The 103,652-nt window shown below is 41.4% G+C and carries 81 protein-coding genes and 5 pseudogenes; 37 read left to right on the top strand and 49 right to left on the bottom strand.

Annotated features, from left to right (window positions below):
* The first annotated feature begins 96 nt into the window (after positions 1 to 96).
* The 3 genes from HWQ42_RS23005 to HWQ42_RS22995 all read left to right on the top strand — a co-directional run bounded on the left by HWQ42_RS23005 (position 97) and on the right by HWQ42_RS22995 (position 2,044).
* Positions 97 to 750 carry a MotA/TolQ/ExbB proton channel family protein gene (locus HWQ42_RS23005; protein WP_292729758.1) on the top strand — a complete coding sequence of 218 codons (654 nt, stop codon included), beginning with the start codon at positions 97 to 99 and terminating at the stop codon, positions 748 to 750.
* A gap of 147 nt (positions 751 to 897) precedes the next feature.
* Positions 898 to 1,104, top strand: coding sequence for a glycogen debranching protein (locus tag HWQ42_RS23000; protein WP_292729756.1), 207 nt, complete (start codon positions 898 to 900; stop codon positions 1,102 to 1,104).
* 382 nt (positions 1,105 to 1,486) lie between these two features.
* On the top strand, positions 1,487 to 2,044 hold the full coding sequence (locus HWQ42_RS22995; RefSeq protein ID WP_292816411.1) for a methylmalonic aciduria and homocystinuria type D protein: 558 nt from the start codon (positions 1,487 to 1,489) through the stop codon (positions 2,042 to 2,044).
* A gap of 343 nt (positions 2,045 to 2,387) precedes the next feature.
* Here HWQ42_RS22995 and HWQ42_RS22990 read toward each other — a convergent pair whose 3' ends face one another.
* Positions 2,388 to 3,236 carry a M28 family peptidase gene (locus tag HWQ42_RS22990; protein ID WP_292816409.1) on the bottom strand — a complete coding sequence of 283 codons (849 nt, stop codon included), beginning with the start codon at positions 3,234 to 3,236 and terminating at the stop codon, positions 2,388 to 2,390.
* A 318-nt stretch (positions 3,237 to 3,554) separates the two neighbouring features.
* Here HWQ42_RS22990 and dnaK point away from each other — a divergent pair, with 318 nt between their 5' ends.
* From dnaK to HWQ42_RS22970, 4 genes are all read left to right on the top strand, one after another.
* Positions 3,555 to 5,636 carry a molecular chaperone DnaK gene (dnaK, locus tag HWQ42_RS22985; RefSeq protein ID WP_292729748.1) on the top strand — a complete coding sequence of 694 codons (2,082 nt, stop codon included), beginning with the start codon at positions 3,555 to 3,557 and terminating at the stop codon, positions 5,634 to 5,636.
* A gap of 122 nt (positions 5,637 to 5,758) precedes the next feature.
* On the top strand, positions 5,759 to 6,754 hold the full coding sequence (locus tag HWQ42_RS22980) for a DnaJ C-terminal domain-containing protein (protein ID WP_292816407.1): 996 nt from the start codon (positions 5,759 to 5,761) through the stop codon (positions 6,752 to 6,754).
* A 380-nt stretch (positions 6,755 to 7,134) separates the two neighbouring features.
* Positions 7,135 to 13,512, top strand: a complete 6,378-nt coding sequence (locus HWQ42_RS22975) for a PAS domain S-box protein (RefSeq protein ID WP_292816405.1) — start codon at positions 7,135 to 7,137, stop codon at positions 13,510 to 13,512.
* A 1-nt stretch (position 13,513) separates the two neighbouring features.
* A complete protein-coding gene (locus HWQ42_RS22970) occupies positions 13,514 to 14,518 on the top strand; it encodes a response regulator (RefSeq protein ID WP_292816403.1) in 1,005 nt (334 codons plus the stop codon).
* 125 nt (positions 14,519 to 14,643) lie between these two features.
* On the opposite strand, the pseudogene HWQ42_RS22965 reads toward HWQ42_RS22970, so the two are convergent.
* Positions 14,644 to 14,865 (bottom strand): annotated as a pseudogene (locus HWQ42_RS22965) (type II toxin-antitoxin system prevent-host-death family antitoxin); the annotation flags it as partial.
* A 139-nt stretch (positions 14,866 to 15,004) separates the two neighbouring features.
* On the opposite strand from HWQ42_RS22965, the gene HWQ42_RS22960 reads away from it, so the two are divergent.
* Positions 15,005 to 15,529 carry a J domain-containing protein gene (locus HWQ42_RS22960; protein ID WP_292816419.1) on the top strand — a complete coding sequence of 175 codons (525 nt, stop codon included), beginning with the start codon at positions 15,005 to 15,007 and terminating at the stop codon, positions 15,527 to 15,529.
* A 31-nt stretch (positions 15,530 to 15,560) separates the two neighbouring features.
* Positions 15,561 to 15,833, top strand: a complete 273-nt coding sequence (locus tag HWQ42_RS22955; RefSeq protein ID WP_292816401.1) for a DUF3143 domain-containing protein — start codon at positions 15,561 to 15,563, stop codon at positions 15,831 to 15,833.
* Positions 15,834 to 15,910: 77 nt separating this feature from the next.
* Here HWQ42_RS22955 and HWQ42_RS22950 read toward each other — a convergent pair whose 3' ends face one another.
* The 7 genes from HWQ42_RS22950 to HWQ42_RS22920 form a co-directional block, all read right to left on the bottom strand.
* Complete coding sequence (locus HWQ42_RS22950; RefSeq protein WP_292816399.1) at positions 15,911 to 17,023, bottom strand: glycosyltransferase; 1,113 nt, start codon at positions 17,021 to 17,023, stop codon at positions 15,911 to 15,913.
* Positions 17,024 to 17,326: 303 nt separating this feature from the next.
* Positions 17,327 to 17,473 carry a hypothetical protein gene (locus HWQ42_RS22945; RefSeq protein ID WP_292816397.1) on the bottom strand — a complete coding sequence of 49 codons (147 nt, stop codon included), beginning with the start codon at positions 17,471 to 17,473 and terminating at the stop codon, positions 17,327 to 17,329.
* 203 nt (positions 17,474 to 17,676) lie between these two features.
* On the bottom strand, positions 17,677 to 18,582 hold the full coding sequence (locus HWQ42_RS22940) for a bestrophin family protein (RefSeq protein ID WP_292816395.1): 906 nt from the start codon (positions 18,580 to 18,582) through the stop codon (positions 17,677 to 17,679).
* A 90-nt stretch (positions 18,583 to 18,672) separates the two neighbouring features.
* On the bottom strand, positions 18,673 to 19,080 hold the full coding sequence (locus tag HWQ42_RS22935; RefSeq protein WP_292816393.1) for a VOC family protein: 408 nt from the start codon (positions 19,078 to 19,080) through the stop codon (positions 18,673 to 18,675).
* Between the two features lie 696 nt (positions 19,081 to 19,776).
* Positions 19,777 to 20,631, bottom strand: coding sequence for an SIMPL domain-containing protein (locus HWQ42_RS22930; protein ID WP_292816391.1), 855 nt, complete (start codon positions 20,629 to 20,631; stop codon positions 19,777 to 19,779).
* Positions 20,632 to 20,828: 197 nt separating this feature from the next.
* Positions 20,829 to 21,203 (bottom strand): hypothetical protein, encoded by a 375-nt coding sequence (locus HWQ42_RS22925; RefSeq protein WP_292729718.1) that lies wholly within the window; start codon positions 21,201 to 21,203, stop codon positions 20,829 to 20,831.
* A 531-nt stretch (positions 21,204 to 21,734) separates the two neighbouring features.
* The gene (locus tag HWQ42_RS22920) at positions 21,735 to 22,799 is read right to left on the bottom strand and encodes an NAD(P)/FAD-dependent oxidoreductase (RefSeq protein WP_292816389.1); all 1,065 of its coding nucleotides are present in this window, start codon (positions 22,797 to 22,799) and stop codon (positions 21,735 to 21,737) included.
* Between the two features lie 133 nt (positions 22,800 to 22,932).
* Here HWQ42_RS22920 and HWQ42_RS22915 point away from each other — a divergent pair, with 133 nt between their 5' ends.
* The 3 genes from HWQ42_RS22915 to HWQ42_RS22905 all read left to right on the top strand — a co-directional run bounded on the left by HWQ42_RS22915 (position 22,933) and on the right by HWQ42_RS22905 (position 25,939).
* Entirely contained in the window at positions 22,933 to 23,775 is an 843-nt protein-coding gene (locus HWQ42_RS22915) for a YaaW family protein (protein ID WP_292729712.1), read from the top strand.
* A complete protein-coding gene (locus HWQ42_RS22910) occupies positions 23,757 to 25,145 on the top strand; it encodes an O-antigen ligase (RefSeq protein ID WP_292816387.1) in 1,389 nt (462 codons plus the stop codon). The genes HWQ42_RS22915 and HWQ42_RS22910 overlap by 19 nt, the downstream gene beginning before the upstream one ends.
* A 281-nt stretch (positions 25,146 to 25,426) precedes the next feature.
* Positions 25,427 to 25,939: a hypothetical protein gene (locus tag HWQ42_RS22905; RefSeq protein ID WP_334812981.1), complete on the top strand. Its 513-nt coding sequence runs from the start codon at positions 25,427 to 25,429 to the stop codon at positions 25,937 to 25,939.
* 110 nt (positions 25,940 to 26,049) lie between these two features.
* On the opposite strand, the gene HWQ42_RS22900 is transcribed toward HWQ42_RS22905, so the two are convergent.
* Positions 26,050 to 26,238, bottom strand: coding sequence for a hypothetical protein (locus HWQ42_RS22900; RefSeq protein WP_292816385.1), 189 nt, complete (start codon positions 26,236 to 26,238; stop codon positions 26,050 to 26,052).
* Positions 26,239 to 26,769: 531 nt separating this feature from the next.
* Between HWQ42_RS22900 and HWQ42_RS22895 the strand changes: the two genes are divergently transcribed.
* From HWQ42_RS22895 to HWQ42_RS22885, 3 genes are all read left to right on the top strand, one after another.
* Positions 26,770 to 27,291 (top strand): Ycf51 family protein, encoded by a 522-nt coding sequence (locus HWQ42_RS22895; protein WP_292816383.1) that lies wholly within the window; start codon positions 26,770 to 26,772, stop codon positions 27,289 to 27,291.
* A gap of 715 nt (positions 27,292 to 28,006) precedes the next feature.
* Entirely contained in the window at positions 28,007 to 29,197 is a 1,191-nt protein-coding gene (locus tag HWQ42_RS22890; protein ID WP_292816381.1) for an iron-containing alcohol dehydrogenase family protein, read from the top strand.
* A complete protein-coding gene (locus tag HWQ42_RS22885) occupies positions 29,194 to 30,426 on the top strand; it encodes an aspartate aminotransferase (protein ID WP_292816379.1) in 1,233 nt (410 codons plus the stop codon). Before HWQ42_RS22890 ends, HWQ42_RS22885 begins: the two co-directional genes overlap by 4 nt.
* A gap of 348 nt (positions 30,427 to 30,774) precedes the next feature.
* On the opposite strand, the gene HWQ42_RS22880 is transcribed toward HWQ42_RS22885, so the two are convergent.
* The gene (locus tag HWQ42_RS22880; protein WP_292816417.1) at positions 30,775 to 31,179 is read right to left on the bottom strand and encodes a hypothetical protein; all 405 of its coding nucleotides are present in this window, start codon (positions 31,177 to 31,179) and stop codon (positions 30,775 to 30,777) included.
* A gap of 196 nt (positions 31,180 to 31,375) precedes the next feature.
* Here HWQ42_RS22880 and ppsA point away from each other — a divergent pair, with 196 nt between their 5' ends.
* Positions 31,376 to 33,874, top strand: coding sequence for a phosphoenolpyruvate synthase (gene ppsA / locus HWQ42_RS22875; RefSeq protein ID WP_292816378.1), 2,499 nt, complete (start codon positions 31,376 to 31,378; stop codon positions 33,872 to 33,874).
* Between the two features lie 73 nt (positions 33,875 to 33,947).
* On the opposite strand, the gene HWQ42_RS22870 is transcribed toward ppsA, so the two are convergent.
* Positions 33,948 to 34,073, bottom strand: coding sequence for a hypothetical protein (locus HWQ42_RS22870; RefSeq protein ID WP_292729693.1), 126 nt, complete (start codon positions 34,071 to 34,073; stop codon positions 33,948 to 33,950).
* Here HWQ42_RS22870 and HWQ42_RS22865 point away from each other — a divergent pair.
* From HWQ42_RS22865 to HWQ42_RS22845, 5 genes are all read left to right on the top strand, one after another.
* Positions 34,058 to 35,629: a phospholipid carrier-dependent glycosyltransferase gene (locus HWQ42_RS22865; protein WP_292816376.1), complete on the top strand. Its 1,572-nt coding sequence runs from the start codon at positions 34,058 to 34,060 to the stop codon at positions 35,627 to 35,629. The genes HWQ42_RS22870 and HWQ42_RS22865 overlap by 16 nt on opposite strands.
* Positions 35,630 to 36,352: 723 nt before the next feature.
* Positions 36,353 to 36,982 (top strand): helix-turn-helix domain-containing protein, encoded by a 630-nt coding sequence (locus HWQ42_RS22860; protein WP_334955147.1) that lies wholly within the window; start codon positions 36,353 to 36,355, stop codon positions 36,980 to 36,982.
* Complete coding sequence (locus HWQ42_RS22855; protein ID WP_292816374.1) at positions 36,876 to 39,605, top strand: peptidase domain-containing ABC transporter; 2,730 nt, start codon at positions 36,876 to 36,878, stop codon at positions 39,603 to 39,605. Before HWQ42_RS22860 ends, HWQ42_RS22855 begins: the two co-directional genes overlap by 107 nt.
* Positions 39,606 to 39,670: 65 nt before the next feature.
* Entirely contained in the window at positions 39,671 to 41,194 is a 1,524-nt protein-coding gene (locus HWQ42_RS22850) for an HlyD family efflux transporter periplasmic adaptor subunit (protein WP_292816372.1), read from the top strand.
* Between the two features lie 115 nt (positions 41,195 to 41,309).
* Positions 41,310 to 42,044 carry a peptidylprolyl isomerase gene (locus tag HWQ42_RS22845; protein WP_292729680.1) on the top strand — a complete coding sequence of 245 codons (735 nt, stop codon included), beginning with the start codon at positions 41,310 to 41,312 and terminating at the stop codon, positions 42,042 to 42,044.
* 135 nt (positions 42,045 to 42,179) lie between these two features.
* On the opposite strand, the gene HWQ42_RS22840 is transcribed toward HWQ42_RS22845, so the two are convergent.
* From HWQ42_RS22840 to trmB, 8 genes and pseudogenes are all read right to left on the bottom strand, one after another.
* Positions 42,180 to 42,368, bottom strand: coding sequence for a hypothetical protein (locus HWQ42_RS22840; protein ID WP_292816370.1), 189 nt, complete (start codon positions 42,366 to 42,368; stop codon positions 42,180 to 42,182).
* 690 nt (positions 42,369 to 43,058) lie between these two features.
* Positions 43,059 to 43,924 (bottom strand): annotated as a pseudogene (locus HWQ42_RS35610) (transposase); the annotation flags it as partial.
* Between the two features lie 501 nt (positions 43,925 to 44,425).
* Positions 44,426 to 45,523, bottom strand: coding sequence for a T3SS effector HopA1 family protein (locus HWQ42_RS22825; protein ID WP_292816365.1), 1,098 nt, complete (start codon positions 45,521 to 45,523; stop codon positions 44,426 to 44,428).
* Between the two features lie 29 nt (positions 45,524 to 45,552).
* Positions 45,553 to 46,713: an aminoglycoside phosphotransferase family protein gene (locus HWQ42_RS22820; protein ID WP_292816363.1), complete on the bottom strand. Its 1,161-nt coding sequence runs from the start codon at positions 46,711 to 46,713 to the stop codon at positions 45,553 to 45,555.
* 176 nt (positions 46,714 to 46,889) lie between these two features.
* Positions 46,890 to 47,102 carry a hypothetical protein gene (locus HWQ42_RS22815; RefSeq protein ID WP_292816361.1) on the bottom strand — a complete coding sequence of 71 codons (213 nt, stop codon included), beginning with the start codon at positions 47,100 to 47,102 and terminating at the stop codon, positions 46,890 to 46,892.
* Between the two features lie 43 nt (positions 47,103 to 47,145).
* On the bottom strand, positions 47,146 to 47,583 hold the full coding sequence (locus tag HWQ42_RS22810; protein WP_292816359.1) for a nitrogen fixation protein: 438 nt from the start codon (positions 47,581 to 47,583) through the stop codon (positions 47,146 to 47,148).
* Between the two features lie 127 nt (positions 47,584 to 47,710).
* Positions 47,711 to 47,986, bottom strand: coding sequence for a hypothetical protein (locus tag HWQ42_RS22805; protein WP_292816357.1), 276 nt, complete (start codon positions 47,984 to 47,986; stop codon positions 47,711 to 47,713).
* A gap of 432 nt (positions 47,987 to 48,418) precedes the next feature.
* Positions 48,419 to 49,066, bottom strand: a complete 648-nt coding sequence (trmB, locus tag HWQ42_RS22800) for a tRNA (guanosine(46)-N7)-methyltransferase TrmB (RefSeq protein WP_292816354.1) — start codon at positions 49,064 to 49,066, stop codon at positions 48,419 to 48,421.
* A gap of 387 nt (positions 49,067 to 49,453) precedes the next feature.
* On the opposite strand from trmB, the gene HWQ42_RS22795 reads away from it, so the two are divergent.
* The 3 genes from HWQ42_RS22795 to HWQ42_RS22785 all read left to right on the top strand — a co-directional run bounded on the left by HWQ42_RS22795 (position 49,454) and on the right by HWQ42_RS22785 (position 51,752).
* Entirely contained in the window at positions 49,454 to 50,182 is a 729-nt protein-coding gene (locus HWQ42_RS22795) for a MotA/TolQ/ExbB proton channel family protein (protein WP_292735335.1), read from the top strand.
* A 42-nt stretch (positions 50,183 to 50,224) separates the two neighbouring features.
* Positions 50,225 to 50,917, top strand: a complete 693-nt coding sequence (locus HWQ42_RS22790; RefSeq protein WP_292816353.1) for a biopolymer transporter ExbD — start codon at positions 50,225 to 50,227, stop codon at positions 50,915 to 50,917.
* 472 nt (positions 50,918 to 51,389) lie between these two features.
* A complete protein-coding gene (locus HWQ42_RS22785) occupies positions 51,390 to 51,752 on the top strand; it encodes a phage holin family protein (protein ID WP_292816351.1) in 363 nt (120 codons plus the stop codon).
* Between the two features lie 132 nt (positions 51,753 to 51,884).
* Here the strand turns inward: HWQ42_RS22785 and psb29 are convergent, their stop codons facing one another.
* Complete coding sequence (gene psb29 / locus HWQ42_RS22780) at positions 51,885 to 52,592, bottom strand: photosystem II biogenesis protein Psp29 (RefSeq protein ID WP_292816349.1); 708 nt, start codon at positions 52,590 to 52,592, stop codon at positions 51,885 to 51,887.
* Between the two features lie 209 nt (positions 52,593 to 52,801).
* Here psb29 and HWQ42_RS22775 point away from each other — a divergent pair, with 209 nt between their 5' ends.
* Positions 52,802 to 53,407, top strand: coding sequence for a chromophore lyase CpcT/CpeT (locus tag HWQ42_RS22775; protein ID WP_292816347.1), 606 nt, complete (start codon positions 52,802 to 52,804; stop codon positions 53,405 to 53,407).
* Positions 53,408 to 53,463: 56 nt separating this feature from the next.
* On the opposite strand, the gene HWQ42_RS22770 is transcribed toward HWQ42_RS22775, so the two are convergent.
* Positions 53,464 to 53,832, bottom strand: a complete 369-nt coding sequence (locus HWQ42_RS22770) for an STAS domain-containing protein (protein WP_292735320.1) — start codon at positions 53,830 to 53,832, stop codon at positions 53,464 to 53,466.
* Between the two features lie 282 nt (positions 53,833 to 54,114).
* The gene (hemF, locus tag HWQ42_RS22765) at positions 54,115 to 55,155 is read right to left on the bottom strand and encodes an oxygen-dependent coproporphyrinogen oxidase (RefSeq protein WP_292816345.1); all 1,041 of its coding nucleotides are present in this window, start codon (positions 55,153 to 55,155) and stop codon (positions 54,115 to 54,117) included.
* Between the two features lie 451 nt (positions 55,156 to 55,606).
* Here hemF and HWQ42_RS22760 point away from each other — a divergent pair, with 451 nt between their 5' ends.
* The 8 genes from HWQ42_RS22760 (at position 55,607) to HWQ42_RS22725 (ending at position 65,326) form a co-directional block, all read left to right on the top strand.
* Positions 55,607 to 56,131 carry an SRPBCC family protein gene (locus tag HWQ42_RS22760; RefSeq protein WP_292735314.1) on the top strand — a complete coding sequence of 175 codons (525 nt, stop codon included), beginning with the start codon at positions 55,607 to 55,609 and terminating at the stop codon, positions 56,129 to 56,131.
* 266 nt (positions 56,132 to 56,397) lie between these two features.
* On the top strand, positions 56,398 to 57,468 hold the full coding sequence (locus HWQ42_RS22755) for an Mrp/NBP35 family ATP-binding protein (RefSeq protein ID WP_292816343.1): 1,071 nt from the start codon (positions 56,398 to 56,400) through the stop codon (positions 57,466 to 57,468).
* A 160-nt stretch (positions 57,469 to 57,628) separates the two neighbouring features.
* Positions 57,629 to 58,942: a rod shape-determining protein RodA gene (rodA, locus tag HWQ42_RS22750; RefSeq protein WP_292816342.1), complete on the top strand. Its 1,314-nt coding sequence runs from the start codon at positions 57,629 to 57,631 to the stop codon at positions 58,940 to 58,942.
* A 161-nt stretch (positions 58,943 to 59,103) separates the two neighbouring features.
* Entirely contained in the window at positions 59,104 to 59,301 is a 198-nt protein-coding gene (locus tag HWQ42_RS22745) for an NAD(P)H dehydrogenase subunit NdhS (RefSeq protein ID WP_094351697.1), read from the top strand.
* Positions 59,302 to 59,422: 121 nt separating this feature from the next.
* A complete protein-coding gene (locus HWQ42_RS22740) occupies positions 59,423 to 60,079 on the top strand; it encodes an HAS-barrel domain-containing protein (RefSeq protein ID WP_292735362.1) in 657 nt (218 codons plus the stop codon).
* 148 nt (positions 60,080 to 60,227) lie between these two features.
* Positions 60,228 to 62,366 (top strand): cation:proton antiporter, encoded by a 2,139-nt coding sequence (locus tag HWQ42_RS22735; protein WP_292816340.1) that lies wholly within the window; start codon positions 60,228 to 60,230, stop codon positions 62,364 to 62,366.
* Between the two features lie 468 nt (positions 62,367 to 62,834).
* On the top strand, positions 62,835 to 63,785 hold the full coding sequence (locus tag HWQ42_RS22730; protein ID WP_099099803.1) for a UDP-glucuronic acid decarboxylase family protein: 951 nt from the start codon (positions 62,835 to 62,837) through the stop codon (positions 63,783 to 63,785).
* Between the two features lie 149 nt (positions 63,786 to 63,934).
* On the top strand, positions 63,935 to 65,326 hold the full coding sequence (locus tag HWQ42_RS22725) for a UDP-glucose/GDP-mannose dehydrogenase family protein (RefSeq protein ID WP_292816337.1): 1,392 nt from the start codon (positions 63,935 to 63,937) through the stop codon (positions 65,324 to 65,326).
* Between the two features lie 437 nt (positions 65,327 to 65,763).
* On the opposite strand, the gene HWQ42_RS22720 is transcribed toward HWQ42_RS22725, so the two are convergent.
* The 7 genes from HWQ42_RS22720 to HWQ42_RS22690 form a co-directional block, all read right to left on the bottom strand.
* Complete coding sequence (locus tag HWQ42_RS22720) at positions 65,764 to 66,558, bottom strand: DUF2993 domain-containing protein (RefSeq protein WP_292816335.1); 795 nt, start codon at positions 66,556 to 66,558, stop codon at positions 65,764 to 65,766.
* A gap of 640 nt (positions 66,559 to 67,198) precedes the next feature.
* Positions 67,199 to 68,449 (bottom strand): competence/damage-inducible protein A, encoded by a 1,251-nt coding sequence (locus HWQ42_RS22715; protein ID WP_292816333.1) that lies wholly within the window; start codon positions 68,447 to 68,449, stop codon positions 67,199 to 67,201.
* Between the two features lie 97 nt (positions 68,450 to 68,546).
* Positions 68,547 to 69,830, bottom strand: coding sequence for a serine hydroxymethyltransferase (gene glyA / locus HWQ42_RS22710; protein ID WP_292816331.1), 1,284 nt, complete (start codon positions 69,828 to 69,830; stop codon positions 68,547 to 68,549).
* 408 nt (positions 69,831 to 70,238) lie between these two features.
* Complete coding sequence (locus HWQ42_RS22705) at positions 70,239 to 70,490, bottom strand: hypothetical protein (RefSeq protein WP_292816329.1); 252 nt, start codon at positions 70,488 to 70,490, stop codon at positions 70,239 to 70,241.
* Positions 70,491 to 70,492: 2 nt separating this feature from the next.
* Positions 70,493 to 71,359, bottom strand: coding sequence for a hypothetical protein (locus HWQ42_RS22700; RefSeq protein WP_292816327.1), 867 nt, complete (start codon positions 71,357 to 71,359; stop codon positions 70,493 to 70,495).
* Positions 71,360 to 71,525: 166 nt separating this feature from the next.
* A complete protein-coding gene (locus HWQ42_RS22695; RefSeq protein ID WP_292729987.1) occupies positions 71,526 to 72,302 on the bottom strand; it encodes an RNA polymerase sigma factor SigF in 777 nt (258 codons plus the stop codon).
* A 763-nt stretch (positions 72,303 to 73,065) separates the two neighbouring features.
* Positions 73,066 to 73,902 (bottom strand): photosystem II manganese-stabilizing polypeptide, encoded by an 837-nt coding sequence (locus tag HWQ42_RS22690; protein ID WP_292816325.1) that lies wholly within the window; start codon positions 73,900 to 73,902, stop codon positions 73,066 to 73,068.
* Between the two features lie 787 nt (positions 73,903 to 74,689).
* Between HWQ42_RS22690 and HWQ42_RS22685 the strand changes: the two genes are divergently transcribed.
* A complete protein-coding gene (locus tag HWQ42_RS22685) occupies positions 74,690 to 75,037 on the top strand; it encodes a hypothetical protein (protein ID WP_292729982.1) in 348 nt (115 codons plus the stop codon).
* 110 nt (positions 75,038 to 75,147) lie between these two features.
* Here the strand turns inward: HWQ42_RS22685 and HWQ42_RS22680 are convergent, their stop codons facing one another.
* A complete protein-coding gene (locus HWQ42_RS22680) occupies positions 75,148 to 80,196 on the bottom strand; it encodes a hypothetical protein (protein ID WP_292816323.1) in 5,049 nt (1,682 codons plus the stop codon).
* A gap of 89 nt (positions 80,197 to 80,285) precedes the next feature.
* On the bottom strand, positions 80,286 to 81,617 hold the full coding sequence (locus tag HWQ42_RS22675) for a P-loop NTPase fold protein (RefSeq protein ID WP_292816322.1): 1,332 nt from the start codon (positions 81,615 to 81,617) through the stop codon (positions 80,286 to 80,288).
* Between the two features lie 904 nt (positions 81,618 to 82,521).
* On the opposite strand from HWQ42_RS22675, the gene HWQ42_RS22670 reads away from it, so the two are divergent.
* From HWQ42_RS22670 to ftsZ, 3 genes are all read left to right on the top strand, one after another.
* Positions 82,522 to 83,355, top strand: coding sequence for an FtsQ-type POTRA domain-containing protein (locus HWQ42_RS22670; RefSeq protein ID WP_292816320.1), 834 nt, complete (start codon positions 82,522 to 82,524; stop codon positions 83,353 to 83,355).
* Between the two features lie 725 nt (positions 83,356 to 84,080).
* On the top strand, positions 84,081 to 84,368 hold the full coding sequence (locus HWQ42_RS22665; protein ID WP_292729970.1) for a hypothetical protein: 288 nt from the start codon (positions 84,081 to 84,083) through the stop codon (positions 84,366 to 84,368).
* 60 nt (positions 84,369 to 84,428) lie between these two features.
* Positions 84,429 to 85,748, top strand: a complete 1,320-nt coding sequence (gene ftsZ / locus HWQ42_RS22660) for a cell division protein FtsZ (protein WP_292816318.1) — start codon at positions 84,429 to 84,431, stop codon at positions 85,746 to 85,748.
* A 518-nt stretch (positions 85,749 to 86,266) separates the two neighbouring features.
* On the opposite strand, the gene gshB is transcribed toward ftsZ, so the two are convergent.
* From gshB to HWQ42_RS22575, 17 genes and pseudogenes are all read right to left on the bottom strand, one after another.
* A complete protein-coding gene (gene gshB, locus HWQ42_RS22655; protein WP_292816316.1) occupies positions 86,267 to 87,241 on the bottom strand; it encodes a glutathione synthase in 975 nt (324 codons plus the stop codon).
* A gap of 240 nt (positions 87,242 to 87,481) precedes the next feature.
* Positions 87,482 to 87,754 carry a glutaredoxin 3 gene (grxC, locus tag HWQ42_RS22650; protein ID WP_292816314.1) on the bottom strand — a complete coding sequence of 91 codons (273 nt, stop codon included), beginning with the start codon at positions 87,752 to 87,754 and terminating at the stop codon, positions 87,482 to 87,484.
* 387 nt (positions 87,755 to 88,141) lie between these two features.
* Positions 88,142 to 89,419 (bottom strand): cistern family PEP-CTERM protein, encoded by a 1,278-nt coding sequence (locus tag HWQ42_RS22645; RefSeq protein WP_292816312.1) that lies wholly within the window; start codon positions 89,417 to 89,419, stop codon positions 88,142 to 88,144.
* 727 nt (positions 89,420 to 90,146) lie between these two features.
* Positions 90,147 to 91,892: a GTPase HflX gene (hflX, locus tag HWQ42_RS22640; protein ID WP_292816415.1), complete on the bottom strand. Its 1,746-nt coding sequence runs from the start codon at positions 91,890 to 91,892 to the stop codon at positions 90,147 to 90,149.
* Positions 91,893 to 92,111: 219 nt separating this feature from the next.
* A complete protein-coding gene (locus HWQ42_RS22635; RefSeq protein ID WP_292816310.1) occupies positions 92,112 to 92,363 on the bottom strand; it encodes a UPF0175 family protein in 252 nt (83 codons plus the stop codon).
* 77 nt (positions 92,364 to 92,440) lie between these two features.
* A complete protein-coding gene (locus tag HWQ42_RS22630; RefSeq protein ID WP_292816309.1) occupies positions 92,441 to 93,208 on the bottom strand; it encodes a tetratricopeptide repeat protein in 768 nt (255 codons plus the stop codon).
* Positions 93,205 to 93,603: pseudogene (locus tag HWQ42_RS22625) on the bottom strand (ATP-binding protein); the annotation flags it as partial. The gene HWQ42_RS22630 and the pseudogene HWQ42_RS22625, both read right to left, overlap by 4 nt.
* 389 nt (positions 93,604 to 93,992) lie before the next feature.
* Positions 93,993 to 95,003, bottom strand: a complete 1,011-nt coding sequence (gene cofG, locus HWQ42_RS22620; RefSeq protein ID WP_292816305.1) for a 7,8-didemethyl-8-hydroxy-5-deazariboflavin synthase subunit CofG — start codon at positions 95,001 to 95,003, stop codon at positions 93,993 to 93,995.
* A 113-nt stretch (positions 95,004 to 95,116) separates the two neighbouring features.
* A complete protein-coding gene (gene crtW, locus HWQ42_RS22615; protein WP_292816303.1) occupies positions 95,117 to 95,878 on the bottom strand; it encodes a beta-carotene ketolase CrtW in 762 nt (253 codons plus the stop codon).
* 635 nt (positions 95,879 to 96,513) lie between these two features.
* Positions 96,514 to 96,957 (bottom strand): SRPBCC family protein, encoded by a 444-nt coding sequence (locus HWQ42_RS22610; RefSeq protein WP_292729942.1) that lies wholly within the window; start codon positions 96,955 to 96,957, stop codon positions 96,514 to 96,516.
* A 19-nt stretch (positions 96,958 to 96,976) separates the two neighbouring features.
* On the bottom strand, positions 96,977 to 97,165 hold the full coding sequence (locus HWQ42_RS22605; RefSeq protein ID WP_012411100.1) for a CPXCG motif-containing cysteine-rich protein: 189 nt from the start codon (positions 97,163 to 97,165) through the stop codon (positions 96,977 to 96,979).
* A gap of 11 nt (positions 97,166 to 97,176) precedes the next feature.
* Positions 97,177 to 98,823, bottom strand: coding sequence for a radical SAM protein (locus HWQ42_RS22600; protein WP_292816301.1), 1,647 nt, complete (start codon positions 98,821 to 98,823; stop codon positions 97,177 to 97,179).
* Between the two features lie 21 nt (positions 98,824 to 98,844).
* Positions 98,845 to 99,099, bottom strand: coding sequence for a SemiSWEET transporter (locus HWQ42_RS22595; RefSeq protein WP_292816299.1), 255 nt, complete (start codon positions 99,097 to 99,099; stop codon positions 98,845 to 98,847).
* A 286-nt stretch (positions 99,100 to 99,385) separates the two neighbouring features.
* Positions 99,386 to 100,299 (bottom strand): annotated as a pseudogene (locus HWQ42_RS22590) (hypothetical protein).
* Between the two features lie 81 nt (positions 100,300 to 100,380).
* Positions 100,381 to 101,961 carry a hypothetical protein gene (locus HWQ42_RS22585; RefSeq protein WP_367119067.1) on the bottom strand — a complete coding sequence of 527 codons (1,581 nt, stop codon included), beginning with the start codon at positions 101,959 to 101,961 and terminating at the stop codon, positions 100,381 to 100,383.
* A gap of 292 nt (positions 101,962 to 102,253) precedes the next feature.
* Positions 102,254 to 103,342, bottom strand: a complete 1,089-nt coding sequence (gene aroC / locus HWQ42_RS22580; protein WP_292816297.1) for a chorismate synthase — start codon at positions 103,340 to 103,342, stop codon at positions 102,254 to 102,256.
* Between the two features lie 173 nt (positions 103,343 to 103,515).
* Positions 103,516 to 103,652: pseudogene (locus HWQ42_RS22575) on the bottom strand (photosystem II q(b) protein); the annotation flags it as partial.

Below are 103,652 nucleotides of genomic sequence, written 5' to 3'. Positions count from 1 at the left end.
TACCTTTCTTAGACTCTTTAGTATATGTGTACTATATTTAGATGCGTTTGCCCTGATCTGTTAACCTAGCGTTGTTGAAGAGTTAAAAAATAATAAATGGAAATTAGTAATCTGTTTACAGCAGGTGGCGTGGTCATGTGGCCTCTCCTGGCATTCTCTTTGTTAGGGGTGGCGCTAATTATCGAACGTATCATCTTTTGGGTAAGAATAAATAATCGGCAAAATAAGGTAGTGCGAGAGGTGTTACAGCTTTATCGCCTTGATAATGTAGTTAGTGCTTTAGATAAATTGCAGAAAAATGCTGATTTACCCATTGCTCGAATTTTTTTAGCAGCTTTAGAATTGGAGGAGCCGACACCAGAGGAATTTCGTTTGGCATTAGAAAGTGAAGCACAAGCCGAAATTCCTTTACTCAAGCGATCGCAAAATATTTTTGAGACAATTATTGGTCTTGCGCCCCTATTAGGACTTTTAGGAACTGTATTAGGATTAATTAACTCCTTTGCTTCTCTAAATATCGGAGATGTGGGAGGTAGTAAAACAACAGGTGTAACATCTGGAATTAGTGAAGCTTTAGTATCCACAGCATCAGGGTTGGTAGTAGCAATCTTTACACTTCTATTTGCTAATACCTTCCGGGGACTCTACCAGCGACAGATTGCCTGGATTCAAGAATATGGCGGACAGTTAGAATTACTTTACCGCCGTCGCTACGAAAAAGGAGATAAATCATATCTGCCGAATAGATGAAGCAAAATTGGGTAATTGTCAATTAGTAATCGGTAGTTAGGATTAGTTCATTATTTGTTACCGATTTTGCTCTAAAACTTTTTAACTCTAATAGTATTCTAAAATGACTAATAGCTTTGTTCGCTACAGTTATTGAGGAAATATTCCATGATTATTTGGGTAAATGAGCAAATTGATCCGTCTGGGATGATTCATGCCTGTATTGCCACTTGTAATGAATCTCAAGCTAAAGAGTGTCATGATTCCTTTCAGAATAATTTGACCGAGAGGCAAAAGGCAGCAGGTTGGGTAGCGCAATTGCGGACAGTTGATTCTTGGGATGAAGTGCCGGTGAATTCTTTAAAACTCAATTAACTGAGTGCTATAGAAATTAGCCTGTATAGCTGAAGTACCTCCTAGCAGACATAATTACTTTTGTCATTTTCTGCTTACTCCAACCTGCTTTGCTTTTTTGGGATTTTGCTCGAACATATTTCATCTGCGTAGGCGTAGCCCGCCATAGGCATCGCTTGTCTACCACACACTGTATCTATGCCAATTCCGAGAGCGATCGCAGCAAATTCTATGAGAACAGGTTAATAAAGGATAAAATTCGGATTAAATTTTTCAAATTATTATTAACTACTTCCAAAAAAAGTAACATATTATAGGGAAATGATGATTTTTCTTAACTTTTAAGAGGTATCATCTATAGCGTAGATTAAATTAAAAAATTTGTATAAGCCGAATCAATTTAGTGAACTATCCCAAAGTTTACATTTCGGAGGAAGCCTGTCCCATTAATTTAGTTGGCGAAACAGGACAAGCGGTTCAAATTTCCATTCATCCTCCCAGTCAATATATCTGTGCCAACTGCGAACGGATATTACCAGATTGGAAACGGCAGCCATTTTTACGAGTAGTGATTGTATTACAGCAATCGCGTTATCAATTAGTCGAAAAGACGGCAGAAGTAGAGTCAGAGAAAGAACGCTTACGAGAAAAGTTTATGAGATTTGGCTGTGATTTAGCATTTAATTTGCGCGATCGCGGCTATTTAACTGATCTGATTGACCCTCGTACAGGCTATCCCTTGCTTTCTCATCCCGGAGCAATTCCTCACGACGACACAGCAGTTGTCAAAGCTTTGCTTAACTATCCAGTGATTAAAAATCAATGCCGTGTGTTAGTTCATCCCGATTGGGGTGCAGCAGTTTATCCTAGTATTTTGATATCAGAAGCTCCTCCAATTGCGATCGAATGGGTTACAAAAGGTATAGCATCTATGCATGGGTGGAAAGAAATTAATTATTAGTCATTGCAGGGTAAGCGCATCTAATTTTGTAGTTAAACCTGAAGGGGCGACACGCACCTCATATTTCAAGCGCTGCAAAGGTTTGACTGAATTATGGTAAAAAAATATAATTCAATTATTGTCAATAAGACCAATAAGCTTGAAAATTTGACCTCCATTGGATCAAACTAAGTTAGAAAATCAACTCTTAGAGTCCAATTGTTGTTTTTAAATCTGCTGATTAATATACTAGAAGATATTAAAAGAGTCAGTATTAATATTTCTTTAGCTATTTTCAAGTTTTTATTTATTCTAAATCTAGTTATGATATATTTTTTACCTATAATTATTAACTACTAACTTTTTATAGACTCCGAATCGCAATTTCCAACCCTTCACATACACGAGTAAGAAAATCTAAATCCAAAGTAGCGATCGCATCACTTGCTTTGTGATAATGTGGATTTCGCAAGAATGCCGTATCTGTCACCATCATTGCCGGATAACCCAAATCCCAGAATGGTGCATGATCGCTAAGTCTGGTTTGGGGAACTATTAAACCTCGATTCGGCACGGGTAGCCATTGACTAGATACGCCAGCTTTGCGAATATTACGGCTCATCCCAATTAAGTCAGGCAATGTCCGCAAGTTGCCAATTAAAGCAATAAAATCACCTGTATCTGGGTAAAAACGTTCTAGAGGACGAGGGTAACTTTGGGAACCAGGTGTAGAATCCTTATAGCCCAGCATTTCTAAGGAGATCATTAAGCGTAGCTGTTGCTTTTGTTGATGTAACAGAGCTGCATAGTCAGCACTACCCAGTAAGCCGTATTCTTCCATATCGAAAGCAACCAACCTTAAGGGATATCTGACAGCTTGGGCAGCAAACTTTCTCGCCAATTCCAGCAACACCGCCACACCTGTAGCATTATCATCAGCCGCAACTGTTCCCGGAACGCCATCATAATGAGCGCCAATTAAAATTGGTAGCAAATTCTTTTTTTGCTCTCTGGCTTGGGATGGTAAATTTAATATCAAGTTATTGCAAGCTTTACCTCTAACTTTAAAGGTGTGGATTTCCACACTCCCCAATTGAGAAAATTGCTGGCGGATGTATTCTTGGACAAAAAAATGTCCAGCCGTTGCCATGTAAGGATCGCGTTCTCGCGCTATCTCACTCAAAGAAGTCTGTAATCGCTCTGTTAAATTCAAATCTTTTAAGTAGTAGCAACAATATTAGAATTTTCAGGCACTCAAAAAAGCAGAGCAAGCATTATTAAGATGAACTTACCAATTTGCAGATAACTTAAACAAAAGTAGGCGGATATCAAGAATTGAGGCTGCTTGGGCACACCAACCATCTCAATGCTATCCTAGTCTTGCAACTATCTCCTCTAGCTGCACTTCTTAGCTTACTGCCTTAATGATGAGTATTATACATTGAGGTGTTTTTATCTTGTAGCACAAAGCTAGAGGTAGTTCCGCCCAATCATAATAAATATATAAGACACTTTAGGAGAAGAGTAACGCATGGGCAAGGTAGTCGGCATCGACTTGGGTACAACCAACTCAGTAGTCGCCGTTATGGAGGGTGGCAAGCCGGTGGTGATTGCCAATGCAGAAGGAATGCGAACAACCCCCTCCGTAGTTGGCTTCAGCAAAGAAGGTGAAAGGGTGGTTGGGCAAATGGCACGGCGACAAACCGTCCTCAATCCCCAAAATACCTTTTTTGCAGTTAAACGCTTCATTGGGCGGAAGTATGGTGAACTTAATGCAGATTCTAAGCGTGTGCCCTACACAATCCGCAAAGACGAAGTAGGTAATATAAAAATTGCCTGTCCTCGTCTGAATAAAGATTTTGCCCCAGAAGAAATTTCGGCAATGGTGCTGAAGAAATTGGCAGACGATGCTAGTCGCTATTTGGGTGAACCAGTCACAGGGGCAGTGATTACAGTACCCGCCTATTTTAATGATTCTCAACGGCAGGCAACCCGTGACGCTGGCAGAATTGCTGGTTTAGAGGTGTTGCGGATTCTCAATGAACCGACGGCGGCATCTTTGGCTTATGGATTAGATCGTGGTGACACGGAAACTATCTTAGTCTTTGACTTGGGTGGTGGTACTTTTGACGTGTCGATTTTAGAAGTAGGCGATGGGATATTTGAAGTCAAAGCTACCAGTGGAGATACGCAACTTGGTGGGAATGACTTTGACAAAATAATAGTAGATTGGTTAGCAGAGCAATTTCTGGAAGTCGAAGGGGTAGATTTAAGACGCGAGAGACAATCTTTACAACGCTTGATGGAAGCTGCGGAAAAGGCAAAAATTGAACTTTCCTCTGTCAGCGTTACCGATATTAACTTACCTTTTATTGCTGCCGATCAGGAAGGCCCCAAACATCTGGAAACTCGTCTAACGCGTTCCCAGTTTGAAGGCTTATGTGGTGATTTAGTGGGGCGCTTACGGACACCCGTGAAACGCGCCCTGAAAGATGCCGGACTTTCACCTAGAGATATTGAAGAAGTTGTGTTAGTTGGCGGTTCTACACGAATGCCAATGGTAAAGCAGCTTGTGCGCGACTTAATTGGCACAGAACCCAACGAGAATGTCAATCCCGATGAAGTCGTGGGAGTAGGCGCAGCAATTCAAGCCGGAATTCTGGCAGGTGAACTCAAAGATGTGCTGCTTTTGGATGTTACACCCCTATCTATGGGATTGGAAACCATCGGCGGCGTGATGAAAAAACTTATTCCCCGCAATACGACAATTCCAGTCCGTCGTTCTGACATTTTTTCTACGTCTGAAAATAACCAAAACACTGTAGAAATTCACGTAGTTCAGGGCGAACGGGAAATGGCAGCAAACAACAAGTCTTTAGGGCGGTTCAAGCTCTATGGCATCCCACCAGCGCCACGAGGAATTCCTCAAGTTCAAGTGTCATTTGATATTGATGCTAATGGTATTTTACAGGTAACAGCCTTAGATAGAACCACTGGGCGAGAGCAGAGTATCACCATTCAAGGTGCTTCCACCTTGAACGAGTCGGAAGTGAATCGAATGATTCAAGACGCTCAGAAATACGCCGATGTCGATCGCGAACGTAAAGAGAGAATAGAAAAGCGGACTCGTTCTGAGGCGTTGATTTTCCAAGCAGAACGACAACTTAGAGAAGTCGCACTGGAATTTGGTATGCAGTTTGCCCGCAGCCGCCGCCAAAGAATTGATAATATTTGCCGACAACTAAAAGAAAGTCTTCAGGAAAATAGCGATCGCGGTATCGATCAAGCCTACGCCGACTTGCAAGATGCTCTCTATGAGCTAAATCGAGAAGTCCGCCAGACTTATGCTGAAGATGAAGATGACGACTTGTTTGGGACTATCCGTGACATCTTTACTGGCGGTGATAAAGAACGAGAACGCGAATCTCCCAGAGATACATATCGAGAACGCGACTCATACAGTAAAGACTATGGCAAAGATTACGGTAAAGACTATGACAGAGATTATAGCCGCGATAATCGTTCTTCCTCTTATGAAAGCCGTCCTCCCCGCAAATCCCGCCCCAGCTACCAAGATAACTGGGATGATGAAGAAGACAATGATTGGTTATAAGAAAACTTAGGAGTTAGAAGTTAGGAGTTAAAAATAAATCTTTCAACTCCTAACTCCTAACTCCTTTCTCCTAACTCATAATTAATCCAAAATCTAAAATCTAAAATTTAAATAACTGAACTATGCAAAATTTGCCGAACTTTCGCGATTACTACGAGATTTTAGGAGTATCTAAAGATGCCTCTGGTGAGGAAATTAAAAAGGTTTATCGGCGGTTAGCAAGGCAATATCACCCCGATCTGAATCCGGGTAACAAAGAATCTGAGGAAAAATTTAAGGATATTGGCGAGGCTTATGAAGTTCTTTCCGATCCAGCCAAGCGATCGCAGTACGACCAGTTTAGCCGCTACTGGAAGCAAAAAGGCTTTGCAGGCAACAAACAAACGCCAAAGGCTAAAACTTGGCAGAGTACTCCTAGCGATCGCAACGGGAATCAGGATGTAGATCCCAGCCAATTCTCCGACTTTGAAAGTTTTATTAATCAAGTTATCGGCGTTAAAAATAAGAGTGCGGCAAATAACTCCAGTAATGGCAATAATAGCGATCCGTTTCGTTCCCCCAGAACAAAAGTTGCCTACACAGTTAACACTCCACCTCGGACAACGCGTCGAGATATAGAAGCCAGATTAACACTTCCACTAGAAAAAGCTTATCAAGGTGGTAATGAACGGATTCGTTTGGAAGATGGGCGATCGCTAGAAGTTAATATGCCTCCAGGGATGGTAACAGGTCAAACTATTCGTTTGCGGAACCAAGGCGTTGGTGGTGGCGATCTATACTTAAAAATTACCGTTGAACCTCATCCATTATTTAAGTTAGAAGGTTTAAATATCGTCTGCCAAGTACCTGTTACTCCCAGTGAAGCAGTTTTAGGAGGACAGGTAGAAGCACCTACTCTTGATGGCCCTGTGAAAATGACCACCCCTCCCGGAGTTAGGTCTGGTCAAAAATTTCGACTAGGGAATAAAGGCTATCCCAGTGATGACGGTAAACGTGGCGATCAATTAGTAGAAATCCAAATAGTTACACCGAAAAATATTAGTCAAGAAGAACGAGAACTTTACGAAAAGTTACGGCAAGTTGAAACCTTTAAACCCCGTGCTGATTTAATCCGTTAGGGATAAAGTATGAATCTTAATAAAACGTGAGTTCGACGGAACTAATAAATACAAGAGTGAGAATGCGCCCGACAGTTGTGACAAAGATTAATTGGTGTGGAATCGATAAAGGTAGTTGAGCAAATTCATACATAGCAAGCTTTTTGTGCTTTCCTATCCGTCGAACTCACATGAGGTTAACATCTTATGCACGGTTTTGTAGCCGAGTCAGGAGGGTGACTTCCTCGCTTAGGCATCCATCTAGCAAGTGCCAAAATATTTTCGCTACTTCTCGGTAAGTTTTTTACATTTTATCTACAATGACGCTTTAATCAGCTTTTTAGGGAACACTAAACCACAGTGTAACAAAACGGTAGTGACAAAACGCTATCTTATATCGTTTGTTTAAACCTTTTAGATTCATTTTTCCACAAGCTAGACAGAGCCGTTTTTGTCAACAGAATATTGGGCGATCGCTCCCCGTTGCGATTGGCATTATCACTTCAATTGTAGTTTTGTTGCTTTGGCAGAATTTACTAATATATCAGCACACTGAGATTACCCATTTAATTGCTCAGGAGGCGACGGCTGTTAAAACTGGGTTAAGCAGCCGACTTGACCGCCGCATTCTCGCCTTAGAACGGATGGCGAAGCGGTGGGAAGTCAGTGGAGGTACTCTTCGGCCAGTATGGGAAGTTGATGCAGCCACTTATTTGAAGGATATTAAAGGATATCAGGCGATCGAGTGGGTTGATTCCACTGCTCATGTCCGTTGGATTGCTCCTCTAAAAGGGAATGAATCGACGCTCAATCTAGACCTGAGCCAGAGTGCCCAACGACGAACTGCACTCTTAACCGCTCGCAATTTAAGGCAAACAACCTTGACTCGCACCCTAGAACTGACACAAGGTGGCAAGGGCTTTTTGGTATGTGTTCCTTTGTATGTTGGGGAACGTTTCGATGGCTACCTTGTTGGAGTTTTCCAAATACAATCACTTCTTGATCGCATCCTACCAGAACAAGTTATTCAGAATTATCAGATTGCAATTTTTGATGAGGATGAACTCATCTACAGGCATGGATCTGCGTCTCTAGCAACTTTGAGTTGGACACAGAAGCTAACTATTAATCTGCATGGCATTAGTTGGCAAGTTCAGATTATCCCTAGTTCAGCTTTCTTACAACAAAAGCGATCGCTACTTCCGAGCCTTGTCCTGATTGGAGGTCTTTTCATCGCTTGGTCTTTAGCGTTGGCTCTGTATTTTGCTCAATCCGCTAAACGGCGTAGTCGCCGTATTGAGTTGATCAACCAGAAACTCGATCTCAAAATATCTGAACTTCAGCTAACAGAGATTAATCTCCAGTCAACTATGACACTCCAGCAAGCCATCTTTGATAGTGCCAACTACACCATTATCTCCACTGACACCAATGGCACGATTTGCACCTTTAATGCGGCGGCTGAACAATGGTTAGGATATACTGCTGCTGAAGTGATTGGCAAAACAACTCCTGCCATCTTTCACAACCCGGATGAAGTTGTGCAACGAGCCGCAGAACTATCACAAGAACTCAATCGTCAAATTGCACCAGGGTTTGAGGTTTTTGTTGCGAAAGCACATCTGGGACAAATTGATGAGCGGGAATGGACATACATTGCTAAAGATGGTTCTCGCTTTCCAGTACTGTTGTCGGTAACTGCACTGTACGACCGGACAAGTAACCTGAACGGATTTCTAGGTATTGGCACTAACATCACAAGGCGTAAACAAGCTGAACAGTCGCTACAAAAAACGCTACGTGAATTGGAATTTCAGAAATTTGCCCTCGACCAGTCAGCGATCGTTGCAGTCACAGATCATCGCGGAATCATTACCTACGTTAATGATAAGTTCTGTGAACTCTCCCAATACACGAGAGAGGAATTGATTGGACAAACCCATCGATTAATCAAATCTGACTATCATCCACCCGCTTTCTTTAAGCAACTCTGGTCAACAATCGCTACTGGTAAGGTTTGGCGAGGAGAAATTCAAAACCGAGCAAAAGACGGTTCTTCTTATTGGGTTGATACGACGATTGTGCCCTGCCTAGATGATAATGGCAAATCCTTCAAGTATTTAGCAATCCGTTTTGATATCACTCCAATCAAAAAAGCAAAAGAGGAACTGAAAGAAAGCGAAGCAGCTATAAGATCGTTGCATGAAATTACATCTGCCCACTATCTTAATTTTGAGTTGCGCCTTCAAAAGCTACTCACGATGGGATGCCAAGTATTTAATCTGGAGTTTGGGATTTTGGGGCGGGTAGAAAATAGCCGCTATGAAGTGATGGCTGCTCAATCGCCCAATAATACCCTGAATAAAGGCGATATTTTTGATATTAAACAGACTCTATGCAGTGAAGTTTTAGATACAAATGAACCTCTCACGATTGAACATACAGGAGCTTCTAGATGGCATAACCATGCCGCTTACACTGCATTTGGCATGGAGTCTTACATTGGAACGCGAGTTTTAGTCAGAGATCAAGTTTATAGTACCCTCAGTTTCTCTAGCTATGCTCCTCGTACAGAACAATTCAAATCTGGTCATAAAGAACTGCTCAAGCTAATGGCGCAGTGGATTAGGAGCGAAATCGAGCGCCAGCAGGCAGAGGAGATATTACAAAAGGAACGAGAGTTCCTCAAAGTTCTGCTGGACAATGTGGGAGCAGGGATCGTGGCTTGTAATGCTGATGGCATTTTGACGCTTTCCAACCGAACCTTACAGGAGTGGCACAATTTACCAGAACAACTCATCTCAGCAGAAGAATGGGTGCAGTGCTACGATCTTTATTTGGCTGATGGTAAAACTCCGATGCCAAAGGAGGATAGTCCACTATTTCGAGCTTTGCAAGGAGAGCGAGTCCATGATCTAGAAATGGTGATGATTCCAAAGTATGGGTCAGCACGGACCTTAATCGCAGGTGGACAAGCCATTATCGATGCTCAGGGGCGACAATTAGGTGCAATTTGTGTCCTAAATGATATTAGCGATCGCAAAGCCCTTAAGCAGGAACTAGCCCAAAAACAACAGCTACTAGACGCATTTATTGCTAGTGCGCCTGTTGGCATCACGCTGCTTGATAGCCAATTACGTTTTCTGGTGATCAATGAAGGATTGGCAGAAATTAATGGAGTCTCCGCAGCCGAGCATTTCGGCAAAACACCACGGGAAATTGTCCCTGATTTGGCACCCCAGCAGGAGCAAATATTCCAGCACGTTTTGACTACTGGGGAATCTGTTCTCGATTTTGAAGTTAGTGGAAAAACTGCCAAATTTCCAGGTGTAGAGCGAACTTGGTTAGCTTCTTACTTTCCCATTCAATCTGGAACAAGCCAGCCGATAGGAATTGGAATTATTTTTGTCGAAATTACCGATCGCAAACGAGCCGAGTCAGCCCTACGGGAAAGTGAAGAACGCTGGAAATATGCTCTCGAAGGAAATGGTGACGGGATTTGGGACTGGAATGCCCAAACTAATAAGGTATTTTTCTCTCGACGCTGGAAGGAGATGTTGGGATTTGCCGACGATGAAATTGGCAATGATTTAAGCGAATGGGACAAGCGAGTTCATCCTGAAGATAAAGCCAGGGTAGACATCGAGATTGAAAAGCATTTTCGAGGGGAAGTTCCACAGTATGTCAGTGAACACCGCCTTTTGTGTAAGGACGGTACATACAAGTGGATTTTGGATCGCGGCTTGGTTATGAAGCGCAATGAAGACGGTAGTCCTTTGCGGCTACTGGGAACTCATACTGATATCAGCGATCGCAAACGAACCGAAGCGGAATTGCAGCAAATGAGTACTGCCCTGGAAAACGCAGTATCAGGGATGTCAAGAATTGATGCACAGGGACGTTACATCGCTGTTAACCGAGTCTACGCTATCATTGCAGGCTATCAACCTGAAGAAATGTTAGGGATGGAGTGGCAACAAATCGTTTATCCTGACGATATTAAACATATGATAGATGCCTATCATCAAATGCTCAGGGATGGCAGAGTAGAAGCTGAAGCCAGAGGAATTAAAAAAGACGGGACTATTTTTTATAAGCAGGTTGTGATGATCTCTGCTTACGATGAACAGCAGCAATTTGTTGGGCACCACTGCTTCATGAAAGATATCACCGATCGCAAGCAGACTCAAGAAGCGCTAAAACAGCAGCTTCGACAAACCGTTCTGCTTAAACAAATCACTCAGCAAATTCGTCAAAGCCTTGACACCAAAAAAATCTTTCAGACGGCTGTCATTCAAATTGGACAATTATTTCAAGTAGATCGCTGTACAATTCACTCTTACATTAGCGACTCCAGTCTGCAAATTCCCGCAGTGGCCGAGTATGTTGTTCCTAGTTACAGCTCCATGCTGAAATTTGAGCTTCCCATCGCTGGCAATCTTCATGCCGAGAAAATCATCGCACAGGATGAGGCGATCGCTTCAAATGATGTGTACGCCGACCCTTTACTCCAAGGAATGCAAACAGTTTGTCGAAACCTGGACTTAAAGTCCATGTTAGCAGTCCGCACCTCCTATCAAGGAAAAACAAATGGGATCATCGGAATCCAACAGTGTAGCCATTTTCGCCAATGGACTCTAGAAGAAATTGAATTATTGGAAGCAGTTGCAGCGCAAGTGGGTATCGCCTTGGCACAGGCGTACTTGTTAGAACAAGAAACTATGCAACTAGAAGAACTCACCTGGAAAAACTGGGCCTTGAAGCAGGCAAAACTGGAAGCAGAAGCTGCAAATCGGGCCAAAAGTGAATTTTTGGCCATGATGAGCCACGAAATTCGTACTCCAATGAATGCCATTATCGGGATGACAGGGCTGCTGCTAGATATGGGACTCGCTCCCGAACAACAGGATTTTGTAGAAATTATCCGCAGTAGCAGTGATTCCTTGCTGACTATCATTAATGATATTTTGGACTTCTCTAAGATTGAGTCCGGTAAATTAGATTTAGAGGAACATCCTTTCAACCTCCGCTATTGCATAGAAGAAGCTTTAGATTTATTAGCTCCTCAAGCTGCTGTTAAAAATCTAAATTTAGCTTACCTAATTGATGCCCAAACCCCAAGCACCATCGTCAAAGATGTGACGCGAGTCCGACAAATTCTAGTCAATTTGATCGGTAATGCCATCAAATTCACCGTAGTTGGAGAAATTGTAATTTCTGTAACGGTCAAACAAGTAATCAGCAAAGACGAATACGAAATTCAATTTGCTGTTAAAGATACAGGCATTGGCATACCCCAAGAACGGATGGAGCGACTATTTAAGCCTTTTAGCCAAGTCGATACCTCAATAACTCGCCAATATGGCGGTACTGGATTGGGTTTAGCAATTAGTAAGCGCTTATGTGAAATGATGGGTGGCAGCGTGTGGGTTGAGAGTTTTGTGGGAGTTGGCTCAACATTTTATTTCACACTACTAGCTCACTCAACTTCTAGTAGCGAAAACATTGACCTTGGGGTTGTTCAACCAAATTTAATCGGAAAACGCCTGTTAGTGGTCGATGACAATGCTACTAACCGACAATTGATTAGCCTACAAGCCGCTAATTGGGGAATGTTGGTTCACTCACTGGAGTCAGGTTTGTCAGCTTTGGAATTGATTAATTCAGGTGAACAATTTGATATCGCCGTTTTAGATATGCGGATGCCAGAGATGAACGGTTTAACTCTGGCAGGACAGATTCACTCCTTAGCAAGCTGTCAAAACCTACCTTTAGTAATGCTGAGTGACGTTGAAAGATTAATCCAGAAAGAGCATGAAGAAAAACTAGGCTTAGTTTCTATCTTAACTAAACCAATAAAGCGATCGCAGCTTTATAACATATTCGTCCATACCTTATACAACGAAAAATTTTTTCTATCACCAACAAAATCATTTCCACCAGCATTTTATTCTCAGTTGAGTCAAAAGCTGCCATTGCGAATTCTCTTAGTGGAAGATGTTTCTTTAAATCAGAAGGTAGCGCTACTCATGTTAGAGCGGATAGGCTATCGTGCTGACACTGCGAATAATGGATTAGAAGTGCTGTTAGCTTTACGCCAACAATCCTATGATTTAGTCTTCATGGATGTGCAAATGCCAGAAATGGACGGGTTGGAAGCTACTCGGAGAATTTGCCAGGAATGGCCAGACAACAGCCGACCTTGGATTATTGCCATGACCGCTCATGCTATGCAAGGCGACAGAGAGGAATGCCTTAGTGCCGGGATGAATGATTACATCAGCAAACCTATCCGTATGGAAGCTCTCGTCCAAGCTTTCAAAAACTATCAAATTTTGCAGCCATCAGCTAATGAAAATCAAGACTTAAAGGTTTTTGTTAAAAAAGATGAGCAAGGTTCTCAATCGGAAATAGAACAACAAGTAATCCTAGCTCCAGCGATCGATGCCGAAACCTTTCAAGCCTTAAAAGATATGGTAGGTGATACTGAAATTTTGGTAGAGTTTATTGATAACTATTTAGAAGATGCGCCACAAAGGTTATTGGCTATTCATAACGCAATTGACAAAAAAGATGCTACTGAGCTTCATAGTGTTGCTCATTCCCTGAAATCTTTGAGTGTGACTATCGGCGCTATGCCTTTTGCCGAACTGTGCCAAGAATTAGAAACGATGGGTCGTACTGGTACTACACTCAGTGCTTCTACTCTAGTTCCAGAACTTGAAACAGAGTATCAAAGGGTAAAAGCTGCTTTAGTATTACAACATCCTAATAGGTAAAATGATTAATTACGATTTTCAAAATAACCCACCTTTAGTTCTTGTTGTCGATGATGAGAGAGGCTTACGATTAGTACTGCATCGAGCTATGGAGAAAGAAGGATATCGAGTTACCGAAGCATGTAACGGTCAACATTGTTTAGATATTTGTCAACAGCAAGTGCCAGATCTAATTTTGTTAGATGCGATGATGCCAGGCTTGGACGGCTTCAGTTGTTGTGCTCAGATGCAAACGCTTCTAGGTGATAATTGTCCGCCGATTTTAATGATTACTTCTCTCGACGATCAAGAATCTGTTGACCGAGCTTTTGAAGCTGGTGCAACAGACTACATCACAAAACCAATCGATTGGAGTCTACTTAGTCAGCGAGTCAATCGCTTGCTGACATCAAGAGGGGGGATAGCAGAACTGCAACAAAAGATTCAACGAGAATGCTTACTGACAGCACAGATGGAAGTTGCAAATCGCGATTTGCAACGCCTCACTTCTATAGATAGCGTAACTAAAATTGCTAATCGTTACTACTTTGATGAATATTTAGAACGCGAATGGAAGCGCTTGCAAAAGTATAAATTATCTCTTTCTTTGATTTTGATGTGTGTTCACTTTCCCAAGGCTAATGATGAGTATCAAGCTAGAGATGGATATATGCGCCAAATTGCTGACACTCTAAGTAAATCCAAGCGGCGGGGAGCGGATTTTATAGCCAGTTTTGATGTTGACAAATTCGCTATAGTTTTGCCAAATACTCAGGCTGAAGAAGCTTTGCAGATTGCAGACAATATTCTGTCTTCTGTAAAATCTATTAACATAGCCAATGATAATTCCAAAACGGACGAAGTTATCAACTTCAGCTTAGGTGTGACAAGTGTTATTCCTAGCTTGGAACTATCTCTAAATAAGCTAATTAGCATAGCAGAAAAAGCTCTTTTACAAGCAAAATTACCTTCAGGCGATCACATTGTTATTTTAAACCCACATTCCGCACTTCAATTTGAAGTATAAAGAAATGAGAGTTAATAAAAATGCAAAATGCCAGCCCACAGAATTTTTACCCGATTTCACTAATCCTTTAAATACAAGAGTGACAATGCGTCCGACAGTTGTGACAAACATTAATTAGTACTGCGTAACGCTTCTAACTTGAGTTTTTGCAGTTCTTCCTCAAGGCGCTGGAGTTCATCTATCATCTGCTGAAACGCTTGCGCTTCATGCACCACAATCTCAGGTTTCCCATTTACCGTTAGTACAAGCGGGGACTTTGTTGCCTTGATCTTCTCTACGTAATCTTTGGCATTGCGCTTGAAGTCGGTAAGAGTTTGAATATTTTCGAGATTAATTTTGATGTGCATCGCATCTAATTAAATGCTTTATTAAGATATCTTATCAAATGCTAGACCTGCTGTGTCTTCTCCAATTCATAAAGGATTTAAAATATAAAAAATATCTTTGAGCAAAGTGACTCAAACAGATGTGAATCAAAACGGGGCAATGCCACAAAGCAGCGAACCAACTTATTACTCCCTGCTAGGACTGCATCCCTGGGCATCGGTAATTGACATTCGTCGTGCTTATCGGCAACTGAGCAAACTCTATCATCCTGATACTACAGACTTGCCCACTGCGATCGCCACTCCCAAATTTCAGCAAATCAACGAAGCCTACGCCACCCTTAGCCATCCAGAACGGCGGTTAAGCTACGATTTAAAAATTGGCTATTCCCGTTTTGGAGTAATTCAACCACCCCCTGATTTGAATCATCCCGTTTCGCATTCTCATGACTGGTCAAAATCAGCTTACCTCGATGCGAGCGATCGCCCCTTATCATCTGGCGAAATCTTTGCTTTATTTATGCTGGTGTTAACATTTGTAGGTTGTCTCTTATTAGCAGTTGCCATTGGCTTAACTCGTGGCGAGGCTGCAATCCATTCCCATTTGCTGCAACCAACTACATCTGTACAACAGCAGATTATCTATATTTCGCAACTAATTACCTATCTGATCATTAAAAATTAAACAATTCCCTAATCCGAAATCTAAAATTCCTATGGTTCTTCTTCCCTCTGATACTCCCCTATATAATCATCCCCTGCCACAAATTGAGCAGTGGCTAAAAGACCAAGGCTGTCAACAAGACGAAACACAAAGGCATTGCTGGCGTGTACAGCGACCTAGTTGGCAAGCTGAATTATGGCTTGATGTTGAGCAAATCGTCGTCCGATATGTCCAATCTGGGGAAAATGGACAAGATATCCAACGCTCATTCAAGTATTCTCTTAGTCGGGATGATGTAGAACAAGCTGTCTTTTCTGGGCCATAAGGAAGTGCTTATGTACTATTGGTAGAGCTTCCAATGAGCCTGTTACAGGGCAGCAACCCTGTAACGGGAATTATGTATCAGACTTTGTTACCAATTGCTTTAGGAGTAAGTTGGCTACAAATTTCCAGTAGTCTATTAACAGCACGCGTAGCTGAAAAGTTTTCCGCAACGTATTGGCTGGACTGAAAACCCCGGTTAATTGCTTCGTCTGGATTATCTAAGCAGTCTCGCATACATTTGGCTAATTCTTCTGCATCTTCATTTTCAAAAAATAAGCTGTGCGGCCCTGCCACTTCTGACAATCCTCCCATTTTTGAGACAATCGAGCAGGTTTGAACGCTAGAGGCTTCTTGCACTACGTAAGGTGCTGGATCTTGCCAACGAGATGGAGCAATTAAAGCCAAAGCATCTTGAACTTTTAGAAGTACTTCTTTTTGAGGAACTTTACCTAAAAAATTAACTTTGTTGGCAATTCCTAAATCAGACGTTAACTGTTTTAATTCCTGAGATTGTTCGCCATCGCCAATAATAGTAATTTTAAATTCTTTATTTTCATCTTGTAAAATCCGCGTTGCTTTTAATAAAATATCTACACCTTTGTCTGTAGCTAATCTACCGACAAAAATAAAATTATATGGCTGAGATAAATTTTCTAAAGTTTTAAGCTGGTTTTCCGACTTGATTTCAATGGGATTATATAACGTATCAACTGGCCAAGGAAAAGCAGAAGATGCTCCTAAAAAGTTACTACAAGCTGTATGATAATCGGCTAATAAGGCAGTAGAAAGCCGGGTGATTAGGCGTGCCCATTTGATAAAAGTGTGTAATTTCCACTTTAATGGATAATTAGCTTTCGGCAATGTGTGTTTAAATTCAGCTTTTAAACGTTGCGTCAACTTCATCTGTTCATAACTAGTATGAGTAGATTGATAAAGGGAATAATGGTATTTAATAATTATCTTTTTTTGCAAGGCTTTACATAATAAAGTAAACAATAAGTCATTAGAATTCATGTGTACTATATCTGCCCAAACAATATAACTAAACCATTTGGCGATATTATCTTGTCTGGTAGAAATAGTTTTAACTTCAATTAATCTAGCTTCCAACTCAGGAATAATAGAATAAATGTAAGTTAAAACTCCACTAATTTCATTGTCGTAATGACGGTGTTGAATTAATATTTTCATACATCCGGTATGGGAAATTTTGTATTTATGGGACTTGTGGTTGAGCATAACTATGAAACAAGTATTTCACTTTGCTCAGAATCAACTTGGTGTCTAAGAGGATGTTTGAAAAGTCCTCTTGTTGGTAGCAAAACGTTCTAAATACCCCTAAATCCCCCGATAAATTGGGGGACTTTAATTCCGGTTCCCCCCTTAAAAAGCTACGGTGTATACACAAGTAGAGTTGGGAATCAAATGGACAGAAAAGAACGGATCTACTTATATGCAGAAAGTTGGGAAAAGGACTTTTCCCGATAGTTATAGTTATATAATTCCCGCAGATGCTGCTAAAGTACCATTCTCTTCGCCACGGGCTAAAAGTTTAGTTTGACAGTAACGGGTAAAATTAGCATCAATTTGAAATACCTGCCGAGCAGCCTGAGTGTTACCCAAACAGGAACCAAAAGCCATTATCCCCGGCTTGACTTCGTAGCGTCTACTCGCCGCTTGATTCGATTTTTGACGATTGCTCCAAATTCAATGCGTTGAGTGCAATCCGTCGCAGCAATCACAAATTTTATGGAGCATGACTAGTACCGCAAAGCGGAATTAAAAATTAAAAATTAAAAATGAATACTTTCAATACTAAAAATAATTTGTAATGTCTACTTTAATCATATATTTTCTGTGTGCGATCGCGCATTGGGAGTCAAAGTAATTAAATCGTCAATATTGCGCTTCATTGTTTCACAAATTGCATCTAATGGTAAATCATTAGCGTCATAACCAAAGGGGTTTTCTATCTCTAAGCCAATGGCTTCAATGCCAAACAAAGTAAACCCAACCAAAGCAGAAACTAAACCTGTCCACCAACCGAGACTGTCTACTATTTGAAATGGTAGCAAAAAGCAATATAATATCAGTAATTGCTTCAAATGAATAGCATAAGCAAGCGGCATAGGTGTTTTTAAAATACGTTCGCAAGCACCTAAATTATCCACAAGACTATTCAATAATTCTTGCAGAGATGTTAGCTGGTAGCTATTAAGGCAATTACGATCGTACTGTTGCTGTAAATAATCTCCTATCCAAAAGGCTACCTCTATAGGAGGATTATTCATAATCTTCAGTTTTATGTACTTAGTAGATGGCATTAAGTCTTTTAACTCGCTATTGACAGCTTCTCCTCGCAAATGTAGTTTAGTTGTTACAGCAAACGCTACCAATAAGTTTAATGCCGTAATTTTATTGTCTTTATCTTCTGGTGAAATTTCATCAACTGATACCCAAATTTGCCTCGCTAAATTTCGGACGTTATTTACTATAGAACCCCAGCATTTTCTCCCTTCCCAAAATCGCTCATAAGCAGTATTTGTACGAAATACAAGTAACAAACCTAAAACAATACTAGGAATCACATTTACTAAAATAGGCTGGGATACAGGTTTTTCAAAATAGTGAAGCAGAGAAATTAAAAATCCGAAAGCTCCACACCATAAAACATGTTTGAAAATTGCTTTCATTACTGAACCTTTAGGTTGTAATGCTGTGCGGAACCATTTGATTTTTTCGTTCATCATGTATTCACCCTAATAAAATATTTATTGAACCGATATGTTCAGTATTTGTTAGCTTAAAAACAAGCATTATAAAAAATGTATAGACATAACTTATTTGGTTATGTCTTTTTTATTGTCATTAGTCTCAAAACGTTGAATTTCAATCAAATAACCATCAGGATCGCGGAAAAAGCAATGGTAAATATTGTACTTTTCATTTAGTGTAGGTGGCTTTTCAAATTTGACGCCACGTTCTTTGAGATATTCAAACCATTCATCCACCTGTTGTGTTACTAGAGTAAAAATAACACTTGATTGCTTATCGGTTGGAGGACTTAATTTTTCGCTTGCTTGACACAATCCTAAGTATCCAGAACCACTAACAGTATAAATTCGGCAGGTTCCTTGGTCAAGCCATAACTTCAAACCTAGTTTTTGTTCGTAGAATTCTGTAGATACATGGAGGTTATGGGTAGAAAAGAAGGTAATTTGCTGCTCTATTTGCGGATGAGTAGACATAAAACACATTTGAGTATATACCCTAACGACATCGGGCGATCGCAGATGTAAGAATTGATTGATGTTAGAAACCTGTTACTGCTCCAGAATGCCTTAAGTGCATCTGGAGTTTCTTTTTGGAATAAACCCATTAAAATTTTCCCAATCATCCTGATATGCCAAAATATGACTGAATAAGGATGCATACTGAATTATCTATATTTAACACGGGCATCACTTATTGATGTACCCTTCCTACCAAACAACTCTCGCAAAACAGCCTCAGCTTATCTGGGGCTGTTTTGCGTTACTTCTCACAGAGAAGGTGTGTAAATGAGAATCCTCAAACACTTTTATCTGTATTTGAGTGTATACCCTGATGACGTAGGATTTTCTCAGGGTGAAAATTTGGTATAGGTAAATGCGTATCTTTCCTGACTCCAGATTTGCCACAAACACTTCTGGAGTTTTTTCATTACTGGAGTTTGAAATCAGCAGTTTCGCACCGGAAACTAGTCTCAACTCAAGTGAATATTTGATTTTTCTATAGATTGCTAGAATGAAAAAGCAAAATAGTACTTGAATAAGTAAGAAGTACAATTGATATTTTGTAAACTTAGTCATAAAAGTCAGTCTTTACAATCAAGACAAAATAGTTAAGCGATCGCACTTCCAATTTTGACTAAATCAAAGTGCAATCGCACTAAATATAAATGTTTATTTCGTTGTATACGTCACAAAAATATCCTTTTTCATTTCAACCTCTGCTGGGGCATCTGGATTATAAGCTGGTGATAATAAAAAACTAGCAAACGACGGTAAAGGAACTCCAGTTTTAGAACTACATGAGGGATAAAATAATGTGTAAAATGGCTCGGCGACAGAAGGAGTACTAAGTTTAACATCCATCGCAGTTGCTAAAGCCTTAGCGCGGCTTTGAGCATCTTTCATCGCTGATTGATAAACTGAACTCTGCAAAGCCTGACAGTCATTTACTGCATACTCAACACCCACACTCTTGACAGAAAGGTTTTCAATCTGGCTCGTGGACTTGTTCGCTGTAGCAACAATTTCTTGAACGCGATCGCGCGTTGGTTTTTCTAGTCTCACCAATATCTTGGCGTTATTTTCACTGGCATTAGGGTTAATTTGCACTTGAATTTTATCAGCCCTAATGCCTTTAGCAACTAAGCTATCCACTACAGGCTGAAGAGTTGCTTTAGTTAGGGATTTTTTGTTTGGTAAAGGTTCTGCTGCTGTTTTGTAATTAAAAACTAAAGTTGGTGAGGCAGCCCGGTCTTGTTGTTCCGACAAAGAGGGACTGCCGAACCCGGAGGGTGAGGATATGCGGCGGGTTTCGGGTAGAGATGATGGTTGCGTTTGTAACTCATCATTGCTACCCCCACTACTGAATACCAACTCAATATCCGCTGTATCTGCTGGCACTCTTACTACCCCTTGACCTATTACCATTAATGAATGGCGATCGCTTGCTGGTGGGTAAAACAACTGGGCATTAGTGACTTTAGGTGTTAATGCTTCCACCCCGACAGTCACGGAAATACTTAGCATTAGAGCAGTTATTTTTCTCATATCCTGGGAATATCCTTTTAACTTAGTAATTGTCAAATTTTACACCTCAAGAGGAATCTACTTAAAAAAATATTGAGCTAATCCCACGACTAAAGGCTGTGGGATTAGCTCAAAAATTCAAAATTCACTGCGGGCGTTATGATATCTCAGCAGAGAGCCAAATCTCGTTAGAACTATTAACCAAACCAGTGAGAAGGTTCACAAGCGGGTTGAACTGTTTCACAAACACGATGGCTAATCCAATCTGACTTTTCTTGAACAATTAGACAAATACCTTGGTGAATCAAATTCTGTAAATGTAGTTGCTGTTCTAAGGGTTTACGAGGCAATTTATAATAAGCCAAGCTTCCTGGTTCAGCCTCTGCTGGAATCTGTTCATCAGACATGACGCTGTAAAAGGAGGGAATGCGGTTGAGAACGAAAGTAATTAGCTCTTGGCGTAAATCAGGAATCGCAAAGGCTTGTTGATATGGATGGGATGGATATGTATTCAAAATACTTTCAATTTCTCCCACTATTGATTGTTTTGTTAAATTTACTACCGTTTTCATGATTTTTAAACTCCTTTTTTACTCAAGTCAATACTTGGTGGAGAAAATAATTTTTTTAGATGGCAATGTCTTAATTAAAATCAGTTAACTTACTTTTAACTGATAGCTGCAATCTCCCTGAAACTAGCTTCTTATCTTGGTAAAATCTCAGACATTTGGCTTTGCTTATTTTAGTTAAAGTTTATACTGCCTCACAGCCTGACTTATTAAAACAGCGTCCAATCAGCTGGTAATTTACCGACATTTTATATTTATAATCCTAATTATTTAAAATTTCTGCCATTTTGGGATAAATCTACATAAAACGCAGCATTAATGCTAGGGGATCAAAATTAACAATAATCAAACAACTTGAATTAGGAACAAGTTTTTCATAAAGTTAAGCGTTTAGGGTAATTGACATCACTTTTTAGGTTTGCGACAAAATTTGCTATTTCATCTAAAAAACTTATCTGTTGCACTTTGATTTAGTCAGTTATAAAAATACCGACTCACTATAGTGCAAAATCAGTCTAGCGACAGATGAAATGATCAGGTGAAAACGTTAAAAAAGTTCATATTATCAAAAGGTAGATGACGTAACTGATTATTAATTTCATCAGCCGCAGCTAATCCAGAAAGCATCGCACCTTCTACAAGATTGCCGCCACACCAATCACCACAGCAAACTAAAGGTAAGGGAGTTTCGGTAGACAAAAAAGCTTCGTGCCAAGGACGGCTAGGAAAGGCGTAACGCCAACGATGTACTTGCATCCATTCGGGAGTATTCAGCCAAGGAAGGGACAGAGATTCAGCTGCTCGTTGCAACATATATTGTCCGGCAGGTTGTAAATCCTGTGATTCTAGATGACGTTGGGCAAAATCAGCGCTACTTTGCACCACGAAATGTGGTTGTTGAGGGTTAGGACGCTTGCTACTGTCTAAACCAATCCATGCTAAATCAGCATCATTCACAAAAGTTCCGGCTTTCCACTGAGGGAGGGGTTGAGATGTGAGAAGATATCCAGCGATCGCACTAATCGAAGGATAAAATTCTACAGAACGCAAGTTATCAAGAAAAACTGCATCCAATCCACTTTCACTCAAAGGTTCCAACAGCATCACAGCTTGGGGTGCAGGAATGGCGACAACTATAGCTTTTGCAGTTAATTCTTCATTGCTAGATTCCAGAGTCAGACGCCAGCTATTTTCGGGAGTTTGAGTAATAGCGATAACACGCTGATTCAGTAATATTTCTAAACCTGGGGCGAGGGATTTAGCGATCGCACTCATTCCCCCAGGTGCAACATAACGCGGACTGCGGTTTTTGGGTTCAGATAAAGGAACACCTGCTGTGAGTTCGTAAACCTCCTCTGTCCAAACTTCTAGGATATGGCGCGATCGCAATATCTCCACAAAACGTCCCAACAATTCACCCTTTGGCTTCAGGTAACAAGCCCCATGATCCGCCAAAGTTCCATGCAAGCGGCGTGTAGCTAGTCTTCCTCCCAAACCACGCGACTTTTCCACTACTACCACCGAATATCCAGCTTGACTTAGCTGCTGGGCGCAGACTAAACCGGTAATTCCGGCACCAATCACTGCAATATCAGTCATGAGTCAATAGTCCCTAGTTAATTATGGTCATTAGTTATTGGTTATTATCAAAGGACAAAATTACTACTAATGACTGCTGAAAGCTAATAGTAGAATAAGGTACAGAAAGCTGCACGGAAGGGAGGAAGGGAAATTGGATGAAATGAGGGCGGCGCTAGAGTTAGCGACCGAAGAAGAATTGCAAGATTTAACGGCAATTCTATTTAGTCGTAAGTTCAATCCCTTAGACTATGTACACACACCCGAACCCATCGAAGTGCAAAGCCAAGACCGCAAAGCTTGGTTAGATGCACTAGAGGGCCGCTTTCGTTTTTTGGCGGCAGATGGGATGACAGTATTACGGGGACGTACAGGCCAAGTAACTTACCGACAAGCGTTAGTTCAAGTATGTAAGTATCTAAAAATTCCCTATTCTCATCAGCTGGCAACTATTGATTTAGAAGCAGAAGTATTTTTGCATCTACTAGGACAGGTGTGGAAAAAATTACCGGAACAGGAAAAGCAAAAATTGACTGTACAGGTGCAGCGTCAGCTGCTCAAATCAGAACTAAAACAACCCCTACCACTTTTATTACAACGTGACCCATTGGGTTTACTTTTCAAAGGCGGTAGTGCGATCGCGGTTACTTCTCTTCTTCAGCCACTTGTACTGAAGCAAATTGCCCGTCAATTTGCCATCCACTTTGCTACTTATGAAGTAGCCAAACAAGCGGCGATTACAGGCACAGAAGCAGCTGCAACGCAATTTCAAAGTTATGTAACGATGCAAATGGCGCAACGGGGTATGACAGTAAGTGCAGCTCGTTATGGGGCAGCCCGCACGATGTTTGCCGTAATTGGCCCAATGATGTGGACTTGGTTTATTGCGGATTTAGGCTGGAGAGCGATCGCTACTAACTATGGTCGAATTATTCCTACCATCTTCGCCTTAGCTCAAATTCGCCTCACTCGTGAGGAATGTTGGGAGCCAGCTTGAACAAAGTTTTTAACTATTTCAAGTCTCGTTGGCAATCTTCTTGGAACTACTCTCTATGGGCACTGTTAATCTTCCCATTGAGTCCTTTAGTAGGGGCTGTGACTGTAGGTTTTGTCTCATTAATAACTTGGCTGAAACAATCCCGCAAAATTAATCACCGCCCCCTTAACTGGGGATTTGCCCTGTTGAGTGTATTACTGATCGTGAGTGCTGGGTTTGCCCAGGACAAAACAGCAGCTTTCCTCGGCTTATTTAATTTATTACCATTCTTTTTACTTTTCGCTGCCCATAGCGCTCTGATTCAAACATTTGCCCAATTGCGGCAAATGGCTTGGGCTTTAGCGATCGGTTCCATGCCAGTAGCAATTATGGGCTTGGGACAATTATTTTTAGGCTGGAGTTTCAAGTTCCAGTTTGTGTGGGTTGTGTTTAGTTGGACAATCAGACCAGGCGGAAACCCACCAGGTCGTATCGCTTCACTTTTCTTGCACGCTAATACCTTCGCAGCTTATCTAGTAATAGTTTTCATCCTTAGTCTAGGGTTATGGATCGAACAATGGCGATTAGGGATGAGTTATTGGGGATTGAGCATCAGAGGCAGAGGGGCAGAGGGGCAGAGGGGCAGAGGGGAAAGACTTACTGCACCACACTCTCCAGTTGCCTTTATCTTCCTAACCGTGGCAGTGATTACAAATTTCATTGCCTTAATTTTCACCAACTCGCGTAATGGGTGGACGATCGCTATTTTTGCCTGTTTAGCTTATGCACTCTACCAAGGTTGGCGCATTCTTGTAGGTAGCGTTGCTGCAATCGTTTCTAGTGTGTTTTTGGCAGCTTTTGCTCCCTCAACAATCGCTCACATTTTTCGCTGGGTAGTTCCTGCCTTCTTTTGGGCAAGGTTAAATGACGATATGTATCCAGATAGACCAGTCGCTTTAATGCGAAAAACTCAGTGGGAGTTTGCCTGGTCTTTAGCTCAACAACATCCTTTGACTGGTTGGGGGTTACGTAGTTTTAGTACACTTTACCAAGCAAAGATGCAGATTCCCTTGGGTCATCCCCATAACTTGTTTTTGATGTTATCTGCTGAAACTGGTTTTCCCAGTGCTTTTTTATTTTGTGGCTTACTAGCTTGGATTTTGATTATCAGTGTCCAACTACTGCAAAAGTCAAAATATATAAATGCAGGAGACAAATTGATATTTTTCAGTTATCTTTTATCCTTTGTTGGGTGGATTTTATTGAATACAGTAGATGTAACCCTCTTCGATTTCCGTTTGAATGCGCTTTCATGGCTAATTTTGGCTGCTATTTCTGGAGTAGTATATCGCGATCGCGAAAAAGACAGGCTCGCGTCTCATCAAAATTAGCTATTAGTTTTTTCAGTGTATGCACTGGGGACATTGAGAGTTTTAAGTTAATAAGATTGTTACATTCACGTCTGTGAGTGTGACTAATACCTAATTAGTCACTGTTGCTGATTGTTGGGAAGGTGTAGGGACACCCCTTTGGGGTTTTCCTGCATGACGGGCATCTCTTGTAGATGCCCTTTTGTATATTTATTATTTTTATTCAGTTAAACACTATCTTAAAAAGATTGAATTTGACGCAATATCTGAAAAATTTTATCCTTGACAAAGGAACATAAAACATGATTGCTGAAATTAAACTAGGTCTTTGTAACCCTCCAGAACCTATTTATTTATATGTGAAAAAAGGAGAATTAAGCGGGGAATCATACTTGTGGTATAACTACAATAATGATAAAACTATTCCTGTACAACAAACAGGGTTGACTGGGTATATATCCGAACTTAAATTAACGACGAAAGAATTTAAAGAAAAAGACAACAATAAGTTAGACATCGTTGTTAGAGCGGATGAAGTTTATATTATTAGGACTGGGAGAGAAACGAACTTTGCTAAAAGTTTTCTTTTAGCTGCATCACTAATCCAGGATTTTTCCAAACCCTTGATTATCGCTGCAACTGCTGGAGAAGAAAATGTGGTTTTTTGTAACCTCTACGACGCAACAACTAAAACCAGGATTCACTCTGAATGGAATAGAGATGCTGATTGGCTAGCAATAATTGATAGTATTCAAACTAGGTTGCAGACATCTAAAAATTCCCATATCGTCTCTGGCGAACCAATACTGTTCTAGGAAAAATAGGGAGGCGGGGAAATTTTGTCAAGAAATTTATTTCCCAGATTTATTAGCTACAACTTAACAAAATCGTATTACTCCCTAACGGAGTGATTACACGTTTTTTGCTATGGATCTAAGCCTTGGCTACGCTTTGTTTGGATGATTTGTTGTAGCTCATCTACTGAATTAAGACGTTTGCCATTAGACTGAATGTGTAATGCTAAGGCGTGAATTGCTTCTGTATCGCCACGATTTTTTAAGATATAATCTCGCAATTGCTTGCGTGTCATTTCTCTAAAGTTAGGCTTATTCATAATCAACCTCTCCTTCTAGATTAATTACTAAAACTGTCTCTTCACCTGCTATTACTACGATCTTATCTGTTCGCTCATCTAAGCTAACTAGGTAAACCGAGAGATACATTCGCGTTAGGCAAATCAAGACTCTGTATAACTGTTTCAATTGTTCTGAGCTTGACTCCATTCACCGCTAAACTTAGGCTAAACAGAAGTTGAAACTTTATTATGACTGATAACCTTATGGTGTAGTACCAATTCTTTTAGGACTTACGCAATAACTCTCTGAAACTCTCATTCCTTTGTGTCCTTTGCGCCTTCTCTAACGAGACGCTGCGCGTAGCTTGCTTCTCCGTAGGAGTATGCGGTTCGTTTTTTCATTATTTTGCATAAGTCCTGTCTTTGTGAAACTGCACAAAAATTAGGCTTGGTGATACAAGCGACTTGAGCAAGTTGTTGTATCTATGCAACCTCACAGGTAATCGGTGTAAGCTCTCGGTAAAATGGGTGTGTCGGTAACGAAAAAAAGACGCCTCCATAACCAACCTTATGCTCACAACAGCTAACTTTCTTCAGTACACCCAATGGTCAGGTATAGCTACCTTGGTATTTGCTGCCTTGACATTTTTGGCTTTTATTCTCAAATGGGGCATCCGCTTTCGGTTGGTGGGTACGACTGGCTTTATGCTGGTGGTGACTGCTGGTTTATTTGGACTCTCAATAGTCCCCTTGAGTCGGACTGTGATTCCTGGAGCAACTCGATACACTCTAGTTTATGACAATGGCTCAACACAAGCGGTGATTGCCACATCACCCCAAATTACACCCACACAATTAGAAGCAACTTTACGTCAAGCAGCTAGCAATCTCTTTTCTTATGGTCGCTCAGGTTCACGGGAAGACGGAAATTTGACAGTTCGCGCCCGTACTATTATCCACCCGGAAACAGGGATTTCTGTCCCAGTTTACTTGGGTGAGGTTAAGCGATCGCTCGTTTCTCATCAAAATTCCCCAGTAACAGTCAAAATTTACACAGAAAATTTCGCCAAATTGCCAAAACCAACTGCTTAAGACGCAGGGGAGCAGGGAGCAGAGAGCAAGGGAAAAGAGTTTTCCCCTCTGTCCCCCCGCACTTCTGCCTATTTTCAATGCCCAATGCCCAAAGCCCAAAGAACAAAGAACAAAGAACAAAAATAATTTACCTGGTATCAGGATGACAAAATTTATTTTGTATTTACTGATACATTAATAGTTATATTTAGATTAAGATATTTACACTTTAGTGGTTATACTGTGGGAAAAGGTTAATCAGCGTGCGGGTAATGGGTACTGACAGTTGTGATTTGTCAGTTGTTGTCCTAATTGCCCCTGTTGCCATTTTTAAAATTCTTTACAGCAAATCAAGGGGTTGTAGGGGCATATCTTTGCATACCTTTACATATATACCTGTAGCTAAGGATTGCATGAAATAGCACGATCGCCTACACGTTATCAACTATCGATTGCTTTTCTTGATAATCTGACAATGGTAATGTTAATTAATTATACGGTTATTCAAAACTTTGATAGTTCGGAATTTCAGGTTAATGGGTATTTATAGATTCAAGCAATGTCGTCAAACTACTCAATTGGTCGGCAACAGGACTTGTCTATTGAATTGCTTGGCTCAAATCCAGATGATCTGGGTGTCAGGTTGGAGCCATCCAAAAACCAGCTTGGCAACAAGTATCCTTGAACGCCAGTCTATTTGATTAAGAAATATCAAGGTTTTGACAAACGAGATTATATGCCCAATAATTTTTCTACTCAACCTTCTTTGTCTACTCAAACCTCTAGTTCATTCTTTACGCTCACAGTTTCTCCCGCAAAAGTAATCCGTGGTTCTGGAGTGTTGCAAACAGCCGCAGCAGAGATTGCCTGTTTGGGAAGTCGCCCCTTAATTGTGGCAGGGAAGTCTACTCTCGCTATCAGCCAACAAAATTTACAACCAGTTTTAGAAGCGCAGCAGTCACATAGTGTCCAAGCTTCTTATGGTGCAGATTGCTGCGAAGCTAGCCTGAAATCTTTACAGAAGAAGGCAAAAGAACATAAAGCTGATGTCATTATCGGTATTGGTGGCGGCAAAGCCCTAGATACAGCGAAATTAGTCGCACAGCAGTTACATCTACCAGTGGTGACAATTCCTACTTCCGGCGCTACTTGTGCAGCTTGGAGTGCCTTATCAAATGTTTATTCGGAAGATGGGGCTTTTCTCTACGATGTGGGGCTATCTCGTTGTCCCGATTTATTGATACTCGATTATGACTTGATTAAAACTGCACCACAACGTACCTTAGTAGCTGGAATTGGTGATGCGATCGCTAAATGGTACGAAGCCTCAGTTAGCAGTGGACACTTGCAAGATACTTTAATTATTGCTGCGGTGCAACAAGCACGAGTTTTGCGAGATATCATGTTGCAAAAGTCAGCCGCCGCCCTGGAAGAACCAGGTAGTGAGGTTTGGCGAGAAGTGGTAGATGCCACTGTGTTACTCGCTGGGGTAGTTGGGGGACTGGGAGGAGCGCAGTGTCGCACAGTTGCCGCCCATGCCGTGCATAACGGTTTAACTCATATTTCAGGACATGGCAGTATTCATGGCGAAAAAGTTGCTTTTGGGATTTTAGTGCAACTGCGTTTAGAAGAAATGCTACAAGGCAATCAACTAGCAGCATCGGCACGGCAACAGCTGTTAAAGTTCTACACAGAAATTGGACTACCCCAAAAATTAAGTGATTTGGGATTGGGCAATATTACATTAGGCGAATTGCAAACAGCCGCCGAAATGGCTCTAGTTCCTAATTCTGACATCCATCGACTACCGTTTAAAGTCGCGCCAGAACAGTTAATGGCGGCAATGGTTTCTACCACTGCACCTATAGATAGTAGAGATACTACAAATCGAGTTTCGCCCAAGGGAATGAGTGACGAGGTTTTATGAGTTTAAATTGGATTGTCCCAGCAGAACGCATACAAAAACTACCACCTTATGTATTTGCCCGTTTAGATGAACTGAAAGCTAAAGCACGAGAACAAGGGTTAGATTTAATTGACTTGGGTATGGGAAACCCCGATGGTGCAACGCCAGCACCAGTAGTAGAAGCGGCGATCACAGCTTTAAAAGATCCCGCCAATCACGGTTATCCACCCTTTGAGGGCACAGCTAGTTTCCGCCGTGCAATTACTAACTGGTATCATCGCCGTTATGGTGTGGTTCTCGATCCTGATAGCGAAGCCTTGCCATTGCTGGGTTCTAAAGAAGGATTAACTCATTTAGCACTCGCCTACGTTAACCCTGGTGATTTAGTTCTGGTTCCTTCCCCGGCTTATCCGGCACATTTCCGTGGCCCGGCGATCGCTGGCGGCAAAATCCACAGCTTGATTCTTAAACCCGAAAATGACTGGTTAATTGATTTAGCTGCCATTCCTGACGAAGTTGCAAGACAAGCCAAAATGCTCTATTTCAACTATCCCAGCAATCCCACCGCCGCCACCGCCCCGCGCGAATTTTTTGAAGAAATCGTCGCCTTCGCCCGCAAATATGAAATTTTGCTGGTGCATGATTTATGTTATGCCGAGTTAGCTTTTGATGGTTATCAACCCACTAGCTTGTTAGAAATTCCTGGTGCGAAAGATATTGGTGTGGAATTTCACACCTTATCTAAAACTTACAATATGGCTGGTTGGCGCGTCGGCTTTGTCGTGGGGAACCGCCATGTAATCCAAGGTTTGCGGACGCTGAAAACTAACTTGGATTACGGCATTTTTGCAGCATTACAAACAGCAGCCGAGACAGCTTTGCAACTGCCAGATGTGTATTTGCACGAGGTACAACAACGCTACCGTACCCGCCGCGATTTCCTCATTCAAGGGTTAGGAGAGTTGGGTTGGGATATTCCCAAAACCAAGGCGACGATGTATCTTTGGGTGAAGTGTCCCGTTGGCGTTGGTTCCACAGATTTTGCCCTGAACGTATTGCAGCAAACAGGAGTTGTGGTTACTCCAGGTAATGCCTTTGGGGTTGCAGGTGAGGGTTATGTCAGGATCAGTTTGATTGCAGACTGCGATCGCTTGGGTGAGGCTTTACGTCGCTTCAAGCAAGCTGGCATCCGCTATCAGCCTGAAGCTGTAGTCCCTGCTCCAGAAGCGATCGCCGATCTCGTTAGTTGATTAGAGAAAACAAAACCAATATTACATGACTAAAATTTTTGCTGACGATCTTTGAGATCGTTTGTGTAAAAAATAGGTGAATCAGTTTTAAATTTCTCTTCTTTACCCGCAAACTAGGATATTGAATGAAGACGGAGGGCAGTTCAAGCTTACGCAAGACTGCCTTCTGCTTGCTGTATTTCTTAATAAATACCTAATCTTAAATCCAATATCTAATTTTTTTGCTATGGTGATCCCAAAGGAATTGTTAAGTGCTGACGAAATGTGAAATAAGTAATTAATTACTTATTTGGTATAATAAAATACGAAAAGTTGTAGGTAATTTATCTGAAAAATACATCTTTATTGTTACTTAGTGGGTTGGGCAATACGCGTTTCAATATCTTCTAATGTTTGTAACAATAAACGATTTGCCTGCAATTTCCAACCCCATTTCTGAACTCTATAAGCTAATACAGTTCCAACTACAGACGCTAACAAGCCTATGGGTTGATTTAAAGAAATTCCTAGTAGCAAACCCAATCCAGCAATTCCCCAAAATGGTAAGGCTACTGCTTGTCTTTGTTCTTCCACAACTTGGGTAATTATATTAGATTTCATCTGAGCAAGTAATACCTCTTTCACTTGCTGCTGTTCTGTTAACGATACTGTTAAACCTATTTTACGGCGCAGTTTTTCTATTTTGCGGGCATCAGTGCTGTATTCAGTTAGTCCATCTTCTGCCATTTTTAGGAGTCGTTCTAGCTGCGCCATCATGTATTAGATCAGGTATTTTAATCGAGTTATTAAACTGAATAATTGTTAATTTTTATTGCTTATAATTTTGTATTTCATCGCCAAATATCAAACTCCGCGACAGAACCAAAAATCTCAAGTTGAATATGGGAAAAATAAATATAGTAGCAGTTATGCACTTACAAGTTGAGTATAAACTAAAAAGGTAATATTTATGACTACAGTATCAAAAAGCACTTTGTCTCTAGCTGCCCAAGAGCGATCGCTCATCCTCTGGTTTGATGAAATTGGGATTGCTGATATCCCAGTAGTTGGTGGTAAAAATGCCTCACTAGGGGAAATGATTCAACAGCTAACACCCAAAGGCATTAACGTTCCCACAGGATTCGCCACTACTGCTTACGCTTATCGTCATTTCATTCAATCAGCGGGGTTAGAAGCAAAGCTACGCAAACTTTTTGCTGATTTGGATGTTGAAGATGTCAAAAATTTACGAGAACGCGGCAAAAAAGCGCGATCGCTATTAATCCACACACCATTTCCTGTAGAATTGCGCGAGGCGATCGCCACAGCATACCATAGTCTCTGTGAACAGTACCATGCAGACACAGATGTGGCAGTCCGTTCTAGCGCCACTGCTGAAGACCTTCCTGATGCTAGTTTTGCTGGACAGCAGGAAACTTACCTCAACGTTGTCGGTGTCGAAGGAGTTTTAGCAGCTTGTCATAAATGCTTTGCTTCTCTATTTACCGATCGCGCTATTTCTTATCGCCACGCCAAGGGATTTGACCACTTTAGCATTGCTCTGGCTGTGGGTGTGCAAAAAATGGTGCGCTCTGACTTAGCAACCTCTGGGGTGATGTTCTCCATTGATACAGAAACAGGTTTTAAGGATGCGGCACTAATTACAGCCGCCTACGGTTTAGGTGAAAATGTTGTCCAAGGGTCTGTAAATCCCGATGAATATTATGTTTTTAAACCAACTTTAAAAGCTGGTTTCCGCCCAATTATCGACAAAAAATTGGGCAGCAAAGAACTGAAAATGATTTATGATGACGGCTCAAAATTTACGAAAAATGTTTCGGTTTCACCTAGTGAAAGAGGTGAATTCGCTCTGAGTGATGAAGAGATTTTACAACTAGCAAGTTGGGCGTGTTTAATTGAAGACCATTATTCCCAAGTCCACGGCATTTTCACTCCAATGGATATCGAGTGGGCAAAAGATGGGATTACTAACCAACTTTTTATTGTGCAAGCGCGTCCCGAAACCGTCCAGTCGCAGAAGACGGGAAATGTGTTGCGGAGTTATCGGTTGGTATTGGGGAATCGGGAATGGGGAATCGGGAATGGGGAAAATTCCCACTCCTCACTCCCTGATTCCCAATCCCCAATCCCTCTGGTTACAGGAAGTGCAATTGGAGAAGCAATTAGTCAGGGAAAAGCACGCCTAATTTTAGATGTTCAGAAACTAGAACAGTTCCAAGTCGGGGAAGTCTTGGTGACAGAGAGAACCGATCCCGATTGGGAACCAATTATGAAACGCGCTAGTGCAATTGTCACCAATTCTGGAGGCCGCACGTGTCATGCAGCAATTATTGCGCGAGAATTGGGTGTACCTGCGATCGTGGGATGCGGCAATGCTACGGAAATCTTGAAACCTGGTCAAGAGGTAACAATTTCTTGCGCTGAAGGGGAAGAAGGAAAAGTTTATCCAGGCTTATTACCTTTTGAAGTTAAAGAAGTCCCTTTAGAAAACTTACCCCGCACCCGCACTAAAATTTTAATGAATGTGGGTAATCCCCAAGAAGCATTGAGTTTATCGGCAATTCCCAACGATGGCGTAGGTTTAGCACGAACAGAATTTATCATTGCTAACCAAATTCAAATTCATCCAATGGCGTTGATTCACTATGACTCGTTAAAAGATGAATTTGTCAAAGCTAAAATTGCTGATATTACTTCATTGTACGACGATAAACCCCAATATTTTGTAGATAAATTAGCTCAAGGCATTGGTAGAATTGCCGCAGCATTTTATCCCAAACCTGTGATTGTCCGAACCTCAGATTTCAAAAGTAATGAATATGCAAATTTATTAGGTGGACGACAGTTTGAACCCCATGAAGAAAACCCAATGCTGGGTTGGCGAGGGGCGGCGCGTTACTACGATGAAGGCTACAGAGAAGCTTTTGCTTTAGAATGTCATGCCCTCAAACGGGTACGGGAAGAAATGGGTTTGACGAATGTGATCCCAATGATTCCTTTTTGTCGCACTCCTGACGAGGGACGTTTGGTTTTAGCAGAGATGGCAAAAAATGGTTTAAAGCAAGGTGTTAACGACTTGCAGGTTTATGTGATGTGTGAGTTGCCCAGTAATGTGATTCTGGCTGAGGAATTTGCTGAGGTATTTGATGGCTTCTCCATTGGTTCTAATGATTTAACTCAATTGACACTAGGGATAGACAGGGATTCAGCGTTAGTAGCGCGATTATTTGATGAACGCAGTCCAGCTGTTAAGCGAATGGTAAAAATAGTCATAGAAACAGCGAAAAAATGCGATCGCAAAATCGGCATTTGTGGGCAAGCACCCAGCGATTATCCAGAATTTGCTCAGTTTTTGGTAGAACAAGGAATTGACTCGATTAGTCTCAATCCAGATTCGGTTTTAAAGACGATGTTGGAAGTGGCAAAAGTCGAGGGTACTAATTCGTAATTTGTAATTCGAGTAATTTATGCCAGCTAGAGACCTTGTGTTAGGGTTCCGGTCTGAAGAACTGCGGAAAAATTCAGAATTTGCGTAGCTTACCGCCGCAGGCATCGCATAACCAACAGTAGTTGAACTTCTGGATCGCTGCCTGTAATATAGCGATCGCTATATTCTGCTGATTATTAACCCATGCCCAATGCCCCATGCCCGATACCCAATACCCAATACCCAATAACCAAAAAATGGTTCCGAATTGGGCTGTTGGGTATATTTATCCTCTCACTCGCCTTGAGGTTTTGGGGATTGGAGCGATTCAATACTCTGGTATTTGATGAAGTTTACTTTGCCAAGTTTGGTAATAATTATCTCACGCATACACCATTTTTTAATGCTCATCCGCCGTTAAGTCAATATATGATTGGCATCGGCATTTGGATTGGCAGTCACATTCCTTTTTGGCACGATACCGTGAATGGGCTGACAGGTTCATTGCGATCGCCTTGGACTTATCGTTGGTTAAATGCCCTCACAGGCTCATTTATTCCTGTAGTTGTGGCTGCGATCGCTTATCAGTTAAGCTATCGTCGTACCTTTGCAATACTTGCAGGATTATTCACAGCTTGTGATGGTATTTTTCTAGTTGAGTCTCGGTATGCTTTAAGTAATATTTATATCGTCATTTTTGGTTTGTTAGGGCACTGGTTTTTATTATTGGCATTAGATAATCAAAATCGGCGACGTTCTTTTTGGTTAGTTTTTGCTGGTATTGGTTTTGGTGCATCAGTTGGTACTAAGTGGAATGGTTTATGGTTCTTATCAGGCGCTTATTTCATTTGGATAGCAGCTTGGCTAATTCATTTGATACATTCTTTTTCTAACTCCAAATTCTTTTTTAGATCCCCCTTATTAGAGCAGGAGGCAGAAGGTAAGAGGCAGGAGTTAGGGGTTAGTACTTATTCTCCACCATCCCCTTTATCGCCCTTATCTCAGACACCACTACAAAACTTGACTCAGCTAAATATTTTTCAGATGCTGTTTTATCTAGGAATTATCCCAGCTTTTATCTACAGCATCATCTGGATTCCCCACCTTCAACTAGATAAAACTTATGGATTTATTGCAGTACATCAGCAAATTTTGAAGTTTCACTTACATCTAGGTGGTAATAGTCCTAACGTGCATCCTTACTGCGCTGCTTGGTATAAATGGCCTTTGATGACTCGGCCAATGGCATATTATTATCAAACAGCTGAAAGTATCACCGAGCCGTTACCTGTAATGGGGCCTCCTTTACCTGCTGGTGCTGGACAAGTTGTTTATGATGTCCATGCAATGGGTAATCCATTTTTATGGTGGTTTGGTGTTGCTGCCATGTTGTTTTTAATAGGGATGCTGGTGTCGCAAGTGGCAATTCCTTGGGTGAAAGAAAAGCGTTTTTCTGTGCCTGCAACTCTTAGCGTTGATACTTGGATTGCCTTGTATTTAGTTATAAATTATGCTGCTAACTTATTACCTTGGGTGAAAGTGACAAGGTGCGTTTTTATCTACCACTATATGTGTGCAGTAGTATTTGTATTTTTAGCGATCACTTGGTTTGTCGATCGGTGTCTTTGTAGTTATTATCAACAACTCCGAGCGCTAGGTGTCACCATTACTTTTATCATTCTGGCTGCTTTTATTTTCTGGATGCCCATTTATTTGGGTTTACCCCTCTCTACTGAGGGTTACAAGCTGCGAATGTGGTTCAACTCTTGGATTTGATTGAAGAAGAATTCAGTAGTCAGAATCAAGCTGCTTTGGTGCGATCGCATTTTCGTCATTTTTCAGCGCTTACACACGCGGGATGAATATACTGGTACAAGTGTGTCGATGCACACGGGGGCGAAATCGTAGTTAATAGTCAAGTTGGAGTCGGTACAATTTTTACCGTCACCCTTCCTTTACTAGAAGTTTAAGCGGTTACAGCAATTTTTATATATGGGGAATACAGTTCATTATTGGGGCACAATAAATATATTGTGACCTTACGTATGCGAGTTCTCAAACGAATTTTCATCCGTGGCAATGGCGAGTCAGTTATAACTTTTTTCTCTTCTCAGAGAAAATTTATCTTTACAAAAAGGTTACTAAAATTTAACGACTATTTTCGGAATTTACAAATTGGATTTGTAGCCTAATATAGGCTTACAAAAAGAATACTTAAAAGCCGTTGTAAAAGATATTACTTAGTGTACTTACTTTTTGCATAAAATAAAAAATAAATAGTAATAAGTATTACAGGTGCAAAAAAATTAGCTTTTGCAATATCTCTACTTTTAGAGATATTGCAAAATTACGCATCGTTCAGAAGACATTTGTGTGTCCACAAATCTACTTAATTATACGTGTATGTCGGACTGCCAAAGTAAAATTGAAACAAGATACATAAATGTAACTAACAGTAAGTATTTAACATCATTTCAGCGGAAATTACTGTTAGCAAGTTTGGAAAAAAGTTTACCTGAATCTTACCGTCAACGAATTGAAATCATGTTGTTGGCAGATGAAGGAAAAACCCAAAGATCAATTTGTCGAATTTTGGGGTGTTGTCCAGCAACAGCAAGGCATTGGATGCACATAGCGCGGACAGGGATGGCGCACCAATGGCAAGATTGCCCCATTGGTCGCCCGAAGGCAGTAAATGACGAGTATTTAGAACGTTTGAAAGAACTGATTAAAAGTAGTCCCCGCGATCATGGCTATTCTTTTCGTCGGTGGACAACAAACTGGTTAGGGAAACATCTAGCGAAAGAATTTGGGATTGAAGTGAGCGATCGCCATATCAAGCGACTGCTCAAACAGATGGGATTATCCACACTACCAAAACCCAGCAATTCTGAAGCAAACAGCAATGAGCAGACTAAGAGTCCCAAAATTTTGATTAGCGATCTCAAATCCGCAGCTATTCCAGATGATACCGAATTTTTACCTATTAACTTTCCAAAATTAGGAAAGGATTCAGACATTTATGGCGCAAGATATATCTGCTCAGTTGATTTTTCTGGAACAGTTCAACAATACTCTGGGTTATTCTCTTTCGACAGAGGAATTTCAACACTATCTTCAACAAGTTAAATTTATCAACCCGAAAGTTGGCAAATTCTGGCAAGGAACTGATGTCCAACCAGGAATTTATATTGCGATCGCTGGTAAGGTCAGGTTGCTGGATAGCGCCGATGAGTTAATCGCTACTTTGGAAGCAGGTGACTCATTTGGGGAATTTACCTTATTTAAGGAAGGTGACTTTAAAGCTTACGCTGCAAGGGCTTCAGTAAACTTGCAACTGTGCTTTGTTTCGGGTGAAGTGTTATGGCCATTGATGGCTAGATATCCCCAAATTCGGGAGCATTTGTGGGCTAAGGCGCTATCTCGTAATCCCCAACAGGTGGACTCAGATAACCCCCTAGTACTGCCATCTGACTCAAAACCACTGCATGAAACAAAGATTTTGTCAACGCCAGCAATAGAGCCACGCGAGAAAAAGATTAGCAAAGCCTATTTTCCCAACTCCACGCAGCGAGTCGGGCATTTATTACAGCGTGTGATTCGGCGTTATCCGTTTTTTGCCCAACAGAGTGGATCGGATTGCGGTGCAGCTTGTTTAGTGATGGTGTCTCGCTATTGGGGGAAAAACTTTAGTGTAAATCGCCTGCGGGATATCGCCAATGTTGACCGCAATGGCTCGTCACTGCGAGGGTTATCGGCGGCGGCGGAAAGTATTGGGTTTGCCACGCGACCTGTGAAAGCGAGTCTTGACCAATTAGCGAAGCAAAAATTGCCTGCGATCGCTCACTGGGAAGGCAAGCATTACATAGTTGTCTACGAAATTACCCCCAAACACGTAATTGTCGCCGACCCCGCTATTGGTCAACGCACCCTCAGCCACGCCGAATTTAAAGCTAACTGGACTGGTTACACATTGCTGCTGCAACCGACAGCAATGCTCAAGGATACTAAAGAGACTTCTACCCCATTTTGGCAATTCTTTGAATTAATGAAGCCTCACTCTTTAGTGATGCTGGAAGTGTTTGTCGCTTCCTTATTTATCCAGATATTTGGGCTTGTTACTCCCTTATTTACCCAGTTAATTTTAGACCGCGTAGTGGTGCAGCGTTCTGAACTAACCTTAACGGCGGTGGGGTTAGGATTACTAATTTTTAGTTTATTTCGTGTGGCGATGACAGGGTTGCGGCAATATCTGTTAGACCACACGGCGAATAAGCTTGATTTAGCACTAATTGTCGGATTTATTCGCCATACCCTGCGGCTACCGTTGAGTTACTTTGAGTCGCGTTATGTAGGGGATATTATCTCTCGTGTACAGGAAAACCGTAAAATTCAACGTTTCCTCTCCGGTGAGGCGTTGTCCATTCTGCTAGATTTAGTCACTGTCTTTATCTATTTAGGATTGATGTTTTGGTACAGCTGGAAAATGGCGTTGTTGGTGTTGGTGATTATACCGCCTTTTTTCCTGCTGGCATTGATTGCTACACCTTTTTTACAAAAGATTTCTAGAGAAATATTTAATGCTGTTGCTAATGAAAGTAGCTATCTGATTGAAGTCCTTTCTGGTGTGCGAACAGTTAAATCTACAGCAGTAGAACAGACAGTGCGTTGGCATTGGGAAGAGTTATTGAGTAAAGAAATCAAAACTAATTTTTCCGGGCAAATTATCAGCAATCGCCTGCAAATATTTAGCAACACAATTGAAGCAGTGGTAACTACCATCTTGCTGTGGTTTGGGGCATACCAAGTAATTCACAACCAGCTAACCATTGGGCAACTGGTGGCATTTAATATGTTGCTGGGAAATATTATTAGACCCTTCCAACGATTAACAGTTTTGTGGAATCAATTGCAAGAAGTGGTGATTGCGGTGGAACGGATAAATGATGTGTTGGATGCGGAACCAGAAGAGGATTTGCAGCACCAGGTGCGGCAATCTTTACCACCCATTCAAGGTAACATTCGCTTTGACAACGTGACGTTTCGGTATCACCCTGAAAGCGATATCAATGTTTTGGAAAATCTCAGTTTTGAAGTCCACAGTGGGCAAATGGTTGCCCTGGTGGGACGGAGTGGTTCGGGGAAAACCACGATTTCTAAGCTGGTTTTGGGATTATATCCCCCCACAGATGGCAAAGTGTTGATTGATGGACAGGATATTACCAGCCTTTCGTTGCGTTCTCTACGCGAGCAAGTTGGGGTAGTTGACCAAGATACCTTTTTGTTTGGCGGAACGATTCGGGAAAATATTAGCTTGGCACATCCTGGGGCAACTTTGGCAGAGATAATTGAGGCGGCGCGATTGGCGGGTGCTGATGAGTTTATTAAAAAGTTACCTATGGGTTATGAAACCCAGATTGGTGAAGGAGGGGGGATGTTGTCTGGAGGACAGCGACAAAGAATTGCGATCGCTAAAGCGTTGTTAGGCAATCCCAAGCTGTTGATTTTGGATGAGGCGACTTCTCATCTGGATGCAGAGTCAGAAAGGATTATTCAGACGAATTTAAACACAATTCTTCAGGGTAGAACCACCTTAGTAATTGCCCATCGCCTTTCAACTGTACGAAATGCAGATTTGATTTTAGTGCTGGATCGCGGCGTGTTGATTGAGAGTGGGACTCACCGAGAGTTGATGGCCAAGCGAGGACATTATTTTTATCTCAATCATCAGCAGATGGATGTTGCGGGGTGAAAAAAGAAGATAAGCAGGAAACTTTTGTTATCTCCCAAAATCCAAAATTTATATCAGGAAAAATTATGCCAAACACATTAAATGGAAGAGTTCAAACCCAAATTTATGAGGTAGAACAGTACGACGAAGTTTTAAGGGAGCAAACACCAGCTAGCTCAACTGATGATTGGGCTTACGCAACCAAAGATTTACTTGATAGTTTGCCCCAGGTTTGGACAAGGGGATTGCTGTATTTTTTGGTGGTGTTTGTGTCGATTATTTTACCTTGGGCGATGCTATCTAAGGTGGATGAAACGGGTACAGCACGAGGGCGACTTGAGCCAAAGGGAAAGACAGTTAGACTGGATGCTGCTGTGGCAGGTACTGTTGCCGAAATTCGAGTCAAGGAAGGTGATTTAGTTAAAGCTGGGCAGACTTTATTGGTGTTGGAATCGGAGTTAGTTAAAGCAGAATTGCGGCAGGCACAGGATAAATTGGAGGGACACTTAAATCGCCTTTCTCAGTTAAATTCATCTAAAAGTCAGTTAGTTGTATCTTTGACAACTCAACAGCAACAAAACCAATCTCAACAGTTAGAAAAGCAGGCTCAAATTGCTCAAGCGCGACAGAATATGAATGCTCTGAGGAATTCCTATGATTTACAAAAAGACGAAAAATTAGCTCAAGTCAATCAGGCACGGCAAACTCTTGAGCATAGTCAAACTGCTAATAAGTTAGTAAACAGTAGTTTAGCAAGTACCGAGCGGGAAGTTGAACGCTATCGCAGTCTTTGGCAGTCAGGAGTTGTTCCAGAAATTAACGTTGTGGAAAAGCAAGATATAGCTAAAGACAAGCAACAGTTATACGAACAAAATCAGTCAGATATTCAGCAGGCTAAACTACGTTTGGTAGAACAACAGAGTAGTTATAAGCGGACTATTCGGCAAGCAAATGCAGATATTGAACAGGCACAGTTGCGACTGAAAGAGCAGGAAAGGAGTTATCAGACCTTAACTCGTTCCAGCAAGCTAGCTCTGCTCAAAATCGACGAACAACAGAAGAATTTAGAGACAGAAATTACTACACTTCAGGCAGAAATTGCTCAAAGTAAGAGTCAGATTGTCTCATTAAAATTTCAGTTAGGACAACGAGAGTTAAGAGCCACCGTGAATGGTAGAGTGTTTCAGCTACCAATACAACGGGCTGGGTCTGTAGTGCAGCCTGGAACAATGATTGCGGAGATTGCACCGCAAGGTTCGCCTTTAGTAATTCGGGCGCAAATGGCGACAACTGAGAGTGGTTCTTTGCGAAGAGGATTGCCAGTCAAGTTAAAGTTTGATGCTTATCCGTTTCAGGATTATGGAATAGTGGAAGGAGAATTGTTAGAGATTTCTCCTACTACTATAGAGGTGGAAACACCTAATGGAAAGGTAGCAGCTTATGATTTGGAAATTGCCCTAAAACAAAATTGTATTCCCTCAGCTAATAAATGTATTGCCTTGCATCCTGGGGATACGGCGACGGCAGAGGTAATTGTGCGTCAGCGTCGGGTTATTGATTTTCTGCTTGACCCGTTTAAGAAGTTACAGCAGGGGGGAGTGAAATTGTAGAGAACCCAACCCCCTTCCCTACGTCCAAAGGACATGGGAATTAGGAATGTAGAGACGTTACATGTAACGTCTCTACATCCAGCTAATAAGTCAAACCAAATTTAGGAGGAATATCATGTCACAACCTATCACCATTACCAAGGAAGACATTCTTCACCAAGTTAAGGTATCTTGTAAAATTCCTGAGATAGTTGAGCAGATTGTTACCCGCAAGGTGATTATAGCGGCTGCTGAAGAAGCTGGTATAAAAGTGGAGGTTGAGGAACTTCAGAAAGCAGCAGACCAAATACGATTAGCGAATAAACTCGATAGTGCTGATGATACCTGGAATTGGTTAGAGAAACATGGTTTGTCTATAGATGATTTTGAAGAAATTGCTGACATCAGTCTCATCTCTGGGAAGTTAGCTAATCATCTTTTCGCTGATAAAGTTGAACCCTCTTTCTTTGAGAACCAACTAGATTATGTTGGCGTGGTGATGTATGAAGTTGTTCTGGATGATGAAGATTTAGCCATAGAACTCTTCTATGCGATTAAGGAAGGTGAGATGAGTTTCTATGATGTTGCTCACAAATACATTCAAGATACAGAATTACGCCGCAAAGGTGGATATTTGGGGATAGTGCGTCGCCAAGATTTAAAACCAGAGATTTCTACTGCTGTTTTTACTGCTAAACCACCACAGGTTATTAAACCGATAGTGACTTCTAAGGGAGTACACTTAATTTTAGTAGAGGAACTAATTCAACCAGACCTAAATGAAAAACTCCGCACAAATATAATTTTAAACTTATTCACTCAGTGGCTTAACCAACAAATTGAACAGTCTAAAATAAATAAGTTAACCTAATTACACATAAATTGCTTTGATGTTTGTAGTAGCGCTTTTAGCACTATAGACGCAGACTGGGTTTTCCCAGAGTAGCGCTACTACAAACGTTTTTTTAGGTTTAACTAAGTAGGTCGGCGCAAATAAACCGTACTACTAATAAATAACAGCGCTAATAGCCAACCCAATTGTGATACCAACTAGCACACCAGCACCAAAAACGGGAGTCATACCACCTTTAGTGATATCCAGTTCGCTATCGGTCAAATCATTCATAAAGCTTTCAGAACCATAGAACAATTCAGCACCAGCAGGACGTAGTTCAGAGATTACGATGTTAGCCATTGTAAAATTACTCCTAAGTAAAGTTTTTTCAGTTGGAATTAGACTTTTAGTTTTTCTATTCCCTTAATATAATAATGTGTTATTTAATCTATTATTTCAAGGTTTATATTACTAAAGAATGTGCCATAAATAATGCACTTATAGGTTTGTTTATTACAAAATTTACTGCGTTATTTTTCCGAAAATAAAAATTTCATATTTATTTGGAATAAAGCATCTTATAGTTGATGACATATATAAAATATTTATGACCTTTTTTATTCTTAATTGCTTACTTTATTATAGCGGTTCTCGCTTGAGTGAGATACAAGAACCCCACCCCCTCCCCGCAAGCGATGAGGGGACTATAACGTACCTCATATTATTAGGAAACGCTATAATACAAATTAGAAAAACCAATAAAAAATCAGCCCAAGAATCCTCTTAGACCGAACGATAAAAATTTAGGGCTATTTGATTCTGGTGGTAGGAGCAGAACTCATGCTATTTGCTACAATCTGTCGAACTTAGGTTAGACGTGCTGGAAACTGCGCGATCGCTTTCCACAGCCTCTACAGTTGGCATCTAAACTCTAAGCTACTTGAGTTTGGACTACTTGGCATTTAGCAGCAATGAATAAAAGGCAAGAGAAAGTGACCCAACTTCTTTTAGAGGCTGAGTTAAGTGGAATCATTAAAAAAGAAGCAGAAACTAAGCAGCAGTTAGATCGGCGTTCTTAAGTGATTCTTCGGTTTTAGGTTTTTTAGATGCGTGTTTTTTGACAGTGGGATAACGGGGACGTAGAGGTGGCTGATGCCCTTGGGCGCGACCTGGTGATTTACCGCGAGTTTTAGGGGGTTGGGCAGTAGTGCCAATGGCGGCTAAAATTAGTGGAAACGCTTGTGCCACACCTCCTGGAGACAGTGTATCCTGATTCGATTGCCAAGGCAATGGGGAGTCGATGCAGGCAACTCACGAAGCCATAGTTGCCAAGTTAACAGGGGCATCAGGTCACTCCATCGCTCTGCTGCCTGAGTAGAACTAAGTTGAGGTTGTGTCCAATACAACCTCTGCTTCGCAAATCGATACCAATGTTCTAGGGCAAAACGGCGTAAATATTTGTGCCAGAGATCCTTTAATGCAGGCATTGTCAGACCCAACCAAGCTAGCCATAAGGGTTGGAACTTACGATTACGTCCTACTGGTTTGATGACCTCGACGCGAATGATTTCCATTGCCCGGTTTGGGGATTGAAGGAAATGAAACCCACTCCAACGCATTACTTTAACTCGACCAACTTTCGGGTCTTCAACTTCTAGAGTTTCAGTTGCCACAGGCCAAGTTTCCGAGTCATTGAGCTTAAACTTATGACCATGCTTACAAGGTGCGCCTCGTCCTTTGTAAGTACCGGGTGTACCCCATACACATCGGTTAGATGCTAAACGCAACAACAGGTCTGCGTCAATCTTCTCCGTTGCTTGGACAAATTTGGCGTTACCATCGCCTCGGTCATAAGCAGCAAGCGGTCTGACTCCTAACTCACGAGTTACAAGTTTTAGTTGAAATCCTGCTTTACTAACCCAAGTTGCTAGTTACTCTTATGGGCGATCGCTTAATTGTTTATTGGGGTGTGTTAGGTGTTCCGCCGTAACACACCCTACATCTATACTAAATTATAGTTACAAGATACAAGCCAAACCCTTTATTATTATCGTTATGCTTAGTTTGAGAGGACATAATTGTTTTAGTATTGACCTGATTAAACAATAAAAAAATCCCCCAATAAAATTGAGGGATTTGCTGTTAGCTTAAACTGATGCTTGAAAAAAATAAACAATTTCGCACTTTTCTCAGAAAAACTAAATTTATTTGTATGAAAGGTTATTTTCAATAATAACTCAATACAGCTTTTGATATTGCTGCTATTTGTGTGAAACTATCAGCCTAAACCACTGGCTATGACACTTAAGCTTGCTGCATATGAAGCTTCTCCAACTCCAAGAGTAATCAATGCTGCTCCTGTAGCAGCTATCAACAAGTTTTTTAGCATTTTTTTAGTCTTTTTTGGAATGAAAATTTTACAGTTCTAAAAGTGTATAAATATCTTCAGAGTTGGCATTAAGATATGAACGCTGCAATTCGATTCCCAAAGAAGAAAATTGCTCAATTATAGCCCTCATTCGCCTCTCAATTGAGTTATCCTCTTGATACCAAGCTGTCAGCAACCCATTTGCCACAATCTGACAGCGATTCATCCCAAAGCTTTCTTGAACAGCAAACTTTTGGTCTGGTTCTTCTGCCAACCCTAACCCTGGTGCAAGTTGCATAGTGAATAGCGGCACCTTTGGCTGAAAATGCGATTGGTTTTCTGCATAGACAGTCTCAAGGACTTGCCGGACAGCTTCATAGTTGCCTTTTTCAAAGTACAGTACCCCTGAATCGTAACGCTTGTAGTCATCTGGGTTATACAGCACCTTAAAGTGGAAGAAAATGGGAATGGCATTCAGTCGCCGCGTCAAGCTACTCATAACCACCACTGCACCTTCAGGGCTGAAGTTAAAGTACACCCGTACCAGATTTTCACGACTTTCAGATACGACATTGCTAACTGCCACGTAAAAGCCATTTTGCACCAGATTCTTCGGCATCTGGATAGCAACAGAATCACCTACCACAGCTGCCACTTCAGTAGGTTGAAGATGCTTATTCCGTTCAATATGCAGCCTCAAACCGCCTTTAGTCACGGCTAAACTGCGATCGCGTTCTTCTCTCAAAACAGACCAACCAGGGTCAAAGTAGCCCTCTCCAAAATTACTTTCATGCAATCGCTTATAAAATCCCACATCTACCCCTAAAACAGTATTATTCTCCAAATCCAGGGGCAAACCATTTCCTTCTCCATCTAGTGCCAACGTACTTTGCATAGAACTGTTGTAATATATACCATAAAGAAAACTCCGCAATTGCAGACTCAGATATTTCTGTTGCATCTGGGTTGGCATCTTCTGAAAACGTTCAACTGCCTCAGATGGTAATTCTAACGGTTTGTAATCTGGATGGTGGATGGAGAAATCAGATTTTATCTCAATTTTCTGAACAATATCTTGCAGAATATCCAGTAATTGCCCAGTTAAAACAATTTCTAGCTGAGTTTGAGGAGAATTTAATAATTGCATAACGACTACTTTAGTAATAACAAAATGATTTAAACAGCAGAACTACTCAGGTGATTTAATTCAACAGCAGCATCACCAAAAATTGTTGGCATCGATTGTATAGGACGGCTTAATAATGTCTTAGCAACCTGAAGCATAGCAATCCCCATATTGCCAAAAGATTTTTGATACTGAATCATCGCCTGAATCTGTTGAATCAAAGCAAAACCTGTAAATTGCACCACCCGTTGCAAGAAATCAGGACGATGTTCTAGAATTTCTGGAAAAGTGTTTAAATAAGCTTGGGTTAATGTACCAATTGAAGGCTGAAGTAGTTCTAAAGGTGTTATTGCCAAGCGTAGAGACTCTTCAATACTCAAAGAATTACTGATAACCAAGCTAGCAAGCCAGATTTGTACATAGCTGCCAATAAGTGTTCCTAAATCAAAAGCTGGATCTCCCCAAGTCGAGCGTTCCCAATCAATTAGGCGGATAATATTATTACTGGAATTATGCCAATCTTTGTAAAGGAGAATATTATTTAGTTTCAAATCATTGTGGGTGAGACAAGAGGGCGTTACAGCATTACCCAATTCAGCGATCGCCTGCCCCAAACTATCATAACGTTGATATAAAGCAAAAAACTTTAACCCATCGCCAGGAACTATACCAAAAATTTCCGGTTCAACTCGTTCTAATCTCCGAACTAAATATGATACTTGATCACCCATGAAATTATCTGAATTTTTAGAAAAGAATTGCTGATATTCTTGGCGGTTGAAAGTATCACGATGGATAGTCCCTAAAATATTACCAATTGCCGTAGCGATTTCTGTAGGAAAGCTATTTTCCTTAGTGTAGAAATCCATTAAATCTCGATAATCATCCAAATATCTGAAAACAATAATGGAATTTTCTCTATCAAAATGCAGTACCTCTGGTAAAAATAAGCGGTAGTTGCCAAGGTTTGAAAATCGTTCTAAAAACTCTTGCATTCGCCACTCACTTAAAAATTCACCAGCCACTTTCCCTTCTTGATTGTGTCGTTCTTGTTTAACAAGAAGTTTGCGATCTCCTGACAAAGTAACTAATAAATTAAAGTTTTTAGCTGTAAGTGGTTCTACCTTAATCGGTGGTTGTTCTGACTGATTCCATAATCCCTGTACAATTAAATAATCGACAACATTATGAGAGTTTAAGAGAAATGTCATAAGTTTTAAATGCATCAACCAATTTTGATGTAGAGAAAATAGTGGTAGTAACTTAACTACCACAACCTGTTTTTGCAAGGATTCTTAAAACTACTACCGCACGACGTTAATAAAACATCCATTTCAAATTAATCAAATGTCTGCGGTATATAAATTACAAATGACGCGCAGCAGTATTAACCCAGTAAATAGCCACCGATGAGAATTATCACATCTCTTAGTGCCCCACCCGTAATATTTTTCTCTTCTTCTTCAGACAATTCTGATAGCGGCTCTTGTGGATCTAAACCTTGTTTTCGTCTTGCGGATGCATTCAAAACGGCTTCTTCAATTAAGTTTGTAATTTCAATTTGACTTGTGAGATGTTTGTGATGAATGTTCATTGACATGATATTCTCCTTAAATTACTTCAATAAACTTTGTCGCTTTGGCTTAACTAACGGTCGGTGTCGCCACTTTAAGTAGTAATTCAGAGGGATTGTAATTATCTGTAATAACTTGTGGACAACGCATACAAGCTGCCTTACCTTCCTGCTCCCACCATTGGCAATCTCGGCGTATGGAACAAGGTGGTAGATCCTCTACTACCGTTGGCAAATTTTCTACAACTCGCATTGCCAGACGACAATCTTTACCATCAAAATGTTGACAACCCTTAGTTGCACAAGGTGCAGCCGTCCGAAAAATTTCAGTGGGTGTTACTGGACTAGCCTTTGCTATCAGTTCATCTGTGACAGCCTGTGGCTGCTTAAGATAAGCTACGCGGGGTTCTGTGACTGTGCCACCAACGACGCCGAAAACAATACTGTCCTGCCATTCTGGTCTTGCACTAGGGCAAAGTGTAGTCTTTTCTGTAGCGATGTCTTCCATAAATTGAACCTATAGTGAATTGTATTTTTAAGCTGATGGAGATTGACAGATAATTTCGGGTCAAACTCCTCTCCATCAACCTAAATAAGCAAATTAAATGTCCAAGAGTTTAATAGTTACTAGCAACTTAAAAGGCTTGGTCGCTCAAGTTCGGATTTTGTGCAATTATTCCACAAGTAATCGGTTCTCTCACAAAAATACCCCCTGCAATGGTCGGTCCTTTTATAACAGAAACACTTGCTAAACCACCTGCAACGTTTGCCATTTCTTCATCAGACAGAGTTAGTAAAGTATCTTCTAAATCCTCAGCTAGATTCCGTCGTGCTACAGCATTGTTAACAGCATTATCAATCAGGTTGCTAATGTCAAATTTAATATCTGAATTCTTTTTATTCCTTTCCATTTTGCTTTTCCTCAGAATATATAACTAGATATAGGCTCAATCACTAAGTAGTGTAATTACCTAATCTTTCTATATTCTAGGGATGAGGAAAATGATTTAACTATGTTTTACAAGTTTTTACCAGATATAAATAAAACTTTTATGTCACCAACTAATAAATCGACACTTTTAGTTAAAACTATTTATTTATCAAGGTTATAATCTATAAATTACTATAAAAACAAATTTTTGCACTAATTATCAGATAATATTTCATTAAAATTTTAACCTTTAATAAAACATTTATGTCCCAAAAAATTTTCCAAATTATAGGCAATACCTAACGACAAGATAATAGGTAAGACTTCAGTCTATACTACTAAATAGTCTTAAGGCTAATCAATAAAACTTGCAATTCGGAATTGTGGGACAAAGTTGATATTTCTAACATCTCTAGTCAGTACTCTTCACCCTTTCAAACAAAGCTCGATAGACAGGCTCACCCTTTTTTTGCGTGCCTATTTCCCGTTCTGTGGGAACTGGTAGCGGATTTTCGGCTAGCCATTCTTCTGTACCAACTTTCTGAAAAGCTGAATTAGCAGCAAAGCGATCGCGCATTTCCACAGCCACAAATTCCATATCTGATTGCAGAAATACCAACCCCCCAACTGCAAGATACTTAGCTAAGTCTGCCACTAGTTCTGGTTGGACTACACGACGTTTAGCGTGGCGGGTTTTAAACCAAGGATCGGGGAATTGAATTGTAACGCGTTGTAAACTTCCTAGAGGGAGGGCAGATAAAAGCGAATGCAGTGAGTTATTCACATTGCAAAATAAATAGTGCAGGTTTGTTAAACCTAATTCAGAACGTAACTTATTAGCTTCCACCACCAGCGGTTCCCGAATTTCCAAGCCGAGAAAATTCCAGTTGCGTTCTATCTTGGACATATCCAACAAAAACAGTCCCTTAGCGCAGCCAATATCTAAATGTAGTGGTTGATTTGGCTTTGCATAAATTTTTTCCCAGTCCAGGGGACTTGCTGGTGTTTGATACTTTTTACCAAGTGGATTAACATGCTGGCGGACTCGGACTGCTGCCAAAATTTTTTCTCCTTTACGTGAAAATATCCTGTGGTGAAACTTCAGGTTATATCAATTCAAAAAATGTTTGCGACCGAGACCCCATCCTCACTGACGCACACCCTCCCCGAAGCCTTGTAGAGGGTTGGGTAGGGTCTTATCTATTTTTTTCAAATTGGTATTACAAGGAAGTCTAGCAAAAGTATGCCAAAATTTATCGGTCTATCATTCAATTGCCTACGCAGCAGCAAGTTTGTACAACAGTCTCAGTCAAATACGTCATGCTTACATTGTTTTTTTAGGTTTTTGAGAAATTTATATTTTGGAAGTCCCTCATTTTGCATTAATCTCTAGAATTAAAATGCCTTAACACATTTGCTCTAGTCGTGGAGGAAGGAAACTTAAACAGTGGATATTTTAGATTTATTTTATAAGGGTGGGCCAGCGATGTGGCCATTGCTAGTTCTATCGATTCTGGCTTTGAGTGTGATTTTCGAGCGTTTGTGGTTCTGGCTGCGAATGTTGACTCAGGAAAAGCAAATAGTCGATCGCATCCTGGATGCTGCTCAGGATAATTGGGAAGTAGCTGCCGACATCGCAAGACAAGCAAGCCATCAGCCTGTCGGGCGTTTTCTCTATGCCCCCCTACGTTTAGCGAAAAGTGATGCGGAAACCTTTCGACTAGCACTTGAGGCTACGGCAGAAGACGAATTAGCTGGGATGCGGCGGGGCGAAAAACTTTTAGAAGCAGTGATTGCTCTAGCGCCGTTGTTAGGATTGTTAGGTACAGTTTTGGGTTTAATCCACTCTCTGCGCTCAATTCGGATTGGCGATTTGGGAACTGAATCTACTGCTGGGGTGACTACTGGTATTGGTGAATCCTTAATTAGCACGGCAAGTGGGCTAATAGTTGCCATTATTAGTTTGGTATTTTACCGCTTATTTCAAAGTTTTGTAGTCAACCAAGTCAAAGTTTTTCGGAAGGCAGGGAATGAGATGGAATTGCTCTATCGCCAGTCTCCTCCTGACTTTAGCAATAGGACATCCGCAATTGTGGCAGAAAATTTCACTCCACCCCGCAAGCCAGGAAAGACTAGAGTTTCTGAACCTCCTGAACCCCCAAATACACCTAATTAATAGTCAATAATTCAACCCCTGAACCAGGCTTGAGAGTGAGACATGAAAGTTAATCTACATACTCCAATTGAAGAAGTCCAAATTCAAATCATTCCTTTAATTGATGTCGTTTTTTGTATCCTGACATTTTTTTTATTAGCAGCTTTACAATTTACACGGCAACAGGCAATAAATGTTGATTTGCCTAAAGCCAGCCCCAGTACAGTCTCTGGAATAACCTCACAGAGTGGAAGTGTGATTGTTACCATCGATGCTGTGGGCAATACTTACATAGAAAAACAGCCTGTAAAACAGGAAGATTTGAGACAGAGCTTAAAACAGTATCTCCAAGCAAACCCTAATGCCATTGTCGTGCTGAATGCTTCGCGCACAGCAACTTACAATGATGTGATTGAGACATTGGACTTGCTACGACAAGTAGGGGGCGATCGCGTTTCTTTGGGAATTATTCCTGGCCCATCTCAACCACCCATAAACTCGCCTAACCAGCTGGCTATCCCCTCTTTCCCAATCAATCCTGGAACTGGTGCAGTACCAGGAATCAATCCCGAAGGGAATATTACCCCAAAATTCCCCTTAGCACCTAATTCTGTACCCTTTCCTAGCATCACTCAGCCTCCAACTGGGCAAGGCATCAGTCCTATCAATCCTGGTATTTCTCCGGTGGTTCCTAACTCAGCAGCGCCTCAAGCGCCTATAGCACCCAAACAAACCCAACCTCCTCTTAAAAGATGAGATAGGGGAATGGGGAATTGGGGATGGGGCATAGTAGTTCCGAGTTCTGAGTTCTGAGTAAATAAGTGAAATTTCCCACTCAAGCACTTAGCATTGGCTCAAGGCCCCGCTACCGCTAACAGCACTCAGCACTCCTGAAGGGCATTGGGCATGGGTTATTCTCTTGTGTCCCTTGTCCCCCACTCATCACTCCCAATTCTCCCTTCAAGCCTTTTACCAAACCTAAAGATATCTAGAATAAATCTCGGCTAAAGAAAAAAAAGCTGCTAATTTACAAATAATTGGTTGAGCTTTAAAGATTTTTCCACCTATAGATTGAGCAACATAATCACCAATTACCATCCACATTTCATACCAAATTGGGGAAGGATGTCCAAATAGGTTAACAGATTGAAAAGCGCTTGTATCAAGCGTATTTCAGTGTGTCCTAATTACAAATTACAAATTACTAATTAGTATCAGGGGTTGTGGCATGAATATCGTGACGCTTTTAATTGTTTGGCTAGTAACAGCTATCAGCTTGTTGATAATTAGTAAATTGCCTTTGGGAGTTGAAATTGATACTCCTGGGAAAGCGTTTCTTTCTGCCGCAGTGCTTGGTATCGTGACGGCAATAGTCAGACCGATTTTAAGCCTCATTTTTGCAGTACCAAATCTACTCACATTAGACTTATTATCCGGCATTTTCACATTTATGATTGCCGTGGTTTGTTTTAGTATTGCTGCTTGGTTAGTAGAAGGTTTTCGCCTGCGTTACGGGATTTGGAGTGCTGTTATTGGAGCATTTACGCTGACTATAATTAACAGCTTAATCTACAAAATATTGGGCGTCTAAAGCTAAGAGTTAGGAGTTAGGAGTGATGAGTTGTTAGTGACTCTAAACTCTGGCAATTTTAGATTTTGAATTTTGGATTGAAGTAAAAATCTCAAATCTAAAATTGAATAACTCCCATCTCCTAACTCTTAACTATTCGTTGGAACTTGGAGGAGCAACTGGGGTAGTTGATTGTTGTTTACGTTGCTCACGTTTTTTGCGATCGGCTGAGAGTATATCTGCCATCACTATTAGCGCTTGCGCCATTTTGTCTAGGTTAGAACGGTATAATTCCAAATCCTTGTTGAGTTTGTCATCAGAGAGGTGCAAGCCAGCAGCGATCGCTTTTAGCGCCTCAGTGAGTTGCTTTTCGTCTTTGACTAATTCGGGATCTGATTGTTCTAATAACGAAAATACACCAATTGCGAACAAACGGTTGTATTTAAAGTTAGGATTATTGGCGATCGCTTGTAAGGTTGCTTGCAAGTCAGCATCTCGATCTAAGTGAGTAGTTTGGCCTAGCCACCCAATTAAATCTTTAACTGGCAAACCTTTAGCTACAGCTTGCAATCTCTGGGCATCCTGCCGATAGAGTTGCGGATCTGTTTCTATAGCCTGACATAAGGCGTTAAAAATTGATTCTTGATCTCGTTCTGGTTGATAGCCTTCCATGAAGCGATCAAAAGTAGTGACGACACCCAAGGCATAAATTGGATTGTAGCTAAAATCGATATTTACTGACAGCAGATGCATTTCCACCATCAATTCTTCTACTACCCGACGATAAATAGTGTTGATCGGACGGGTGTGAAGATTGTAGAAAGTTCGCTTTGTATCAGAGACTGTACGGACGTTATTCACAAAGAAAAAAGAAATGTTAAGGGCGACGTATCTTTATTTTCTCGCTTAAAGGCTACTTTGCCAAGTTGAGCTTTGAGCGGGTTACGGTTTCATTTACAATATATACACATCAAAAGTATTTTATAAGCTGGTAACTACAGCAAATAAGACCTTTTCTCCTAAAAAACTAGCCAAAAATTATTATCCTTAATGATTTATTTTTTGTATTTATGAACTTATCGCCGCAGCTAATTGCTTTAGGTGAGTATCTAGCTGGTGAATTTGATAATCGCGAACAAGCCATAGCAGAACCAGTTTGGTATGTCCACCTGTGCTTGTGGCAAAGACCGATTAATCTGTTCACAGAAGATAGCATCACCTTATTTGCCGAACAGGCTAACGTTATTACTCTAGATAAACCTTACCGCCAGAGGGTTATCCGGTTGCGTCAAAGGAGCGACTCTGACGCAACTGTGGAAGTACAATATTATATGCCTCAAGATCCCGGTGCATTAAAAGGCGCAGGTGACAACCCTGCTCTACTAAACACACTAACATCCGAACAATTAGATTTACTACCAGGTTGTATCCTAACAGTTACTCAAGAGAAACTAGCTGGCGATCACTATAAGTTTACCGCTACCCCACTACCAGAGACTCGTTGTAGCTTTACTTATCTTGGCAATAGCATCTACGTTTCTTTAGGTTTTGCAGCTACAGCAACAGAATTTCACAGCTACGACAAAGGAATTGATCCCGCAACTGGAAAAGCAACCTGGGGGGCGATTATGGGGCCTTATCGCTACACCAAGCGAAATCAGTATTCAATAAGGTAAAGTTATGAGTTTTTGAGTTATGAATCAACTTCTAGCTCTTAACTTCGAACTCTTTTTTAGCTGGCAATGCTACGAGGTACACCTTCTAAAGCTTCCTGTTCTGTTTCAAAGATTTCAAAAACAGTATCCATCATCGTCACTTCAAACACGAGTTTGGCTTCTGGATGTACATTGCAGATGCGGAAACTGCCTTTGACTTTATCAGCATCACGCATTCCAGCTACCAAAGACGTAAGACCAGAACTATCAATAAAATTTACCTGAGCCAAATTTACAACTACATGGCGACTGAGTTTGGAAATACACTCTTGTAACTTCAGACGAAATTGCCAAGCCGTGGTGATATCCAGACGGCCTGATGGTGTCAAGACGATAACAGTGTTTCCGTCTTGGGTTGTATAAGTTTTTTGGTCTATATGAATCACTAAAGCCCTCCCGGTGGCATTCCTTTTAAGATTAACTAGTGACAGAATTTTCTAATGCTGTCACTTGAGATTAACAAGCTATAGCTAAATTTGTCACCTTTTTCGGCTAAGTGCTTAACTTTAGTAGTTATAACTCACCAAAATAGTGGGAGAGAGGAGGGAGATGAGTGAGATGAAGGAGTCGGGGAAGATCAGGATAATTATCATAACTCCTAACTCCTAACTCCTAACTCAGCACTCAGCACGGGCTAAACGCCCCGCTACCGCTAACAGCACTCAAAACTATTTGGGTGTCCAATTAATCCAATCTTGAGGTTTGAGGAAAGTCTCATACAACTCGGCTTCAGGGGAATTGGGTTCCGGTTGATAGCCGTATTCCCAGCGCACTAGGGGAGGTAGGGACATGAGAATTGATTCGGTGCGTCCATTGGTTTGCAGACCAAAAATAGTGCCTCGGTCATAAACCAAGTTAAATTCTACATAACGTCCCCGACGGTAGAGTTGAAAATTCCGTTGGCGATCGCCATACTCTATCCCATTGCGCCGTTCTACAATTGGTACGTAGGCTGGTAAAAATGCTCTGCCACAGTCTTGCACAAAGCCAAACAAATCTTCCCAATTGCGGGTTGCTGGTGTTCCCACTTGGTTGCTATAAATAGCCGCTTCCCCATTGGGATTTGGCCCGCGATATAAAGCACCCTGTCCATCTTGGTAATCAAAAAACAGACCACCGACACCCCGTGTCTCATCACGATGCTTGAGGTAGAAATATTCATCACACCACTTCTTAAACACTGGGTAATACTCTGGGTGATGTTGGTCGCAAGCCTGCTTTAATGTTTTGTGTAGATGTGCCGCATCTTCAGCAAAGGGGTAATAAGGTGTCAAGTCAAGACCGCCACCAAACCACCACACTGGCCCCGCTTCAAAGTAGCGATAATTTAGATGAACCGTGGGCACATAAGGATTATGAGGATGTAATACCATTGAAGTTCCCGTGGCATAAAAGCCATGCCCTGCGGCTTCTGGGCGTTGAGCTAAAATCGAGGCTGGCAAATGGGAACCCCAAACTTCAGAAAAGTTTACACCTGCTTGTTCAAATATTGCACCATCTCGCAGCACGCGCGATCGCCCTCCTCCTCCTTCTGGGCGTTCCCAACTATCTTCATTAAATTTAGCCACACCATCTAGTTTTGCCAATGATTCGGTAATTTCGTCTTGCAGTTGTTTCATAAACTGACTGACCCTAGTCTGGGCGTCAGGTGCTGGCAAAGACTTTGATGATTCTGCTTCTACAGTTGGTGTTTGCGAGTTGGTCAACATAGATTCCCGAACCTAAATTACAATTTCCAGAAAGCCACAAATTTTTCATTTTAAAATTTGGGGGAAACACGCGCCGACAATCTAGCTCTATTTGCCCAACCCGCTTTTTTCTTCCTGGGTTAAGCATTTATACGATTGATAGGCATCACTAGAGTTATTTTCCCTCAAATGCGTATAGGCTTGTATATTGAATTAGTTTTTTTTGAAATTATTAATTGGAATATTCTGGTATTAAGACTAAATTTTAGTCTTAAGCTTGAAGTATCGAGGATTTGACTGGTCTACTCAGAATTTTTTTGCCATATTGCTGATGTCGGCTGTTTGGGTCTGTATCGAATCGAGGCTTGTTATGTTTAGGGCATTTTTGAGTAAAGTTTTAATTTAGCAGTTGATCGTAGTTGCACGCCATACCAGAGTTACCAGAAAGTATCTAGGGAGGGGGATTAGGAAAATGCAAGGTTGGTTATCCAAATTCATCCACCGCAAACGTCGTCGGTTTTGCGCTTCTCTAGTGTGGACGTATCGAGAGATTAGTTCTGCTTCTGTAGATGAACTGTGGCAAAAAGTGGTTGACTTAACAGATGTTTCCTGGCATCCGCAACTTAAGAGTACTAATGTCCCCCACGGATTAGTACCTAAACCAGGATTAATTTTTCAAGCTGTAACACGCTTTTCGCCGATTCCCATCAGAATTTTTGTGGAACGCGTCAATCCCAGAGAGATGCTGAGTATCCGAGTGATGGCGATTCCTGGAATAGAAGAACGGGTAACTTACCAAGTAGAGTCAACGGTTTGTGGTACTTGTTTGTCTTATTCTGTAACCCTACGGGGTTGGTTATCGCCCTTGATTTGGTCTTTATCCCGTCCTTATGCAGACCGCGTTGCACGATCTTTAGTCGAGGCAGTAGAAAAGACGGCATTACCAGCGGTATCTGGTAAGAAAAAATCTCTTAATGACAGTTGTTTTGATTTTTAGGTACTGCGGAAGAAGCAAGGGAGCGGGGAGCAGGGAGCAAGGGAGAAGAGTTTTTCCCTCTGCCCCCTGTCCTTGCCCCTCTGCCTCTTTTCAATTTCCAATGCCCAAACAAAGTTAAGATTCAATTAGGTAATAATGCTATTTGCTAAGTTTTATCACGGCAGTAACAGTGATAAAACTTAGCTGACCTTACTTAAGAAGGCATCCAGTTAATACCTAAGATGTTCCCCACAAGTGTATTTATTCATTTTGAATTTTGAATTTTTATGTACGATGTCCTCGATTCCCGCTCTGTATTAGAAATTTTGCGACCAGTGGAAGACCCAGAACTCCGCAAAAGTCTGGTAGAACTGAATATGATTCGCAACGTAAAAATTGATGGTGGTAAGGTTAGTTTCACTTTAGTGTTAACCACCCCTGCCTGTCCTTTACGTGAATTTATTGTCGAAGACTGTCAGAAAGCTGTCAAAAAACTCCCAGGCGTTACAGATGTCAGCATAGAAGTGACGGCAGAAACACCGCAACAAAAAAGTTTACCTGACCGCACTGGCATTTCTGGAGTCAAAAATATCATTGCTGTTTCTAGCGGCAAAGGTGGCGTTGGTAAAAGTACGGTGGCAGTGAATGTAGCAGTGGCTCTAGCTCAAACTGGGGCAAAAGTCGGCTTGCTAGATGCTGATATTTACGGGCCCAATGACCCTACCATGCTGGGTTTGTCTGATGCCCAAATTGCCGTGCGTTCTACTGAAACAGGTGACATCCTGGAACCTGCTTTTAATCACGGCGTCAAATTAGTTTCAATGGGCTTTTTGATTGACCGAGATCAACCAGTAATTTGGCGGGGGCCTATGCTCAATGGTGTAATTCGCCAGTTTCTCTATCAAGTTGAATGGGGAGAACTGGATTATCTGATTGTAGATATGCCACCGGGAACGGGAGATGCTCAGTTAACTTTAACTCAAGCAGTGCCGATGGCAGGGGCAGTAATTGTCACCACACCCCAAAACGTAGCTCTGTTAGATTCTCGCAAGGGATTGCGGATGTTCCAGCAGATGAATGTTCCGGTATTGGGGATCGTGGAAAATATGAGCTATTTTATCCCCCCCGATCAACCAGATAAGCAATATGACATTTTTGGTTCCGGTGGTGGCTCCAAAACAGCTGCTGAATTGGGAGTGCCACTGTTGGGGTGCGTACCGCTAGAGATTTCCACGCGAGTTGGTGGTGACAGTGGTGTACCGATAGTTGTTGGCGATCCAGATTCAGCTTCAGCAAAAGCATTAACAGCGATCGCTCTTACCATTGCTGGTAAAGTATCAGTTGCTGCCCTGACATAATTATAAATTTTAATTTCTATCTACTTCCTGGGCTATAGCTTGGGAATACTAGGGACTGGGTGTTAGGAATTAGGGAAGTTGGGGAAGAATAACTATTGAATATTGACTAATTCCCAATTCCCAATTCCCAACAATTAAAGCTAAAGTCTAAACTGGCACAATGTTGTTAAAACGATCGCTCCCCAAAATTCGCTGGAAGTCTTGGGTTAAGCCCTGGCAGCATGTAGATTGGCTACTTTTTTGTTTGCCGATTGCTGTCAGTATTTTTGGCGGACTGATGATTCTCAGTACGGAACTGAAGCAGCCAGTAACTGACTGGTGGTGGCACTGGATGGTAGCGGGTATCGGCGTGCTTATAGCCCTATTTTTATCTCGCATCCGTTACGAACTCTTGATGCAGTGGCACTGGGTAACATACACACTGACGAACTTCAGTTTAATCGCCGTGATGATTGCTGGTACTAGCGCCAAAGGGGCGCAGCGGTGGATTAGTATCGCCGGCTTTAACGTGCAACCCTCAGAATTTGCCAAAGTCGGCATGATTATCACCTTAGCAGCCTTGCTACACACGCGGACTGCTTCTAGTCTCGAAGGTGTTTTCCGCGTTCTGGCAATCACCGCTATACCTTGGGGACTAGTATTTTTACAGCCAGATTTAGCAACATCACTGGTATTTGGTGCGATCGTCTTAGGAATGCTTTACTGGGCAAATGCTAACCCAGGCTGGTTAATTCTGATGATTTCTCCGGTGGTTGCCGCCATTTTGTTTAGTATATCTTGGCCTTTAACAGAGCCGATAGTTTTATTCAAAGAACTATCTTTTGGCCCATTAGGATTAATTTGGTCAGTTGCAATGGCTATTGTGGGCTGGCAAACTCTTCCCTGGCGTCGATTTGGTTTAGGTGCTATCGGTGCATGGACTCTCAATATACTGGGTGGTGAATTAGGAGTCTTCGCCTGGAACCATGTTTTGAAAGAGTATCAAAAAGACCGACTAACTGTATTCATGAATCCCGATCACGATCCACTCGGTGCTGGATATCACTTAATCCAATCTCGCATTGCTATTGGTGCTGGTGAAATTTGGGGATGGGGTCTGTTTAAGGGACCAATGACGCAACTGAATTTCGTACCGGAACAGCATACAGACTTTATTTTCTCCGCAGTGGGGGAAGAATTCGGTTTTGTTGGTTGTTTAGTAGTACTGTTTGTCTTCTGCTTAATTTGCTTCCGTCTACTGCATATTGCCCAAACCGCCAAAGATAACTTTGGTTCCTTGTTGGCTATTGGCGTTTTGTCCATGATTGTGTTTCAGCTGATTGTCAACATTGGCATGACTGTTGGTTTAGCACCTGTGGCAGGAATTCCCCTACCTTGGATGAGTTATGGGCGTTCTGCGATGCTAACCAACTTCATTTCCTTGGGAATAGTAGAATCGGTAGCAAATTTTCGACAAAGACAGAAGTATTATTGATTCGTCATTAGTCATTTGTCCTTTGTCCTACCCTGCGGGTACTCCTTCGGAGAACTCGTAGAGTAGCCGCTGGCGCGTCTATGTCCTTTGTTAATTGACTAATGACAAATGACTATTAACAAGTATTAAGCTATTAAAAGGAAACAAGCGAGGCTAAAAAAATGATTCTGCCTGGAGCAACTGTTCGCGTCAAGAATCCCGCAGATACCTATTATCGCTACGAAGGACTCGTGCAACGGGTGAGTGACGGCAAAGTAGCCGTATTATTTGAAGGTGGTAACTGGGATAAATTAGTTACCTTCCGCCTGAGCGAATTAGAACTCGTAGAAACCACCGCTGGACGGAAAAAAGCCAAATAAGACTTAGTTAGGAGTGAGAAGTTAGGAGTTAGGAGTTATGATTCCTCAACTCATAACTCGTGAACTCCTAACTCTTAACTCAGCACGGGCTAAACGCCCCGCTATCGCTAACAGCACTCCCATGCGCCTCCCCCTACCACAGTTTGCCACTGGCGATCGCCATCCGAACCACATTGCGGAGGTGATTGAAACTACTAGTACCGAATTTTTAGCTCAGTGTTTAGAGCCGGAAGATTTAAGCTTTCCCTCGATGCCGCCCTTTGGTAGTTGGGTCTGTTCTGTAGATGAAGAATCTGGCAATCAAATTTATGCTGTAGTGTATTATGCTACCACTATGCCCATAGATTCCGTACACAGGGCGAGAGCATTAGGGTTGTCCTTGCAAGACTTACGGGAGGAACAACCCCAAATATTTGCTATGCTCCGCACAGAATTCCGGGCTGCGATCGTGGGATTTGAACTATCTTCCCAAAATCAAAGTTATAACCAAAGAGTATATCAGTATCTTCCACCCCGTCCCCCGCAAATTCATCAAGCTGTTTATCGATGTGAACCAGAAGCTATCATTAAATTTACTGAAGAACTAGATTTTTTACGGACACTGCTGTGTATCAATGGTGCGCCAATAGAGTCTTTAACCGCAGCTGCCATTCGAGATGTATACCAGTTACGCAAAGCTGACCGACAATGGCTCATTAAAGCTGGACGTAGCTTAAGTGTGCTACTTAAAGACGACTACGATCGCTTACGTTTCATTTTGAGTCAAATCCACCCGTAGGTAGTTAATTCTTAAATAATTGCCTAGTTAGTGTAAATTAAGAAGATTTTTGATTTTTCGTCAGGTGGCTTCTTTATTTATTCATATTGATCGGGCGATCGCCCCCAAGGTAATCGCTGTTTTTCCATAGCCCCTTCAATTCCTATATATGGAACTAATATCACAAGTTCTTGTTCTGGAACCAACTTCCCAAGTTCTTGGCAAAGAACCAATTGTTCCCTTTGCTATTTTGCTGGTGGTCATCTTAGTTATACCCATCATGTTTGAGCGGCTAAGATTACCAGGATTAGTGGGTTTGGTTTTCTCAGGGCTAGTACTTGGGCCCTCAGGTTGGAATCTTTTTCAGTCTGACTCACCGATGATTAACCTACTATCAGACATTGGGTTAATTTATTTGCTGTTTGTCGCTGGGCTAGAAATTGATTTAGAACAGTTTCGCCGGAAAAAAAGTCGTGCCTTTGGGTTTGCTAGCTTGACTTTCAGTCTACCCCTATTCATGGGAACTTTAGTAGGGCTGATTTTAGGCTATAGCTGGAATACTTCAATCTTAATTGGCTCTTTATTAGCTTCCTATACCCTTTTGGCATACCCCATAATCAGCCGTTTGGGAGTGGTAAATAACGAAGCTGTTACTGTCACCATTGGAGCTACAATTTTTACAAACATTGGTGCAGTACTGATATTAGCCATTTGTGTAGCGGTCTCTAATGCTGGAGCCTTCAGCTTTGCAAAACTACTCACCTTGTCGGGTTGGTTAATTATTTACTCTGTGGCCGTTGTGACAGGCTTTGATTGGGCAGGCAAAGAATTTTTCAAACGGTCTGGAGACGATGAAGGAAACAAGTTTTTGTTTGTGTTGCTTTCTGTGTTTCTGGCAGCTGTGGGCGCTCAATTGATTGGGGTAGAAAAAATTGTTGGTGCTTTTTTAGCGGGTTTGGCGGTGAATGAAGCTGTGGGTGAAGGCCCAGTCAAAGAAAAGGTGGTCTTTATTGGCAGTGTGCTGTTCATTCCCATTTTCTTTGTTGACCTTGGCTTACTGATCGATTTACCCGCCTTTGTGAATAATCTGAACACACTTAAGTTAACGCTGTTGCTCGTAGTTGGTTTGATTATCAGTAAATTGATCGCAGCTTTGTTGACAAAACTGGTTTACCGCTATAAATGGCAAGAAATGCTAACGATGTGGTCGCTGTCACTTCCCCAGGTTGGTACAACGTTAGCAGCAACGTTAGTGGGATATCGGGCTGGGTTGCTGCCAGTAGAAGTATTACACAGTGTGATTGTCTTAATGCTCGTCACATCAACCTTGGGGCCGTTGACGACCAGTCGAATAGCTGTTGGTTTGAATTCCCCACCAGATAAAGATCCAGCACCACCTCTAGCTGAGGAGAACACATCAGAAACAGACAGTGCTTTTACTATAGTCGTACCTATATATAATCCTCAGACCCAGCAGTATTTGATTGAAATGGCGGCATTATTAGCACGTCAGTCTCATGGCAAAATTATACCCCTGGCGATCGCTACTGCTGCTGCTCACATGGATGCACCCCAGTTAGAAGCATCTCTACAACGGAGTGAGTGGTTATTGAATAAAGCCACGACACAAAGTCGAGCCTTGGGCGTAGCCGCAGAACCAATGCTGCGAATTGATGATGCCTTTGCTCAAGGAATTAGCAGAGCAGCCCGCGAACAAAAGGCTAATTTAATTGTTATGGGTTGGGGTAAACGGACTGGGTTGCGAGCGCGTTTATTTGGGAATGTGATTGATGGTGTGCTTTGGGCATCCCATTGTCCAGTAGCGGTGACACGTTTAGTAGAATCACCGAAAAAAATTCAGCGGATCTTAGTACCAATAGAAAATTTAACAGCACCAACATTACAACCTGTACAATTTGCCCAGATGCTAGCAGAGGCAAATCAGAGCCACATTACTGTGCTGAATGTGTGCGATCGCCGCACTAGTTCTAGTAAAATTGCTTGGAGGCGATCGCATCTCTCACTACTGGTATCAAAATTGGCTTTAGCCAATGCCCCAGAAATTCAAATCATTGCTCACGAAAATGTTGCCCAAGCAATTTTGCAGGCAGCAAGATTATATGACTTAGTAGTTTTACCTTTTATACGTAATCGCACCAGTCCTGGCGGATTAGCCATTAGCGATGTCACAACCCAGCTAGCCAGACAACTCACCTGCTCAATTATCATGCTTGGAGAACCGCAACGCACTCAAACCACAAATTTAATTATATCTACCACGGTTAGCAGCATTACATCTGCTGTATGATGTAAGGCAGAATACAGTTCAAGTAAGTGGACTTGGGCTGCGTTAGCGTAGTCCGCCGGAGGCATCAAATTTCCAAAAATATTGGCAATAAATGAATCGGCTGTAGGGATTTACATCTGTATTATTTGCATATATTTGTAGCGCGAGTGTCAACCCGACCTCGACTAATTTTTGGTATCCAATTAAAAACTTAATAACCGTAAAAATACTTTATATTTTTGAAGATTTGATAAAGATCGGCTGAATAACAAGCAACTTTTAAACAATTTTTGTTATTTTGCTAATTGAATTCTTAAGAAAACAGGTAAAAATATAACAGAACTACAACTGTGAAAAAATAGGTCAGTTCAACAACAATTTTTGATTGAGCCTTATTCTTTTTTTTGTTTTGTATTTTTGTACCCAAGGTGGGTAATCTAAAAGTAAGTGCAATAGCTACTGAAAATATTTGTAAGTAACTGGGAAACTATGAGAATTTTGGTGACGGGCGGTGCTGGGTTTATTGGTTCCCATCTCATCGACCGACTAATGGCTGCTGGGCATGAAATAATATGCTTGGATAATTTTTACACTGGTCATAAACGCAACATTTTGAAATGGTTAGGCCATCCGTACTTTGAATTGATCCGTCACGATATTACCGAACCAATTCGGTTAGAAGTCGATCAAATTTATCATTTAGCTTGTCCTGCTTCACCAGTACATTACCAGTACAACCCAGTTAAAACTGTTAAAACTAACGTGATGGGAACCCTGAATATGTTGGGGCTAGCTAAACGTGTGAAAGCAAGGTTTTTCTTAGCTTCCACTAGTGAAGTATACGGAGATCCAGAAGTTCATCCCCAAACTGAAGAGTATAGAGGTAGCGTCAATCCCATCGGAATACGTTCATGCTATGACGAAGGTAAAAGAATTGCTGAGACTCTAGCATTTGATTACTACAGGCAAAATAAAGTTGATATTCGAGTTGTGCGGATATTCAACACCTACGGGCCGAGAATGTTAGAAAATGATGGTCGGGTGGTGAGTAACTTTATAGTTCAAGCGTTGCAGGGTAATCCTTTAACCGTGTACGGTGATGGTTCACAAACTCGTAGTTTCTGCTACGTTTCCGATTTGGTAGAAGGATTCATCCGCCTAATGAATAGCGACTACATTGGCCCAATGAACCTGGGCAATCCTGGTGAATACACAATTTTACAATTGGCACAAACTGTGCAAAATATGATCAATCCAGATGCGCAGATTAAGTTCGAGGCACTACCTTCTGACGATCCCCGACGTCGCCAGCCTGATATCACAAAGGCAAAAACTTGGTTAAATTGGGAACCTACCATTCCTCTGCAAGAAGGTTTAAAACTAACAATAGAAGATTTTCGTGATCGCATTCAAAGCGATGTCAATAATTCAACCACCTGAGTTACGTCTAGCGTCACTCTAAATTTTCATACAGGCTAATCCCATCGGTAGCTAGTATATTTAGTTGCTGAGTTTTCCCAAATGTGTAAGTGTAAAATTGAGAACTTCTTTTTGAAGATTAAGCCCAAATATAGTGAGGAGTTAAATAAATGCGTGTTTGCGTGATTGGTACTGGTTACGTTGGTTTAGTTACAGGCGCTTGCTTGGCTCATATTGGGCATGATGTAATTTGCGTAGACAACAACGAAGAAAAAGTTAAGTTAATGAAGTCTGGGCAGTCTCCAATTTTTGAGCCGGGACTCTCAGAAATTATGCAGTCTGCTATTCAAACAGGGAAGATTCATTTTACTAGCGATCTTGCGGCTGGAGTTTCCCACGGAGAAATTCTGTTTATTGCTGTGGGAACACCACCTTTACCTACTGGTGAAAGTGATACTCGTTACGTCGAAGCTGTAGCCCGTGGGATTGGGGAAAATCTCAACGGTGGTTATAAAGTCATAGTGAATAAATCTACAGTACCCATTGGCTCTGGTGACTGGGTGCGGATGCTTGTTCTAGATGGTGTTGCAGAGCGTCAGAAAACACTGATACCCGCAGGTGGAGTGCCGAGTGATGAGAAATTACCTGAATTTGTAGCCGAGTTTGATGTAGTCAGCAATCCAGAGTTTTTGCGCGAAGGTTCGGCAGTTCACGACACCTTTAACCCCGATCGCATTGTATTAGGAGGCAATAGCCAAAGAGCAGTAGCCTTAATGCAACAGCTGTATGCCCCAATTGTAGAACGCAAGTACGCTGACGATCAATCTTTACCCCCTGTGCCAATTTTGGCAACAGACTTGAGTTCCGCGGAGATGATTAAATACGCCGCTAATGCCTTTTTAGCCACTAAGATTAGTTTTATTAACGAAGTTGCTAATATTTGCGATCGCGTCGGTGCTGATGTCACTCAAGTAGCCAAAGGCATTGGTCTAGACTCCCGCATTGGTAACAAGTTTTTACAAGCTGGTATTGGTTGGGGTGGTTCTTGTTTTCCCAAAGATGTTTCGGCTTTGATTCACACTGCTGATGATTATGGCTATGAAGCCCAGCTAATGAAAGCTGCTGTCAGTGTCAACGAACGCCAACGCTTGATTGCTCTGGAGAAACTACAACAAGTTCTGAAAATTCTCAAAGGTAAAACAGTCGGACTACTCGGACTGACCTTCAAGCCAGATACCGACGACTTGCGCGATGCTCCAGCCCTAATTTTAATCGAGCAACTAAACAGACTAGGAGCCAAAGTTAAAGCTTACGATCCTATTATTTCCCAAACAGGTATGCGTCATGGTCTTTCTGGCGTGTTAGTAGAAACCGATGCCGAAAGATTAGCTGACGGCTGCGATGCTTTAGTACTCGTCACCGAATGGCAGCAGTTCAGCACTCTGGACTATGTGAAGATGGCGAAACTAATGGCTCACCCCGTTATCATCGATGGTCGTAACTTCCTTGACCCTGAAACACTGATACGTGCAGGATTCCAATATGTAGGTGTGGGAAGATAAAAAGTGATGAGCAATCAATAATGGATAAGAATTGCTTGCAATTTATAATCCATAATTCCTAACTCCAACTCTTTTAAAAACTGAAAGATTTACAATACCGCCTAGAACTATCTAGGCGGTATCTAATTTTGTTTTAGAACTTCGCACAAAAATGCTAAAAAAACCTGAATTCGACTGTTTATACCATTTTGGATTTTAGATTTTAGATTGTGAAACATCTATTGGATAAGTGTTTTAGTTTTCCATCTGTCGCAATCATTTTTCAAATTGGTATTATTCATAATAGTGTCCGTCTGATTAGCTAAATCTTGACTAAGCAAAATTGTCCCTTGCCTACTCGGAAAGGGACAGACTTGGACTTTAGTTCAAGGTAAGGAGAGGTTAGACGAACTTACATTAAAAAATTTTACTTGCCTTCTTTGCGTGAAACTATCATATTAAGCGCTATGCGGAATACGTTCAATTTCAGCATATCCACTGAAAATAATTTTTTGACCTTCAGTTTCTAATCGGTTGAGGCGCATTTTCACTCCATCAAGGTCAAAACGATCCAAATCGACCATATTATCTAAAATTTCTACCAGCGCTACGCTCAAGGTTTGCGAGATTTCCCGTTGTGCTTCTGGCACTTGGTCAAGTTGAATTTTCGGATCTTTGAAGGAAACTCGCCGCCGCCTTTCAATACCTATAGTTAAAATCATGCTTAGGGGTACGAGTTCGCCATTGTTTAAATCTGCTTTTGCTACAAGCTGTAAGCGATTTTCTGGCAATAGCTGTATCTGAACATCCGTAAAGGAGACTGGTTCACCGCCAGATAATTCTGTCAGTGATGGTACGGTGAGGTTAAGCAGGCGCTTTTTCACCAGTTCTGCATTAAAGGCTTGGTTTATGCCTGCTTCTGATAATATGACTTGAGCGATCGCTTGAGTGGGCTGCTTAAGGCTAAGTTTGCCACTTAAAACCGAGCCGAAGTCAATGGCTACCGCATCAGTTTCAAACGACATCTCCTCAACCGCGAAATCTTTCCGAATCACCAAGCCACGACCGCTCATTTTGAAGCTATCAATGCTGCCTTGCAAGAGCTTGCTGGAGGGGTAGCAGCGCACAAAGACTTCTACTGACTCGCTTTGGGTAAACAGGTGGCGAATCGTTTGGCTGGCGACCGTGTTGAGCATCCGCTCTCCCCAATCTGTGCCTTTAGGATCTTGTAAACCAGTAAGTCCGCCGAACATGTGGTTTTGGGTCTCTAGAAGTTCTTTGTACTTTTGTAACAAATCGTGAAGAATACAGCAAGCGATCCCGTGATTAATTGTGCTGATAGGTAGGAGTTGGATAACTGATGATTAGAAGGTCACTGTGTTAAATGTTACTTTTGTTCTAGTAAGTGGGAATAATTGAACTAAGTTATTGCTAAGATTCTCACCAGTACTAAATATGATACAGCTAAATATTCTAGAACTTATTAGCGCAATGCCAAAAAATTGCTCATCTCGATGGAGTAATTACGCCAGAAGAAGCTAAGGTGTTAGAAACGATTAACAATGAGTTATTTGTCTATGTTCTCGATTCAATAGACCAAATTGCCAAATATCTCCTGTAAAAACAGCCCCTTGTAAATTTGCCTCTTGAGAATTGTTGATTGAGAGAAGAACGTTTTAAAGAATAGCAAAATTCAGCCAGTATATCTTCTGGCTCGAATGACATCTCAAAATAGCTTCTAAAAGTGTATGAGTGATTTGGTTAAAGGATGGGAGTTTTGCTCATACTTGGATAATTCGTAATTCGTAATTCGTAATTGAGTTTTTTTAAATAACATCAGTTTTTCATAGGTTCGATTGTCATACAACTTGTATGACAAACGTAATAGACCTCTTACCTCGTCAACAACTTCCGTCGTAGATTATCCAATGCTGCATTCGCACTAACATGACGAATTAAAGCTCGACCTCGTACTTTACCAAACTGATATTCAAAACTTGTCACTTCATCCTTTGGCCCAGCTAAACCAACGTAAACTAAACCCACTGGCTTTGTATCTGTCCCTCCAGTGGGGCCAGCAATACCAGTAATACTCAATCCCCAAGTTGTTGCAAGGCGGGTTTTGACTCCAACAGCCATTTGCTCTGCAACGATCGCACTTACCGCCCCAAATTTATCTAAATCTTCCTGGTTAACCTCCAGCAGCTTAACCTTTACCGAATTGTCATAAGAAATTACTCCACCCCAAAAGTAATCAGAACTCCCAGAAATTTCGGTCAACATTTGCCCTAAACTGCCACCAGTACAAGATTCTGCCACTGAAAGCGTTTCTTTTGATGTCCGCAATAACTCACCGACAACGGAAGCAAGAGTATCATTATTAACGCCGTAAAAATCCAGTCCGGCAATTTCTTTAAGTTGTTTCTCAATGGGCACAATTAGTTCTTCTGCGGCTGCTTCTGAAGTGGCTTTAGCAGAAACTCGCAATCTTACTTCCCCTTTACCTGCATAAGGGGCTACTGTGGGATTTGGTAACTTCAAATAAGAAGCAACCTTTTCCGCCAAAGCAGATTCACCAATACCCCAAAACTTTAAACTTCGGCTGTAAATAATTTCTTTACCCCAACCTTGACTTTTGAGAAAGGGGACGGCTGTTTCTTCCCACATTGGGTACATTTCACTGGGAACACCGGGAAAGGTAAAAATCGTGATTTCAGGACGGGGTTGCCAAACGATACCGGGTGCTGTTCCTGTGGGGTTGGGGAGAATTTCTGCACCTTGGGGAATCAAAGCCTGTTTGCGGTTACTTGGTGACATAACCTGACCTCGTTGGGCGAATTTCTGGGTTATATCTTCGATGATTTCTGGGTTTTCTACCAACGGGACTTTAAAAAAATCGGCGATGGTTTCGCAGGTGAGATCATCTGGTGTGGGGCCGAGTCCACCAGTGAAAATAAGAATTTGCGCTCTGGAAATAGCAATTTCTATAACTTGCTTCAACCGTTCTGGATTGTCCCCAACCACTGTTTGATAGTAATGGGGAATTCCTAGCTGCGCTAATTGTTGCGCCAAAAATTGAGCATTGCCGTTGAGGATATCTCCCAACAGCAATTCAGTACCAACACAAATAATTTCTGCACTCATTGGAAGGAATAGTAAGAAGTGAGCAGTTAGGAGTTAGGAGTTAGGAGTTAGAAGTTAAAAACTTAAAACTCATCACTCTTAACTCCTAACTATAATGTCAGGCTAATGCTGGTACAGGAATTTCCAGGTGAGGATATAAGGGGAAGCGATCGCACAATGCCGCTACCCGTTGACGACAATCTTGGGTTACTACGTCGGAATCTGGAGAAAGTAAGCGATCGCTAATAATATTGGCAATCTCAGTAAATTCTACTACTCCTAAGCCCCGTGTGGTCATTGCTGGCGAACCTAACCTCAGACCACTGGTAACAAATGGTGATTGCGGATCAAAGGGAATAGTATTTTTGTTAGCAGTAATATTCACAGTACTGACTAGCTGATCTGCCTGCTTTCCAGTTAGACTTACAGAGCGTAAATCTACCAAGATTAAATGATTATCAGTGCCGTTAGATACTAACTTTAAACCACGATTTTGCAATTGTTCGGCCAAGGCACGAGCATTTTCAATCACTTGGGCAGAATAAGTTTTAAATTCAGGCTTGAGGGCTTCTCCAAAAGCTACTGCTTTACCAGCAATAACGTGTTCTAATGGCCCGCCTTGGCTGCCAGGAAAAACAGATTTATCTAGCTTTTTACCTAGTTCTGCGTCGTTAGTCAAGATTAAACCACCTCTAGGGCCGCGTAGAGTCTTATGGGTAGTTGTTGTTACTACGTGACAGTGAGGAATGGGATCGGGATGAAGACCAGTGGCAACTAAACCAGCAATGTGAGCAATATCGGCAAGTAAGTAAGCGCCGATTTCATCAGCAATACTACGGAACTTTTCAAAGTCAATTACACGGGGATAAGCCGAATAACCACAAATCAAGAGCTTAGGACGCTCCCTCAGCGCCAGCTCGCGAATTTGATCGTAGTCAAGTTGTTCTGTTTCTTGACTGACACCGTAGTGGCTAACTTGGAACCACTTACCTGAGAAATTGACAGGGGAACCGTGGGTAAGATGTCCACCATGAGACAAATCCATTCCCATAATTTTGTCCCCTGGTTCTAGGAGTGATAGGAACACAGCAAAATTGGCTTGTGCGCCAGAATGGGGTTGCACATTCGCATGAGTAGCCCCAAATATCTGTTTAGCGCGATTGATCGCTAGTTGCTCGATTTTGTCGATAAACTCACAACCGCCATAGTAGCGTTTGCCAGGTAAACCCTCAGCATATTTATTTGTCAGTACCGAACCTTGAGCCGCCAGTACAGCAGCAGACGTAAAGTTTTCACTAGCAATCAACTCCAAGTGATCTCGCTGACGCTGTAGTTCGTCGTTGATTAACCCTGCGATCGCCGGATCGCTGGAAGAAAGAAAGTCTGAATTAGTCCTAGTCACTTGAATTATCCTTATGGAAATTTGTACAACGGCTGATTTTGCTTGGACGTAGCACCTAAATATACAGTCAAGGGCAATGGTTTTTGACTGCTGTACAGAGGCAATTAATCATCTCCGTACTCTGGAGGTTTATTTGTGCCAACTTATTTATTATTAGACCCAAGCTCGATTAATGCATTAATTATCATAACGTTGCTTTTTGAAATCCTCACGTTGCTGCGTGTTGTGAGGTCGTTAGACAGTATTCTTTATGAACCTATGTTAAATCATGCTTACTGCGTAGGCGTAGGCCGTCGGAGACATCGCTGCTCTGTGGAATGAACTTCAGAATGATTCGTGAACAACAAGAACCCCGACTTCTTTAATAAATCGGGGTTCTGCGGGTTGCAATTCTCACAAATCAAAAAATCAAATAGGATTCATATAGCGATTTTGATAGTAAGCCAAAATCTGGTTAACTCGTTGCCGATTTTCTAAGCTAGAGTTTGGTGTCCACAAAAGGCTCAAGCCAGCAATTTGACTTTGATTGTAATCAAACTGTTGGGATGACTGGGGAATTAAATCCACTTCCACCCCTTCGACTTGACGTAAATGAGCTGCTATTTCTCTATAAACAGCTAAAGGCAAACCAGCGAATTCAACTTTTTCCTTAGTCTCCATCTTTATGAAGCTCCCACATTAAAGGTATTTTGGGGGGGCGTTGTCACTGAAATAGCATTGCCGCTAGCAGATGCCGCTGACGACGTTGATTTGACAGTCCCTTCCCCTACCATTTTGGCAACTTCAATACCATATTGTTCCAAAATCACGATGGGGTTGTAGCCCTGATTCATTTCAATACGTTTAATCAGTACGCCATTTGCTAATCGCTGTCCCGCCTGTACATACCTACTTGTCGGCTCATCGGGTACTTTGATAATTGCCTGTGGTTCTTTACTAATTAGCACTACACCAGTCACAACCACTGCCATTGCTAACTCAGGCTGTGCTGGCGGTGGCAATACAGAGACTAAAGTGGGGTTAGGGACAACTTGAGGCAAAACTTTAGGCAACACTGAAGTCAAGGTAGGATTGACTTTTTTTGGTAGAGAATTTTTTGGTAGAGAAGAAACGTTGTTTTTCTTTGGATTTAAAGCGATGCTGCGTGTTGGAAGTTTTCGTACTGCTAGTGATGCAGTAGGTAGCTTAGGAACCACGGGAACTGGTCTTCCAGATGTTTTAGACATTCCGGGAACAGTCTGCCCAAAAAGTTGTGCAAAAGGATCGCTTCGATCTTTTGATACCACAAGTTCCCGTGTCCGCTCTGTAGCATTAGTGGATTGAATCAAGTTAACAGATGCAAGATTAACTTGTGATACCTGTTTGGCCGGTATCACTGGATTCTTAAAGGATTGAGCCGCTGGTGGCGACTGTTTTGCTATTTTGGGAATTGGCACAGGATTGATGGCTTGTTGTGTATCTTCAGAAGCACATCCGGCGATCGCCAAAGCTAGAATAGCTGCAATTGTAATTTTTGAAGTTATGCCCATGAGCCTTTCTCAAAAGCCATTGGAAAATTGAAAAGTGGAAATCAACATGCCTAAAATTTGGATAAAAGGCAAAGTATGTTCCCTTTATAACCTAATTTTTTACATTTCAAGGGTTATTTTTAGCACTACACACGCAGTATAACTGCGGTTTGTTATTTGTTTGCAGTCAATCTTCTGCCACACCCATAAGCTCTTTCATCAAATCTAGTCCTTTCTTGACTCGACGGGAAACTGTTACTACACTGATGCCCAGATGTTCTGCAACTTGTTTTTGGGTCAAATCTTGCAAAAACACACATTCCAACACATCGCGGGTGCGTTTTTCTAGCTGAACCAACGCTTGTTGTAAGCGAAGTTGGTCTTCTTGTGCCAGTTGAAAACTGCGATAGTGAGGATCTGGAACCAATTCTCCCAAGCAGGTAGAACCTTCTTCTCCATCTTGGATTGGCACATCAAGACTCAAGGGAGCGCGATTGACCCATGCTAATTTAATTTCTTGCCATTCGTTTGGAGAAATTTCCAGTGCTGCTGCTAATTCCGAGTCAGTTGGTTGACGATTGTGTTTTTCACGCCAAGAACGTGATACTCCTATAGCTTGCTGTTGGAGCGCTAACCATCTCCGAGGAATTCGCACGGTGACACCTTTATCTCGGAGATAGTGTTGAATTTCACCCCGAATATAGGGAAGAGCGTAGGAACTGAAGGCATGTCCCTTGGAAATTTCAAATCTTTCAATAGCTCTGATTAAACCCAAACATCCAACCTGGAGCAAATCATCATAGGTTTCATGACATTGATTTGTCCAATAGTGAGCTTCTTTTCTCACAAGTCCAAAATTGAGTTTTACCAGTTGATTGCGGATATTTTCTGACGGAGATTGCTGATATTCTCGCAACAACTGCCAAATTTCGTGCTTTAGTTCATTGGTGACTGTGGTAGGCATAGCACCGGGTTTATTGAGCAAATAAAGAATCAATTATTAGCTTTTTAAATTCAGCTGCGATCGCACAATATCAAATGAAATATGGCGATATATTTCCTAGCAAATACTATGGTAGATAATAAAGAGTTTCTATCAAAATTCCATAAGCTACTTGACAATCGAGCAAAATTTAAATGGGCGAAATCGTTATTTAGTTGGTTATTTATCTTTGGTATGGCCTGTAGCTTTTTTAGAACCACATAGAAATAAAATATAAAATTAATCACTAAATATCAAACCGAGATTGTACTTAACTTGAATTAATTAATTATGAAGTTAATTTAGATAAACGAAACAATAGTAGTCGAGCTTTTGTTTGATAAGCAAAAGTTGGATTTACAGTAAAATTACGTACTCATTAAACTGAGATTTATCCAATAGTTAAAAATTACTAATATTTTAAAAAATCTTATGTATATTTACGCAAGGCAATAAAAAAAGGGCGTCTCACCCTTTTTTGCACTTAAGTCTATAGTGTTTTAATGAAAGGGAAAAGGTTAAAGGGATGAATCAAGTGATCCATAAGACTGAGGGATAAAAATTTTCCCGATTACCAGAGCTATTTTGACCCCAATTTTACTCAGATTTAACTTTTCGCCATTTTTGTAAAAAATCTATCCACCCTCTTTTTTAAAGAGGGTGGATAGTTTAACTTTTGCGATCAAGTCTGATACTTACAGAATTGTCGTTTTGAGTGCCAGTCAGTTGCCTTACTTTCGAGGATTTAGCCACGAGCCGATTCAACCCGTGCATAAAATAGACCACGAATCTTGACTTCTTTAGGTTCGCCAGCACCTAAATCTGTATCAGATGGCTGTTCGCTCTCGAAAGTGCCAGCAATTTCACCGCTAGAACTGTCTATTTTGGCGATTTGCAGAGAAATCTTGCCATTGAGATTTTCAGCACGCTTGACATTAGTGCGGGTAAGTTCTTCATCATCTGCTTGGGCAGGGAGAGCTACGGCATTATCATAGCCACTGACGACACCACGACCTTTGGGATCTAGGAAGGCAGCACCACGATAGGAAGGAACTTTAAAGCTGCCTTCAAAGTCCGTAGAGGTGTTAATACTGGTCAAGCTGGGTTGGCTTTGAGCAACCAAATTTTTGATAGTGAAGAGGAAAGGTACTCGTTCACCACCAGGAAGTTGCACAGTGATGGCTTGGAAGTCAAGACCATCAGTTTCTGTAAAAGTCAGGCTATTATCTGCGTTGACTTTCAGATTACCTTGCACCTGGTCAATAGTGGAAGTGTATCTGGTCAACAATTTGCCAGCAACAAATTCTGCTTCTTGCCGTTTATTAGCAGGTTCTTCTTTAATGAAGAAGCTAGTTGGTTCCAAGCAAAGTTCTTTGATGGTATAAGACTGGCTAGAATCAATGGGAAGGGAACCACGGCTTGTTTCTGCTAGTTGGGGGCATTTGTTCGCCAAGCCAGTGCCGCGAATTTGATCGTAAGTGAGTACATCTCTACCACTACTGCTAGCAGGAGCATCACTACAAGCGGTTATTAGCCCCAGGCACAAAGCCAAGAATGCAACAATTAAAGCGCGATACCTCATGGTCAACCTCAATCTCAAAAATTAATATCTAAGTTGTAAAACTGCATCGAAGCTTTGATCTCTGATGAGAAGCCGCTACTCTGCGAAAAGCTACCTTTGTTCGGACACGGCTTTGCTCTGATTAAGAGAGTTGAAGCAAGTGTTCGGGTGTCTAGTTATCAGACGCTGCTCAAACTTTTCTCTGCTAAACGTAGTTAAACGTATCGCTCTCTTGAGCTTGGGGTGTAAATTCCAGACTAAGTAGCACACTGCATCCATTTTGGATGTGTGTCACTAGGGGAGCAAAAAACCAGCAGTTTTACTGTTGGTGGCATTTGTTTAGAGTTGGGCGAGTGTATGAGTAAGCCTCACACAGAGAAGCATAAATGCTTGTGCCTTGAAAAATGCGAACAGTGGTGTCTGCTTCGCACTTTGCTTTTGCTTATCGCAAAAGCGGCGTCGCCCAAGTCTTTTTGTATCATGTATGTGACGCCACTACATACAGCCCATTGTTAGATGGGTAAATCAGCCAGATCATACGATTTTTTTTAACTCAAAATCAAAGTTCTCAAAATCCAAGAAAGTCTCGTACCGATCGCATCTAGCTTCTGTAAAGCCTATGCTAAAGGTTACTACGCTCTTTTTGGAGCGATCGCAATTGCTTTTGATAAAGATACAAATCTAGTTATATTCACCTCTAACTAGGGCAAGTGAGGAGATGCGATAACAGGGAGACAACTGACAAACTAGGGAAAATTAAAAATCTCCGGTAAATTTGAGTTGACCTCATTTATACGGAAAAGGTGGCATGAAGGATCACAAAAATATTGAATCAGAGAAGTTGTCTGGTAAACTGCAAGCGATCGCAACTGTAGTGTATGATGCCGCTACAGCTTGTGAAGGCGATACTGTAGCTCTTTTGGCTTTGCTGCGGCAATTAGAGCAGTTACACCGAGAGATCCGGGATGGGGTTTTTCAAGAGAGTTTGCCTGTTAACCGTCGCCAACTTTACTCACTGCTGAAAGATATTGAGTCTGAGGGAGGCTGGCCCTATATTGAGCGTATGAGGCTACAAGCCTTTTTAGCGAATTTGCCACAAGAGGCTCCCGAAGAAAATAGCCATGAACTTTTGGAGAGCGATCGCTCCTTTGGCTGATTAGCTCGAAATTTATTTCTAGCTCTGAATTAATAACTCTGGTCGCCTCATCAACCGCTAAACCAAGAGCGGTTGCTCATTGAGGCTTCAACCTAATTTATAATTCTTAATTAAAAAGGATTTGTACGGGTTATCCCATCACAAAGAAGGCGATCGCGCTCCTCAAGATTGTGGTTGTGCTTAAGGTAATCACCCACCCAATTGCAACCACGAACAAGCAGATCATCAAGATGTAAATTCCACAGAATTATCGTGTTGTCATCACTAGCTGATGCTAGTGTTTGACCATCTGGGCTAAAACTCACACTTAATACCGGAGCGCGATGCCCATTGAGACTTTTAATTAATTTACCATCACGGCTCCAGAGTTTCACTGTACTGTCCCAACTGGCGGCGGCTAGTAATTCACCATTTGGGCTGAAAGTCACGGCATTGACGCTATCACTGTACCCTTTTAATAAAGTTTTTAATAACGTCCCATCCCGTCGCCACAGTTTCACGGTGTTATCCCAGCTAGCAGAAGCCAGCAATTCGTCAGTAGGACTAAAGCTGACACCCAATACCCAGCTATCATGAGGCGAGAAAGTTTTGAGCAAAGTACCATCCCGCCGCCAAAGTTTCACTGTTTGATCGTCACTGGCAGAGGCTAAAACATGACCATCAGGGCTGAAATTGACGCTATTCACCCAACCCTGATGTCCCACTAAGGTTTTGAGCAACTTGCCCTCACGGTTCCAAAGTTTCACTGTTTTATCTTTGCTAGCTGATGCTAAAAACTGACCATCAGGGCTGAAATTGACGCTCATGACACTATCGCTATGTCCGTGGAGAGTCATGATTAAAGTACCGTCAAGCTGCCAAAGTTTCACTGTTTTGTCATAACTTCCTGAAGCCAACATTTCACCTTTTGGGTCAAAACTGACACTAGGAACTTTATTTGTGTGTCCCACCAAAGTTTTGTAAAGTCGGGTTTTGACCTCGCCATTACTGGTATACCGTTGCCAAAGTTTAACAGTGCGATCGCTACTACCAGAAGCTAGCATCTGACCATCGGGACTCCAAGCAACGCTCAAAACTCGATCCCGATGCCCTTGAAGAATAGACGGTCTTGGAGCATCTAAACTCCATAGTTTCACGCTTTTGTCGAAACTTCCTGAAGCTAGCAATTTGTTTTTTGGACTAAAAGCGATGCTAACGACAGCATCACTGTGTCCTTTGAAGGTTTTGAGTAAATTACCAGTGATACTCCAGAGGTTTATGGTATTGTCTTCGCCTGCGGAAGCAAACTTTTTACTATCCGAACTAAAGCTCAAACTCCACACCGTACCGTTATGCTGCCGTAAAGTTTTGTAAGGAAAAAAGTCAAAACCGTCTTTAGTGTTACTACTCTCCCGCCGCCAAAGTTTCACTGTCTTATCTCGACCTGCTGATGCTAGGAATTTACTGTCTGGGCTAAAAATAGACACAATCACGCCTTGTTTATGTCCCTGCAAAGTTGTAACAAGGCTACCGTCCCGCCGCCAGATTTTCACTGTTTTGTCGTCGCTAGCTGAGGCGATAAATTGACCATCAGGACTGAAGTTTACCCAGTTAACCCACCCCCGATGTCCTCTCAGTATTTTTACTAAGCTACCGTCTTTGCGCCAGAGTTTTACGGTTTTATCCTTACTACCAGTAGCTAACAACTCGCCATCAGGACTAAAGTTAACGCTGTAAACCCAATCTTTATGTCCTTTGAGAGTTCTATATGAGTTGGGGTCAAATTCACCTGTAACCGAGCTTTTGTGCCAGATTTTCACTGTTTTGTCGAGGCTGGCAGAGGCTAGGGTTTGACCATCTGGGCTGAAACTTACACAGGTAACAGCATCAGTGTGACCTTTGAGGGTTTGGAGTAAAGTACCGTCAGGATGCCAAAGTTTTACCGTCTGATCTCGGCTACCTGATGCTATCAACTGACCATCTGGGCTGAAAGTTACTCCCCAGACAATATCAGTGTGCCCTTCCAAACGGTTAACCTCCGTTACCCCATAAACTGCCTGTTGCAAGGCTGTTACCACCCGCATTCGGGTATCTGGTTCAACTCCATCTGCTTGTTTAAGTCCTCTCCAAGCCCGCAAACTTTCCAATAGGGCATCAAATTCTTTATTAGATGCAAACAGAGCTTCGCTAGCAGCAGTGATGACACCAATATTCAAGTTGGTTTCACTGCGTTCAGCTCGTAGAGTTTGGCGGACTGCTGCTCTTTTTTGTAAGTCGGCTTGCCACCATAACGCTGCTATTGTTCCCCCCATAATTGCTAGGATTGCACCTGCTATCCGTGCTTCCCGCAGTCGTCGTTGCAATACCAAATTTAGTTGCTTTTGACTAAGTTGTTGGGCTGCTTCCGCTCTAGTTTTTTCAAGTTTGATTTTTTCTAATTCGGCGAGCATACCATAGTTGTTCTTTTGACGAATTGGTTCAACTAAATAATCGTGAACCAACTGGTAGCGATCGCCTAACTCTTCTCTGACTCGCAATACCAAGCCTGAACCCACCAATATTTCTAAGATCAGTTCTCCAACTTTGTCAAAGCTTGATATCGTATCTATATCATAATTATTCACTAATGCAGCCGCTAAATCAGCTTTAGTTTTTAAAGGTCGCGTCCCCTTTTCATCTGTTAACTCAAATAATAATTTCCAACTTAACTCTTCGTTCTCCTGACCGCAGTCTTTGATAACTTCCCCCAACCAGCGTTCCACCAATTTGGCCGAGCCACCACAAAGCTTATATTCTGCCAGGGTCGTAATGTTTTCTATTTGTAGTTGAGCGCCGACTATTTGTAATTCAATTGGATGTACTTCATCTAGTTCTCCTGTCAAATCCTGAACTAATCGGTTAATTAATTCCTCACTTAGTTCATAATGTGAACGTTGAGTAAGACTGTGAATTATGGCTTTGGCATCTCGGCTAGAGAATTTCCCTAAATAGTAGCGAATGTCCTTATCAAGAATATTTTTATTAATTACTCCTAAATCATATAAGCCAGTACTATTTTTTTGGCTCAAACGTTCAAACTCTAATAAATGATGTAAATAATCTTCTCGTAATGAGAGAATAATTTTTACATAAGAAATATTTAAGCATTCACTAAAAAATTTATAAAATTCTATTCTTTGTGTAGGAGGATTACTAACAAAGAAAAATTCTTCAAACTGGTCTAATATGATAACTATTGTATAATTGCGCTCACATGCTAGGCGAATTCTTTCTAGTATTATGGTGGGTGTAGAGTCAATATTAACCGATATTCCTGTGTATGCTAGTGCTTGGTTAATACTGTTGCTCAAGATTGTTATCCAATCAGTATAAACAGACAAAACAATCGGTATAGGAATGCGTTCACCGATAACTTTTCCCTTGAGTGCTGGGACTAAACCAGCTTTGAGAATTGAACTTTTACCGACACCTGATGGTCCATAAATAACTGTGAGTTTGTAGTCAGCACGGGCAATTCTTTCAATTAAGCGATTGACATCTTGTTGCCGTCCAGAAGCAGATATTTCTTGAGCAATTTCTTCAGGAATAAACGGTATTTTGTGAGGTTCTAGTACTGGGTTAATTCTGGGGCGTTGTGGCTGTAATTGACTTGCTCCGATAAAGGCACGAAAGCCATACTGATGTTCTATTTTAATTTTTTCTTGCTTCAGCTTAAAGGCTTCTGTATAGTTATGACATTCAAAAAAGTAAAGCGATCGCAGTTCCTCTAAAATCTCTAAGTAAAGTAATGGCTGATGTTGTAGCTCACAAACTACCCTCGCCCATTCCAAGTTATTGATAGCTTCCTCGCACTCACCCAAATGCCGTTGTGTGCGTGCTAGCAAGAGAAGATACCAACTTTCTTGTTGTCGTCTTCGCAAAGCGTCTCGCAGAGAAACCTGTGTTACTTCTTCGGAGATAGAAAGTGCTGTATTTGCTAATTCATGAGCCAGTACCCAATTCGATTCTGAAGCTGCCACATTTGCCAAAAAACCATAATTTTGAGCAACTTGTGCGGGAGTTCCATAAGTTTTATGTAGATGTAATGACTTTTGAGCTAATTCTTTTAAGTCATCCCAGGCTTGTAAGCGTTGCAGCATTTCACAAGCAGGCAAAATGAATTTAGCAACTAAGTCTTCTCTTTGTACCTCCTCCAATAGCTCCAAGCATTGTTTAAACCACGACAGAGCATGTTCGCAATAGCTACTAGTATTTTGGTATAAGTCAGCCATTCGGTGATAACAAAGCCCCAGGTGGAATAGTACTATTGCTTGCTTGAGTAAAGATGAGGAGGGTATAGGTTGAGGACATGAGAGAGGCAAAGAAGAATTACTCTCCCACTCTGCTACTCTCCTCGCTTCCTGCTGCCATAATGCTAGGCTTCTTTGATAATTGGCTAAAGCACCATTAATTTGATCGTTGGCGTATTTATCTCGCCCCAATACAAACTCTAAACTAGCTTCTAATCCTGGTGTTAATTTAACGCCATACAGGCGTAGTAAATCATTACGGGCTGATTCTATTTCGTGGCGGTGTTGCGACTTAGGATCTAAATCTAGGAAGGCATTAGATAAAAACGTTTCAGCACCTGCTTCTAAAACTTTGGCAAATAGAGATTCTTCCTCTTGAGAGATCAAAGCAATTAAATCTGCTTTGGCCATTTCAAATTTAATCGTGGTTGCAGCCCAGCTTTTGAAATCAGGTGCTAATTTTGAAAGCAATGATGCTACTTCATCCTGTAGCCACAACACCACTGGAAATGGAAAAGTGGCAGCATAGATATCTCGTGCTTGGTTGATACCTGTAAGTAAGTTTTCCAGGTCGGTAGTTGACTCAATACCGAAAATCATTACAGCAGACGGTAAAGTGTCTGTAAGGACGGCAGGATTGTCTAAAGATAGTTCTGAGATTATTGTACTGTGTAAAGAAGTAGTCGATGGATTGAGAACGATTTCTCTGATATTAATTTCTTTAGCGATCGAGCGAATATTCTCTAACATTTGCTCACGTAATCGCCCATAGTTGCATCGAACCAAAATCAGAGCAAATTGACCTTCGGAAAGTGCGACCGCTCTAATCAATCTTTGCAAAGTATGTTGATTTTCTTTGGTGTAGACGCGTAGCTGTTTGTCATTAGTCATTGGATATGGGGCTGGACATTAGGTATTGGATATAGGGCATTGGTCATTTGTTAGTGAACTAATGACCAATGACAAATGACAATTGACTGTTACTTGTTTTGTTGCCAAGCTAAAACTTTTTCCGTTTCAGCCAAGGCTGGACTTATGCCAAACCAGCGCCCCGTAGGATCGCGATATTCAAACAGATACATGCTTCTTAGTAAGCTCTGATAGTCAGACTCACCTTTAACTCTCTGCTGCTGTACTACTTCAAACAATAATTCCCACTGGGACTCATCAATAGCTAATAGCAGATCGTCGCGGTAGTCCTTAATCACGGCTTCTAAGCAATCTCTAGAAAAAGGCGGATCTTGTCGTTGCAGGCAGCTATAAAGTAAGCCCAATAAGTTACGAATGTGACCACCACTAACGCGGCATAGACGATCCAAGGTTTGGGAGTGATCGAATAATTCTGTAATTAATAAAAGTCTGCTATTCAAAGGAACTTCTGGAAAAGCTCTAGCTAGAACTAACTGGCGTACTAGTGACATTCCTGGTTCGTAGTCACTGCCATCTCTTTGCCGGACTAATACCATCGGCAGTACTTTTGGTGCAATCCCTCCCCCCAGACGATTTTTCAGTGTCTCATACTCATTGGAGAAAATTAACGTTAAGGGAATTGTGTAAACTAGGTGGCATTTAAGTCGCCGTAACTGTTCGCCTCGGTCAATGAAGAGATATTCTGGTTGCGATCGCCCGGATGCTAAGGGACGCATATCCACTCGATCCAAATTATCTACAATCACTACCAGTCCTTTTTGACCCCTGAGCTTTAGCTGTTCAACAGCCTTTTCTAAAATCTCTTCGTTAATCGCTTGCAAAATACTATTGGTTCGCGGTTCCAGATATTGTCTTAGTTGATTCCGCATCTGGGTGCTATCTTTGGTTTTGGCGGTAATTTTGGCAATACCCAAGGACAACTCTGCTTGTCCAGAAAGCTCTATGGGGCTTTGCAAAAAATCGCCTACTTCTTTAAACAAATTAGTAAAGTAACCAGGTTTGAGTTTGATGCTAATACTTTCTAAACTGGCACTGACTTGACGGGCTACACTCAGCAAAATATCGCTGATATCAATATCCGCCATATCTAAGTCTTGACTAGACTCAAAATAAACCACATGAAATCCTGCCAATTCTAGTTCTGTCTTAAGGCGCTGCAATTCCGTTGACTTACCGCAGCCGATATGACCCGTAAATAACTGACAGGTTGGCTCATCAGGAGAAATCCGAATGATAGTTCGTTGCAATTCTTCGACAATCTTGCAACCACGTACATCAGCAAAATCTATGTAATACTGCCGATCTAGTACGTTACTTATATTTAGCGTGTAGCTAGGGTTACATGCTTTATAAAAACGTGACAAATTTAATGTCGTTTTCATGTATGTAGAGGTTTATGTAGATGCAGCTTAGTTTGGATTTTTTATACAATAAATCCCTATCTAGGATGTAGATACAGGATTGACTCACAAGGTAGTAGTGTCTTGCAAAAGACAGCGCTTGTTGCCAGATTACTGTCAGTAGTATGGTAGAGATTTAATTGACCCTAATAGTGAATGGCACTAAGATAATGCAAACCCATTATCTACAAAGCTTTGGGGTGTGGGGTGTAGGGTGTGGGGTATAGTGACGTTCGCGCCAGCGTTATGTAGCAAAGAAATTTGTTTATGTTCGCCCTTATTTTTACTTTTCTTGATTTTTTTCGAACCTACACCCTACCCTCTATACCCATACCTGGCAAGGATTTCATCTTTTATTGGTACCGTTCGACCTGTCAGGTCTTAAGCATATTTGTCCTTTTTACACCTGTCATTGAGGTTTTGACAATCTCTTCCTTCTGTTCGACCTGCCACAAAATTATATGGCTGAGGAATTAAGTAAAAAAAGCTACAAATTTTCATGGTTCTCAGTTTAGATAGCTGATGGGTGTGACTAGTATGAATTATAGCAAGGTATACAGAGATCCAGGAATACTTGTGTATCATTTCACATTCTATTTGTCAAGAAAGCAAAATCCTACACATCTCAATTAATATTTTGTAATCTTTAAGGAAAAATCTTCAAAAATAACTTGTCAAAAAGACTACAGTCAGTTAAAAATGGACACCGGAAACTTTAATAGGACTAATTACTAGCGCCATAATCATTGTGCAGTTACTGTAAAGTGTTACTAAAAATAAAAAAAGTCTTGAGGAGAGCGGCTAAAAGATGCCAACAGTGTTTACTGAAATTAATAATGATACGAGCTTGTCAAGGAATTTAGATTGCAATCAAAAAGGGGTGTGAATGGCTGGCATAATATCAGTTTCCCGCACGCATATAGCCCAGCGTCGTCAGAAATTGCGTCGGCAGCGGCAGATGAGAATTATTCAAGCTATTTGGCGAACCTTTGCCATTACTGGTTTGGCAGGTGGATTGTTCTGGGTGGCAGTCCAACCGGTGTGGATGCTAAAGGCTCCCAAACAAATAGTGATGAAATCAGGGAATAAATTGCTGTCGGATCAAACAACTCAGTCATTGTTGGTGCTGTCTTACCCTCAGTCTTTGTGGCGGATTGAACCGTCAGCGATCGCTAACTCTTTGAAGAAACAACCAACTATTGCTCAAGCGATCGTCAGACGGCGCCTGTTTCCTCCTGGATTAATCATTGAAATCCAAGAACGAGTACCTGTAGCAGTAACTCAAACACGTAGTAACAAAAAAGTAACTATCGGTTTGCTAGATGCAAGTGGGGCCTGGATGCCTTTAGAAAAATACACATCACTGAATCCCACTAGGAAACTACCCAATCTCAGAGTAATTGGTTCGCCAAATCAATACTGCCTCTACTGGCCTCAAATTCATGAAGCTGTCAGCCAAAGTCTCGTGAAAGTCATGGAAATTGATTGCCAAAATCCAACAAATTTAATTTTGAAAACAGAACTAGGAAATGTGCATCTCGGTGTTCCAGGCCCCCAGTTGTCTGAACAAATTAAGGTACTCGCCCAAATGCGCCATTTAGCAACAAAATTCAATTCCGGTCAAATAGAGTATATTGATCTGAAAAATCCCGAATCTCCATTAGTACAAATGAACCAAAAAGACCAAAACTTAACTCCCAAAATCCCTAAAAACATTTAGTATGTTTATTATTTTGATAGCTCTTAGTAAATTAAGAAGCTTTATGCTGATAAATATATTTATTATTTTCAGTTTTCCAGCAAATCGCCCGAAAATCGGCATTAACTTCTAATTAAAATGAGAAGATCAATCATAAAATCTCCATTGGGAGTAACAGACCCTCAATTGTTACCCTAACATCTAATAGTAGGGTGCAAGATGTCAGACAATCTAATGATGGTCTATGGCGTGTAAAACGCCTTGTGTCCATATATTCTTTGACTAAACCCAGTACAAAAAAGAGAAAGTTGCTTGAGCTTTTCATTCAGATTCAGACTCGTGAGCAGAGGGTACTGATGAGAACGGTTTACGCCGCCATCCCAGTGCAGAGGCAAAAGGCTCTGACTTTGGTTTGTGTGAGGACACTTCCAAAGACAGTTTACCGAAGTTTCAATCTGTAACGATACCGCCCAAAGTTGCGTAAGCATTGTTTCTGGGCAATAAGTTTGGACTAATCTGTGCCGTAATTCCTATTAGGTGACGAACTTCTTAGGAAATCTTGATTTGTTGACCGCACTAGTGAGTGTTCTTGTAGGATAGACTATTGCTCCAATAAAGTGTCCATTGAGACCACCCAAACAACAAATTAATCAGCTATAGTCTGACAAGTAAATTCTTGCTTAGTTTAACCTTAAGAATAAGTAAGTAGAAGGTAAATTTTGTGTCTAAAGTTGCAATCATCCCCAATGGTGAAATCTATTAACAATATTATTATTGAGGCAGAGAAGATACGCTGTAGTGTGTCTTTACAAGTTATACCCTCTGCTGAGAATAATGAAGAGATTAATGTCTGGTTGAAGTTATACAGGTCAGTTTTAGATAAATATAGGTATACTTCTCTAGAATTGGCTGTGCGATCGGCTGTGTTAAAAGCTTATCCCATAGCAAATTTTCGCACTGCCAATTCTGTTAGGCTTGGCAGTAGTGAAAACAATAAAGAACAACGCCACAGTATTGTGGCATTGTCAAACTAAAGTTGACTATTAGGTGAATAACACCTGAAAAAGTCGTTTATCTACCCTTTCACAAATCCAATGACACTTGATAATAACCAAGGACTTAACTATAAAAATTCCCAATCTACGGGACAGCCAGGGTTCTCTCTGGCAGTTAACTCGACCAATCCCTTTAATAACAACTCTGGGCTGAACTTCGGGCAAAATCACGATAATAAGAAAATTTCTCCGGAAAATAGCCGAATTGGCGAGATTGTTCCTGGTCGGGTCGCCAACATCAAAGTGATTGGTGTCGGTGGTGGCGGTGGCAATGCTGTTAACCGCATGATCGAGTCTGATGTATCTGGGGTAGAGTTTTGGTCAATTAACACTGATGCCCAAGCTCTTACCTTAGCTGGCGCTCCAAGTCGATTACAAATTGGGCAGAAGCTAACACGGGGTTTAGGAGCAGGTGGTAATCCTGCTATCGGTCAAAAGGCAGCTGAGGAATCACGGGACGAAATTGCTACGGCTTTAGAGGGTGCAGATTTAGTATTTATCACTGCTGGTATGGGGGGTGGTACTGGGACAGGTGCAGCACCAATCGTGGCAGAAGTGGCCAAAGAAATGGGCGCTCTAACTGTTGGTGTAGTCACACGTCCATTTGTTTTTGAGGGACGCCGCCGCACCAGTCAAGCGGAACAAGGTATTGAAGGACTAAAAAGTAGAGTAGATACACTGATCATTATCCCCAACAACAAACTGCTGGAAGTGATCCCCGAACAAACACCTGTGCAAGAAGCTTTTCGCTATGCAGATGATGTGTTGCGTCAAGGGGTGCAAGGTATTTCTGATATCATCACGATCCCCGGTTTGGTAAACGTTGACTTTGCTGATGTTCGAGCTGTGATGGCAGATGCAGGTTCGGCTTTGATGGGAATAGGCGTTAGCTCTGGAAAATCCAGAGCTAGAGAAGCTGCGATCGCGGCTATTTCTTCACCATTACTAGAGTGTTCTATTGAAGGCGCTAGAGGAGTTGTATTTAATATTACAGGTGGTACTGACCTGACTTTGCATGAAGTAAATGCAGCCGCAGAAGCAATTTATGAGGTAGTCGATCCCAACGCCAATATTATTTTTGGGGCTGTAATTGATGACAGGCTCCAAGGTGAGGTAAGAATTACTGTAATTGCCACCGGATTTACAGGTGAAGTGCAAGCTGCGGTACAACAAAGCGTGGCTAACGTTCGAGTAGCACCTAATACTTCAAAGCGTCCAACAACACAGCAACCCACTGTTAATCCCTCAACCTCGACTCCAAGTTCAGCTCCAACTCCAACTCCAATTCCAGAACCAAAAGAAAAACCTGGATTAGATATACCTGATTTTCTGAGAAACCGACGTACACCAAGGAATTAAAAGATTTTAAATTTGGGATTTTAGATTAACTTAGCAGTCTCAGGTCAGACTAAACGCTGTATAAAATCTGCTACTTCCAGCCGGGTTTTACCAAGGGCAGGAATAAGCAATCTTTTGCCATACCAATTTTGCCAATTGGTAAAAAAACTTGTCAACGCTACTTTATAGAATTAATTTGGGCAGGAGTCTACTGGCTTGCATGTCCAGCTATGCTTTCAGAACAAAACAATAGGAATGCCTGCCCAACTATGGATGCATCACCGATAGCACAGTGTTAGCGAGTCTTCTCCCAAAGGGAGACGCTACGCGAACGCTTAGAGCGAGTCATCGAGCGTCACTAGCGTCACAGCCAATCATAGAAATGAATGCATCTACCCCTCGCGATCCACTAAACTTATATTCCGTATAAGTAAATATATTTACTTAAAACAAGTAGCTTAGGGAACGAGCCTACGCAAGTGTGCAAAAGAAGTCTGTTTGCTGGAGAATAGGACATCAAACAAAAAAATAAATGTAAATTATTTTTGAATTTTTAGTGTCTGTTCAATCCATTGAATAACCTGATGACCAAGGCGAGTACCATCTAGGCGGTCAATCTCACGAATGCCGGTAGGACTAGTGACGTTAACTTCAGTTAGGTAGCCACCGATAACGTCAATACCCACAAAAATTAAGCCGTCTTGGCGTAAGCGTTCGGCTAGTTGGGTACAAATTTCATACTCTCTTGGGGTAATTTCGGTTTGAGCGACTGTACCACCAGTTGCCATATTATTGCGAAAATCAGTTCCACTAGAGAGGCGATTGAGGGCACCAATTGGTTCACCATTGAGCAAGATGATTCGTTTATCTCCTTCTTTTGCCTCCGGTAAATAGGTTTGTACCATTACTGGCACTTTACCTTGGAGAGTACTGAGTTCAACAATAGAGTTAAAATTGCGATCGCCTGATTGCAAAAACAAAATTCCTTCGCCAGCTTTATTACCCAGTGGTTTGAGAACCCCAGCCCCCTTTGCTTCCACAAATTGCCGGATAAATTGCTTATCAGCACTGACAATCGTTTCTGGAATCGCTTTAGTAAACTGGAGGGCGTACATTTTTTCATTTGCCCCTCGGATGCCACTGGGACTGTTAATCACCAGGGTTTTATTTTGGTCAATGTAATCGAGAATGTAGGTAGCATATAGGTAGGAATCATTGACAGGTGGATCTGTCCGCATAAATACGGCGTCCATTGTCTCTAAAGAAGTTAAGAAGGAATCGCTCAACTTATACCAAGAATTTACTGCTACCCAGCGTCCCTCCATCAACTGCACTGGTACAAGTTCGACTCGCTGTAGGACAGCCCAAGCTTTGCCCTCCACCACACTCAGCAGATTTGCCTGAGTCACCCAAACTTCATGTCCCAGAATTTGAGCTGCTTCGATTAGGGCAACACTGGTATCATGACACGGGTCAAGTAGATGGATGGAATCAATGATAAAAGCCAGTTTCACCCTTTATACCTCAATCACCAAGAAATTAAATGGTTATTCAATTATTATCCCTTGACGATCTTAGCAATTGACGTACATCTGTACTGCTGAGTAGAACTGGAGGGTAAAGTCTTGTGGACAGTTATCGGTTTTGTGGGAAAAAGCCCCTAGACAAGAGCTAGCGCTTTGGTTTTCTAGAGTTGTGGCGACTACCGTGTAATTTGCAGTGGCTTGTCGCTGCTAGCGCAATACCTTCTGAACCTATAAGCTATTGCTAGAAGTTAGTAACTCATCCAGCTTGCCTTGACTGTCTAAAGCGTGGATATCATCACAACCACCTACATGGTCGTCGTTGATGAAAATTTGCGGTAAAGAGCGCCGTCCATTTGCCCTTTGAGCCATTTTATTTCTGGCTGCTTCATCTCCATCAATACTGTATTCGATAAATTCAACACCCTTGTTTTTCAACAAACTTTTGGCACGGATACAAAACGGGCAAGTCCTCCAAGTGTAAATTTCTACCTTTGCAGCCATAATATCCTCAAATTCATTTAATACTTCTTAATTTTATAACTTTGCCACTGGCTGTAGTGGCTCTATCCTGTTTTAATCTAAGCCCACATCCATTATTTAATAGTATTAAATAATGGATAGCAATTAAGTGAATATACTATTAAGTCATAGTAGAGAGTTTGTCATTTCTGGACAAATTAAAAAATAGCGGAGCCTTTTCGTTTAATATTACTTATTAAAATAAGCACCGCTATCTAGCTAATAGGTCGATTTTTCAAGACTTTTGGCAAATGTGCTTGACACCGTGTAACGAAAATCTTTTAGTGACAACCTATTAGTTTTCGTCTTCTCTTGTACTTTGTCTCTGTTGTACCCCAGTGTCAACCACTACAAGGGTTTAATTCAAAATTAAACTAGAGGCTTTTTCTTTAGTAGTCTCAGCGCACCTACAGCAAATAAGCCTAAAGCTCCTGACGTACCAGGCTCAGGTACTTTTCTTGGTGAAGGTTCCTTATCTTTAGATTGATAATAAGCTCCTTGACCTGTTCCACTGCTACCCAGATTAGTTCCTTCGATACTTTGGTAACGTACCCCAAAGTTACCCAGGGCGAATGAGTCAATGGTCTTATTAAAGGCGAGAGAGAAGGAGAAGTTCTTAAGACCATCGTCAGTCTTCACACCACCATTCTGTCCTCCCTGGCAGGTGTTACCATCAGTGAAACATACATCTATATCACCAAATTGGTTTGGGAAAGAACCGTTGAGAACAGCGTTGCTAAAAAGCCCCGACGCATTTGTTTTTCCAGAAGCTAAATCTAATTTGTTGGTAGCTAGAAGGTCGGAATAGACATTAAAACCCAAGCCAGAAGTTCTAGAGTTGATGCCATTACTAGAGGTATTATCTAGAGCAACATCAAAAATTGCTGCGTTACCAGTGAAGGTTTTCAAGGTTAACCATGCCGTAGAGGTAAGTCCAGAAACGTTTTGCGTGGCTACGCTACCATCAAAATTGAACTGGAATTTTTTACCAATATCACTGAGATTGAAATTCATAATCGGCAATGGTCTGCTTGAAGTCGCAGCAGCCTTGTCAGCTTTCTCTTGAGCGACTTTATCAGCAGTAGCCTTGTCAGCTTTCTCTTGAGCGGCTTTATCAGCAGCAGCCTTGTCAGCTTTCTCTTGGGCGGCTTTATCAGCAGCAGCCTTGTCAGCTTTCTCTTGAGCGGCTTTATCAGCAGCAGCCTTGTCAGCTTTCTCTTGGGCGGCTTTATCAGCAGCAGCCTTGTCAGCTTTCTCTTGAGCGGCTTTATCAGCAGCAGCCTTGTCAGCTTTCTCTTGGGCGGCTTTATCAGCAGCAGCCTTGTCAGCTTTCTCTTGAGCGGCTTTATCAGCAGCAGCCTTGTCAGCTTTCTCTTGGGCGGCTTTATCAGCAGCAGCCTTGTCAGCTTTCTCTTGAGCGGCTTTATCAGCAGCAGCCTTGTCAGCTTTCTCTTGGGCGGCTTTATCAGCAGCAGCCTTGTCAGCTTTCTCTTGAGCGGCTTTATCAGCAGCAGCCTTGTCCTGTTGAGCGGTACTTTGAGTGGAAACAGCCTCAGCTCTAGGTATTTGTAAGGCTATTACCAAAATTAAGGATGAGAAACCACAGATTACGCAACCTACTAGTTTCTGTGAATATATTTGAGACACTTCGCTTAAACCCCTTTTTTATTGAGTAATAAATTAAACGACTACATCTCAAGTTGGCTCAAGATATTTGAATCAGAATCTAGACAAACTAAATCTTTGAAACTAGCTTCTCTTCAGTTGTATACATATACATTTTTATACATGTATTCTCAGGTGTCTAAGTTTTATTTACATATTTACTAAAACTTTAATTTAGAGGTATAAAAATATTTTTTCTAGGATGATTGGGATTTTTAAGTATTTTTACAATGGTATTTTACTGTTAGTTAACAATTTATTGAATTATTTATTAAATTTAAATAAAGTAATCGAAAAATTACGGTCATTAACAATATTAATTAAAACTAATATTTAGTATTTATAAGGATTAAATCTTCCATTCGCTTTACCCAAGGCAAACGTACATAATTTATGAAATTCTTGCCAGACAAGGATCTCGATGAAAAATAGCCTAAATCATTAAACACTCAAATCCTTGCTATGAAACGATTATTAAGTATTAGTATTTGTCTATAAGCAGAAATTGATTGCAGGATCAAGTAGAAAATAAAAGTACCCTGTAGCTATTGGTTTTAGCACGTTTTTCATGATCTTGTCATTCAGGAAATTATATAGCAATTATTAGAAGTTCAATATAGTAGAAAACAGTATAAATATATAAAAGTAATGCCGTAGTTATATTAACTACGGCATTACTTTTTATAAATTCAAAATTTATCTTCGGTATTTACTGAGAGTCTACGGCATATTCAATTAGCTGGGCAAGGCGCTGACGTAGGGTTTCTAATCCCAAGCGCTGACTCGCAGAAATAAATACTGCGAGGGGAAATTCTTCCCTAGCTAGAGCTAGTGTCTCACTATCAGCTTGATCAATCTTGTTAAAAATCACTAGCGCCGGGCCAGGAGTTATTGGCATTTGTGCCAAAATTTCTCTGACTGACCGAATATGACGCAACCAAGCAGGATGAGACAAATCTACCAAATGTAGTAGGGCATCGGCTTCTGTGACTTCCTCCAAGGTGGCGCGAAAGGCATCCATTAACGATGCAGGCAGTTCGTGTATAAACCCTACTGTATCTGTAATCAGAATTTCCTGATGTTCATTGGTTTCGCCATAAGGAATCACTAGGCGGCGGGTAGTGGGATCGAGAGTGGCAAATAACTGGTCGGCTGTATATACTTCTGCATTCGTGAGAGCATTTAGCAAAGTGGACTTGCCAGCGTTGGTATATCCAACTAAAGCGACTGAAGGAACTTCTCGATGCTGCCGTCGCTGCCGTAACCGCGAACGATGGGCTTGCAACTGAGTTACTTCTTTTTGCAGTCGGGAAATGCGCTGCCCAATGGCACGGCGTTCAGTTTCCAGTTTGGTTTCACCAGGGCCACGAGTCCCAATACCACCACCCAATCGCGACATGGTGCGACCTCTACCAGCCAGTCGCGGTTGCATGTATTCTAACTGTGCTAGTTCTACTTGCAATTTACCGGCACGAGACTGGGCACGTTGGGCAAAGATATCCAAAATCACTTCGGTACGGTCAACTACCCGGATACCAATTTGCATTTCTAAGTTGCGGACTTGGGAGGGTGAGAGGTCGCGGTCGAAGACAACGAGGTTGACTCCTAGTGTTTGGGCAGTTAGGGCAATTTCTTGCACCTTACCTTCGCCGACTACAGTTTGGGGATGAACGCGCGATCGCTTTTGTTGTATTGTCTGTAATACATCTCCCCCAGCAGTATCAACTAAACGTGCCAATTCTACTAGGGTGTCTTGGAATTGTAGGGGAGTCATCTCACTGGTCATCAGCCCCACAATCAGCACGCGATCGTGGTCAGCATCTACTTCCTGGGCGATAAATTCGCGCTGGAATTCCGCTTCCAGATTTTCTACCAAGTCTACTAAATCTTGATCTGCCAGATCGTCCAAGTCCAGAGGTGGCGATATATTCCAACTTGGGGTTTGGATTTGGCTTTCCCCTATCTTGGGAGCAGCAGGACTAGTAATCAGGGTGCGAGACTCTTGGGGTGTCAGATGAGCTAGATAAGCTTCTTTGACATACCCAGTCGCACCGCCTCCCCGCCGTGTAAATCCGGTTCCGGTAATATTTAGGACAACTAGGGCATCTAAGCGTTGTAGTGCCATAGCCGTGAGCGCCGCTTCGTTGGGCGGTTCTGGCTTGAGATGGGTGGCAATACAACGAATACCACTGAGTCGTTCTGCACCGTAACGGGGCAATTCCATCGGTGGTATTTGCGTTTGGCGCGGTGTGCCTACCCCGACGCGAATCACTTGTCCGCGACGGTTTACGTAAGCGCACACAGGCTGATTGACTTCTGTGCTAATTGCTGCCATACGCTGGGAAAACTCAGGCGTGGTGATGCGATCGCCCGGTATACGCTGGTGATACAGCCGCTGTAGTTGCTTCAGCTGGCTGGACTTCAGACCTTGGAGATTTCCAAAAATAGTTTCTATAGGCGTTTATGACCAGTTAAATGGCCCCCCGAATCCTTATATGTCTATTTTACAACAGGGTTTAGGCTCCTATCTCTCTCCTTTGAGGGATGCGTTAGGAATTAGTTCACGGTGGGTATTTATTTGAGGCTATGGCGATTCTTAGTTGAGTCCAATAGAGACCTAACCCCCAACCCCTTCCCTACAAGGGAAGGGGAGTAAGATTCAAATATATTAGTTTTAAGCATTCGCTAAATCAGATATAAGTTCCTCTTTTGTTAAATCAATCATTGCTACACCATAGCGGTGTAAATTAAGTAAAAAAGTTACCCTATCTATACCTGCTAACTGTGCAGCTAAACCAGAAGAAATACGTTTCATTTCAAATAGTTTAACTGCCATAGCCATTTTTGCTTCTTGTTCAAACTGTTCTCGCGTTTGCTGTAAGGCATCTGGTAAAGTTTCTGGATAGTCAATTTTAAGTTGTGACATGGTTTTTATCAGGATGTTAGCTTTTAATTTCAGTTAGTATTTTCAGTGGAAGTATGAAGGCGATCGCTACTCTTAAATCAACGCCTAAAACTGATTATTCGCAAAAATCCTGTCACAGCCTGAGTTAATTTTTGCCATTTCAATTTTATGATGGCAATTCTCCTGTTGTTCCAAGCTTGGTGGTAATCTGGTTTAAATTTCAGTGCTTGGTCGTAGGATGCGATCGCTTCTTCAAAGCGCCCTAATTTGCCTAGCACATAGCCCCGATTGTACCAAGCTTGGTCATCTGGTTTAATTTTCAGTGCTTGGTCGTAGGATGCGATCGCTTCTTCAAAGCGCCCTAATTTGCCTAGCGCATAGCTCCGATTGTTCCAAGCTTGGTGTAAATCTGGTTGAAATTTCAGTGTTTGGTCGTAGGATGCAATCGCTTCTTCAAAGCGTCCTAATTGGCCTAGCGTATAGCCCCGATTGTTCCAAGCTTGGTGGTAATCTGGTTGAAATTTCAGTGCTTGGTCATAGGATGCGATCGCTTCTTCAAAGCGTCCTAATTGGCCTAGCGCATAGCCCCGATTGTACCAAGCTTGGTGATAATCTGGTTTAATTTTCAGTGCTTGGTCGTAGGATGCGATCGCTTCTTCAAAGCGTCCTAAATCATCTAGCGCATAGCCCCGATTGTAGCAAGCTTGGTGATAATCTGGTTTAATTTTCAGTGCTTGGTCGTAGGATGCGATCGCTTCTTCAAAGCGTCCTAAATCATCTAGCGCATAGCCCTTAGCGTACCAAGCTTGGTGGTCATCTGGTTCTGGGGGTAAATCATTATCCCCATCACTTAAATTTGGGTTCATGAAAGTTTCGCTACAGCTTCCTTAAATTCTGGAATTCCTTGAATCAATGGATGAATATCATACCAACGCTGCATCTCTCCATCTTCATCTAAATAGCGGTATTGTAAAAGACAGCGATTATACATCAAACTCCGATACAAGTCATCATTAATAATGCGTTTAGAACAAGACACTTCCGCTAAGAGACACCATTGATGATTTTCTCCAGCGCGGCGATAAATATCTCTGGCTTGAGTAATTGCTCGTCGCACCGCCTTTTCTGAAACAGGTAATTCTTCAGTGCGTCCAATGGCATCTTGAGCTAACAATAGCAAATTCCTCACATGACCTCCACTCATCAAACAAAGTCTGTCTAAGGTTTGGGGACTGTCGAAAATTTCCTTCTCTAGTGATAGTTCATGATGCTCATAATAATCGAGATTATAGAAAATTAAGGTGGATTCATCCAGTTCAAAGACTCGTTAACGGAGTTCAGAGGTGGATTCATCCAGTTCAAAGACTCGTTAACTAATAGAGCATCGATTCAGTTATCAAAAACCTAACCCCTTCTCTACTAGGAAAGGGTAGCGTGGTTTCATACGAAAAAAGAAAAATACATAAGTCTTGATTTATCGTTTTGTGACATAGCTTTTTCCCCCTCTCCAAACCTCTCCCCGAAACGGAGAGAGGCTTTGAAACCCAGTTTTAGTTTTTCTGTGGTTGTATGAAACCACCGTGAAACTCCCCTCTCCGCTTCGGAGAGGGGTTGGGGGAGAGGTTCTTTCAGGATTACTGAATTGGTGTTCTAGATGGGAAAATCTCTACTTCCCTGTTCTGACAAAAGAGAAACTGGTGTTAGAGTTTTTCGCAAGTGCTTCACTGCTGTTTGTAATTCCCCCGACAACCAGCTATCAAATTGCGGATAAACTGGCGATCGCGGCATCAATTCCCACCCCGCAGGCTGTAAAATTTCTCTTAATGCCTGTTCCTGAACATGAGGATAATCAGGATTCACTTCATCTTTTGGCCCAATTCCACCTAAATCTCTCGCACCAGCTTCGATACAAGCGAGTAACCATAGGTCATCTTTAACTAAATTGGGCGGAATTTGAATAGTAATATCTGGCGGTAAAATCTGACGTGCTTTAGCAATTACTTCTGGTAAATGATGAGGATCAAAAGGTGGTGCATCAAAGGTTTGCTGATATCCTGGACTATGAGGTTGCAAGATAACTTCTTGAATATGGCGATAACGTTGATGCAGTTCAGATATAGCTGTCAATGTTTCCCACCAATCATCTACAGTTTCCCCAATTCCCAACAGTAACCCAGTTGTAAAGGGAATCTGCAATTCTCCCGCCCATTGCAATTGTTGTAAACGGACTTCTGGTAATTTACTCGGTGCGTGCCGATGTACACTATTTAACAATGTTGGCGTTAACTGTTCCAACATCAGCCCCATCGAAACATTTACACGCTTAAGCTTTTGCATTTCCTCAAAACTCAATGGACCTGCATTTGTGTGAGGTAAAAACCCCATTGAAAGCGCTAATTCACACAAATCATAAATCCGCTCAAACCACGCCTGACGCTTTGGCGAATGGGGATGTACTTCACCGCTAAGTATGAGGATTTCACAGACTTTTTCATTTTGAAGTGGTTTTAAAATACTGTCTGCATCTGAAAGACTCATCCAGGGACTTTTACCCGGTTCGCTGCGAAAGTTGCAGTAACTACACCGATTAAAGCATTCGTAAGTGGGAACGATTGTATAAGCAGGACTATAGGTGACAAGACGAGAATTATTAATTGACATAAGCAGAATAAATTTGCTCTTAGTAAGCAGCCCCAGACTTATTTTAAGGGCTGGAGACGCTGACTAGAAACCTTTAATTATTCACGCCTACTTATTTATTAGAAAAACCAGAACTATTTTGCTTTGTAAATTTCTGGTAACTGCCACCAAGGAATATGAGGATACTCGTGGTGTTCTTCGTGGTAGCCGAAATGATAGCACGTAATAAATGACCACCAAATTGGACGGTTAATCGTTTGGGCACAATGAGGCTGAATATACCCTGTGATTGGTTCACTATGTGGAAGAAAAGTACCAAAATAAAATAATTGGAATGAACTTAAAAGTGAAGGAAGTACCCAAAAATAATTTAGATTGTCACTTGGTATATGAAGTATATATTTTGCAAAGTTATAAATAATGCTTAGAGCAATTATTTGTCCCCAACTCCAGTAACCTTTCATAAAATGTAAATACCAAGCAAAGAAGTTTTTGTAGTTACCATTATGAAAATCTGGATCTATTTGAGTTGCTGGGTTGTGGTGGTGTAACCAATGCTTTTTCAATAATTTTTTATATGGTAAAAGTCCATAAAAAGATAAAGTTAATGTCCCAATAAGATGATTAATTTTGCTGTTCTGAGGAAACACTACCCCATGCATAGCATCATGAGATGTAATAAATAATCCTGTATATAGAAATGTTTGCCAAGCTATGCTAGGTAATAGCATCCAAAGTTTTAACTTGGAAATGTCAAGGGGAAGTAATAAACTCAAGCTAATAACCCATGCACTCACAATGACAATAGCAATGAAAAGTCCTTTAAACTGAGATTTACTTTTCACTGCTGAAGTCAGTTTTGTCTGATGACTGGGTGGTTGTTCTAATTGAATCACGCTTTTACTCCGCCTAGTATTCAGGTGAAAATTCCTAAAATATAGTCACCATAAAAAGCACTAACCACCAGCCAGAAAACTCCATTAGTAGTCAGTGTTTTGCCTTAGATAGTGCCAACACTTTAAGATATTTAGAAATATTAAGATACTTTAACTATTATTACACATACAACCGCGATACCAACAACTGTTTTTGGTATCGCGGTTGAATTATATAAGTCATAGTACTGATAGGTTTAGTAATTATAACAACTAGTGTTTTTAAGATGGGGCTTTATAAACAGCCGAAGTCTGGGGAAAAGTCGGCAACACAATTAGCGGCAAGAGTAGGGAATGAAGTGGAGTAATTCGTGCATGACGCTGTAGCCGTTGAGATCCCAAACTAATGTAGGCTAGAAAGCGATCGCAGCAAAGTTCAGCCTAAAGATTAAACTTCAACTCTAAGGATGAGATTTTTAAGCTTTTCAGGAGACACTTTGAAGTTAGCAAAAAAGTATTTATAATGTCAAAAAAATCTAATGTAAATTAGAAAATTTACTGATTTTTATTATCCAAACTGACAAAGATAAAATAATAAGTATGGCTCCTACTAAGCTCAAAATCTGGAGCCACTTACTACAAGAGAATGCTCATAATTACTCGCATTCTCGTTTAGTCACATAGTGGCGGTAGCGAAACATTGCTTCTAATTGTGCTTGTACTAGCCAACCACTGACAAATTCAACAGTTCCTCCACCAGGCATAGAGAAGGAAATAGTGTCAGTTAATCTGGTTTTGCCATTTTCTGCTTCAAATTCATGTCGATGTACCCACGATTCAAAGGGGCCAGATATCTGTTCGTCAGTAAACAGGCGATATTTTTCACATTCAGTATGACGCGCTAACCAAGTTAAGGGTAATGGGCCGAGAAACAAGCGAAATTCGGTGATAGCGCCCACGTTTAGCCCTCCTTCACGACGAACCACTTGTACTGGCTGCCAAGGTGGATTTAACAGTTGCAAAATATCTGGCCTTTCGTGAAATTTCCAAACTACTTCTGGTGAGGCATTAATGATTGAGGAATGTTTAAAGTGCAGCATGGAAAGAAAAACCTAAAATTCAACTTTCGGATTCGGTATCAATCTCGATATCTAGGGTATCTTCATCAACCCGCACATACAAAATATTTGGGTTACAACAAACTTGACAATCTTCAACGTAAGATTGCTGTCCTCCAGCACTCAAATCAATAAAAGTTAAGTTCGGTTCGCCGCAATAGGCGCAGTAATACTCAGCTGTGTTTTGCATCAAGTTTTCAGCTATGAAGTCAATGGCTGTAATTCTTTTGGGGATGGATTGATATAACTTTTAGCATCAGCCAAATGCTTTAGTAGTGTAGACTGTGGCAGAGGCCCTTGCAAGTGGCTCCAGGGTAATACTTGTTCTGTTGACCATTCGGCGTGGACGTAGAAATCTAAATCAGGGATTTGTCCTTTGAGTTGTTTGAAAGCACGTTTGTAGCTACCCAAGGAATCGCCAAAGTCACGAGTAAGTTCAAGAAGTTGGGAGAGTCTGCGATCGCCTCTCGATAACAAAGCCTGTATAATTGACCAATTATAGCTTTCTGGGCGAAACTCTATTCCCTGCGGTTTTAGGTGTTTTTGCAAAAACTGCAACCGCTTTTCTGCTTGCCGATTCACGCCAAACCATTGAAACGGTGTGTGTGCTTTGGGTACAAAGGTGCTGCATCCGTATGTTAAGCGCAATCCCGGTGCAGCTTTTTTGATATTACGCATCATCACTACGGTTTGCTCTAAATCTTTTGCTTCCTCACCAGGAATTCCTGCCATTCCGTAGAGTTTCAAGCCTTTTAATCCACCAGTTTTGGCATTTATCGCTGCTTGAATAATTTCATCGTTATGCAGCTTTTTGTTGACGATTTGGCGGATTTTCTCAGAACCACTCTCTACCGCAATGGTAAGCGATCGCGTGTCTCGTTTCGTCAAAGTTTCTGCTAACTGCACTGTTACAGTATTAGTTCGGACTGAGGCAATACTGAGACGGACATCATCATATTTTGGCTGACTAATATAATCTAGCAACGCCTCAAATTCTGGATGTTGAGTAACTGAAGCCCCTAATAATCCTAGCCGGTTTGTGACTTCTAAACCTTTTGCGATCGCTGGAATTAATGAATCTTCCAGACTGGCTGTTCTAAAAGGTAGTGTGAGATAACTCGCCAAACAAAAGCGGCACATTTCTGGACAACTTCTCACCACTTCCACCATGTAAATATTTTCCCATGCGGCTTTTTCGGTGACTACAGTAGAAGCCGATAGTGTATTTCCTCTGTAAGTTTGCTTTTGCACCACTGCGGGAATTTCGGGAGAAATTGGTTTAATAGACTTTACTTCACCATCTCTTGTGTGATATTCCACCTCATACAAACTGGGTACATAAATTCCTGGTATTTGTGCAAGTCTTTTTAGTTGAGTTTGTCTTGAGGCATTTCTCACTTCTTTATAAGCCTCAATAAAATTCCCTAACAAGATTTCGCCATCCCCCAGTAAAACGACATCAAAAAAATCTGCAAAAGGTTCGGGGTTAGCAGTAAGAACGGGGCCACCACCAAAAATTATCGGATGAGAATCATCACGAGAGGTTCCCCGAATAGGAATTTCTAAAGATTCCAGCAAATTTAGAATATTCACATAATCCAGTTCCCACGAAATAGAAAATCCCACAATTTCCGGCGTTCTGGGGAGTTGTTCGTGAGTATCTGTAAACAGGCGACTCACCTGCACATCATCACGCATTGCCAAAGTTGCCCACACTACTTGATAGCCAAGGCTAGTGATACCTACGCTGTACTCGTTGGGAAAGGCGAAGATTATGGGGATAGCGTTGGTGTCTGGGGTGGTGGGTGTAAAGAGAAGGCGTTCAGAGTCAAATACAGATGATGTCACAGATGTTTGTTAGAGGCAAGTTTATCTATATTTAATTTTAAGCCATAGAATAATTAAGTTAAAAACCAATGTTACGGCGTTAGCAAGAATAATTGGCAAGGATTGTAAATAAATTCCATAGATTAGCCACAAAAAAACACCACTGATGAATGTAATCAGCGTAACCAAAGAAACATCTTTTGCTGATTTTGTTTGCCAAGTTTTAAACATCTGTGGCAGAAAAGAGATTGTGGTTATTGTGGCGGCAGCTAATCCTATAACTGTCAGAAAATCCATGTTTAATTATTTATATTAAGTTGCAATATTATACATCAGCGATCGCCATTGTCTGCTTAATGCAACGCTATACAAGACATTTTACACTGTTGAGCGATCGCTACAACAGCTTAACAAACAAGATTACCGACTTATTCAATAAGTCGGTAATCTAAAAATGTATCACGGTCTTAGCAAGAATAATCGGTGAAAATTGTAATTTATGTATATTAACCACCCAAAAAGACCGATTATAAATGCAATTAGTATGACAAAATAAAACTCATTAAAGGATATGTGATAAACACTAGCAAAACCGATGAATTAATTCTTCACGAGACAACTGCAACAGTAAAGGCGTAAACTCTTCTGGGGGTAACGATAATAAAGGTTCAATAATTGCGTGAAGCTCATTATCTATTTCACCAAAACGAACTTTGAGCAAGTTTTCCACTACTAAGCGTTCTCCCTGCTGAATTCCTGTTTGGATTCCTGTTTGGAGTCCCCGTTGTTCTCCTTCTTGTATCGCCTGTTCTCGGTCTTGTTGGTAAAGTGGTGCTGCATAAGTAATTCCCTATCTTCCTCGTCTTGATTTTGAGTGACTTGTAAGTTTTGTTGCAAGTTGTACAGCAATTCTAACGCTGCTTTTCGGAAAGGATTATCAGGAGTAAGTGCTTCTAGTTCGTCAATTGCTTGCTTTTGAACGTTTCCCCTACCAATGATTCTCAGCCATAAGGTTTCTGAGATAGATGGCAACTGATGAATTGTTACTATCGCGGTACGCAAATATTCTGCCATGAAGTATATTCCAGGCAGGTAGTCATCTTTTGGGTTAGCACCAAATCCTGATAAGAGTTGCGCTGATGCTGTGGGGGTAAGAATCCATAATTTTGGTAAATCAGATTCTAGAATACGAGTTTTATTCCGATTTGCTTGTCGTTGTAAATCGCCACGCACCTCTAATAATTTTAAGAGACAATCGCCAATTTCTGTAGCTGAGGCTGCGTTACGAAAGGGTTCAAGTAGAGAAGGGGTAGTGACAATTTGACCTAATAATCCGAGTGTTTCTGGTATGTCTCTTGGTTGTGGTTTGGGAATGAAATAAACATCAATCTGTCTAACTTCTCCTGCGACTCGTCTAGGTGCTTGGACTTCGCCGTAAGGAGTGAGTAATTGTTCGAGGTAATCTTTGGCAAATTGGTCGTGAATAAATCTGGTCATGTTGGTAGTTTGGTGATGCAAACCAGTTTATTTACCATTGTCTGACGATTTTTTGAGATAAGACTTAGCTCAAGCATATCGTTATGAATCTTTTTTCAGTAAATATTCTGCTGCTTCATGTCGTTTATTCTCATCTTTTGTACTCCTGACTACTCGTTTTCTCTCATCATCTATATCTTCAGGTTTAGCACCGCGTTTTATTGCTTGTTCATACCAATAATCTCCTTTTGGATAGTCACTTTTGTCATAATATATAGCACCCATTAAGGTATAAGGTTGATGACTATCAGGGTGATACTCCATAGCTTTTTTCGCGCAAATCTCTGCATCAGCTAAGTTATCCATATCTCTGAATGCTGCGCCTCTAGTAACTGAAATTGCTGACTTTAGCTTGCTTTCTCTGATTTGGCTCAAGTCTAAGTTAGTAAGTTTTAATGCCTGTTCAGGTTCATCTGCTTTGCGCCAATAACTACTAGCGGTGGGAATATCCCATTTATTTCCAGTGCGGTGAAATTCCTGCTCATAAAACTCTCCTTCTAGCTTGTAATATGCAAGAGCAATTTTCCCGCCAAGAGATAATAGTTCCTCTTCCATAAGCTGCAAAACCAACTTAGGATCTAGCCGTTCTTTTTTCTCTAATTTGACCATGATCGCGTAAAATGGCTCTAGCACAAGTGAAAGATATATCAATCCATATTTTCTCTTCAAGATAGCAAAGTGCTTTTGTTGAGCGAGAACAATTATATCTTCACGTCTATTATTTTTCAGCCAATCAATTTCTGATTCATTAAGTAGTTCTCCTAAATCGATCTTAGATTTTAGGGTTGAGGCGTATTTTTCATTTGCAATTTCTATAATCTCAGTCAGCTTGCGTTTTTTGAGAAAGTTAATATCCTGTTCACCTAACTGATTGGACAACTCAAGCCTTTTGAGAATTTTATACAGGTGACTCTTAGGCGATGAATCCTGATACTCAGTTGCTTTATACTTAATTCTCAAAGCGGAAAATTCTCGTGTTTGTTCCAACTCTTGAGCAATGGCAATTGTTTCGCTCAGTTCTTGCTGTTCCAACCAGTTAATTTCGGAATCACTCAAATTATTTTTAGCATCAATATTTTGCAGTATTAGATATAGTGGACTCGACAATGAGAAATCTAGGTGTTTATTTGCTTGGTACTTATCCCGTAATTGAGCAAATTGAGCTTCTTTTTCTAACTCCTGCTGCATAAAAATTTCTGCCGTTTCCAAGAGTTGGTTATTGAGCAGCCAATTATATTCAGAATTACTTAAACACTCTGTCAAATCTAACTTTTTCAGTATTTGATATAGTTTACTTTCAGGATATGAGTCTTGATATTGAGTAGCTTTATATTTAGATTTAAGTTGAGTAAATCGGTTTACCTCTTGAGCAATTTTATTCGTCTCATCTAAACCGTTTGCTCTAAGCCATTTAACATCTGCATCAGTAACTAAATTTCCTGATTCAAGTTTCAAAAGTATGAAATACAGATGACTAGATTGCCAAGAAACGTCATGCTTTGTAGCTTTGTACTTAGATTGTAATTTGGAGAATTCAAATTCTAGATTTCCAAATTCTTGGAACCTATGTTGCTGCTCTTGCTTGATAGCTTTTAAAGTCTCAACAAGCTTATACTCTTTCAACCAATTAAATTCTAAGTGACTGAGTTCAATTCCTAAGTCAACTTTTCGTAATATGAAATACAACAGACTAGCAGGTGATGAATCTTGATATTGAGTTGCTTGGTATTTGGACTTTAAAGCAGCAAAGTGTTCTAAGCGATTTTGAGACTCTTTACCCATATTGCTTAATAGATGCGATCGCACGTAGTTAAATGTGTTATCCGCTACTATAGCAATACAGATAAAAAAAAAAGGGCGAGTCAGACACCCACCCTCGAAGCATAAATATTTTCTGAAAGTCAAAGTATAATCCCTACAACAGCTTACACTGTCCATGATGCCGTAACAAATGGTCACACAACACCAGCGCTACCATCGCCTCCACCATTGGAACTGCACGCGGTAACACACAAGGATCGTGTCGTCCTTTCGCAGCCAATAATGTTTCTTCACCCTCACGAGTTACTGTTTTTTGCTCTTTTCTAATTGTCGCCGTCGGCTTAAATGCAACTCGTAAAATGATATTTTCTCCGTTGGAAATTCCCCCCTGAATACCACCAGAACGGTTAGTTACAGTGCGAATTTCACCATTTTCATCAATATAATATTCGTCGTTATGCTCAATTCCCGTTAACACCGTCCCCCCAAAACCGGAACCAATTTCAAAGCCTTTGCTAGCAGGGAGAGACATCACACCCTTAGCTATATCAGCTTCCAATTTATCAAATACTGGTTCGCCCAAACCTTTTGGTACGTTACGCGCTACACATTCTACGACACCGCCGATAGAATCACCTTGTCTACCAACTTGTTCAATTAATTCAATCATGCGATCGCTACATTCAGCATCGGGACAACGAACGATGTTGCTCTCCACTTGTTCTAAGGTGACAGTATTTGGATCGACTACACCTTCCAAGTCCTTGATGCGCTTGACGTAAGCGATAACTTCAACATTGGCAACTTGACGGAGAATTTTTTTAGCGATCGCACCTGCTGCTACTCTGCCAATTGTCTCACGCGCTGACGACCTACCCCCGCCTTGCCAATTGCGAATGCCATATTTCGCATCATAAGTTGCATCCGCATGAGAAGGGCGATACTTCTCAGCCATCTCGTCGTAGTCTTGCGAACGAGCATCTTTGTTGCGTACCAAAATTCCTATAGGCGTTCCTAGTGTTTTGCCTTCAAATACCCCTGATAAAATCTCGCAGGTATCCGCTTCTTTGCGAGGTGTTGTAATTTTACTTTGTCCCGGACGCCTTCTATCTAATTCCACTTGAATTTCTTCTACCGAAATTTCTAGTTGTGGAGGACAACCATCAATCACAACCCCCACACCACCGCCGTGAGATTCACCAAAAGTAGTTATACGAAATAGATGACCAAAAGTGTTGCCCATGATCTTAAAGAAAAAGGATGAGGCTTATGTATTTTAACTAGAGTTTGTGCAAAAGTTAATTTATATGCTTTGGCACTCGGAATGTTTGACGTATACCCTATCTTTTACCTATACAAATAAGAAAGCGCCCTCCGTTACCAGAGGGCGCTCTCTTATTTAGCTAAACTTCAGAATTAACCGTTGATAGGAGGAGCGGAAAGAGCTACAGGAGCAGAATCGCCAGCAGCCAAATCGAGAGGGAAGTTGTGAGCATTACGCTCGTGCATTACTTCCATACCCAGGTTAGCGCGGTTGATTACATCCGCCCAAG

Origin of the sequence: Nostoc sp. JL23 (genome assembly GCF_017115065.1) — a bacterium.
GTDB lineage: Bacteria > Cyanobacteriota > Cyanobacteriia > Cyanobacteriales > Nostocaceae > Nostoc > Nostoc punctiforme_A.
The sequence above is the reverse complement of the archived record's forward strand: the minus strand, read 5'-3'. Positions and strand labels throughout refer to the sequence as shown.

Excerpts from the sequence above, each read along its gene's own strand:
- HWQ42_RS22960 (WP_292816419.1), top strand. The coding sequence starts at position 15,005 with ATGCCACAAAGCAGCGAACCAACTTATTACTCCCTGCTAGGACTGCAT.
- HWQ42_RS22790 (WP_292816353.1), top strand. The coding sequence starts at position 50,225 with ATGAAAGTTAATCTACATACTCCAATTGAAGAAGTCCAAATTCAAATC.
- HWQ42_RS22815 (WP_292816361.1), bottom strand. The coding sequence starts at position 47,102 with ATGTCAATGAACATTCATCACAAACATCTCACAAGTCAAATTGAAATT.
- aroC (WP_292816297.1), bottom strand. The coding sequence starts at position 103,342 with ATGGGCAACACTTTTGGTCATCTATTTCGTATAACTACTTTTGGTGAA.
- HWQ42_RS22595 (WP_292816299.1), bottom strand. The coding sequence starts at position 99,099 with ATGGATTTTCTGACAGTTATAGGATTAGCTGCCGCCACAATAACCACA.
- HWQ42_RS22935 (WP_292816393.1), bottom strand. The coding sequence starts at position 19,080 with ATGTCTACTCATCCGCAAATAGAGCAGCAAATTACCTTCTTTTCTACC.
- HWQ42_RS22805 (WP_292816357.1), bottom strand. The coding sequence starts at position 47,986 with ATGGAAAGGAATAAAAAGAATTCAGATATTAAATTTGACATTAGCAAC.
- HWQ42_RS22855 (WP_292816374.1), top strand. The coding sequence starts at position 36,876 with ATGGCGCAAGATATATCTGCTCAGTTGATTTTTCTGGAACAGTTCAAC.
- HWQ42_RS22925 (WP_292729718.1), bottom strand. The coding sequence starts at position 21,203 with ATGAAAACGGTAGTAAATTTAACAAAACAATCAATAGTGGGAGAAATT.
- HWQ42_RS22745 (WP_094351697.1), top strand. The coding sequence starts at position 59,104 with ATGATTCTGCCTGGAGCAACTGTTCGCGTCAAGAATCCCGCAGATACC.
- HWQ42_RS22870 (WP_292729693.1), bottom strand. The coding sequence starts at position 34,073 with ATGGGGCATTGGGCATGGGTTAATAATCAGCAGAATATAGCGATCGCT.
- HWQ42_RS22945 (WP_292816397.1), bottom strand. The coding sequence starts at position 17,473 with ATGGCTTTTGGTTCCTGTTTGGGTAACACTCAGGCTGCTCGGCAGGTA.
- HWQ42_RS22950 (WP_292816399.1), bottom strand. The coding sequence starts at position 17,023 with ATGAAAATATTAATTCAACACCGTCATTACGACAATGAAATTAGTGGA.
- HWQ42_RS22850 (WP_292816372.1), top strand. The coding sequence starts at position 39,671 with ATGCCAAACACATTAAATGGAAGAGTTCAAACCCAAATTTATGAGGTA.
- HWQ42_RS22630 (WP_292816309.1), bottom strand. The coding sequence starts at position 93,208 with ATGAACCCAAATTTAAGTGATGGGGATAATGATTTACCCCCAGAACCA.
- HWQ42_RS22740 (WP_292735362.1), top strand. The coding sequence starts at position 59,423 with ATGCGCCTCCCCCTACCACAGTTTGCCACTGGCGATCGCCATCCGAAC.
- HWQ42_RS22970 (WP_292816403.1), top strand. The coding sequence starts at position 13,514 with ATGATTAATTACGATTTTCAAAATAACCCACCTTTAGTTCTTGTTGTC.
- HWQ42_RS22980 (WP_292816407.1), top strand. The coding sequence starts at position 5,759 with ATGCAAAATTTGCCGAACTTTCGCGATTACTACGAGATTTTAGGAGTA.
- HWQ42_RS22890 (WP_292816381.1), top strand. The coding sequence starts at position 28,007 with ATGCCCAATAATTTTTCTACTCAACCTTCTTTGTCTACTCAAACCTCT.
- HWQ42_RS22955 (WP_292816401.1), top strand. The coding sequence starts at position 15,561 with ATGGTTCTTCTTCCCTCTGATACTCCCCTATATAATCATCCCCTGCCA.
- HWQ42_RS22920 (WP_292816389.1), bottom strand. The coding sequence starts at position 22,799 with ATGACTGATATTGCAGTGATTGGTGCCGGAATTACCGGTTTAGTCTGC.
- HWQ42_RS22775 (WP_292816347.1), top strand. The coding sequence starts at position 52,802 with ATGAACTTATCGCCGCAGCTAATTGCTTTAGGTGAGTATCTAGCTGGT.
- HWQ42_RS22825 (WP_292816365.1), bottom strand. The coding sequence starts at position 45,523 with ATGCAATTATTAAATTCTCCTCAAACTCAGCTAGAAATTGTTTTAACT.
- HWQ42_RS22820 (WP_292816363.1), bottom strand. The coding sequence starts at position 46,713 with ATGACATTTCTCTTAAACTCTCATAATGTTGTCGATTATTTAATTGTA.
- HWQ42_RS23000 (WP_292729756.1), top strand. The coding sequence starts at position 898 with ATGATTATTTGGGTAAATGAGCAAATTGATCCGTCTGGGATGATTCAT.
- HWQ42_RS22785 (WP_292816351.1), top strand. The coding sequence starts at position 51,390 with ATGAATATCGTGACGCTTTTAATTGTTTGGCTAGTAACAGCTATCAGC.
- HWQ42_RS22895 (WP_292816383.1), top strand. The coding sequence starts at position 26,770 with ATGCTCACAACAGCTAACTTTCTTCAGTACACCCAATGGTCAGGTATA.
- HWQ42_RS22610 (WP_292729942.1), bottom strand. The coding sequence starts at position 96,957 with ATGCTGCACTTTAAACATTCCTCAATCATTAATGCCTCACCAGAAGTA.
- HWQ42_RS22685 (WP_292729982.1), top strand. The coding sequence starts at position 74,690 with ATGAAGGATCACAAAAATATTGAATCAGAGAAGTTGTCTGGTAAACTG.
- HWQ42_RS22760 (WP_292735314.1), top strand. The coding sequence starts at position 55,607 with ATGCAAGGTTGGTTATCCAAATTCATCCACCGCAAACGTCGTCGGTTT.
- HWQ42_RS22730 (WP_099099803.1), top strand. The coding sequence starts at position 62,835 with ATGAGAATTTTGGTGACGGGCGGTGCTGGGTTTATTGGTTCCCATCTC.
- HWQ42_RS22695 (WP_292729987.1), bottom strand. The coding sequence starts at position 72,302 with ATGCCTACCACAGTCACCAATGAACTAAAGCACGAAATTTGGCAGTTG.
- HWQ42_RS23005 (WP_292729758.1), top strand. The coding sequence starts at position 97 with ATGGAAATTAGTAATCTGTTTACAGCAGGTGGCGTGGTCATGTGGCCT.
- HWQ42_RS22675 (WP_292816322.1), bottom strand. The coding sequence starts at position 81,617 with ATGAAAACGACATTAAATTTGTCACGTTTTTATAAAGCATGTAACCCT.
- HWQ42_RS22670 (WP_292816320.1), top strand. The coding sequence starts at position 82,522 with ATGGCTGGCATAATATCAGTTTCCCGCACGCATATAGCCCAGCGTCGT.
- HWQ42_RS22845 (WP_292729680.1), top strand. The coding sequence starts at position 41,310 with ATGTCACAACCTATCACCATTACCAAGGAAGACATTCTTCACCAAGTT.
- HWQ42_RS22900 (WP_292816385.1), bottom strand. The coding sequence starts at position 26,238 with ATGAATAAGCCTAACTTTAGAGAAATGACACGCAAGCAATTGCGAGAT.
- HWQ42_RS22665 (WP_292729970.1), top strand. The coding sequence starts at position 84,081 with ATGGTGAAATCTATTAACAATATTATTATTGAGGCAGAGAAGATACGC.
- HWQ42_RS22840 (WP_292816370.1), bottom strand. The coding sequence starts at position 42,368 with ATGGCTAACATCGTAATCTCTGAACTACGTCCTGCTGGTGCTGAATTG.
- HWQ42_RS22905 (WP_334812981.1), top strand. The coding sequence starts at position 25,427 with ATGATTGCTGAAATTAAACTAGGTCTTTGTAACCCTCCAGAACCTATT.
- HWQ42_RS22880 (WP_292816417.1), bottom strand. The coding sequence starts at position 31,179 with ATGGCGCAGCTAGAACGACTCCTAAAAATGGCAGAAGATGGACTAACT.
- HWQ42_RS22720 (WP_292816335.1), bottom strand. The coding sequence starts at position 66,558 with ATGTTCGGCGGACTTACTGGTTTACAAGATCCTAAAGGCACAGATTGG.
- rodA (WP_292816342.1), top strand. The coding sequence starts at position 57,629 with ATGTTGTTAAAACGATCGCTCCCCAAAATTCGCTGGAAGTCTTGGGTT.
- HWQ42_RS22930 (WP_292816391.1), bottom strand. The coding sequence starts at position 20,631 with ATGCTAAGTATTTCCGTGACTGTCGGGGTGGAAGCATTAACACCTAAA.
- cofG (WP_292816305.1), bottom strand. The coding sequence starts at position 95,003 with ATGTCAATTAATAATTCTCGTCTTGTCACCTATAGTCCTGCTTATACA.
- HWQ42_RS22885 (WP_292816379.1), top strand. The coding sequence starts at position 29,194 with ATGAGTTTAAATTGGATTGTCCCAGCAGAACGCATACAAAAACTACCA.
- ppsA (WP_292816378.1), top strand. The coding sequence starts at position 31,376 with ATGACTACAGTATCAAAAAGCACTTTGTCTCTAGCTGCCCAAGAGCGA.
- HWQ42_RS22690 (WP_292816325.1), bottom strand. The coding sequence starts at position 73,902 with ATGAGGTATCGCGCTTTAATTGTTGCATTCTTGGCTTTGTGCCTGGGG.
- hemF (WP_292816345.1), bottom strand. The coding sequence starts at position 55,155 with ATGTTGACCAACTCGCAAACACCAACTGTAGAAGCAGAATCATCAAAG.
- dnaK (WP_292729748.1), top strand. The coding sequence starts at position 3,555 with ATGGGCAAGGTAGTCGGCATCGACTTGGGTACAACCAACTCAGTAGTC.
- HWQ42_RS22755 (WP_292816343.1), top strand. The coding sequence starts at position 56,398 with ATGTACGATGTCCTCGATTCCCGCTCTGTATTAGAAATTTTGCGACCA.
- HWQ42_RS22910 (WP_292816387.1), top strand. The coding sequence starts at position 23,757 with ATGTTGGGAGCCAGCTTGAACAAAGTTTTTAACTATTTCAAGTCTCGT.
- HWQ42_RS22680 (WP_292816323.1), bottom strand. The coding sequence starts at position 80,196 with ATGACTAATGACAAACAGCTACGCGTCTACACCAAAGAAAATCAACAT.
- HWQ42_RS22735 (WP_292816340.1), top strand. The coding sequence starts at position 60,228 with ATGGAACTAATATCACAAGTTCTTGTTCTGGAACCAACTTCCCAAGTT.
- HWQ42_RS22605 (WP_012411100.1), bottom strand. The coding sequence starts at position 97,165 with ATGCAAAACACAGCTGAGTATTACTGCGCCTATTGCGGCGAACCGAAC.
- ftsZ (WP_292816318.1), top strand. The coding sequence starts at position 84,429 with ATGACACTTGATAATAACCAAGGACTTAACTATAAAAATTCCCAATCT.
- HWQ42_RS22810 (WP_292816359.1), bottom strand. The coding sequence starts at position 47,583 with ATGGAAGACATCGCTACAGAAAAGACTACACTTTGCCCTAGTGCAAGA.
- HWQ42_RS22705 (WP_292816329.1), bottom strand. The coding sequence starts at position 70,490 with ATGGAGACTAAGGAAAAAGTTGAATTCGCTGGTTTGCCTTTAGCTGTT.
- HWQ42_RS22635 (WP_292816310.1), bottom strand. The coding sequence starts at position 92,363 with ATGTCACAACTTAAAATTGACTATCCAGAAACTTTACCAGATGCCTTA.
- HWQ42_RS22865 (WP_292816376.1), top strand. The coding sequence starts at position 34,058 with ATGCCCAATGCCCCATGCCCGATACCCAATACCCAATACCCAATAACC.
- HWQ42_RS22715 (WP_292816333.1), bottom strand. The coding sequence starts at position 68,449 with ATGAGTGCAGAAATTATTTGTGTTGGTACTGAATTGCTGTTGGGAGAT.
- HWQ42_RS22725 (WP_292816337.1), top strand. The coding sequence starts at position 63,935 with ATGCGTGTTTGCGTGATTGGTACTGGTTACGTTGGTTTAGTTACAGGC.
- HWQ42_RS22940 (WP_292816395.1), bottom strand. The coding sequence starts at position 18,582 with ATGATGAACGAAAAAATCAAATGGTTCCGCACAGCATTACAACCTAAA.
- grxC (WP_292816314.1), bottom strand. The coding sequence starts at position 87,754 with ATGGCTGCAAAGGTAGAAATTTACACTTGGAGGACTTGCCCGTTTTGT.
- HWQ42_RS22700 (WP_292816327.1), bottom strand. The coding sequence starts at position 71,359 with ATGGGCATAACTTCAAAAATTACAATTGCAGCTATTCTAGCTTTGGCG.